Source organism: Jongsikchunia kroppenstedtii DSM 45133 (genome assembly GCF_000380485.1).
Lineage (GTDB): Bacteria > Actinomycetota > Actinomycetes > Mycobacteriales > Mycobacteriaceae > Jongsikchunia > Jongsikchunia kroppenstedtii.
The window spans coordinates 225,270-324,621 of sequence record NZ_AQYG01000047.1 but is presented as its reverse complement, the minus strand read 5'-3'; the positions used below and the strand labels follow the sequence as shown (position 1 = coordinate 324,621).

The 99,352-nt window shown below is 67.9% G+C and carries 98 protein-coding genes and 3 riboswitches (1 of these 101 running past the window's edge); of the genes, 63 read left to right on the top strand and 35 right to left on the bottom strand.

The window, feature by feature from the left end:
- Together G341_RS23520 and G341_RS21980 are read right to left on the bottom strand one after the other, a co-directional pair.
- On the bottom strand, positions 1-205 hold a 205-nt coding region (locus G341_RS23520; protein WP_155826767.1), incomplete at its 3' end, for a transposase.
- Positions 206-237: 32 nt separating this feature from the next.
- A complete protein-coding gene (locus G341_RS21980; RefSeq protein ID WP_018179501.1) occupies positions 238-1,302 on the bottom strand; it encodes a DUF222 domain-containing protein in 1,065 nt (354 codons plus the stop codon).
- 94 nt (positions 1,303-1,396) lie between these two features.
- On the opposite strand from G341_RS21980, the gene G341_RS23810 reads away from it, so the two are divergent.
- Entirely contained in the window at positions 1,397-1,699 is a 303-nt protein-coding gene (locus G341_RS23810; protein ID WP_155826944.1) for a hypothetical protein, read from the top strand.
- On the opposite strand, the gene G341_RS0112550 is transcribed toward G341_RS23810, so the two are convergent.
- On the bottom strand, positions 1,636-2,109 hold the full coding sequence (locus G341_RS0112550; protein ID WP_018179500.1) for a B-4DMT family transporter: 474 nt from the start codon (positions 2,107-2,109) through the stop codon (positions 1,636-1,638). The two genes, G341_RS23810 and G341_RS0112550, sit on opposite strands and share 64 nt — an antisense overlap.
- A 106-nt stretch (positions 2,110-2,215) precedes the next feature.
- On the opposite strand from G341_RS0112550, the gene G341_RS0112545 reads away from it, so the two are divergent.
- The 10 genes from G341_RS0112545 to pyrF all read left to right on the top strand — a co-directional run bounded on the left by G341_RS0112545 (position 2,216) and on the right by pyrF (position 13,277).
- Positions 2,216-3,298 carry a M24 family metallopeptidase gene (locus G341_RS0112545; protein ID WP_018179499.1) on the top strand — a complete coding sequence of 361 codons (1,083 nt, stop codon included), beginning with the start codon at positions 2,216-2,218 and terminating at the stop codon, positions 3,296-3,298.
- A 112-nt stretch (positions 3,299-3,410) separates the two neighbouring features.
- Positions 3,411-3,974 (top strand): elongation factor P, encoded by a 564-nt coding sequence (efp, locus tag G341_RS0112540; protein WP_018179498.1) that lies wholly within the window; start codon positions 3,411-3,413, stop codon positions 3,972-3,974.
- A gap of 12 nt (positions 3,975-3,986) precedes the next feature.
- Positions 3,987-4,484, top strand: a complete 498-nt coding sequence (nusB, locus tag G341_RS0112535) for a transcription antitermination factor NusB (RefSeq protein WP_018179497.1) — start codon at positions 3,987-3,989, stop codon at positions 4,482-4,484.
- Positions 4,485-4,551: 67 nt separating this feature from the next.
- Entirely contained in the window at positions 4,552-5,109 is a 558-nt protein-coding gene (gene pyrR, locus G341_RS0112530) for a bifunctional pyr operon transcriptional regulator/uracil phosphoribosyltransferase PyrR (protein ID WP_018179496.1), read from the top strand.
- Complete coding sequence (locus G341_RS0112525; protein ID WP_018179495.1) at positions 5,106-6,056, top strand: aspartate carbamoyltransferase catalytic subunit; 951 nt, start codon at positions 5,106-5,108, stop codon at positions 6,054-6,056. The genes pyrR and G341_RS0112525 overlap by 4 nt, the downstream gene beginning before the upstream one ends.
- Positions 6,053-7,366: a dihydroorotase gene (locus G341_RS0112520; RefSeq protein ID WP_018179494.1), complete on the top strand. Its 1,314-nt coding sequence runs from the start codon at positions 6,053-6,055 to the stop codon at positions 7,364-7,366. Before G341_RS0112525 ends, G341_RS0112520 begins: the two co-directional genes overlap by 4 nt.
- Positions 7,363-7,857, top strand: a complete 495-nt coding sequence (locus G341_RS0112515) for a PH-like domain-containing protein (RefSeq protein WP_018179493.1) — start codon at positions 7,363-7,365, stop codon at positions 7,855-7,857. The genes G341_RS0112520 and G341_RS0112515 overlap by 4 nt, the downstream gene beginning before the upstream one ends.
- Positions 7,858-7,960: 103 nt before the next feature.
- The gene (gene carA / locus G341_RS0112510; RefSeq protein WP_026303606.1) at positions 7,961-9,103 is read left to right on the top strand and encodes a glutamine-hydrolyzing carbamoyl-phosphate synthase small subunit; all 1,143 of its coding nucleotides are present in this window, start codon (positions 7,961-7,963) and stop codon (positions 9,101-9,103) included.
- Positions 9,103-12,426 carry a carbamoyl-phosphate synthase large subunit gene (gene carB / locus G341_RS0112505; protein ID WP_018179491.1) on the top strand — a complete coding sequence of 1,108 codons (3,324 nt, stop codon included), beginning with the start codon at positions 9,103-9,105 and terminating at the stop codon, positions 12,424-12,426. The genes carA and carB overlap by 1 nt, the downstream gene beginning before the upstream one ends.
- Complete coding sequence (gene pyrF / locus G341_RS0112500) at positions 12,423-13,277, top strand: orotidine-5'-phosphate decarboxylase (RefSeq protein ID WP_018179490.1); 855 nt, start codon at positions 12,423-12,425, stop codon at positions 13,275-13,277. The genes carB and pyrF overlap by 4 nt, the downstream gene beginning before the upstream one ends.
- A 9-nt stretch (positions 13,278-13,286) precedes the next feature.
- Here the strand turns inward: pyrF and G341_RS0112495 are convergent, their stop codons facing one another.
- Complete coding sequence (locus G341_RS0112495; protein WP_018179489.1) at positions 13,287-14,198, bottom strand: helix-turn-helix domain-containing protein; 912 nt, start codon at positions 14,196-14,198, stop codon at positions 13,287-13,289.
- A 50-nt stretch (positions 14,199-14,248) separates the two neighbouring features.
- On the opposite strand from G341_RS0112495, the gene G341_RS0112490 reads away from it, so the two are divergent.
- Genes G341_RS0112490 through G341_RS0112475 form a run of 4 tightly spaced genes read left to right on the top strand, consistent with a single transcriptional unit; the run spans position 14,249 to position 18,543 of the window.
- On the top strand, positions 14,249-15,508 hold the full coding sequence (locus G341_RS0112490; RefSeq protein WP_018179488.1) for a sulfotransferase family protein: 1,260 nt from the start codon (positions 14,249-14,251) through the stop codon (positions 15,506-15,508).
- 28 nt (positions 15,509-15,536) lie between these two features.
- Positions 15,537-16,790, top strand: coding sequence for an alkyl sulfatase dimerization domain-containing protein (locus G341_RS0112485; RefSeq protein ID WP_018179487.1), 1,254 nt, complete (start codon positions 15,537-15,539; stop codon positions 16,788-16,790).
- Entirely contained in the window at positions 16,787-17,536 is a 750-nt protein-coding gene (locus tag G341_RS0112480; protein ID WP_018179486.1) for an SDR family NAD(P)-dependent oxidoreductase, read from the top strand. Before G341_RS0112485 ends, G341_RS0112480 begins: the two co-directional genes overlap by 4 nt.
- A gap of 20 nt (positions 17,537-17,556) precedes the next feature.
- Entirely contained in the window at positions 17,557-18,543 is a 987-nt protein-coding gene (locus G341_RS0112475) for an LLM class flavin-dependent oxidoreductase (protein WP_018179485.1), read from the top strand.
- 84 nt (positions 18,544-18,627) lie between these two features.
- Here the strand turns inward: G341_RS0112475 and G341_RS0112470 are convergent, their stop codons facing one another.
- Positions 18,628-19,152, bottom strand: a complete 525-nt coding sequence (locus tag G341_RS0112470) for a hypothetical protein (RefSeq protein WP_018179484.1) — start codon at positions 19,150-19,152, stop codon at positions 18,628-18,630.
- 362 nt (positions 19,153-19,514) lie between these two features.
- On the opposite strand from G341_RS0112470, the gene eno reads away from it, so the two are divergent.
- Positions 19,515-20,795 carry a phosphopyruvate hydratase gene (gene eno, locus G341_RS0112465; RefSeq protein ID WP_018179483.1) on the top strand — a complete coding sequence of 427 codons (1,281 nt, stop codon included), beginning with the start codon at positions 19,515-19,517 and terminating at the stop codon, positions 20,793-20,795.
- Between the two features lie 4 nt (positions 20,796-20,799).
- Here the strand turns inward: eno and G341_RS0112460 are convergent, their stop codons facing one another.
- The 4 genes from G341_RS0112460 to G341_RS23075 all read right to left on the bottom strand — a co-directional run bounded on the left by G341_RS0112460 (position 20,800) and on the right by G341_RS23075 (position 23,623).
- The gene (locus G341_RS0112460; protein WP_026303603.1) at positions 20,800-21,327 is read right to left on the bottom strand and encodes a hypothetical protein; all 528 of its coding nucleotides are present in this window, start codon (positions 21,325-21,327) and stop codon (positions 20,800-20,802) included.
- A 12-nt stretch (positions 21,328-21,339) separates the two neighbouring features.
- The gene (locus tag G341_RS0112455) at positions 21,340-21,624 is read right to left on the bottom strand and encodes a DUF211 domain-containing protein (protein WP_026303602.1); all 285 of its coding nucleotides are present in this window, start codon (positions 21,622-21,624) and stop codon (positions 21,340-21,342) included.
- 140 nt (positions 21,625-21,764) lie between these two features.
- Positions 21,765-22,574 (bottom strand): metallophosphoesterase family protein, encoded by an 810-nt coding sequence (locus tag G341_RS21975; protein WP_018179480.1) that lies wholly within the window; start codon positions 22,572-22,574, stop codon positions 21,765-21,767.
- Between the two features lie 239 nt (positions 22,575-22,813).
- Positions 22,814-22,888, bottom strand: a riboswitch (Fluoride riboswitch).
- A gap of 213 nt (positions 22,889-23,101) precedes the next feature.
- Positions 23,102-23,623 (bottom strand): hypothetical protein, encoded by a 522-nt coding sequence (locus G341_RS23075; protein WP_018179479.1) that lies wholly within the window; start codon positions 23,621-23,623, stop codon positions 23,102-23,104.
- A gap of 188 nt (positions 23,624-23,811) precedes the next feature.
- Here G341_RS23075 and G341_RS0112440 point away from each other — a divergent pair, with 188 nt between their 5' ends.
- The 7 genes from G341_RS0112440 (at position 23,812) to coaBC (ending at position 29,558) form a co-directional block, all read left to right on the top strand.
- Positions 23,812-24,450, top strand: coding sequence for a response regulator (locus G341_RS0112440; protein ID WP_018179478.1), 639 nt, complete (start codon positions 23,812-23,814; stop codon positions 24,448-24,450).
- A 5-nt stretch (positions 24,451-24,455) separates the two neighbouring features.
- Positions 24,456-25,751 carry a sensor histidine kinase gene (locus G341_RS0112435; RefSeq protein WP_018179477.1) on the top strand — a complete coding sequence of 432 codons (1,296 nt, stop codon included), beginning with the start codon at positions 24,456-24,458 and terminating at the stop codon, positions 25,749-25,751.
- A gap of 11 nt (positions 25,752-25,762) precedes the next feature.
- Positions 25,763-26,635: an alpha/beta fold hydrolase gene (locus G341_RS0112430; RefSeq protein WP_026303601.1), complete on the top strand. Its 873-nt coding sequence runs from the start codon at positions 25,763-25,765 to the stop codon at positions 26,633-26,635.
- 378 nt (positions 26,636-27,013) lie between these two features.
- The gene (mihF, locus tag G341_RS0112425; protein ID WP_026303600.1) at positions 27,014-27,331 is read left to right on the top strand and encodes an integration host factor, actinobacterial type; all 318 of its coding nucleotides are present in this window, start codon (positions 27,014-27,016) and stop codon (positions 27,329-27,331) included.
- Positions 27,321-27,917, top strand: coding sequence for a guanylate kinase (gmk, locus tag G341_RS0112420; protein ID WP_051092788.1), 597 nt, complete (start codon positions 27,321-27,323; stop codon positions 27,915-27,917). The genes mihF and gmk overlap by 11 nt, the downstream gene beginning before the upstream one ends.
- Positions 27,918-27,975: 58 nt before the next feature.
- Positions 27,976-28,281 carry a DNA-directed RNA polymerase subunit omega gene (rpoZ, locus tag G341_RS0112415; protein ID WP_051092776.1) on the top strand — a complete coding sequence of 102 codons (306 nt, stop codon included), beginning with the start codon at positions 27,976-27,978 and terminating at the stop codon, positions 28,279-28,281.
- 50 nt (positions 28,282-28,331) lie between these two features.
- The gene (gene coaBC, locus G341_RS0112410; protein WP_018179472.1) at positions 28,332-29,558 is read left to right on the top strand and encodes a bifunctional phosphopantothenoylcysteine decarboxylase/phosphopantothenate--cysteine ligase CoaBC; all 1,227 of its coding nucleotides are present in this window, start codon (positions 28,332-28,334) and stop codon (positions 29,556-29,558) included.
- 22 nt (positions 29,559-29,580) lie between these two features.
- Here coaBC and G341_RS0112405 read toward each other — a convergent pair whose 3' ends face one another.
- Complete coding sequence (locus G341_RS0112405; RefSeq protein WP_018179471.1) at positions 29,581-30,447, bottom strand: MOSC domain-containing protein; 867 nt, start codon at positions 30,445-30,447, stop codon at positions 29,581-29,583.
- Between the two features lie 122 nt (positions 30,448-30,569).
- On the opposite strand from G341_RS0112405, the gene metK reads away from it, so the two are divergent.
- The 19 genes from metK to tpiA all read left to right on the top strand — a co-directional run bounded on the left by metK (position 30,570) and on the right by tpiA (position 50,497).
- A complete protein-coding gene (gene metK, locus G341_RS0112400; RefSeq protein WP_018179470.1) occupies positions 30,570-31,781 on the top strand; it encodes a methionine adenosyltransferase in 1,212 nt (403 codons plus the stop codon).
- Complete coding sequence (locus G341_RS0112395) at positions 31,778-33,847, top strand: primosomal protein N' family DNA-binding protein (protein ID WP_018179469.1); 2,070 nt, start codon at positions 31,778-31,780, stop codon at positions 33,845-33,847. The genes metK and G341_RS0112395 overlap by 4 nt, the downstream gene beginning before the upstream one ends.
- A gap of 18 nt (positions 33,848-33,865) precedes the next feature.
- Complete coding sequence (gene def / locus G341_RS0112390; RefSeq protein ID WP_018179468.1) at positions 33,866-34,450, top strand: peptide deformylase; 585 nt, start codon at positions 33,866-33,868, stop codon at positions 34,448-34,450.
- Complete coding sequence (gene fmt / locus G341_RS0112385; protein WP_018179467.1) at positions 34,450-35,391, top strand: methionyl-tRNA formyltransferase; 942 nt, start codon at positions 34,450-34,452, stop codon at positions 35,389-35,391. Before def ends, fmt begins: the two co-directional genes overlap by 1 nt.
- Positions 35,388-36,788: an RsmB/NOP family class I SAM-dependent RNA methyltransferase gene (locus tag G341_RS0112380; protein WP_018179466.1), complete on the top strand. Its 1,401-nt coding sequence runs from the start codon at positions 35,388-35,390 to the stop codon at positions 36,786-36,788. The genes fmt and G341_RS0112380 overlap by 4 nt, the downstream gene beginning before the upstream one ends.
- A 17-nt stretch (positions 36,789-36,805) precedes the next feature.
- Positions 36,806-37,405, top strand: a complete 600-nt coding sequence (locus G341_RS21965; RefSeq protein ID WP_018179465.1) for a TetR/AcrR family transcriptional regulator — start codon at positions 36,806-36,808, stop codon at positions 37,403-37,405.
- A 60-nt stretch (positions 37,406-37,465) separates the two neighbouring features.
- Complete coding sequence (gene rpe / locus G341_RS0112370; protein WP_018179464.1) at positions 37,466-38,125, top strand: ribulose-phosphate 3-epimerase; 660 nt, start codon at positions 37,466-37,468, stop codon at positions 38,123-38,125.
- Positions 38,126-38,147: 22 nt separating this feature from the next.
- Complete coding sequence (gene ribD / locus G341_RS0112365) at positions 38,148-39,158, top strand: bifunctional diaminohydroxyphosphoribosylaminopyrimidine deaminase/5-amino-6-(5-phosphoribosylamino)uracil reductase RibD (protein ID WP_018179463.1); 1,011 nt, start codon at positions 38,148-38,150, stop codon at positions 39,156-39,158.
- A 19-nt stretch (positions 39,159-39,177) separates the two neighbouring features.
- Positions 39,178-39,366: riboswitch (FMN riboswitch) on the top strand.
- A gap of 70 nt (positions 39,367-39,436) precedes the next feature.
- Entirely contained in the window at positions 39,437-40,048 is a 612-nt protein-coding gene (locus G341_RS0112360) for a riboflavin synthase (protein WP_018179462.1), read from the top strand.
- Entirely contained in the window at positions 40,045-41,337 is a 1,293-nt protein-coding gene (locus G341_RS0112355; RefSeq protein ID WP_018179461.1) for a bifunctional 3,4-dihydroxy-2-butanone-4-phosphate synthase/GTP cyclohydrolase II, read from the top strand. The genes G341_RS0112360 and G341_RS0112355 overlap by 4 nt, the downstream gene beginning before the upstream one ends.
- A gap of 112 nt (positions 41,338-41,449) precedes the next feature.
- Positions 41,450-41,929, top strand: coding sequence for a 6,7-dimethyl-8-ribityllumazine synthase (gene ribH / locus G341_RS0112350; protein ID WP_018179460.1), 480 nt, complete (start codon positions 41,450-41,452; stop codon positions 41,927-41,929).
- Positions 41,922-42,371 carry a PH domain-containing protein gene (locus tag G341_RS0112345; protein WP_245556981.1) on the top strand — a complete coding sequence of 150 codons (450 nt, stop codon included), beginning with the start codon at positions 41,922-41,924 and terminating at the stop codon, positions 42,369-42,371. Before ribH ends, G341_RS0112345 begins: the two co-directional genes overlap by 8 nt.
- A gap of 10 nt (positions 42,372-42,381) precedes the next feature.
- Positions 42,382-44,370: an excinuclease ABC subunit UvrC gene (gene uvrC / locus G341_RS0112340; RefSeq protein WP_018179458.1), complete on the top strand. Its 1,989-nt coding sequence runs from the start codon at positions 42,382-42,384 to the stop codon at positions 44,368-44,370.
- Complete coding sequence (gene rapZ, locus G341_RS0112335; protein ID WP_051092785.1) at positions 44,330-45,289, top strand: RNase adapter RapZ; 960 nt, start codon at positions 44,330-44,332, stop codon at positions 45,287-45,289. Before uvrC ends, rapZ begins: the two co-directional genes overlap by 41 nt.
- A gap of 13 nt (positions 45,290-45,302) precedes the next feature.
- Positions 45,303-46,277, top strand: a complete 975-nt coding sequence (locus tag G341_RS0112330) for a gluconeogenesis factor YvcK family protein (protein WP_018179456.1) — start codon at positions 45,303-45,305, stop codon at positions 46,275-46,277.
- A 2-nt stretch (positions 46,278-46,279) separates the two neighbouring features.
- A complete protein-coding gene (whiA, locus tag G341_RS0112325) occupies positions 46,280-47,263 on the top strand; it encodes a DNA-binding protein WhiA (RefSeq protein WP_043451346.1) in 984 nt (327 codons plus the stop codon).
- 143 nt (positions 47,264-47,406) lie between these two features.
- Positions 47,407-48,426, top strand: a complete 1,020-nt coding sequence (gap, locus tag G341_RS0112320) for a type I glyceraldehyde-3-phosphate dehydrogenase (protein ID WP_018179454.1) — start codon at positions 47,407-47,409, stop codon at positions 48,424-48,426.
- A gap of 25 nt (positions 48,427-48,451) precedes the next feature.
- Positions 48,452-49,669: a phosphoglycerate kinase gene (locus tag G341_RS24040; protein ID WP_018179453.1), complete on the top strand. Its 1,218-nt coding sequence runs from the start codon at positions 48,452-48,454 to the stop codon at positions 49,667-49,669.
- A 39-nt stretch (positions 49,670-49,708) separates the two neighbouring features.
- Positions 49,709-50,497 (top strand): triose-phosphate isomerase, encoded by a 789-nt coding sequence (gene tpiA, locus G341_RS24035; RefSeq protein WP_018179452.1) that lies wholly within the window; start codon positions 49,709-49,711, stop codon positions 50,495-50,497.
- A gap of 128 nt (positions 50,498-50,625) precedes the next feature.
- On the opposite strand, the gene G341_RS0112305 is transcribed toward tpiA, so the two are convergent.
- The gene (locus G341_RS0112305) at positions 50,626-52,356 is read right to left on the bottom strand and encodes an ABC transporter ATP-binding protein (RefSeq protein ID WP_245556980.1); all 1,731 of its coding nucleotides are present in this window, start codon (positions 52,354-52,356) and stop codon (positions 50,626-50,628) included.
- Between the two features lie 906 nt (positions 52,357-53,262).
- Between G341_RS0112305 and secG the strand changes: the two genes are divergently transcribed.
- A complete protein-coding gene (gene secG / locus G341_RS0112300) occupies positions 53,263-53,496 on the top strand; it encodes a preprotein translocase subunit SecG (protein WP_026303596.1) in 234 nt (77 codons plus the stop codon).
- Here secG and G341_RS21960 read toward each other — a convergent pair.
- Entirely contained in the window at positions 53,493-57,782 is a 4,290-nt protein-coding gene (locus tag G341_RS21960) for a non-ribosomal peptide synthetase (protein ID WP_018179449.1), read from the bottom strand. The two genes, secG and G341_RS21960, sit on opposite strands and share 4 nt — an antisense overlap.
- Positions 57,775-57,984, bottom strand: a complete 210-nt coding sequence (locus G341_RS0112290; protein ID WP_018179448.1) for a CDGSH iron-sulfur domain-containing protein — start codon at positions 57,982-57,984, stop codon at positions 57,775-57,777. Before G341_RS0112290 ends, G341_RS21960 begins: the two co-directional genes overlap by 8 nt.
- A gap of 31 nt (positions 57,985-58,015) precedes the next feature.
- Here G341_RS0112290 and G341_RS0112285 point away from each other — a divergent pair, with 31 nt between their 5' ends.
- Positions 58,016-59,035: an iron-containing redox enzyme family protein gene (locus G341_RS0112285; RefSeq protein WP_018179447.1), complete on the top strand. Its 1,020-nt coding sequence runs from the start codon at positions 58,016-58,018 to the stop codon at positions 59,033-59,035.
- Here G341_RS0112285 and G341_RS21955 read toward each other — a convergent pair.
- Complete coding sequence (locus G341_RS21955; RefSeq protein ID WP_162140714.1) at positions 58,975-59,751, bottom strand: HemK2/MTQ2 family protein methyltransferase; 777 nt, start codon at positions 59,749-59,751, stop codon at positions 58,975-58,977. The genes G341_RS0112285 and G341_RS21955 overlap by 61 nt on opposite strands.
- Positions 59,752-59,811: 60 nt before the next feature.
- Between G341_RS21955 and ppc the strand changes: the two genes are divergently transcribed.
- Complete coding sequence (ppc, locus tag G341_RS0112275) at positions 59,812-62,544, top strand: phosphoenolpyruvate carboxylase (protein WP_018179445.1); 2,733 nt, start codon at positions 59,812-59,814, stop codon at positions 62,542-62,544.
- Between the two features lie 76 nt (positions 62,545-62,620).
- Here ppc and G341_RS0112270 read toward each other — a convergent pair whose 3' ends face one another.
- From G341_RS0112270 to G341_RS0112260, 3 genes are read right to left on the bottom strand one after another with little or no spacing between them, the layout of a single operon-like run.
- The gene (locus G341_RS0112270) at positions 62,621-63,364 is read right to left on the bottom strand and encodes an SDR family NAD(P)-dependent oxidoreductase (RefSeq protein WP_018179444.1); all 744 of its coding nucleotides are present in this window, start codon (positions 63,362-63,364) and stop codon (positions 62,621-62,623) included.
- The gene (locus G341_RS0112265; protein WP_018179443.1) at positions 63,361-63,813 is read right to left on the bottom strand and encodes a nuclear transport factor 2 family protein; all 453 of its coding nucleotides are present in this window, start codon (positions 63,811-63,813) and stop codon (positions 63,361-63,363) included. Before G341_RS0112265 ends, G341_RS0112270 begins: the two co-directional genes overlap by 4 nt.
- On the bottom strand, positions 63,810-64,643 hold the full coding sequence (locus G341_RS0112260; RefSeq protein ID WP_018179442.1) for a TIGR03619 family F420-dependent LLM class oxidoreductase: 834 nt from the start codon (positions 64,641-64,643) through the stop codon (positions 63,810-63,812). The genes G341_RS0112265 and G341_RS0112260 overlap by 4 nt, the downstream gene beginning before the upstream one ends.
- 82 nt (positions 64,644-64,725) lie before the next feature.
- On the opposite strand from G341_RS0112260, the gene G341_RS0112255 reads away from it, so the two are divergent.
- Together G341_RS0112255 and G341_RS0112250 are read left to right on the top strand one after the other, a co-directional pair.
- Positions 64,726-65,523: an SDR family NAD(P)-dependent oxidoreductase gene (locus tag G341_RS0112255; RefSeq protein ID WP_018179441.1), complete on the top strand. Its 798-nt coding sequence runs from the start codon at positions 64,726-64,728 to the stop codon at positions 65,521-65,523.
- A 3-nt stretch (positions 65,524-65,526) separates the two neighbouring features.
- Positions 65,527-66,108, top strand: coding sequence for a TetR/AcrR family transcriptional regulator (locus tag G341_RS0112250; protein WP_018179440.1), 582 nt, complete (start codon positions 65,527-65,529; stop codon positions 66,106-66,108).
- On the opposite strand, the gene pgl is transcribed toward G341_RS0112250, so the two are convergent.
- The 5 genes from pgl to tkt form a co-directional block, all read right to left on the bottom strand.
- Entirely contained in the window at positions 66,109-66,891 is a 783-nt protein-coding gene (gene pgl / locus G341_RS0112245; RefSeq protein WP_018179439.1) for a 6-phosphogluconolactonase, read from the bottom strand.
- Positions 66,888-67,820, bottom strand: a complete 933-nt coding sequence (locus tag G341_RS0112240) for a glucose-6-phosphate dehydrogenase assembly protein OpcA (protein WP_018179438.1) — start codon at positions 67,818-67,820, stop codon at positions 66,888-66,890. The genes pgl and G341_RS0112240 overlap by 4 nt, the downstream gene beginning before the upstream one ends.
- An 88-nt stretch (positions 67,821-67,908) precedes the next feature.
- The gene (gene zwf, locus G341_RS0112235) at positions 67,909-69,429 is read right to left on the bottom strand and encodes a glucose-6-phosphate dehydrogenase (protein ID WP_026303594.1); all 1,521 of its coding nucleotides are present in this window, start codon (positions 69,427-69,429) and stop codon (positions 67,909-67,911) included.
- A gap of 4 nt (positions 69,430-69,433) precedes the next feature.
- Entirely contained in the window at positions 69,434-70,582 is a 1,149-nt protein-coding gene (tal, locus tag G341_RS0112230) for a transaldolase (RefSeq protein ID WP_018179436.1), read from the bottom strand.
- Positions 70,583-70,645: 63 nt separating this feature from the next.
- Entirely contained in the window at positions 70,646-72,724 is a 2,079-nt protein-coding gene (gene tkt, locus G341_RS0112225; RefSeq protein ID WP_018179435.1) for a transketolase, read from the bottom strand.
- A 249-nt stretch (positions 72,725-72,973) separates the two neighbouring features.
- Here tkt and G341_RS0112220 point away from each other — a divergent pair, with 249 nt between their 5' ends.
- The gene (locus G341_RS0112220) at positions 72,974-73,942 is read left to right on the top strand and encodes a heme o synthase (protein ID WP_018179434.1); all 969 of its coding nucleotides are present in this window, start codon (positions 72,974-72,976) and stop codon (positions 73,940-73,942) included.
- A gap of 7 nt (positions 73,943-73,949) precedes the next feature.
- Here the strand turns inward: G341_RS0112220 and G341_RS21950 are convergent, their stop codons facing one another.
- The 3 genes from G341_RS21950 to G341_RS0112205 form a co-directional block, all read right to left on the bottom strand.
- A complete protein-coding gene (locus G341_RS21950; RefSeq protein ID WP_155826943.1) occupies positions 73,950-75,644 on the bottom strand; it encodes an alpha/beta hydrolase in 1,695 nt (564 codons plus the stop codon).
- 5 nt (positions 75,645-75,649) lie between these two features.
- Entirely contained in the window at positions 75,650-75,940 is a 291-nt protein-coding gene (locus G341_RS0112210; protein ID WP_155826942.1) for a hypothetical protein, read from the bottom strand.
- 74 nt (positions 75,941-76,014) lie between these two features.
- Positions 76,015-76,980: a quinone oxidoreductase family protein gene (locus G341_RS0112205; RefSeq protein WP_018179431.1), complete on the bottom strand. Its 966-nt coding sequence runs from the start codon at positions 76,978-76,980 to the stop codon at positions 76,015-76,017.
- Positions 76,981-77,001: 21 nt separating this feature from the next.
- Between G341_RS0112205 and G341_RS0112200 the strand changes: the two genes are divergently transcribed.
- On the top strand, positions 77,002-77,373 hold the full coding sequence (locus tag G341_RS0112200) for a hypothetical protein (RefSeq protein ID WP_026303593.1): 372 nt from the start codon (positions 77,002-77,004) through the stop codon (positions 77,371-77,373).
- A 25-nt stretch (positions 77,374-77,398) separates the two neighbouring features.
- On the opposite strand, the gene G341_RS0112195 is transcribed toward G341_RS0112200, so the two are convergent.
- The 4 genes from G341_RS0112195 to mptB all read right to left on the bottom strand — a co-directional run bounded on the left by G341_RS0112195 (position 77,399) and on the right by mptB (position 82,104).
- Positions 77,399-78,400 (bottom strand): COX15/CtaA family protein, encoded by a 1,002-nt coding sequence (locus G341_RS0112195; RefSeq protein ID WP_043451438.1) that lies wholly within the window; start codon positions 78,398-78,400, stop codon positions 77,399-77,401.
- 31 nt (positions 78,401-78,431) lie between these two features.
- Positions 78,432-79,226 carry an ABC transporter permease gene (locus G341_RS0112190; RefSeq protein ID WP_018179428.1) on the bottom strand — a complete coding sequence of 265 codons (795 nt, stop codon included), beginning with the start codon at positions 79,224-79,226 and terminating at the stop codon, positions 78,432-78,434.
- Positions 79,223-80,155 (bottom strand): ABC transporter ATP-binding protein, encoded by a 933-nt coding sequence (locus G341_RS0112185; protein ID WP_026303592.1) that lies wholly within the window; start codon positions 80,153-80,155, stop codon positions 79,223-79,225. Before G341_RS0112185 ends, G341_RS0112190 begins: the two co-directional genes overlap by 4 nt.
- An 83-nt stretch (positions 80,156-80,238) precedes the next feature.
- Positions 80,239-82,104: a polyprenol phosphomannose-dependent alpha 1,6 mannosyltransferase MptB gene (mptB, locus tag G341_RS21945; RefSeq protein ID WP_043451344.1), complete on the bottom strand. Its 1,866-nt coding sequence runs from the start codon at positions 82,102-82,104 to the stop codon at positions 80,239-80,241.
- A gap of 98 nt (positions 82,105-82,202) precedes the next feature.
- Here mptB and G341_RS21940 point away from each other — a divergent pair, with 98 nt between their 5' ends.
- The 8 genes from G341_RS21940 to G341_RS0112140 are packed head-to-tail and all read left to right on the top strand — an operon-like array spanning position 82,203 to position 88,781.
- On the top strand, positions 82,203-82,928 hold the full coding sequence (locus G341_RS21940; protein WP_018179425.1) for a helix-turn-helix transcriptional regulator: 726 nt from the start codon (positions 82,203-82,205) through the stop codon (positions 82,926-82,928).
- Positions 82,925-84,364 carry a Fe-S cluster assembly protein SufB gene (gene sufB, locus G341_RS0112170; RefSeq protein ID WP_018179424.1) on the top strand — a complete coding sequence of 480 codons (1,440 nt, stop codon included), beginning with the start codon at positions 82,925-82,927 and terminating at the stop codon, positions 84,362-84,364. The genes G341_RS21940 and sufB overlap by 4 nt, the downstream gene beginning before the upstream one ends.
- 50 nt (positions 84,365-84,414) lie before the next feature.
- A complete protein-coding gene (sufD, locus tag G341_RS0112165; RefSeq protein WP_051092781.1) occupies positions 84,415-85,557 on the top strand; it encodes a Fe-S cluster assembly protein SufD in 1,143 nt (380 codons plus the stop codon).
- A gap of 33 nt (positions 85,558-85,590) precedes the next feature.
- Positions 85,591-86,358: a Fe-S cluster assembly ATPase SufC gene (sufC, locus tag G341_RS0112160; protein ID WP_018179422.1), complete on the top strand. Its 768-nt coding sequence runs from the start codon at positions 85,591-85,593 to the stop codon at positions 86,356-86,358.
- Between the two features lie 39 nt (positions 86,359-86,397).
- Positions 86,398-87,687, top strand: coding sequence for a cysteine desulfurase (locus tag G341_RS0112155; protein ID WP_026303590.1), 1,290 nt, complete (start codon positions 86,398-86,400; stop codon positions 87,685-87,687).
- Positions 87,687-88,139 carry a Fe-S cluster assembly sulfur transfer protein SufU gene (gene sufU, locus G341_RS0112150; protein ID WP_018179420.1) on the top strand — a complete coding sequence of 151 codons (453 nt, stop codon included), beginning with the start codon at positions 87,687-87,689 and terminating at the stop codon, positions 88,137-88,139. The genes G341_RS0112155 and sufU overlap by 1 nt, the downstream gene beginning before the upstream one ends.
- Entirely contained in the window at positions 88,136-88,513 is a 378-nt protein-coding gene (locus G341_RS0112145) for a metal-sulfur cluster assembly factor (protein WP_026303589.1), read from the top strand. Before sufU ends, G341_RS0112145 begins: the two co-directional genes overlap by 4 nt.
- Positions 88,514-88,571: 58 nt before the next feature.
- The gene (locus G341_RS0112140; protein ID WP_155826940.1) at positions 88,572-88,781 is read left to right on the top strand and encodes a hypothetical protein; all 210 of its coding nucleotides are present in this window, start codon (positions 88,572-88,574) and stop codon (positions 88,779-88,781) included.
- 22 nt (positions 88,782-88,803) lie between these two features.
- On the opposite strand, the gene G341_RS0112135 is transcribed toward G341_RS0112140, so the two are convergent.
- Positions 88,804-89,229 carry an STAS domain-containing protein gene (locus G341_RS0112135; RefSeq protein WP_018179417.1) on the bottom strand — a complete coding sequence of 142 codons (426 nt, stop codon included), beginning with the start codon at positions 89,227-89,229 and terminating at the stop codon, positions 88,804-88,806.
- A gap of 271 nt (positions 89,230-89,500) precedes the next feature.
- On the opposite strand from G341_RS0112135, the gene G341_RS21935 reads away from it, so the two are divergent.
- Together G341_RS21935 and G341_RS0112125 are read left to right on the top strand one after the other, a co-directional pair.
- Positions 89,501-89,890, top strand: a complete 390-nt coding sequence (locus tag G341_RS21935) for a hypothetical protein (protein ID WP_018179416.1) — start codon at positions 89,501-89,503, stop codon at positions 89,888-89,890.
- A 5-nt stretch (positions 89,891-89,895) separates the two neighbouring features.
- A complete protein-coding gene (locus G341_RS0112125) occupies positions 89,896-90,630 on the top strand; it encodes a SigB/SigF/SigG family RNA polymerase sigma factor (RefSeq protein WP_155826938.1) in 735 nt (244 codons plus the stop codon).
- Between the two features lie 52 nt (positions 90,631-90,682).
- On the opposite strand, the gene mbp1 is transcribed toward G341_RS0112125, so the two are convergent.
- Positions 90,683-90,925, bottom strand: a complete 243-nt coding sequence (gene mbp1 / locus G341_RS0112120) for a microaggregate-binding protein 1 (protein WP_018179414.1) — start codon at positions 90,923-90,925, stop codon at positions 90,683-90,685.
- A 190-nt stretch (positions 90,926-91,115) separates the two neighbouring features.
- Here mbp1 and trxA point away from each other — a divergent pair, with 190 nt between their 5' ends.
- The gene (gene trxA, locus G341_RS0112115) at positions 91,116-91,472 is read left to right on the top strand and encodes a thioredoxin (protein WP_018179413.1); all 357 of its coding nucleotides are present in this window, start codon (positions 91,116-91,118) and stop codon (positions 91,470-91,472) included.
- Here trxA and pgfA read toward each other — a convergent pair.
- Positions 91,401-92,480: a cell envelope lipid trafficking protein PgfA gene (gene pgfA, locus G341_RS0112110; RefSeq protein WP_081622514.1), complete on the bottom strand. Its 1,080-nt coding sequence runs from the start codon at positions 92,478-92,480 to the stop codon at positions 91,401-91,403. The genes trxA and pgfA overlap by 72 nt on opposite strands.
- Positions 92,481-92,789: 309 nt before the next feature.
- Entirely contained in the window at positions 92,790-93,566 is a 777-nt protein-coding gene (locus tag G341_RS0112105; RefSeq protein WP_018179411.1) for a glucose 1-dehydrogenase, read from the bottom strand.
- Between the two features lie 86 nt (positions 93,567-93,652).
- On the opposite strand from G341_RS0112105, the gene G341_RS0112100 reads away from it, so the two are divergent.
- From G341_RS0112100 to G341_RS0112090, 3 genes are all read left to right on the top strand, one after another.
- Positions 93,653-95,281, top strand: a complete 1,629-nt coding sequence (locus G341_RS0112100) for an ABC-F family ATP-binding cassette domain-containing protein (RefSeq protein WP_026303588.1) — start codon at positions 93,653-93,655, stop codon at positions 95,279-95,281.
- Between the two features lie 48 nt (positions 95,282-95,329).
- Positions 95,330-95,419: riboswitch (Fluoride riboswitch) on the top strand.
- A gap of 20 nt (positions 95,420-95,439) precedes the next feature.
- Entirely contained in the window at positions 95,440-96,039 is a 600-nt protein-coding gene (locus G341_RS23070) for a histidine phosphatase family protein (RefSeq protein ID WP_162140713.1), read from the top strand.
- Positions 96,036-96,335, top strand: a complete 300-nt coding sequence (locus G341_RS0112090) for a hypothetical protein (RefSeq protein WP_018179408.1) — start codon at positions 96,036-96,038, stop codon at positions 96,333-96,335. Before G341_RS23070 ends, G341_RS0112090 begins: the two co-directional genes overlap by 4 nt.
- Here the strand turns inward: G341_RS0112090 and G341_RS0112085 are convergent.
- Positions 96,330-97,826: a MutS-related protein gene (locus tag G341_RS0112085; RefSeq protein WP_018179407.1), complete on the bottom strand. Its 1,497-nt coding sequence runs from the start codon at positions 97,824-97,826 to the stop codon at positions 96,330-96,332. The two genes, G341_RS0112090 and G341_RS0112085, sit on opposite strands and share 6 nt — an antisense overlap.
- Positions 97,823-99,352: the 3' portion of a MutS-related protein gene (locus tag G341_RS0112080; protein ID WP_018179406.1), read on the bottom strand. Its footprint extends 18 nt past the window's final position; only the last 1,530 of its 1,548 coding nucleotides appear in the window; the start codon falls outside the window, past its right edge; it ends in the stop codon at positions 97,823-97,825. The genes G341_RS0112085 and G341_RS0112080 overlap by 4 nt, the downstream gene beginning before the upstream one ends.

Here is a 99,352-nt window from a genome sequence, read left to right as displayed (position 1 = left end):
GCCGTTTCCACACCGTCTGCCATGGCCCGAACACCTCCGACGGCAGGTCACGCCACGGAATCCCGGTCCGGTATCGATAGATGATCGCTTCGACAACCTGCCGGTTGTTGCAGAACGGACGCCCTTGCCGCCCAACGTTTGACGGCAACAACGGCTCGATCCGCTCCCACTGCGCATCACTGAGCGACTCACACCTAGAACTCATCCACCGATCATCAGCGACCGATCACCCAATCATTAGGAGACACGCCCTAGCAGGGCGAGGAACGGGCGGCCCGCTCCCGCTAACGTCAATGCATCCTTCACCGGCAGAGTGCCGCCGGAGGCGGTGGTCGCGATCCCGGTCTCGGTCTCGAGTTCTTCCAGTGTCATGGTGGCGATAATCTGCGCCGGCAACCCGCGATGCGAGCCGAGCTCGCCGGAGGACACGACCCACCGCAGCATTGCCTCGAACGCATCATGATTGCGCTGCGCGGTCGACCGCGTATCCCGGCCCGCGGCCTCGTCCAGCACGGCCGCATCGACATATTCGCTGCTGCCAGCGGGGGATTCAGGGTCGTCGGGATTGTTCATCCCGGGTTTGGCCCACACCTCGGCCACGACATCCCACAACGCTCGTGCCGCCGGCGTCAGCGTGGCAGACAGCCCGGACAGGTGATCGACATCCTGCGGGCTCACCGACAGCCGGCGTCGACGCTGGCGATCGGCGTCGTCGAAGTCACCGTCTGGGTTCAGGTAGGCCAGCAGCCGAATACCCACCTTGCGCAACTGATCTGGCGCCAGGGTGCGGGTGAATTCGGCGAGCGTCGCTTCGATGGCCCCTACCTCGGTCGTGTCGGCGGCGATCCGCGACGGAAGCTTCTTCAACGTCTCGGTGATCACCCGATAGTGCTCCATCGACGCCACGCCCTCGGCGACGACGTCTGCCGTGGCGGGCCGATAAGGGTCCACCGGTTGCCCGGCAATATCCGTCAGCCGCGCCAAGTCTTCCGCGGCATGCACCAGCGCATAGCCGGTCGACCGGTTCAACCGCAGCCGCTCGGCCAGCCACACCCCGGTCTTCTTGTTCTCCCGCACAGCGATCGACCGCACCCGCACTTCTGATGCGAGCTGCACTCTGATCGAGGTGTCGCGCCGATACCCGCGCTCCACCACTTCGACAGCCCCGACCACCTGCTCATCCGACAACGACGCCCAATCCGCTGCCACCAGCGCCCGCGAACACGCCTCACGAACCGCCAACAAGTCGGCCGGACCCAACGCCTGGATCCGGCTGACCAACTCGGCGATCGATTCGCTCATACGTTCGACAATACGCGACGAATCGGACATTGTCCAGGGGTGGGCTGGGGCGCTGCGCGACCGCGACGCAGCTGATTGGGGGAGGTGACCGCACGTGAGCGCATTGGATGACGACGTTCTGAGCGCTGAGCCGGTGACGGATCTGGACGTGCTCGCGAGTGATCGATGGTGGTACTTCGCGACCTACGGGGTCGAGATGCCGCTGCAAGACGCGGAGCGAGAGGTGGGCCTCGCCGACGCCGATATCTGGCTGTTCCTGCGGCCGCCGACATCGATGAGCTGGCTAGAACGTCAATGGAAGCCCTGTGCCGATTCGTGGGTCGCGGCAGAGGTTCAGGCGAGCGCGTCCTGCGGCTCGGCCGGTTCGACGGCCGCGGGCTGCTTGTTGCCGCGCTGACCGATCCGCCGGCCGACGGCCGCGCCGAGCAGGGCCGGGACGAAGATCAGCAGCGCGGTGAAGGCGCCGCCGACGAAGACCTCGATATAGATCGGATTCTGGCCCATGCCGTCGACCACGTGATTGCCGAGGATCCAGCAGGCGATGCCGGTGATGAGTCCGGCGAGCAGACCTGCCGACAGCCAGCGAACGGTGAGGTCGTTGTAGTCCTCCGGCTCGGAGTGCTTGCGACCGTCGGCGACGCCGTCGATCAATCCGCCGATGAGCGCCACCGCGATGACGGCGATCAGCGCCAGCGTCTTCCACCACGTGGAGTCGAAGGGCGATGAAACGATCGCCATTCCGAGGAGGACCCGCGCCACGGTATGGACGGCCGACATGACGAGTCCACGGATCATCCAGGTGTGCATTGGGTCATAGTAGCGACACCGCACAAGCGGGTGTGAACGTGTTCTAGTTCTGTCGACGGACGCCGTGAATCGGACGTCGGATTCGATCGGCGAGTAGGTTGGCTTCATGGCTGTCACCAGTGCCGATCGCCGCAATCGACTACGAACCCTGCTCGCCGACACGGACCTGTCGGGCCTGCTGGTCACCGATCTGATCAATGTGCGCTACCTGTCCGGGTTCACCGGGTCGAACGCCGCACTCTGGGTGTCGGCGGACGATCCGGCCGGCGATCGGATCAGCACGGATGGCCGGTACCTCACGCAGGTGGCGGAGCAGGCGCCGGACCTCGCGTTGATCGAGGGTCGTGACGTCTGGCGGACGCTGGTCGAGGCGGTGGACGGGGAGCGGCTCGGCTTCGAGAAACATGTCGTCACCGTCGCGCAGTACGACGATGCCCAGCAGGGAAGTGCCGAGCCCGATCGTCTCCAGGGTGCGGACCCACTGGTCGAGCGGCTGCGTGAGGTGAAGGATGCCGCGGAGGTCGAACTCATCGCCCGCGCATGCGCCGTCGGCGATGCCGCGCTCGCGACGCTGATCGAGGGCGGGGCGATCCGGCCCGGCCGCACCGAGCGACAGGTGGCCCGCGACCTCGAATGGGCGATGTTCGAATGCGGCGGCGAGGCGATCGCCTTCGAGACGATCGTCGCGGCAGGTGCGAATTCGGCTGTGCCGCATCATCGTCCGACCGAAGCGGTGCTGGCGGCGGGCGACTTCGTGAAGATCGACTTCGGCAGCGTCGTCGGCGGCTATCACTCGGACATGACGCGCACGTTCGTGCTGGGCGAGCCGGCCGACTGGCAGGAGGAGATCTACTCGATCGTCGCCCAGGCGCAGCGCGTCGGCTGTGAGGCGCTGGAGCCGGGAGTGCCGACGCGGGAGATCGATGCCGCGGCCCGGCAGATCATCGAGGACGCCGGTTTCGGCGACAAGTACGTGCACGGCCTGGGTCACGGTGTGGGCCTGCAGATTCACGAGGCGCCGGGCGTCGGCAAGCTCGCGACCGGCACATTGCGGGCCGGGTCGGTGGTGACGGTCGAGCCGGGCATCTACCTGCCCGGCAAGGGCGGTGTTCGCATCGAGGACACGCTGGCGGTCGGCGATGGCGTGCGTTCGCTCACGTCCAGCTGTCGTGAGCTGGTCGCGCTCTGAGCTGAGCGGGCGACCTGCGTATACTGCGAGGGTTGCCGTGTGACTCCTGGTCCTTTCGTTGACAGGCACACCGGCCGAGTGACATCACCCCCGAGAGGAAGCAGTAACACCCGTGGCTACGACCGCTGACTTCAAGAACGGCCTCGTCCTGAACATGGACAACCAGCTCTGGCAGATCCTGGAGTTCCAGCACGTCAAGCCCGGCAAGGGTCCGGCGTTCGTCCGCACCAAGATCAAGAACGTGCTCTCGGGCAAGATCGTCGACAAGACCTTCAACGCCGGCATCAAGGTCGAGACCGCGACGGTCGACCGTCGGGACATGACCTACCTCTACAACGACGGCACCGACTACGTCTTCATGGACGCGCAGGACTTCGAGCAGATCTCGGTGCCGCCGGCCACCGTCGGCGACGGTGCCCGATTCCTGCTGGAGAACATGACCGTTCAGGTCGCCACCCACGAGGGCAGCCCGCTGTACGTCGAGCTTCCCGTCACAGTGGAACTCGTTGTGTCGCAGACCGACCCGGGCCTGCAGGGTGATCGTTCCACCGGTGGCACCAAGCCGGCGACGCTGGAGACCGGCGCCGAGATCCAGGTGCCGCTGTTCATCAACACCGGCGACAAGCTGAAGGTCGATTCGCGCGACGGCAGCTACCTCGGCCGCGTCAACTCCTGATCCGGGTCTCGTATGAAGAAGCCCGGCACTCGACATAAGGCCCGTAAGCGGGCCGTCGACCTGCTGTTCGAGGCCGAGGTCAAGCAGGTGCCCGTCGCCGAGCTGGTGGCTCAGCGGCGCAAGCTGGTCGTCACCGACGAGAGCGTCGGCCTGGTCAGCGAGCACACCGAGCAGCTGGTGAACGGCGTCGACGCCGACAAGGCGCAGCTCGATGCGGTCATCTCCTCGCATCTGGAGGGCTGGACGCTCGAGCGGATGCCCGGTGTCGACCGCGCCATCCTGCGGCTGGCCACCTGGGAGCTGTTCAATGCCACCGACGTGCCGCCGATGGTGGCCGTCGACGAGGCGGTGCAGCTTGCGAAGGAGCTGTCCACCGACGAGTCGCCGTCGTTCGTGAACGGTGTTCTCGGCCGGATCGTCGAGCTGGCCCCGCAGGTGCGCGCCGCCGCCAACGCGAGCGCCGCCGAGCCCGGCACCTCGAACACCGCGTCCGACCAGGAGCAGCGCTGATAGAGTTCGACCCGATCGACATCCTTTAACCGACCGTCCAGCGAGGCGGAGAAGGAGGCCGGAACACGTGGCGGAGGACTCCACGGCCGAGGGGCGCGTACTGCTCGATGAGGCCGACGTTGCCCGCACCATCGCGCGCATGGCGCATCAGATCATCGAGAAGACCGCCCTCGACGCCGACAGCGGGACGCGGGTGGTCGTCATCGGAATCCCCACGCGTGGAACGACTCTCGCTGATCGGCTGGCCGCCAATATCGCCGAATTCGCCGGCGTTCAGGTTCCGGTCGGCTATCTCGACATCACCCTGTACCGCGATGACCTGCGCGACAAGCCGCACCGGCCGCTGGAACGGACCGCCGTGCCGCAGGGCGGCATCGACGGTGCGCTGGTGGTGCTCGTGGATGACGTTCTGTACTCCGGCCGGACGGTACGGGCCGGCCTCGATGCTCTGCGTGATCTCGGTCGGCCGGCCGCGGTCCAGCTGGCGGTCCTGGTCGACCGCGGCCACCGCGAGCTGCCGCTGCGCGCCGATTATGTCGGCAAGAACATCCCGACCTCGCGTCAGGAAGACGTCCAGGTACATCTGGCCGAGCACGACGGAGTCGATGAGGTGGTGCTGCGATGACGCGCCACCTGCTGTCCGTCGCCGATCTCGATCGGAGCTCGGCGACGGCGCTGCTCGATGAGGCTGAGCGGTTCGAACAGGCGCTGACCGGTCGCGAGGTGCGCAAGCTCCCGACGCTGCGCGGTCGCACGGTGATGACCGTGTTCTACGAGAACTCCACCCGCACGCGGGTGTCATTCGAGGTCGCCGGCAAATGGATGAGCGCCGACGTGATCAACGTCAGTGCCTCCAGCTCGTCGGTGAAAAAGGGTGAGTCGCTGCGGGATACGGCCCTGACACTGCGCGCCGCCGGCGCGGATGCGCTGATCGTCCGCCACCCGGCGTCGGGCGCGGCGCGACAGATCGCGCGCTGGACCAACGAGGGCGGTGACGGCCCGGCGGTGATCAATGCCGGCGACGGCACGCACGAGCATCCGACGCAGGCATTGCTGGACGCGTTGACGCTGCGGCAGCGGCTCGGTGACATCGACGGCGCGCGCATCGCGATCGTCGGCGACGTGCTGCATTCGCGAGTGGCCCGCTCCAACGCGCTGCTGCTGAAAATGCTTGGCGCCGAGGTCGTTCTGGTGGCGCCGCCGACGCTGCTGCCGGTCGGCGTGGAGTCCTGGGGCGTCACCATCTCGCACAATCTGGACGCCGAGTTGCCGGCCGTCGACGCGGTGATGATGCTGCGCGTGCAGGCCGAGCGGATGAACGGCGGGTTCTTTCCGTCCGAACGCGAGTACTCGATTCGGTACGGACTCAACGACAAGCGCACCCAGCTGCTCGGGGAGGACGCGGTGATCCTGCACCCGGGTCCGATGCTGCGCGGCATGGAGATCGGCTTCGATGTGGCCGATTCGTCGCGGGCGGCGGTGCTGCAGCAGGTGACCAATGGTGTGCATGTGCGGATGGCGGTGCTGTTCAGCCTGCTGGTCGGCACGGACGCGGAAGAGGTGTTGACGTGAGCGCGGCGCGGGGCAACGGCAATGTGCTGATCAGGTCGGTCCGACCCTACGGCGAGGGCGACCCGGTCGATATCGCGATCGTCGACGGGCAGATCGCCGACATCGGTGCCGCACTGGATGTCCCGGCCGACGCGGAGGTCATCGACGGCGGGGGAGCGATCGTGCTGCCCGGGTTCGTCGACCTGCATACGCATCTGCGTGAGCCGGGCCGCGAAGATACGGAGACCATCGAAACCGGCTCGGCGGCAGCCGCCTTGGGCGGCTACACGGCGGTGTTCGCGATGGCCAACACGGATCCGGTCGCCGATTCGCCGGTGATCACCGATCACGTGTGGCGCCGCGGTCAGGAGATCGGCCTCGTCGATATTCACCCCGTCGGTGCGGTCACGGTCGGCCTCGAGGGCCGCAAGCTGTCCGAGATGGGCGCGATGGCCGACGGTGTCGCGCAGGTCCGGATGTTCAGCGATGACGGCAAATGCGTGGACGATCCGCTGCTGATGCGGCGGGCACTCGAATACGCGACCGGACTCGGCGTGCTGATCGCCCAGCACGCGGAGGAGCCGCGGCTGACGGTCGGCGCGGTGGCCAACGAGGGCGCCAACGCCGCCCGACTGGGACTGACCGGGTGGCCGCGGTCGGCGGAGGAGTCGATCGTCGTCCGCGACGCCATCCTCGCCCGCGACGCCGGGGCCCGGGTGCACATCTGTCACGCCTCCACCGAGGGCACGGTCGAACTGCTGAAATGGGCCAAGGGCCAGGGGATCTCGGTCACCGCCGAGGTCACGCCGCACCATCTGCTGCTCGACGATTCGCGGCTGGAGACCTACGACGCCGTCAACAAGGTGAACCCGCCGCTGCGCGAGGAGCGCGACAAGGTGGCGCTGCATCAGGCGCTGGCCGACGGCGTCATCGACTGCGTGGCGACCGACCACGCTCCGCACGCGGAGCAGGACAAGTGCTGCGAGTTCGCGGCGGCCCGCCCGGGCATGCTCGGCCTGGAGACCGCGCTGTCGATCGTGGTCGAGACGATGGTGGAGCCGGGCCTGTTGGACTGGCGCGGCGTCGCCCGCGTGATGAGCGAGCGGCCCGCGCAGATCGTCGGGCTGGCCGATCAGGGCCGGCCGATCGCCGTCGGCGAGCCGGCGAATCTGGCGGTCGTCGATCCCGGCGCCCGCTGGACGGTCGTCGCTCGCGACCTGGCCAGCAAGTCGCTCAACACCCCGTTCGAGTCGATGGAGCTGCCGGCGGCGATCGTCGCCACCGTCCTGCGCGGCCGGATCACGGCGCGGCAGGGAGCGGTGTCGGCATGAACGGCCTGATCATCGCGCTGATCGTCCTGGTGTTCTGGCTGGTACTGGTGCTGTTGATGCTGCGCGGCTGGCGCCGGCGCGGCCAGCGTCAGGCCGAGAAGGTCGGCGACTTCCCGGTGGTTCCCGATGAGACCGGCGAACGTCGACTCGGTCCGGAGACCGGCCTCTACGTCGGCAGCACATTCGTGCCGAGCTGGACCGACCGGCTGGCGGTCGGTGATTACGGCGATCGGGCCAGTTGCTCGATCAGCATGTTCGCGCAGGGGATTCTGATCGAGCGGCAGGGGGCCACCTCGATCTGGGTCCCCGCGGCGTCGGTGCGAGCGATCCGCACCGAGCGCGGCCTCGCCGGCAAGGTGATGACCCGTGATGGTGTTCTCGTGATCCGTTGGATGCTGCCCAGCGGCACCGAGATCGACTCGGGCGTGCGGTGCGACGACAAGTCCTGCTACCCGAGGTGGGTGGCACACGATCCGAACTCGAGCGAATAAGTGGCTGGGTGAATGACGAGCTGGGGCGATTGATAGGCTGTCGGACGTAATTCGACATCCTTTAACGGCCGTCCCGTGAGGCGGAGAAGGAGGTCTGAAAGCTATGAGTCGTGCGGTTTTGGTGCTCGAGAACGGGCAGATCCACCACGGCAGCGCTTTCGGCGCCCAGGGCAGGACACTCGGCGAAGCGGTCTTCTGTACCGCGATGACCGGGTATCAAGAAACTCTCACCGATCCCAGCTATCACCGGCAGATCGTCGTCGCCACGGCGCCGCAGATCGGCAACACCGGCTGGAATCTGGAAGACGGTGAAAGCCGCGTCGCCGATGCCGGCGACGATTCCGGCAAGATCTGGGTCGCCGGCTATGCCGTCCGCAATCCCACCCGGCGGGTCTCCAACTGGCGGGCCACCGGTTCGCTCGAGGACGAACTGATCGGCCAGGGGATCGTCGGCATCGCGGGCCTGGACACCCGCACCGTGGTGCGCACGCTGCGCGACCACGGCTCCATGAAGGCCGGCATCTTCTCCGGGGACGCAGTCGTCGACGAGGCGGCCATGCTGGAACAGGTGCGCTCGCAGCCCTCGATGACGGGCGCCGATCTCGCCGCCGAGGTCAGCACCGACGCCGGCTACGTCATCGAACCCGATGAGGAGCCGCTGTTCACCGTCGCCGCCATCGATCTCGGCATCAAGACCAACACGCCGCGGATGTTCGCCGAGCGCGGCATCCGCGTGCACGTGCTGCCGGCGAATACGGACATCGCGGCCATCGACGCGCTGCAGCCCGACGGGGTGTTCCTGTCGAACGGTCCGGGCGATCCGGCCACCGCCGACCAGGCCGTCGACTTCACCAGGGCCGTTCTCGGCCAGGGCATTCCGCTGTTCGGCATCTGCTTCGGCAACCAGATCCTGGGCCGCGCCTTCGGTCGCGGCACCTACAAGATGAAGTTCGGTCACCGGGGCATCAACATCCCGATCGTCGAGCACAGCACCGGCAAGATCTCCATCACCGCACAGAACCACGGGTTCGCGCTCGAGGGGGAGGCCGGCGAGGAGTTCGACACCGACTTCGGCCGCGCCCGCGTCAGCCACACCTGCGCGAACGACGGTGTCGTCGAGGGCGTCGAATTGGTCTCGGGCCGTGCGTTTTCGGTGCAGTACCACCCGGAGGCCGCGGCCGGTCCACACGATGCCGCCTACCTCTTCGACCGGTTCACCAGCCTGCTGCAGGAGGGACGCAAGTAATGCCACGCCGCTCCGATCTCTCCCACGTCCTGGTCATCGGCTCCGGCCCGATCGTCATCGGACAGGCCTGCGAATTCGACTACTCGGGCACGCAGGCGTGCCGGGTGCTGCGTTCGGAAGGTCTGCGCGTCAGCCTGATCAACTCGAACCCGGCGACGATCATGACCGATCCCGAGTTCGCCGACGCCACCTACATCGAGCCGATCACGGCCGAATACGTCGAGAAGGTCATCCAGGCCGAGCAGGACAAGGGTTTTCCCATCGACGCCGTCCTGGCGACCCTCGGCGGTCAGACCGCGCTCAACACCGCGGTCGCCCTGCATGAACAGGGACTTCTCGAGAAGTACGACATCGAGCTGATCGGCGCCGACTTCGACGCCATCCAGCGCGGTGAGGACCGGCAGAAGTTCAAGGACATCGTCGAGAAGGTTGGCGGCGAGAGCGCCCGCTCGGCCGTCTGCCACACCATGGACGAAGTTCGCGCCACGGTCGCCGAGCTGGGCTTCCCGGTGGTCGTCCGGCCGTCGTTCACGATGGGCGGCCTCGGTTCCGGAATGGCCTATGACGACGCCGATCTCGAGCGGATCGCCGGCGGCGGCCTCGCCGCCTCGCCGACCGCCAACGTGCTCATCGAGGAGTCGATCCTCGGCTGGAAGGAGTACGAGCTCGAGCTGATGCGCGATAACCGCGACAACGTGGTCATCGTCTGCTCGATCGAGAACGTCGACCCGGTCGGCGTGCACACCGGTGACTCGGTGACCGTCGCCCCCGCGATGACGCTGACCGACCGCGAGTACCAGAAGATGCGCGATCTCTCGATCGCCATCCTGCGCGAGGTCGGCGTCGACACCGGCGGCTGCAACATCCAGTTCGCGCAGGATCCGCAGGACGGCCGGCTGGTCGTGATCGAGATGAACCCGCGCGTGTCGCGGTCGTCCGCATTGGCTTCCAAGGCAACGGGTTTCCCGATCGCGAAGATCGCCGCCAAGCTGGCCATCGGCTACAGCCTCGATGAGATCCTCAACGACATCACCAAGGAGACCCCGGCCTGTTTCGAGCCGACGCTCGACTATGTCGTCGTCAAAGCGCCGCGGTTCGCGTTCGAGAAGTTCCCGGGCGCCGATGACACCCTGACGACTACCATGAAGTCGGTCGGTGAGGCGATGTCGCTGGGCCGTAGCTTCGCCGAGGCGCTCGGCAAGGTGATGCGTTCGCTGGAGACCAAGGCCGGCGGCTTCTGGACCGACCCCGCGTCGACCGATTCGCTGGCGGAGATCCTCGAGGACATCAGGACGCCGAAGGACGGCCGGCTCTACAAGCTGATGCACGCCTTCGCCGCGGGCGCCACGGTCGAGCAGATCTACGCGGCCACCGCGATCGACCCGTGGTTCCTTGCGGAGATCGAAGGCATCTACCAACTCGGACAAGAGATCCGCGACGCGGACGAACTCGACGAGTACCGGTTGCGGCTGGCCAAGAGCCACGGCTTCTCCGACCGGCAGCTCGCCGCGCTGCGGCCGGCGGACGGCGACGAGGACGCCATCCGGGCGCGCCGGCAGGAGATGGGTGTGCGGCCGGTCTACAAGACCGTCGACACCTGCGCCGCCGAGTTCGAGGCCAAGACGCCGTACCACTACAGCACCTACGAGCTGGATCCGGCCGCGACGAGCGAGATTGCGCCGCAACCGGATCGGCCGAAGGTTCTGATTCTCGGTTCCGGTCCCAACCGCATCGGCCAGGGCATCGAGTTCGACTACTCGTGCGTGCACGCGGCGCTGACGCTGTCGGAGGCCGGGTACGAGACCGTCATGGTCAACTGCAACCCGGAGACGGTGTCGACCGACTACGACACCGCCGATCGCCTCTATTTCGAGCCGCTGACCTTCGAGGACGTCCTCGAGGTCTTCCACGCGGAATCGCAGTCGGGCACCGTCGCCGGCGTCATCGTGCAGCTCGGCGGCCAGACGCCGCTGGGCCTGGCCCGGCGGCTGGAAGAGGCCGGCGTGCCGATCGTCGGGACCTCGCCCGCCGCAATCGACCTCGCGGAGGATCGCGGCGAATTCGGCCGGGTGCTGACCGAGGCCGGCCTGCCGGCGCCGAAGTTCGGCACCGCGACCACCTTCGACGGCGCGCGCGATATCGCGAACGGCATCGGCTACCCGGTGCTGGTGCGCCCCTCGTACGTGCTCGGCGGGCGCGGCATGGAGATCGTCTACGACGAGAAGTCGCTGTCGGACTACATCTCTCGCGCCACCGAGATCTCCGCGGATCGTCCGGTGCTGGTCGACCGGTTCCTGGAGGACGCGGTCGAGATCGATGTCGACGCGCTGTGCGACGGCGACGAGGTCTACATCGGCGGCGTGATGGAGCACATCGAGGAGGCGGGTATTCACTCCGGCGACTCGGCCTGCTCGCTGCCGCCGACCACCCTGGGCCGCATGGATCTGGCGGCCGTGCGCCGATCCACCGAGGCGCTCGCCAAGGGGATCGGCGTGAAGGGCCTGCTGAACGTGCAGTACGCCCTCAAGGACGACGTTCTGTATGTGCTCGAAGCCAATCCGCGCGCCAGCCGCACGGTGCCGTTCGTCTCCAAGGCGACCGCGGTGCCGCTGGCGAAGGCCTGTGCCCGGGTGATGCTCGGCGAATCGATCGCCGATCTCCGCACGGCGGGCATCCTGCAGGAGCGCGGCGACGGCGGCGATCTGCCGGCCGGCGTGCCGATCTCGGTGAAGGAAGCCGTGCTGCCGTTCAACCGATTCCGTCGGGCGGACGGCACCGGCGTGGACTCGCTGCTGAGCCCCGAGATGAAGTCGACCGGCGAGGTCATGGGTATCGACTCGACCTTCGGCCGGGCGTTCGCCAAGTCGCAGACCGCGGTGTCGGGGTCGCTGCCGACCTCGGGTCGGATCTTCGTCTCGATCGCCAACAAGGACAAGCGGGCGCTGATCTTCCCGGTCAAGTATCTGCGCGATCTGGGCTTCGAGATCCTCGCGACCGAGGGTACGGCCGACGTGTTGCGGCGCAACGGTATCGACTGCACGCTCGCGTACAAGGTCTCCGACCATGCGGTGCCCGAGGGGGAGCAGAACATCGTCCAGCGGATCCGCGCGGGCGAGGTCGACATGGTCATCAACACGCCGTACGGCAATGCCGGGCCGCGGGTCGACGGTTACGAGATCCGCAGTGCCGCAGTGTCCGCCAACATTCCGTGCATCACGACCGTGCAGGGCGCGGCGGCCGCGATCCAGGGGATCGAGGCTGCTATCCGCGGCGAGGTCGGCGTTCGTGCCATCCAGGATCGACACGTGGAGTTGCGGGCGTGACCGCCGACGTGGGCAGTGCCGCCGCCGGGGCGACGACCTTCGGGGATCGCCTCGCAGTGGCGATCGCCGATCGCGGCAATCTCTGCGTCGGCGTCGATCCGCATCCGGAACTGTTGCTCCAGTGGGACCTTCCGGTGTCGGCGGACGGCGTGCGCCGGTTCGGCGAGATCTGCGTGCAGGCCTTCGGCGACCGTGTCGCGGTCGTCAAGCCTCAGGTCGCCTTCTTCGAGGAATACGGCGCGGCCGGGATGGCGGCGCTGGAGTCGATGATCGCCGGGTTCCGCGCCCGGGGCGCGGTGGTCATCGCGGACGCCAAGCGTGGCGACATCGGGTCGACGATGGCGGGATACGCCCGGGCGTGGCTGGGGAATTCGCCGCTGGCCGCCGATGCGGTGACGCTGTCGCCGTACCTCGGTTTCGGCTCGCTGCAGCCGGCGATCGACCTGGCCCGCGAGAACGACCGGTCGGTGATCGTCCTGGCCCGGACGTCGAATCCCGAAGGCGCGCCGGTGCAGACCGCGCGTTCGGAGGGATGCAGCGTCGCCCAGCAGATCGTCGACGCCGCAGCGGAACTCAATGCCGGCCGACCGGGCCTGGTCGGCGTGGTCGTCGGCGCTACTCGCGAGCACGGTCTCGACCTGAGCACACTGAACGGGCCGGTGCTGGCGCCGGGGCTGGGCGCGCAGGGCGCGACCCCGCAGGACATCGGAACGATCTTCAGTGATGTCGAGCATCGGTGGCTGCTGCCGTCCGCATCGCGGTCGGTGCTGGCGGCGGGTCCCTCGGTGGCCGCCCTCTCGGATGCCGTCCTCGGACTGAACGATGAACTGCGAGTTGCGCTGACGCGCTGATCCACCGGCTCAGCGCGGCGCGGCCTCCCCGTATCGGGCGAGCTGCGCCTCGATCTGCCGCGCGGTGTGGCGGACATGTTCGCCCATCGTCTCGATGTCGGACGGTGTCAGAACTGCGAATGGCGCCGCGGCGACGGACATCGTCACCGCGCCGTCGGGGTTGGCGATCGGTGCGGACACCGTCGCGATGTTCAGCTGCGCGTCTTGCTCCAATTCCGTTGGCAGCACGTCGATCACGGTGAGTTCGGCGAGTGCGCCCGCCAGGCGAGCCGCCAACGCGTCGGGTAGGCCGTCCGCGCCCAGCGCGCCGAGAGCCGCGGACGCCCGGATGTATTCGCGACTGAGCCGTTCCACCACGTACCCACGCCGTCGGATCTCGTTGAGCACCAGTTCGATCCGATGTGCGAAGACTTCATTCGGTTCGCCGAATCCGGCGAGCCACTCGCGCTGGTCGGCGGCGCCGGCCCAGGCGACATAGTCGCGTCCGAGTGGGGCGACCAACGGGGTCCGGGTGCCCCGGCCGATCCGGGAACCGCCGGAACCCTCGCCGGCGCCGTCGACGATCATCAGCGACGAACCCTCCCGGCGCGCCAGGAACACATAGGTGCCGACCTCGTCGGCGAGCGCCTGCAGGTGCGGCCGATATTGCCGCGGCCCGGCGGGCCTGGCCAGCGCCGCAATCGCCGGACCCCACGAGTACGTGGCGTCCGTCGGGTCGCGCACCACCCAGAGGCGGTCGGCCAGCGTCGTGAGGATCGCGTGGCCCGTCGCCCTGCTGATGTCCAGCGCGCGGCAGATATCCGCCAGCGAGAAGCTGCGTTCGGGCTCGGCGCCCAGCAGTTCCATCACCGCGATCACCCGCCCGGTGGGCGGCGACAACTCTTGACGCGCTGTCTCCGACTGCTCTACCTTCGCTGTCATATTGTCGAACGATACGTCGAATAATCGACATCATCAAGATGGGTCGTGACATGGGCACAGTCGAGCAGAGCATCGTCATCGATGATCTCGCCGAGCCGAGGCTGACCGATATCCAGCGGCAGGCGGTCGACTTCATGGCCTCGCGGCCCGTCCGGCTGGACGTCGGGCAGATGTTCGACGAGGCCGCCGCTGTCGCCGGCCATGCCGACGTCGGCGACCCGACCCTGCGCGAGCGTGTGGCCGCCCACGCCGCGGCCGTCGACGCGGACGAGGGACTGACCAACCTGGGCCGGTACACGGTGCGGCAGCGAATCGTCCGACTGCTGCGCAACCGGATGTCGCTGACGGATCTGCTCAAGAGATATCCGGAGATCGAGTCGATCCCGATCGAGAAGCCGTTCATCGTCGTCGGCATGCCGCGTTCGGGCACGACGCATCTGGTGAACCTCATTGCCGCCGACAGCCGTCGCCGCGCGCTGCCGTACTGGGAGAGTCAGGAACCGATGCCCGTGCCGGGCGAGGGGCCGGGCGCATCCGGGATCGATCCGCGGTACCTCCGCTCGCAGGCCGAGCATGACGCGATGTTGATGATGACGCCGCATGTCGCGGCCATGCACGACAGGTTCCCCGAGGCGATCGAGGAGGAAGTCGAGATCCTCGATCTGGACTTCGCGTCGTATGTCCTGGAATGGCATGCGCGCGTGCCGGATTGGCGCGACTACTACCTGTCGCTGGATCAGACCGTCCACTACGGCTACCTCAAGAAGGTGCTGCAGGCGCTGACCTTCCTGCGAGGCCCGCGCGCCTGGGTGCTCAAGTCGCCGCAGCATTGCGGGCAGCTCGGTCCGTTGATGGCGACCTTCCCGGATGCGACGGTCGCCTTCACCCATCGCGATCCGGCCGCTGTCGTGCAGTCGGCGATCACGATGCTCGCCTACGGAGATCGGTTGCGGCGCCACCGCGTTGAGCCCGAGTGGCTCGCCGAGTACTGGACCGACCATGTCCACCGGCTGCTCAGTGCCTGCGTCCGCGATCGGGAGCTGGTCCCGGCCGAACGCAGCATCGACATCAACTTCCGTGATCTGAACGGGCACGAGATCCCGTTGCTGGAGGAGCTTTACGCGCGCGGCGGCGTCGAGCTCACGGCGCCCGCGCGCGGTGCCTTCCAGCAATACCTCGACAGCAATCCGCGGGGAAAACACGGTCGGGTCCGCTATGACCTGCAGCGGCATTTCGGGGTGACCGCCGATGACGTGCGTCGGCGGTTCGATTTCTACTTCGACCGCTTCGACGTGCAGCCCGAGAACTAGTGCAGCGCGAGAACCAGGAGAACACGGCATGGCCACCGATGAATTCGTTCCCATCTACCGGTCTCGGCCCGGCGCCGACCAGATGAGACCCGCCAACGCCGAGCGGGCCGAGCGGGTGGCGCCCGGCATCTGGGTCTCGCCCGGACTGTCGAACTCGTATCTGCTCACCACCGGCGACGGCCGCGTGATCATCAACACCGGCATGGGATTCGAGGGTCCGGTGCATCGGGCCAACTTCGACGCGGTGGACGACGCGCCGGTGCGCTATGTGATCCTGACCCAGGGGCATGTCGACCATGTCGGCGGCCTCGACACGGTCCGCGACCCCGGCAGCGTGGTGGTGGCGCAGGCCAATTGGAACCAGTGGCGCGAGGACAACGAACGGCTCATCGCGTACCGGGCGAGCCGCAGCGCCTTCGCCTTCAGCAACACGCTGGCCGAAGGCGTCGGCCAGATCCAGCGACGATTCGGCGCACTGGCACCGCAGTCGGTTCCCACCGTGGACGTGGTGGTCGAGGACTCGATGCCGCTGACCGTCGGCCGGCGGGCGCTCGAGCTGCTGGCCGCCCCGGGCGGCGAGACCACCGACTCGTTGGTGGTGTGGCTGCCGGAGGAGCGTATCTGTTTGTGCGGCAACGTGTTCGGTGCGCTCTTCGGACATATTCCCAACCTGGTGACCATGCGTGGCGACCGTTATCGGGACGCGCTGGTCGTGATGGAGAGCATCGAGCGGGTGCGAGCGCTGCGGCCGGAGATGCTGCTCACCGGGCACTTCGAACCGATCGTCGGGGCCGAGCGCATCGACACCGAACTCACCCGGCTGCACGACGCGGTCGCCTACATCCATGACCAGACCGTCGCAGGAATGAACGCCGGCAAGGATGTTCACACGCTGATGCGTGAGATCGAGCTGCCCGGCGAACTGGAAGTGGGGCAGGGCTACGGCAAGGTTTCGTGGGATGTGCGGGCGGTCTGGGAGAACTACTCGGGGTGGTTCCACCATCAATCCACCACCGAGCTGTACGACGTGCCACGGCGTGCCGTGGACGCGGATCTGGTGGAGCTGGCGGGCGGCGACGCCCTCACGACGCGCGCCGAACGGTATCTCGCCGCCGGCGACGATCTGCGCGCCATCCACCTTGCCGAGATCGTCGTCGATTCCGTCCCGGATCACGCCGCGGCCCGCGCCGTGTTGGCGCAGGCACACCGGAACTTACTCGAGGCATCGGAGAACTTCTGGGAGAAAGCCTGGCTGACAAGAGAACTGGAGAAACTATCGTGACCGCACAGATCAACTTCGATTTCACCGGGACCAGCGTGCTGGTGAGCGGCGGAACGAGCGGTATCGGCAATGCGACGGCCCGCCTGTTCCGCGACGCCGGGGCCGACGTCACCGTCACCGGGACCAAGGCCGCGGTCGCCGACTACGACACCGACCTGGCCGGCATGCAGTACCGGCAGCTACGCATCGGGGACGCGGCTTCCGTCGACGCGCTGGCCCGCGAGTTCGAGACGCTCGACGTGCTGATCAACAATGCGGGCGCGAATTTCCCGGGTGGACTCGACGAGTCCACACCGGAGGGTTTCGAGGCCTCCGTCGGTGTCAACCTGTTGGGGCCGTATCGGCTCACCGCCGGATTGCACACGGCGCTCGCATCATCGACCGCCGCAGGTGGGGCCAGCGTCGTCAGTCTCGCGTCGATGTCCGCGCTGCGGTCGGTGCCGATGGTGCCCGGCTACGGTGCCGCGAAATCCGGAATCATCAACATCACCCGCAACCTCGCGGCCAAGTGGGCCGCAGACGGGATCCGGGTCAACGCGGTCGCGCCGGGCGTGACGAAGACCAACATGACGGCACCGATGGAGCACATTCCGCAGATCGCCGATGCGGAGTTGGCGCATGTTCCGATGGGCCGCTTCGCCACCGTCGACGAGATCGCCCCGACGATCGCGTTCCTCTGCTCGGAGGCGAGCTCCTACACCAGTGGCGCGTTGGTGATCATCGACGGCGCGTCGGACTGTCTGTAAGCGGCGCAAGGATTCTGATCATGAATTTCGCGGTTCTGCGGTTCAACTTCGCGTCCCCGGGCGGCGATCCGCGCAAGCAGGGCGAGCTGTTGTCGGCCGCCTTGGAGATGGCCGAGTGGGCGGAATCCCGCGGCGTACTGGCTGTCAGCATCGACGAGCACCATGCCACCGGGCACGGCTGGAGCTGCAACCCGATCATGACGGCGGGAATGTTCCTGGCACGTACCAAGACGATGATCGCCAGCGTCGATTGCGCACTCGGTCCGCTGTGGAATTCGGTCCGCCTCGCCGAGGACATCGCCCTGGCCGACGCGGTCAGCAGCGGCCGGCTGCATACGACGCTCGGTCTGGGGTACCGCCCGATCGAATACGACGCGCTCGGAGTCGATTTCGCACGTCGCGGCCAGCTCATGGATCAGACCCTGGAAACCGTCCTGCGGGTGTGGTCGGGTGACGCGGTCGCCGAGCCGGACCGGACGCCGATCTGTTCGGGCACCCGGTCGTCGCCGCATCCCCCGCTGTATGTCGGTGGGGGCGTGCGGGCGACCGCTCGGCGAGCGGTGCGCTTTCGGCTGCCGCTGAACATCCCGGCACACCGGCCCGACCTGGCCGACTACTACCGGCAGCTCTGCGCCGAGGCGGGCGTCCGGCCGATCGTGATCATGCCGCCGAAGGTCAACCGCGGCATGATCTATCTCCACGAGGATCCCGACGAGGCGTGGGCGCGATACGGCGAACACATCCTGTGGGAGGCGGTCACCTACGGCGCATGGTCCGGCGACCGGGTGCGGTCGGTCATGCACCTGCCGGGGGTGCGCACGATCGACGAGGTGCGGGAGTCGGGCATCTACCGATTCCTCACGCCGGAGCAGCTCGTCGACGAGGTACGCGCCGACCCGGCCTATGGTGCGATCGCCCTGCACGGGCTGGTCGGCGGGATGCCGATCGACGCCGCCTGGGAGTCGCTGCAGCTGCTCACCGACAAGGTGCTGCCGGCCTTGAAATGAGCTGCGCTTGAACGACATACGACGAAGCCCCGCGCCGTCTCGGGGATGATGGACACGGGGCTTCGTCTGATGTGGTGGCGCCACTCACCACAGGTCGTAGCGCACGGTGGCATTCGGATGGCGGGTCACGACCTGGTTGCTGATCCAGCCTGGGCCGCCGGTGACGCCGGTCATCTCGGTTCCGACAGCCCACAGAGTGTTCGCGGCAGCGTAGGTCGCCTGCGGGCCGATGAGGCCGACCCGGTAGTTGACGATGGTGCGCTGCCAGTCGGTTCGTGGCTGCGAGACGACGATGGTTTCCGATGCACCGGGCATCAATACGACCTGGGGCGGAACGACCCAGTTGCCGGTGGTGTTCGAGCTGAGCAGCCATTCGAGCTGGTTGGTGTGATTGGTGATCGTCATCGTGGTCGTCGCCTGGCCGGCCTGCTGGGCAGGCGGGGTGGCGCCGGCGACTCCGGCGCCGACGACGCAGCTGACTCCGGCGACCGCGGCGAGGCAGGCGAAGGACTCGACGATCCGGCGGTTCCGGGTCTTGGCCGGTGTGGCCGTCTCGGTGGTTCCCGCCTGGCCGGTGGTCTCCGTCGCGGTGTCGGGGGTGGTGTTCATTGATGTCTCCTTGGGTGATGGTGAAGCGGTTGTGCTGACACCAATGACTTTGCCGCCGATGACCCCGGAAAGAACTCCGCCGACAGGGGGAACGGCCGGCGGATTCAGGCCTCCTCCAGTCGGGGGAGCGACATTGATGGCATCGGATGGCACTGAACGTCGGCAGTCGTCGCGCTCGGCGGTCGGGTTGTTGCCGATACGCTGCGAGGCAACGGATTCGGAGTATCGTTGAGCGAGTACGCGGCGGTGGGGCTCGCCGCCAATCGCTGCTGAGGATTCGGAGCAGCCAACGGTCCCTGACATCGAAACCCGTATGGGTTCGTGTCGGGATGCCGCGCGGACCCCTGTGAGGAAGGTCCGCCATGACGCTCGTCATCAGTCAGTTGCACGCGCAGGAGACGTTGGACTCGCGTGGAAATCCAACAGTCGCAGTAGTTCTGTACGCCGAGAGCGGCCTCACGGTCGCCGCGGGCGTCCCCGCCGGCGCCTCGACCGGTAGTCGTGAGGCGGTCGAGATCCGTGACGGGGACCCGGATCGCTATCACGGCGCGGGTGTGCTGGGTGCGGTTCGAAACGTGGCCGGCGAGATCGCGGATTCGCTGGTGGGAGTGCCGTTTTCATCGCTCGACGAGGTGGATCAACGACTCCTGGACCTCGACGGAAGCGGGAACAAGTCCCGCCTGGGAGCCAACGCGGTCGCGGGGGTGTCGATGGCCGCGGCCAAGGCGTTCGCCGTCGAACAGAAGGAACCCCTATGGCTCAGCCTTGCCGGTGCTCACGTCGTGCCGCGGCTTCCCGTCCCGCACTTCAACGTGATCAACGGCGGCCGCCACGCGGGCAATGGACTGCCGTTCCAGGAGTTCATGATCGCGCCGCTGGGTGCGCCATCGGTGGCCGACGCGGTGCGGGCGGGCGCCGAGGTGTACGCCGCACTGCGGGGCGTCCTGGCCGAGCGCGGGTTCAGTACCGGACTGGGCGACGAAGGCGGTTTCGCGCCGACGTTCTCCCGCCCTGAGGAGGCGCTCGCCGAACTGGTGAAGGCGATCGGCTCCGCGGGGTACAAGCCCTCGCGGGATGAGGTGGCGATCGCGATCGATCCGGCAGCGTCCGAGTTCTATGCCGATGGCCGCTATCAGATCGGGGATCAGTCCTTCACCAGCTCCGACATGATCGAGATGTATTCGACGATGCTGGACGACTTCCCGATCTGGAGCATCGAGGACGGCCTGGCGGAGTCCGACGATGCCGGTTGGCGTGCGATGACGGACCAACTGGGGGACCGGGTGCAGCTGGTGGGCGACGACAACTTCGTCACCAATCCGGCGATCATCGCCGACGCGGTGGTCGACGGGATTGCGAACGCGGCCTTGATCAAGGTGAACCAGGTCGGGACGGTCACCGAGACGCTCATGGCGCTCGACGTGTGCCGCCGCAGCAACTACGGCGCGATGATCTCGCATCGATCGGGCGAGACGACGGACAGTTTCATCGCCGACCTTGCCGTCGGAGCAGGCACGGGCCAAATCAAGGCCGGCGCTCCGGCTCGCGGCGAGCGGATTGCGAAATACAACCGGCTCATCTCCATTGAGCAGGCGAATCCCGCTCTGGCATATGGGCTTCCGGAGTCGCAACGGCGACCGTGAGCCGTCAGGCGATGTGCAGCACGATTCCTAGTACTGTCACCGCCGCGCCGACGGTCAGCAGCGACAAGCACCATCGCACCCGTGCGGTGTGCAGAACGACGGCGAGGGCATAGCCGAGACCGCCGATGAACGCCTCGGCGATCACGAGCGCGGTCCACGACGGCAGTGGCAGTGACGCGGCGAGCAGGATCGGTATCGCCGAGCCGAGCAGGCTCGCGGTGCCGGCGACGGCGGTCATCCTCAGCGACTCGTGCAGCACGTCGCGCCCCAACCGGGTGGCCATGAGCCGGGTGTCCGACAGATTCAGCTGGCGCGAGCCCCGGAGCAGCTTCGATCGTCGTTCCGCGTAGTCGGCGACGAACATCGTGACGACGGCGGTGACCGCCGACGCCGTGCCGACCCGCAGAGCCAGGATGACGCCGAGCGTGTCGCCGCGCAGCATTGCTCCCGCGGCGAGGGTGAGAACGGTGAGAAGTCCGTCGGTGGTACCCAGCAACAGCGGCAGGGTCGCTGCCCGGAGCGGGTGAGGCACCCAGCCGGTCATCTACCGCCGCCGCGGCATGTGCTCCACCGGGCGGTCCCCGGCCACGACTTCGTCGATGCTGTGCAGCACGGCGCCAGTGCGGTCGATCGCATCGAACAGAGCGTCCGTGTCGATGTCGTCGCCCTCCACCGTGACCACCATTCCCACGGTTTCGATGTCGATCTCCGTGACGGTCACGTTCACGCCGGAGACCCCCGAGACGGCCTCGATGGCGAGCGCGAGCGCGACCATGCCCGGTCGATCGACGGTCTTGTCGACGTCCATCGCGAGGCGTCTTATGGGCATGCAGCACCATCCGATTCGGGATCAGGAGGGGTCGGTGACCATGTCCCGACGTCATCGACGTCGGACCGGTTCCCGGTGCACATCACCCGGGCATGTCTAACCTGTACTGCGGCAAGGCGACTCGCGGACATGCTGTCGCCTCAGACCGCGATGCGGGTCGCGCGATGGGTACCGAGCGCGGCCATCGGGATGACCACCATGTTGTTGTCGATCGGCTGCTTGTCACGGCCGAGTCCGTCGATCACGGTGCGATAGCCGTCGGCGTCCAGCACGAACTGATAGCGGCGGTGGTAGTGACCGTGCCACAAGCGGTTCGGCTGGACCTGGTCGACCAGTCGACGGAGCGTCGCCCGGCAGCGATCCGCGCCCTGCACGTCCTCGTCCGGAAATCCGAATCGATCGCGGGCGAGTTCCGGGATCGTCACGCCTGCAGGGCAATCGTGGCAGAACATCGCATCCGTGACACCCGCTGCGGCGATGGCATCGACCTCCTCGTCGCGCAGGATCTCCTGGGGCCACCAGGTCGTCCCGGGTATGCGCAGCGCCCGATCCAGGGAGTAGGCGCCGCCGACGGCGAGACATGCGGTGCCACCCCACCGCCAGCGAAATCCCCGGGGCAGGTGGACGATTCGCTCTCGAAGATGGCGGAGGCCATCGTCGGCGACCGGTTGCTCCAGCAGCCAGTCGTAGTTCTCGTGGTTGCCCTCAACAAAACCGAGAATCAATTCGTCGTCGTTGAGCGCTTCCTGGAGGCCGTCGAGGAACTTGTCGGTGAAGTTGAAGCCGAAGTCTCCCAGATGGATCAGGACATCGGCGTTCCGTTTTCGGGCGTGGTGGACGGCCATGCGGCCGTACTGGGTATTGGCGTGCCAATCTCCGGCGATGGCGACCCGGTCGGGCGTGCGGAGGAATGCGCCGGACGGTGCGGTGTGATGTTGGGTCAACCACATGGCTGGCCTTTCGTGTGCGAGCGCGGGTCGGGAGCTCCGTGATGGCCGAACCGACATCTGGACCGGACGTGGTTCGGCCACCGCGAGTACGGAGGTCGACAGGGAGAGAGCTGCGAGAACACGTGATTCGTCGCGAGGCTGCGCGGGATTCCGGCCTGTCGCCGTTCCGACAGGCCGGCGTTGAGTGAGTAGGGTCCATCCACGGCACTCCCGCTAGCGATGTCCGGGCATGCCCGGACTCACCGGTAGGAACCATCAGCAGGAGTGCGGTTCGGCCGTGACCGGCCTTGGCGGGATCCATCGCCGTGAGACCTAGCTTACGACAGCTGCGGCCCCGGGGTGTCACACATGGCTGATCCAATATTTCGCTGCTGCGGCTGGGAATCCGCCGACGATGGCGACCGGGCCCGGGGGCGCGGGTTCCGGCACCGGGGTGAAGTGCGCTGAGCATGGTGGTGATCCGTTCGATCTTCATGAAATTCCTTGTCTGGCTGATGGTCTTGTTCATGGGGAGGTGGTCTTCTCGGCTATGCCAGATCGAACTGGGCGGCCGCGTCGGGGTACTGCCGCTGGATGGCGGTCCGAATGATGAAGTCCTGGTTGGAGACTCCGGTGGACCCCTGATCGGTTCCGCGGTCCGAGCTGTGCAGGGCGTAGGTGATCTGCGACTGCCGCGTGTTCTTCGCGATGTAGTCGATCTGCACGAACTGTTCGCGCGCGTGCGTCGCGGCGATGACGGTCTGCGTCTGACCCGGCCGCAGGATCGGCTGCGGCGCCTGCACCCACCAGCCGCCGTTCGGGTCGGCGCTGACCAAGACCGCGGTAACCGCCGAATGGTTGGTGATCCGCATCGTCACCGACGGCGACGCCGGGGCGCCGCCGGCAATGCCGGCCCAGGCGCCGCCGGCCCCCGCGAGTGCGGCGATGGATCCGAGCGCCGCCAACATCCGGTGGGTCCGGGTGCTCGTGCTGCTCTCGGCCGCGGTGTTTTCGGTGGTGCCGTTCTCGGTGGTGCCGTTGTCGATGGTGGCCGTCGTGGTGGTGTTCATCGGTTTCTCCTGGTGTGGTTGATGTTGCGGTGTGTTTGGTGTTTGTCCTGGTGACACCAATGACTTTGCCGCCGATGAGAGCGGAAAGAACTCGGGTGATCGGGTGATCGAGCGGGTGAATTCGGCATCCACCAATCGGGGGAGGACAGCCGTGATGAGGGCCTAATATCCAACGCAAGGGGGCGGCGATGAACCAGCTGGTATCGGTTGTGGTGGTGGACGATCACCCGTTCTTCCGGGACGGCGTGACCCGCGGCCTGGTGGCCAGTGGCCGAATCTCGGTGGTGGGCGAGGCGGCCGACGGACGGGCGGCGCTGGAGGTGATCGCCGGCGCCGATCCGGATGTCGCCGTGGTCGACTACCAGATGCCGCAGATGGACGGGATCGAGCTCACGCAGGCGCTGGTGCGTAATGGTCTGCGCACCAAAGTGCTCCTGCTGTCTGCGATTACCGACTCGCCGGTGGTGTATCAGGCGCTGCAGGCCGGCGCGGGCGGCTATCTCTCCAAGGAGTCGAGCCGCGACGACCTCGTCGCGGCGGTGATGCAGATCGCGGGCGGCAAGACCGTCGTGCCACCCGAGTTGGCGGCCGCACTCGTGGGCGAGATCCAGGCCAATGCGGCGACGTCGGGGCCGATGCTCACCGAGCGAGAGAGCCAGGTGCTCAAGGGGTTCTCGCGTGGGCAGTCGATTCCGCAGATCGCGAGTGAGCTGTTCATCGGTGCGTCGACGGTGAAGACGCACGCGCAGAACCTGTATCAGAAGCTGGGTGTCTCCGATCGTGCCGCCGCGGTTGCCGAAGGCATGCGGCGCCGGCTCATCGAGTAGCCGACATGGGCGACGTGACGCCGGGCGCGGCAGGTGTCGAAGCATCGGCCATCCGGAACGTGATGGCCGAGCATGCATCGCGCGGGCTGCAGGTGCAGGCGATGCTGCGAATGCTGCTGGCGTTGTTCGTGATCGGTGTCGTGGCATTCGATCCGCCGGTCAACAATGAGGCCGCGACGGTCGCGGTGGCGGTGCTCTACGCCGCGTGGTGTGTGCTCCTGCATACCGTGTTGTTGCGCCGACCCCGGCTGGTCGGCCGGCTCGCGGTGATCTCGCCGTTCGTCGACATGCTGGCGTTGACGGTGCTGGCGGTCCTGGCGAGCCGATCGAATGTCGAGAGCTGGACGTCGGACATTCTGATCGCCGGGTTCGCACTGATCCCGGTGATCGCGGCGACGCAGCTCAGTCCTGCGGTGTCGGCGGTGGTGGCCGTGCCGACCGTGGTCGTCTACTTCCTCGCATCGGTGGCCGGGCGAGTGGCCAACGGGCGTGAGCCCTGGTCGTCGATCCTGCTGCGGACCGGCGTGATCGCCGCGTTGTGCCTGGGCAGTGTCTGGTTGTCACGGATTCAGCGGTCCCGTGTCGACACGATCGCTGCGCTGGCGCGTGATCGGTCGCTGCTGCTGGACGAGGTGCTTCAGATCGAGGCCCGCGAGCGGGGCCTGCTCGCCGAGTCGTTGCATGACGGCGCGCTGCAGTACGTCCTGGCGGCGCGTCAGGAACTGGGCGATCTGCATCCGGAGTCCGGCCGCATCGGCATGAACGGCGCGACGACGGTCGGCACGCTGGGCCGCGTCGACGACGCGCTCCGACAGACGACCGCACTGCTGCGCACCACGTTGACCGGGCTGCATCCGGCAGCGCTGGAACAGCATGGGTTGGCCGCGGCGCTCGACGACGCGGTGAAGCCGCTGTCGGCGAACGGGGTTCAAGTGCTGGTCGATACCGCCGGCTGGCCGGCGGGCACCACCGCCGTCGATCAGCTGCTGTTCGCCACCGCGCGCGAGCTGTTGCAGAACGTCGTGAAACATGCGCGCGCGGGTCGGGTGGAGGTCACCGCCGAATGCGGCGACGGACAGGCCCGATTGGTGATCGTCGACGATGGTGTCGGGATATCGGAGGCCGCCGCCGACCCCGAACGACAGGCGGCCCGACTGCGAGATGGACACCTCGGGCTGATCTCCCGGCGGGTCCGGCTGGAGGCGCAGGGCGGCGCGCTGTCGATCGGTCCGGCGCCGAACGGTGGCACGGTGGCGATTGCGCTGGTGCCGATGTTGCCGGTGAACGAAACGGGGCACTGAGGAGGCATGACATGACGGTTATCGATACGGCTCGCGGTCCGGTGGAATACGACCAGTCCGGAACGGGGGTGCCGGTCGTCGTGCTGCACGGGAGTCCGGGCGGGATCGACGCCGCGGCGTTGATGGCGAGAATCCTCCCGGCCGACCGTGTCACGTCGATCGTCCTGTCGCGTCCTGGCTACCTCGGTACGCCGCTCGACTCCGGCCGCACGCCGGATGAGCAGGCCGACCTGGTCATCGCGCTGCTGGACACCCTCGGCATCGATCGGGCGGGCGTGTTCACCTGGTCGGGCAGCGGTCCGATGGGATATCGGCTGGCCGTGCGCCATCCGGAGCGCATCCGGGCGCTGGTGGCCTTCGCCGCCCTCAGCAAACCGTTCGTCGAACCCCGGCCGGGCCTGGCCGATCGGCTGATGTTCGATACAGGCGCGGGCCGCCGGATGGTCCGGACACTGGTCAAGTATCGGCCGGGGGACATCGTGGCCGGGGCGTTGAGCAGCGAGAGCAGCCTGCGCGGCGACGAGCTCAAGGCCGCCGTCGCCGCTGTGATGTCCGACCCCGCGGCCCGGAGCTTCGTCCTGGATATGACGCCCACCGCTTTCAGGGACCGAACGCGCCGCCGTGGTTACGACAACGATCTGGCCCAGTTCGAGGCGTTCGGTTCGCTGGAATTGGCGCAGGTCACGACGCCGACGCTAGTCGTGCAGGGAACCGCGGATACCGACGTGACGCCCGATCACAGCGAGCACGCGGTCGAGGAGATACCCGGCGCGGAGCTGCTGAACATCGCCGGTGGCAGCCATTTCGCCCTGTTCGCGCATCCGGATGCCGCCGCGGCGCAGCGTCGCGTGGTCGATTTCCTGACCGCGGACATGCCCGGTTGATCGGAAGAAACCGACAAAACGGTCTGCGACACGCGCAAACCTGCAGGAAAATTGGGTTTTCGCCGGTGAGAACACCAGTAACACCCATCACAACCGCTGGTGACCGCCCGAAAATGTGTGCTGTGTCACTTGGTGGGCGAAACATGTTGCTGTCCAAATAGATTCGCGGATTCGGAAAATTTTGGACGTCATAGCGAGACGCTCGCCGATGTGAGGCCGCCGGACGCGATACCGCACGCGATTTCATGGGAAAACGCCGGGGTAGGGGTCGCAAATCGCAGGTGAGGTGAGTACGGTCGCTTTCGCTGCCTCAAAAGGCGCTGGTGGTCATCGCGAACGCGGCGACCGCCACGACGAACCACACGATATGGAGGAACCGTGGCCCTTCCACAGTTGACCCCGGAGCAGCGCGCAGCTGCGTTGGAGAAGGCCGCAGCTGCCCGTCGCGCACGCGCGGAGCTGAAGGAGCGCCTGAAGCGCGGCGGCACCGATCTCAAGCAGGTGCTCAAGGACGCTGAGACCGATGAGATCCTCGGCAAGATGAAGGTGTCGGCGCTGCTCGAGGCCCTGCCCAAGGTGGGCAAGGTCAAGGCGCAGGAGATCATGACCGAGCTGGAGATCGCGCCGACCCGTCGGCTGCGTGGACTGGGCGACCGTCAGCGCAAGGCGCTGCTCGCCAAGTTCGATCTGGGCTGAGGTTCTGAGCGCACGAACTAACGGTTCGAGGGGTCGGCTGGTTGTACTGGTCGGCCCCTCGGCCGTTGGAAAATCAAGTGTGGTCCGCCGGCTGAAGGAACTACTGCCGGAACTTGTGTTCAGCGTCTCGGCGACCACGCGGGAGCCGCGGGCGGGCGAGCGGGACGGTGTCGACTATCGCTTCGTCAGCCGTGCCGAATTCGATCGCATGATCGACGCCGGCGAACTGCTGGAATGGGCCGAAATCCACGGTGGCCTGCAGCGATCCGGCACGCCGGCGCAGCCGGTCCTGGATGCGATGGCGGCGGGCAAGCCGATCCTGGTCGAGGTCGATCTGGCCGGTGCCGACAACGTGCGGGCGCGGATTCCGGAGGCGATCACCGTCTTCCTGGCGCCGCCGAGCTGGGATGTCCTGGTTGAGCGACTGACCGGGCGGGGCACCGAGACGCCCGAGGTCATCGAGCGCCGACTGCAGACCGCGCGCGAGGAATTGAGCCGCGCGAACGACTACGACCACGTCATCGTGAACGACGAAGTCGACCGAGTGGCCAAGGAGTTGGTATCCTTGCTGGTCGGACCAGACTGAACCGCAGAAAAGTTCCGAGCCGAGTCCTCACCAGAGCAACAGCCGTAGGAGATCTTCGTTGAGCACCCCCACCCCGATCGACGCCGTGACCGCCGCGGACGAGCAGTTCGACGCGTACGACACGCCGCTGGGCATCACCAACCCGCCGATCGATGAGCTGCTCGAACGCGCCTCCTCGAAGTACGCGCTGGTCATCTACGCCGCCAAGCGCGCGCGCCAGATCAACGACTACTACAACCAGCTCGGCGACGGCATTCTCGAGTACGTCGGCCCGCTGGTCGAGCCGGGTCTTCAGGAGAAGCCGCTGTCGATTGCGATGCGCGAGATCCACACCGACCTGCTCGAGCACACCGAAGGCGAGTAGTCACCGGCCTGTTCGTGCACGCTGAAGGGCGAGACGGGGGCGAGGACACCATGTCGAACATCGTCATCGGGGTCGGCGGCGGCATCGCCGCCTATAAGGCCTGCTCGATCATCCGGCACTTCACCGAGTCCGGCCATCACGTTCGGGTCATCCCGACCGAATCCGCGCTCGAATTCGTCGGCAGAGCCACGTTCGAAGCGCTGTCCGGCAACCCGGTGCAGACTGGTGTCTTCGCCGACGTTCCGCAGGTCCCGCACGTGCGGCTCGGCCAGGAGGCCGACCTGGTGCTCGTCGCACCGGCTACGGCGGATCTGATGGCCCGGGCCGCAGCCGGCCGCGCCGACGACCTGTTGACCGCAACCCTGCTGACGGCCCGCTGTCCGGTGGTGTTCGCGCCCGCGATGCACACCGAGATGTGGGAGCACCCCGCGACGGTGGCCAATGTGCAGACACTGCGTGATCACGGCGCGACGGTCCTGACGCCCGCCTCGGGACGGCTGACCGGCGCCGACACCGGTGCGGGACGGCTGCCGGATCCGCAGGAGATCGCGCTGCTCGGCGAGCTGATGCTCGAACGTCCCGACGCGCTGCCCCGCGACCTCGAAGGTGTGCGGGTACTGGTCAGCGCCGGCGGAACCCGCGAGCCGCTCGATCCGGTCCGCTTCCTCGGCAACCGCAGCTCCGGCAAGCAGGGCTACGCGCTGGCGCGGGCGGCTGCCCAGCGCGGCGCGCGCGTGACACTGGTCGCCGGTACCACCGCCGACCTCGCCGATCCGGCGGGTGTCGACGTCATCCGGATCACCACGGCCGACCAGTTGGCCGCTGAAATCGCCACCCGCGCAACCGAAACCGATGTGCTGATCATGGCGGCGGCGGTCGCCGACTTCAAGCCGCTGTCGGTGGCCGATTCGAAGATCAAGAAGAACGGCGACCGTCCGGCGCCGATCGAACTGGACACCAACCCCGATATCCTGCGCGCCGCGGTGACCGCACGGGCGGCCGGTGACATCACGGCCGAGACAGTGATCGTGGGCTTCGCGGCGGAGACCGGCGACGAGCACGGTGGAGTGCTCGATCACGGCCGGGAGAAGCTGGCGCGCAAGGGGTGCGACCTGCTCGTCGTCAACGCCGTCGGCGACGGCAAGGCGTTCGGGATGGACGACAACACCGGGTGGATCCTCGCCGACGGCGGCCAGGAGACGGCGCTGCCGCTGGGTTCCAAAACACTGATGGCAACCCGCATCCTCGACTCGGTCAGCGGAATCCTCAAGCGCTAGAACGACTTTTCCGGACGCCCTGTCACCGCGGCGGACCGCCACGATGGTCGACGGCGTCCAGAATTTCGACGCCGTCGCCGACGGTGAGAGCGGCGTCATCGTCTACGGAGACCTCGGGAATGACATTGACCCCGAACCAGGACTGACCGTCGAAACGCCGGTGCTTGGCCAGTGTCGCCAGCGGCTCGCGGCCGCGTTCGCAGCTGTCCGGATCCGTGGTCGTCAGGATGCACCGCGCCGACCCCTTGGTCACCCGAAAGGTGACCTCGCCCAGCCGGATTCGCCGCCAACCGTCCTCGATCCACGGGTGCATGCCGGTGCCGGCGATCACCGCGTTGGGTCGGAATCGGCGCATGTCCAGGGGAGCCTCGTCGGCGAAGCGGCCCTCGGCGATCAGATCGTTGAGCGCATCGAGGGATGCGGTCGTGCAGACCAGCAGGGGATAGGCATCGGCGAACGAGACCCGATCGCCGGGCAGTGACCAATCCGGATTCGTCGGCCGGTCCTGCGGTCGGCGCTGGTACATGAGCCGCACCGGGTCGCCGGTGAGCGCGCTGAACCAGGCGTGCGCCGCGGTGCCGGCATCCACACCGGTGGCCGGCTTGCGGTGCACCGTCACCGCCTCCGGCGGGCCGTCGGGGACCGCCACGACCAGCGTGTCGATGCCCGGGCGATTCAGGGTGAGCGTCGCGGTCGCGGGGTCGAACTCGGCCGTCACCGACAGCAGCGACGGGTACACGCGGGCGGTGGCGCATTCGCCGTCCGCGCCGATCAGCATCCATCGGCGATCCCCGCGCAGCCCCCAGGGATCCAGCTCGGCATGCCGCAGATCGTGCCCGCGCGTCGACTTCACCGGGTAGCGATGCAGCGACGCGACCTCAAGGGGCATTCCAGCAGTCTGGTCCCTGCATCCGGCCGGAGTCCAACTCAAGGGGAGTCCAAAGGGGCGGCAACGACACGCTGCGACTACTGTCGTGGTGTTGCCCGAGTTTCGACGCGAGAGGGATATTTGTGAGCACCGGTAGTCGGCTATTCACCAGCGAATCGGTCACCGAGGGTCATCCGGACAAGATCTGTGATGCCATCAGCGATTCGATCCTCGACGCGTTGCTGACGGCCGATCCGCGGGCGCGCGTGGCCGTGGAGACCCTGGTCACCACCGGCCAGGTGCACGTGGCCGGTGAGGTGAACACCTCCGCCTACGCCGACATCCCCAAGATCGTCCGCGACAAGGTCCTCGAGATCGGCTACGACTCGTCGGCCAAGGGCTTCGACGGCAATTCCTGTGGTGTCAATGTCGCGATCGGCGCCCAGTCGCCGGAGATCGCGCAGGGTGTCGACAACGCCTACGAGTCGCGGGTCGAGGGCATCACCGAGGACGAGATCGCCAAGCAGGGCGCCGGCGACCAGGGGCTGATGTTCGGCTACGCCTCCGACGAGAGCCCGGAACTGATGCCGGTCCCGATCGCGCTGGCCCATCGCCTGTCGCGGCGGCTGACCGAGGTCCGCAAGTCCGGCGTGCTGCCGTACCTGCGTCCGGACGGCAAGACGCAGGTCACCATCGAATACGACGGCGACAAGCCGGTCCGCCTCGACACCGTGGTCGTCTCCACCCAGCACGCCGCCGACATCGATATCGACGGCCTGCTCACCCCGGACATCCGCGACAAGGTGCTCGGCTCGGTCTTCGCCGATATCGACCTGCCGACCCTGGACACCTCCGACGTGCGTCTGCTGGTCAACCCGACCGGCAAGTTCGTGCTCGGCGGTCCGATGGGCGACGCCGGTCTGACCGGCCGCAAGATCATCGTCGACACCTACGGCGGCATGGCCCGCCACGGCGGCGGCGCGTTCTCCGGCAAGGACCCGTCGAAGGTCGACCGCAGCGCGGCGTACGCGATGCGCTGGGTCGCCAAGAACGCGGTCGCCGCGGGCCTGGCCAACCGGATCGAGGTGCAGGTCGCCTATGCCATCGGCAAGGCCGCGCCGGTCGGCCTGTTCGTCGAGACGTTCGGCACCGAGAAGGTCGACCCGAACCACATTCAGAAGGCGATCTCCGAGGTCTTCGACCTGCGTCCGGGCGCGATCATCCGCGACCTCGACCTGCTGCGGCCGATCTACGCGCCGACCGCCGCGTACGGCCACTTCGGTCGTACCGACATCGATCTGCCGTGGGAGAACACCGACCGCGCCGCCGACCTGAAGGCGGCCGCCGGCTTGTGACGGACCAGGTCGCCCGCGACAAGGCGGCCAAGGTCGCGCGCAACCGCGCGCCGAAGGCCGCCCCCGTGGCGGCCCCAACCCGGCCGATCGCCCGGGTCCTGCCGCTGCTCGGGCTGGCCCATCTCGATCGCGAGTTCGACTACCAGGTCGACGCCACACAGGACGAGGCGGCACAGCCGGGCGTCCGCGTGCGTGTCCGCTTCGCGGGCCGGCTGGTCGACGGCTACCTGATCGAGCGTCGCGAGACCACCGATCACCCCGGCAAGCTCGGCTGGCTCGAGCGTGTGGTGTCGCCGGAACAGGTGCTGACGCCGGAGCTGCTGCGATTGTCGCGGTTGGTCGCCGACCGCTATGCGGGCACGCTGACCGACGTGCTGCGGCTGGCGATTCCGCCGCGTCATGCCCGCACCGAGCAGGCCGCGCCGAAGGAGCCCGCGGCGCCGATCGGATCAGCGCCCGACCTGGCGAACTGGGCCGAATACACCCACGCCCAGCAGTTCGTCACCGCAATGGACTCCGGCGCCGGGCCGCGGGCCGCCTGGCAGGCGCTGCCGGGGGAGGACTGGCCGCGCCGTCTCGCCGAACTCGCCTGTCACACGGTGACTTCCGGAAAGTCGGCGATCATCGTCGTGCCGGATCAGCGGGATCTGAATCGGCTGGAGGCCGCGTGCACCGAGCTGCTCGGTGATCATGTCGTCGCGCTGGCCGCCGGGCTCGGGCCGTCGGCCCGGTACCGCCGGTGGCTGCAGGTGCTGCGCGGCGCGGCCACCGTGACGATCGGCACCCGCAGCGCGATCTTCGCGCCCGCGCGCGATCTCGGACTGATCGTGGTGTGGGACGACGGCGACGAGAGCCTCTGCGAACCGCGCGCGCCGTACCCGCACACCCGGGAGGTGGCGGTGCTGCGGGCCCACGACGCGTCGGCCGCCCTGGTCATCGGGGGTTATTCGCGCACCGCCGAGACCCAGGCGCTGGTCGACTCCGGCTGGGCGCACGATCTGGTCGCTCCCAGGAACACGGTGCGCGAGCGGATGGGCCGGGTGATCGCGCTGAGCGACGCCGACGAGCGGATCGCGCGCGACCGGCTGGCCCGCGCCGCCCGCATTCCGACCATCGCCTTCGACACCGCGCGCCGGGCGCTGGACGCCGACCGGCCGGTGCTCGTCAGCGTTCCGCGCCGCGGCTACGTCCCGGCATTGGCCTGCGCGTCCTGCGGACAGCCGGCCCGATGCCGTCGTTGCCACGGCCCGCTGCAGTTGGTGGCGCCGGAGGCGCATCGTGGCTCCGCACCTGCCGAGATGCAGTGCCGGTGGTGCGGCCATGGACAGAATCCGTTCCGCTGCGCGGATTGCGGCGGCACCCGGGCGCGGGCGATCGTCGTCGGCGCCAAGCGGACGGCCGAGGAACTGGGCCGCGCGTTCCCGGGGGTCGCGGTCGTGACATCCGGCGGATCGACCATCGTCGACGACGTGCCCGACGGTCCGCGACTGGTCGTCGCGACGCCCGGGGCCGAGCCGGTCGCCGAAGCCGGCTACGGCGCCGCACTGCTGCTGGATACCTGGGCGATGCTGGGGCGCGCCGATCTGCGGGCCGCCGAGGAGGCGCTGCGGCGCTGGCTCGGCATAGTCGGTCAGGTCCGCGGCGATGGCACCACCGTGCTGCTCGCGGACGCCGGGCTGCCGGTCGTGCAGGCGGTGATCCGCTTCGATCCGGTCGGATTCGCCGGTCACGAGCTGGCGAGCCGCGCGGAGGTGGGCCTGCCGCCCGCGGTGACCATGGCGTCCGTCGACGGGGCCGTCGGCGACATCACGGACTTCGTGTCGATGATCGAGCGGCCCGAGGGCATGGACGTCCTGGGACCCGTGCCACTGCCCGTGGGTGCCCGCCCGCCGGCCGGTATCGACGCCGCCGCGCCGGACGCGGACGTGCAGCGGATCCTGTTGCGGATCAACCGCGGTCGCGGCCGAGAGCTCGCCGCCGCGCTGCGGACCGCGCAGGTGCTGCGCGCCACCAGCCGCGCCACCGGGACCATCCGTGTCCAGATCGATCCGCAACAGATAGGCTGATCAGGCGAAAGAGGTGTCATGACAGTCCAATCCATCGTGTTGTATCCCGAGGCCGTGCTGCGTACGCGGACCGAAGAAGTCACCGAGTTCGACGACAAGCTCGGCGCGCTCGTCGACGACCTGCTGGAGACCATGAAGGCGCACGGCGGGGCCGGGATCGCCGCCAACCAGATCGGCTCACTGGCGCGGGTTTTCGCGTTCGACTGCGGCGGTCACTACGGCCATATCGTCAACCCGGTCTGGGAACCCGTCGGCGATGCTCGGCAGACCGGACCCGAAGGCTGCCTGTCGATTCCGGGAGTCCGGGCCGACACCACCCGCTATGACACGGTGACGGTGCGCGGCTTCGATCGGCACGGCCAGCCCATCGAGATCACTGCGGACGACATCATGGCGCGCTGCATCCAGCACGAGACCGATCATCTCGACGGGGTGCTGTTCCTGCAGCGGCTCGACCCCGACACCCGCAAGGCGGCGATGCGTGCGGTGCGCGGAACCGCTTGGTACACAGAGTCCCTCGTAACCACGGACAACCCCGGCCAGTATCCGGTCGACTACGTCAATGAGAACCAGGCTGCGCCTGGGGCGAATCAGGAGAACTAGTGCGGCTCGTCTTCGCCGGAACACCGGAGCCGGCGGTACCCGCCCTGCAGCGGCTCATCGACTCCGAACATCACGAGGTGGTGGGGGTCATCACCCGCCCCGACGCCGCCAGTGGCCGCGGCCGGAAGGTGCACCGCTCGCCGGTCGGCGAACTCGCCGACGCGGCGGGCATCCCTGTCATCACGCCCGCCAAGCTGGCGGAGCCGGATGCCGTCGCCCAGCTGCGCGAATGGGCTCCCGACTGCTGCCCGGTCGTCGCCTATGGCGGGCTGGTGCCCGCCGACCTGCTGGACCTGCCCGAACACGGCTGGGTGAACCTGCATTTCTCGCTGCTGCCGGCCTGGCGCGGCGCGGCCCCGGTGCAGGCCGCCATCGAGGCCGGGGACGAGATGACCGGTGCCGCCACCTTCCGCATCGAGAAGGGGCTCGACACCGGCCCGGTCTTCGGCGTGGTCACCGAGCCGATCCGGCCGCAAGACACCAGCGGCGACCTGCTGGAGCGCCTCGCCGATGCCGGCTCGATGCTACTGGAGAAGACGATGGACGGACTCGCCGCCGGCGAGCTGCAGGCGGTCCCGCAGTCGGCCGACGGTGTCAGCACCGCGCCGAAGGTGGATGTGGCGCATGCGCAGATCGATTGGGCGCGGCCGGCATTCATCATCGACCGCAAGGTGCGCGCGATGACACCCGCGCCCGGCGCCTGGACGACGCTCGGCGATGACCGATTGAAGCTCGGCCCCGTCACCCCGATGCCGGACGGCGTTCCGGGACATGACGGTCCGGTTCCGGCCGGCGCGGTCGTCGTCACCAAGAAGGCGGTATTCGTCGGCACCGCAACCGATGTCGTGCGGCTGAGCACCGTGCAGGCGCCCGGCAAAAAGGCCATGGCGGCGGCCGACTGGGCCCGCGGTGCCCGCGTCGATGGCGAGGTGCTGCGATGAGCCGCGACGGTCGCGATCAGCGTGATGGGGACAAGCAGCGCAATGTGACGACCCGGCTGGATCCGGTGCGCATGCTCGCTGCCGATGTCCTGGCCGCGGTGCGCGAGTCGGACGCCTACGCGAACCTCCTGCTGCCCAGGTTGATTCGCGAACGCCGGCTGGACACCCGGGACGCCGCGTTCGCCACGGAACTCACCTACGGCACCTGTCGCGCGCAGGGTGTACTCGACCAGATCATCGAGTCGGCGTCCGGTCGGCCGGTGAGCCAGATCGACGGACCGGTGCTCGACGCGCTGCGGTTGGGCAGCTATCAGCTGCTGCGCACCCGCGTGGGAGCCCACGCCGCCGTGTCGACCTCGGTCGACCTGGTGCGCCGGCGAGCGGGTCACGGCGCGGTCGGATTCGCGAATGCGGTGCTGCGCAAGATCTCCCAGAAGGACGAGGAGCTCTGGGTGGACGCCCTGGCCCCGTCGATGGCCGACGACCTGCTCGGCAACCTGGCTTTCCGGTACGCCCACCCGCGCTGGATCGCCGAGGTGTTCGATCGCGCGCTCGGCGGGTCGATGGGGCAGCTGCAGGCCGCGCTGGCGGCCGATGACGCGCGCCCGATTACCCATCTGGTGGCGCGGCCGGGGCAGATCACCGCGGATGAGCTCGCCGCCATCACCGGCGGCGACACCGGACGGATGTCGCCGTACTGCGTCTACCTCGACGGCGGCGACCCGGGAGCGCTCGAGCCGGTCCGAGAGGGGCTGGCCGGCGTGCAGGACGAGGGCAGTCAGCTGGTCGCCCGGGCCGTCGCGATGGCGCCGCTGGAGGGGACCGGCGACCGATCGGAGCGCTGGCTCGATCTCTGCGCCGGGCCTGGCGGCAAGGCCGCGTTGCTCGGGTCGCTGGCGGCGATCGACGGTGCGACGGTCGACGCGGTCGAGCCGGCGGAGCACCGCGCGAAGCTGATCGAGCAGGTGACCGCGGAGCTGCCGGTCACCGTGCATGTCGCCGACGGTCGCAGCAGCGGTCTGACGCCGGGCTACGACCGGGTGCTGGTCGATGCGCCCTGCTCGGGCCTGGGCTCGCTGCGTCGCCGGCCGGAGGCGCGTTGGCGGCGTGGACCGGCCGAGCTGCCGGGGCTGATCGCGCTGCAGGGCGAACTCCTCACCGCGGCAATCGAACTCACGCGCCCTGGCGGCATCGTCGGCTACTCGACATGTTCGCCGCATCCGGACGAGACCGTCGGCGTGGTGCGTGCGGCGGTTGACTCCGGTGCCGTGACGCCGATCGACGCGCGCGAGCTGATCCCGAACGGGACGGATCTCGGCGACGGCCCGTGGGTGCAGCTGTGGCCGCATCTGCACGGCACCGACGCGATGTTCCTGGCCCTGCTCCGGAAGAACTGACGGGTCGGGAGAACGGCATGGCACAGGTTCGACGGACACAGGCCGAGCGGCGCGAAGCCACCCGGACGGCGATCCTCGATGCGACCATCTACGTGCTGGTCAAACGCGGTTACGCGGGCCTGACCACAGAGGCGATCGTCCGCAAGGCGGGTGTCACCCGCGGCGCCCACGCGCACTACTTCACCTCCAAACCCGATCTGCTGGTCCAGGCGCTCGACCGGCTCTCGCAGCAGATGCGCGCGGAAGTGCAACGCACGCTGGGGAAGACGAGGATCGACTATCCCGAGCTGCTCGACCGGATGTGGCAGGTGCATCGCGGGCCGCTGTTCACCGCCTCCCTGGAGCTGCACGTCGCGGCCCGCACCGACCGCGAACTGGGCGCCCATCTGCATCGCTTCGACCATGAACTGACCGAGCAGCTGCGCACCCTGGCCGCGCAGTACCTACCGGACCTGGTGCGGAAGCCGGCGTTCAGCCGGGTCGTGACCACCGCGCTCGCGGCGATGCGGGGAGTGGCGGTGCTGGGATTCACGGCGCCGCCGGAAACGGTCGATCGCACCTGGCAGCACGTGCGAGCGGAGCTGGTGCGGGCCGGAGAATCGGCCTTCGACGGCTAGGATTCGACCGTGACTGTGTCAAGAGACTCCGGGTCTGCCGATTCCGGTTCGTTCCATCCGATGATCGCGCCGTCGATCCTGTCCGCCGACTTCGCCAACCTGGCCGCCGAGGCGGCCGCCGTGTCGAACAGTGACTGGCTGCATGTCGACGTGATGGACGCGCATTTCGTGCCGAACCTCACGCTGGGGCTGCCGGTCGTCGAAAGTCTGTTGCGCCGCACCGATATTCCGATCGACTGCCATCTGATGATCGAGGATCCGGGTCGCTGGGCGCCGCCGTATGCGGAGGCCGGCGCCTACAACGTGACCTTCCACGCCGAGGCCACTGACGACCCACTGTCCGTCGCGCGCGATATCCGCGCCGCCGGCGCGAAGGCAGGCCTGTCGATCAAGCCGAACACGCCGCTCGAGCCGTATCTGGAGATCCTCAAGAGCTTCGACACGCTGCTGGTGATGAGCGTCGAGCCTGGATTCGGTGGCCAGTCCTTCATCCCCGAGGTGCTCGACAAGGTGCGGCGGATGCGCACGCTCGTCGACAGCGGGGAGCTGCAGATCCTGATCGAGATCGACGGTGGCATCAACGCTGCGACGATCGAGGAGGCCGCGGAGGCCGGGGTCGACTGCTTCGTCGCGGGATCGGCCGTGTACGGCGCCGAGTCGCCGGGTGCCGCGGTGGAATCGCTTCGGCAGCAGGCATTGTCGGCCGCACATCGGCACTGACACCATGACGCCGGCGGAGCTTATGCGACGGGCGCTCGCCGAATCGGCGGGCGCTCAACCGCTCAGCACCCCGAACCCGCCGGTCGGCGCGGTCATCGTGGACAGGTCGGGCGCCGTCGTCGGCGTCGGACACACCCAGGAGGCGGGCGGTCCGCATGCCGAGGTCGTCGCCCTGGCCGCGGCCGGCGATCACGCGGCCGGCGGCACGGCCTACGTCACGCTCGAACCGTGCAATCACACCGGCCGCACTGGTCCCTGCGCACAGGCGCTGATCGCCGCGGGCATCGCCGCCGTGCACTACGCGATGGCGGACCCCAACCCGTCCGCGGCCGGGGGTGCCGCGACCCTGCGCGCGGCCGGGGTCGAGGTGACGGCCGGCCTGCTGGCCGACGAGGTGGCCGCCGGACCGCTACGGGCCTGGCTGCACCGGCAACGCACGGGCCGTCCGTTCGTGACGGCGAAGTTCGCTGCGACCCTCGATGGTCGCAGCGCGGCGCCGGACGGCACCAGCCAGTGGATCACCGGACCGCAGGCCCGCGAGTACGTGCACGCCGAACGCGCGCGCCTCGACGCGATCGTCGTCGGCACCGGCACCGTGTTGGCCGACGATCCGGCCCTCACCGCGCGCCATCCGGACGGCTCGCTGCACCCGCGGCAACCCCTGCGGGTGGTGGTCGGCGAGCGCGACATCCCGGAGACGGCACGGGTTCTCGACGACTGCGCGCCGACGCTGATCCTGCGGACCCGCGATCTGTCGGCGGTGCTGGACGAGATCGGCGATCGCAGCAATGTTCAGGTCGAGGGTGGTCCGCGATTGCTCGGCGCGTTCGCGGCCGCCGGGCTGGTCGATCGGGTGCAGGCCTACCTCGCGCCGGCGCTGCTCGGCGGCGGCACCGCAGCCGTGGTCGACCCCACTGTGCGCACGTTGACCGAAATTCACCGATTCCGTCGCGAAAGCGTCGTGGAGCTGGGCGAAGACCTGCTGGTGACGCTTGTCCCGGTTGCCGGGAGGGTCGATCCGACACAGGTTTGACTGTGCTAATTTCGATGGTGGATGTTCTCAGGGCGGGGTGAAATTCCCCACCGGCGGTGAGGCTCACATCCGCTGTGACGGCCAACGCCTGCAGCGACATGCGAACCGAGCCCGCGAGCGCCCGGCGTCACCCCGGTGGCGACGGGGACAAGCAGATCCGGTGCGACTCCGGAGCCGACGGTCATAGTCCGGATGAGAGAGAACCCGGGTGACACGGCACGCCGTGTGGCCCTCTTCTCGCGCTGGGTGTCCGCCCATAACCGACCCACAGGAGCGCGATGTTTACCGGAATCGTCGAAGAGCGTGGCGACATCGTCGCCTGGGAAGAGCTCGCCGACGCCGCACGTGTGACGGTCCGCGGACCACTCGTCACCTCTGATGCCGGGCACGGCGATTCGATCTCCGTCAACGGTGTCTGCCTGACCGTCGTCGACAAGCCCGAGCCCGATCAGTTCCGGGTCGACGTGATGGGCGAGACCCTGCGACGCAGTTCGCTGGGGTCCCTCGCGGTCGGCAGCCCGGTCAACCTGGAGCGCGCGATGGCGGCCGGCGGCCGGTTCGGCGGTCACGTTGTCCAGGGCCACGTCGATGCCACCGGCACGATCGCCGCGATCACGCCGGGCGAGAACTGGACTGTGATTCGAATCACGGTGCCGGTCAATCTGATTCGCTACATCGTCGAGAAGGGTTCGATCACCGTCGACGGCATCTCGCTGACGGTATCGGCCGCGTCCGCGACCGACGACCCGGCGCCGTGGTTTGAGATCTCGCTGATTCCAACCACTTTGGAGCTCACGACGCTGGGCGGTGCCGCCGTGGGGACTACGGTGAATCTGGAAGTCGACGTCATCGCCAAATATGTGGAACGCCTGACAGGAGCGGGAGAATGAACGCCAACGCACACGGCGGCCGCAAGACGCGGTTCGACACGATCGAGCGCGCGGTCGCCGATATCGCCGCCGGCAAGCCCGTCGTCGTCGTCGACGACGAGGATCGCGAGAACGAGGGCGACCTGATCTTCGCCGCCGAGAAGGCGACGCCGGAGCTGGTCGCGTTCATGGTCCGCTATACCTCGGGCTACCTCTGCGTACCGCTCGCCGGTGAGGACTGTGATCGTCTCGGCCTGCCGCCGATGTACACGACCAACCAGGACAAGCACGGCACCGCGTACACAGTGACCGTCGACGCTCGCGAGGGCATCGGCACCGGCATCAGCGCCGCGGATCGCGCGGCGACGATGCGCCTGCTCGCCGACCCGGACTCGACGGCCAGCGACTTCACCCGTCCCGGCCACGTCGTGCCGCTGCGCGCTAAGGAGGGCGGCGTGCTGCGCCGCCCCGGTCACACCGAGGCGGCGGTCGACCTCGCCCGGATGGCCGATCTGGCGCCGGCCGGCGTGATCTGCGAGATCGTCAGCCAGAAGGACGAGGGCCACATGGCCCAGACCGACGAGCTGCGGGTGTTCGCCGACGAGCACAATCTCGCGCTCATCTCGATCGCGGACCTGATCGCCTGGCGCCGCCGCCACGAGAAGCACGTGGTGCGCGTCGCCGATGCGCGGATCCCGACGCCGCACGGCGACTTCCGGGCGGTCGGCTACTCGAGCATCTACGACGATGTCGAGCACGTCGCGCTGGTGAAGGGCGATATCGGCACCGGCAACGACGAGGGCGAAGACGTCCTGGTGCGCGTGCACTCGGAGTGCCTGACCGGCGACGTGTTCGGCTCGCGCCGCTGCGACTGCGGCCCGCAGCTGGATTCGGCGATGGAAATGGTGAACGCCGAAGGCCGGGGCATCGTGCTGTACATGCGCGGGCACGAGGGCCGCGGCATCGGCCTGCTGCACAAGCTGCAGGCGTATCAGCTGCAGGACGGCGGCGCCGACACCGTCGACGCCAACCTGCAGCTCGGACTGCCGGCCGACTCCCGCGACTACGGTCTCGGGGCGCAGATCCTCGTCGACCTGGGTGTGAAGTCGATGCGGCTGCTCACCAACAACCCGGCCAAGCGAGTCGGCCTCGACGGCTACGGCCTGCGGATCACGGAGCGGGTGCCGCTGCCGATCCGCCCGAACCCGGAGAACCTGCGTTACCTGCGCACCAAGCGGGATCGGATGGGTCACGACCTCACGGGTCTCGATGATCACCATCTGGACGATGGCGGGGAGGCGCCGGCGTGAGCGAGCGGCAGCGAGCGAACCATCAAGAACAGTGCGGGGCGTGCCTCATGCGCGCACGGAGCGAAGCGAGTACGTGCATGAGGTCGCGGCAGCGAACGAAGCGAGTACGCGCATGAGCGGAAGCGGTGAGCCGACGCTGGAGTTGACCGGCGCCGACGGCCTGCGCGTGGCGATCGCGTGCTCCCAGTGGCACGAGACCATCTGTACCGCACTGCTTGCCGGGGCCGAGAAGGCCGTGGCGGCGGCGGGTGCGGTCGATCCGACGATCATCCGCGTCGCCGGCGCGATCGAATTGCCTGTGGTCGCGCAGGCCCTGGCCCGCACCCACGATGCGGTGGTCGCGCTCGGCGTGGTGATCAAGGGCGAGACGCCGCATTTCGAATACGTCTGCGACGCGGTCACCGCCGGTCTGACGCGGGTGTCGCTGGACGAGAGCACTCCGGTCGGCAACGGCGTGCTGACCACGCTCACCGAGCAGCAGGCGCTGGCTCGGGCCGGGCTGCCGGACTCGACCGAGGACAAGGGCGGCCAGGCGGCCACCGCGGCGATCGCGTCCGCGCTGGCCCTGCGCGAGATCAGTGCCCGTGGCTAGTTGGGAGCTCGAGTATCGGCCGACGCGTAGCCCGCGCTACGCGTGGGCGATCGCGATCGTGCTCGTCGTCCTGCATGTGACATTCGGTGCGCTGATGCGTGTGTCGAGCACCGGAACCCATTTTCGCGTCACCGACGAGGTCGGGCTCGCGATGATCGGTGTGGTCCTCGCGGGCTGCGTCCTGCTGTTCACCCGGCCCCGGCTGCGCGTGGGGGCCGACGGTGTCGCGGTTCGAAACCTCTTCGCGGAGCGGATGTTCGACTGGGAATCGGTGCGCGGCATCTGGTACCCGGACAAGGGCGCCTGGGCGCGACTGGAGCTGCCGGAGTACGAACATGTGCCGATGATGGCCGTGCAGGCGCTCGACGGTAACCGCGCGGTGACCGCGATGGCCCGCTTCCGCGAGCTCCGCGAAAAGTACGGTGTCACCCTCGCGGACTAACCTGAAGTCCGTGGCAGATCCCGCGTCCTACCGGCCCGCACCGGGGACCATTCCGACCGATCCCGGGGTATACAAATTCCGCGACCAGCACGGTCGCGTCATCTACGTGGGCAAGGCCAAGAACCTGCGGTCGCGGCTGACGTCGTATTTCGCCGATCCGTTGTCGTTGCATCCGCGGACGCACCAGATGGTGACCACGGCCGCGTCGGTCGAATGGACCGTGGTGTCCACGGAAGTCGAAGCGCTTCAGCTGGAATACAACTGGATCAAGGAGTTCGATCCGCGATTCAACGTCCGGTACCGGGACGACAAGAGCTACCCGGTGCTGGCGGTCACGATGAACGAGGAGTACCCGCGGCTCTTCGTCTATCGTGGTGCGCGGCGCAAAGGAGTGCGGTATTTCGGCCCGTATTCGCACGCCTGGGCCATCCGCGAGACGGTCGACCTGCTGACCGGGGTCTTCCCGGCGCGCACGTGTTCGAACGGAGTGTTCAAGCGGCACAACCAGATCGGGCGACCGTGCCTGCTCGGCTACATCGACAAATGCGCGGCGCCATGCGTGGGGCGGGTCGATGCCGACCGGCATCGGCAGATCGTCGAGGACTTCTGCGACTTCCTGTCCGGCCGCACCGACCAGTTGATCAAGCAGTTCGAGGTCGAAATGAATGCGGCCGCAACCGATCTGGACTTCGAGCGGGCCGCGCGGCTGCGCGATGACATCACCGCGCTGCGCCGGGCGCTGGAGAAGCAGGCCGTGGTGCTGGGGGATGGCACCGACGCCGACGTGATCGCAATGTCCGGCGACGAACTCGAGGTCTCGGTACAGATGTTCCACGTCCGCGGGGGGCGTGTGCGCGGCCAGCAGGGCTGGGTCGTGGAGACGGCCGACGGCTCGGGCGGAAACGACACCGAGCCCGAGCAGGTGCATCAATTCCTCACCCAGTTCTACGCCGAGCATCCGGTCCCGCGGGAGATCCTGGTGCCCGCGCTGCCGACGGACGTCGCCCAGGTGCGGCGCTGGCTGTCGGAGCAGCGGGGCAGCGGGGTCGACCTGCGGGTACCCCAGCGCGGTGACAAGAAGACGCTGTTCGAGACGGTCACCCGCAATGCGGCCGACGCGCTGGCACAGCACAAGCTCAAGCGGGCCGGCGATCTGACGACGCGGTCGGCCGCGCTCACCGAGATCCAGGAGACCCTGGGCCTCGACAGCGCACCGCTGCGCATCGAGTGCATCGACATCTCGCATGTGCAGGGCACCGATGTGGTCGCGTCCCTGGTGGTGTTCGAGGACGGGTTGGCGCGCAAGTCCGACTACCGCCACTACAGCATCAAGGAGGCGGCCGGCGACGGTCGATCCGATGACGTCGGGTCGATCGCCGAGGTCACCCGGCGGCGGTTCCTGCGGCACCGGGCGGGCGGCGACGAGACGCAGCCGGCGGAGAATCCGGATCGGCCGGGCATCAATCCGGAGACCGGACGACCGCGCCGGTTCGCTTATCCGCCAAACCTTTTCGTGGTCGACGGCGGTGCGCCCCAAGTGCATGCGGCGGCGGCGGTGCTCGACGAGCTGGGCATCACCGATGTCGCGGTGATCGGCCTGGCGAAGCGGCTGGAGGAGGTCTGGGTCCCCGGCGACGACGAGCCGGTCATCTTCCCGCGCAGCAGCGAGGCGCTCTTCCTGCTGCAGCGGGTGCGCGACGAGGCCCACCGGTTCGCGATCACCTTCCATCGCAGCAAACGCAGCCGGCGGATGACTGCGTCGGTCCTCGACGGGGTGCCCGGTCTGGGCAGCACCCGGCGGGCGGCGCTGGTCACGCATTTCGGCTCGGTCGCGCGCCTGAAGCAAGCCAGCATCGAGGAGATCACCGCTGTCCCCGGTATCGGCGAGGCGACCGCCGTGGCCGTTAGGGATGCCCTCGCCGATCCCGCGGGGGACAATGATCGCGACGCCGGCGGCGATGGACCGGATACCGAGAGGGGTGCACGTGGACGATCCTGAGACGCAGAACGTCGACATCGACGTTCTGCTCGTGATCGGGGTGTCCGGTGCCGGTCGCGGCACGGTGGCCAAGGTGCTCGAGGACGCCGGTTGGTATGTCGCGGACAATGTGCCGTCGACGCTGATCTCGCGCATGGTGCAGGTCGCCCGCGAGGGTGAATCCGGGGCGTCCGGCGGCGAGCAGGCGGGTCCGGTCGGGTCCCGCTTGGCCGTCGTGGTGCGCACGGGCGCACGCAATTTCGCCTCCGAGCTGGCGTCGGTGCGCCGTGAGCTGCGCGAGATCGGGGTGACGCCCAAGGTGCTCTTCCTGGATGCGTCCGACTCGGCGCTGGTGCGCCGGTTCGAGCAGGTGCGACGCGGACATCCGTTGCAGGGCAGTGGGACTCTGATGCAGGGCATCGCGGCCGAGCGGGAGATCCTGGCGTCGGTGAAGCATCAGGCGGATCTGGTGGTCGACACCTCGCTGCTGTCGGTGCAGCGGTTGCGCGAGATCATCGAGGACGCCTTCGCCGAGGACTCCCGCCTGCTGCTCAACGTCGCGGTGCAGTCGTTCGGCTTCAAGTACGGGCTGCCGATCGACGCGGATCTGGTGGCAGACGTGCGTTTCCTGCCGAATCCGCACTGGGTGCCGGAGCTGCGGCCGCACAACGGGCAGGACGCCGACGTCCGCGACTACGTGCTCGGTCAGGTGGGGGCGAGCGAGTATCTGGATCTGTACGCTCGACTGGTCGGCCTCACCGCCGACGGATACCAGCGAGAAGGCAAGCGCTACATGACGATCGGGGTCGGATGCACCGGCGGCAAACACCGCAGCGTGGCAATGACGGAGGCACTGGCGGAACGCCTCTCGCGGCCGGATCCGGAACGTCCGTACCAATTTGCGGTGCGGGTGATGCATCGCGATCTGGGGCGCGAATGAAGTCGGGGTCGGTATGAAAATCGTCGCCCTGGGCGGGGGCCATGGACTGTACGCGACGCTGCTGGCGATGCGGCGGCTGTCCGATGATGTGACAGCGGTGGTCACGGTCGCCGATGACGGCGGGTCGTCGGGCCGGCTCCGGGCCGAACTGGATGTCATTCCGCCGGGCGACCTGCGGATGGCGATGGCGGCGCTGCTGTCGGCGGACGGCGACCAACGGTCGCATCAGCGGGCCGCGGTGCTGCAGCATCGATTCGGTGGCCACGGCGCGCTGGCCGGGCACCCGATCGGCAATCTGCTCCTGGCCGGGATGAGCGAGATGCACGGCGACGTGGTCAGCGCCCTCGACACCCTGGCCAACGCGCTCGGCGTGCGGGGCCGGGTGCTGCCGATGTCGGTGTCGCCCTTGCAGATCGAAGCGGATGTGTCCGGGCTCGAGGCCGATCCGCGCATCAGCCATCAGATCTCCGGTCAGGTCGCAGTGGCGACCACGCCGGGCAAGGTGCGTCGGGTACGGCTCGTGCCACCCGATCCGCCCGCCTGCGACGACGCGATCGCGGCCATCGATGCGGCCGATCTGGTCGTGCTCGGCCCGGGCTCGTGGTTCTCCAGCGTCATCCCGCATGTGTTGGTGCCGGCGCAGCTCGCGGCACTGTCGGCCACGCGGGCGCGTAAGGTTCTCATCGTCAACCTGGCGCCGGAACCCGGTGAGACGGCAGGGTTTTCGGTCGAACGGCATCTGCATGTGCTGCATGCGCACGCCGACCGGCTGCCGATCGACGACGTGGTGGTCGATTCCGGCAGCGTCCCGGTCGGGCGGGAGCGCGAGCATGTGGAGCGGGCGGCGGCGATGTTCGGTGCGGCGTTGCACGAGGGCGAGCTCGCGGTACCCGGCACGCATACCCACGACCCGGGTAAAGTCGCGGAGCTGATCGATCGGCTGTGCAATAGTGAATCGGGCTCAACAAAACGGAAAGAGGACGCGTAGCAGTGGCGATGACATCCGCGGTCAAAGACGAGCTGAGTCGTCTTCAGGTCACGCAGGTCAGCGCCCGCAAGGCGGAAGTGTCCGCGTTGCTGCGGTTCGCGGGCGGTCTGCATATCGTCGCGGGGCGGGTCGTGGTCGAGGCCGAGGTCGACCTCGGCAACGTCGCTCGTCGCCTGCGTCGCGAGATCTTCGATCTGTACGGATACAACTCCGATGTGCATGTGCTCGGCGCCGGCGGAATCCGCAAGGGTGCGCGATACATCGTGCGGGTCACCAAGGACGGAGAGGCGTTGGCCCGGCAGACCGGGCTGCTCGATCTGCGCGGTCGGCCGGTGCGCGGACTGCCGGCCCAGGTGGTCGGCGGCAGCGTCGGTGATTCCGAAGCCGCCTGGCGCGGAGCGTTTCTCGCGCACGGGTCGCTCACCGAGCCCGGCCGGTCGTCGGCCCTGGAGGTCAGCTGCCCCGGGCCCGAGGCCGCGTTGGCGCTCGTCGGCGCGGCCCGCCGGCTCGGCGTCTCGGCGAAGGCTCGCGAGGTACGCGGAGCCGACCGCGTCGTGATCCGCGACGGTGAGGCGATCGGCGCGCTGCTCACCCGGATGGGCGCGCAGGACACCCGCCTCGTGTGGGAAGAACGCCGCATGCGCCGCGAGGTGCGGGCGACCGCCAATCGGCTGGCCAACTTCGACGACGCCAATCTGCGCCGGTCGGCCCGCGCGGCCGTGGCGGCTGCGGCCCGGGTCGAGCGGGCGCTGGAGATCCTCGGTGACGAAGTCCCCGATCATCTCGTCGCCGCAGGTCGGCTGCGGGTCACGCATCGGCAGGCCTCGCTCGAGGAACTCGGTCAGCTGGCCGATCCGCCGATGACGAAGGACGCGGTCGCGGGCCGGATCCGGCGGCTGCTGTCGATGGCGGACAAGAAGGCCGCCACGGACGGCATCCCGGACACGGAATCGGCCGTCACGGCCGACCTGCTCGACGACGCCTGATTCCGGCGAAACAGTCCTCGCCGCGGCACTCGGAACCGGCGACTGCTGTGCCGAGAGCCTGACTCCTGAGCGTTGGCGGTGATCGCTTACGCTAGAGGTGATTTGTCCACGAATCGCCGTATGAGGCGTTAAGGAGCACACCAGTGACCGTTCGGGTAGGCGTCAACGGATTCGGCCGGATCGGCCGCAACTTCTTCCGTGCCGTCGAGGCGCAAAAGGCACTCGGCACCACCGACATCGAGATCGTCGCGGTCAACGACCTGACCGACAACGCCAGCTTGGCGCACCTGCTGAAGTTCGACTCCATCCTCGGCCGCCTGCCGCAGGACGTGTCGCTCGAAGGTGATGACACGATCGTCGTCGGTGAGCAGAAGATCAAGTCCCTCGAGGTCAAGGAGGGCCCGGCGGCGATTCCGTGGGGTGACCTGGGCGTCGACGTCGTCGTCGAGTCGACCGGCATCTTCACCGCGCGCGCCAAGGCCCAGGGCCACCTCGACGCCGGTGCCAAGAAGGTCATCATCTCCGCGCCGGCCTCGGACGAGGACATCACGATCGTGATGGGCGTCAACGACGACAAGTACGACGGCAGCCAGAACATCATCTCGAACGCCTCGTGCACCACGAACTGCCTCGGCCCGCTGGCCAAGGTCCTCAACGACGAGTTCGGCATCGTCAAGGGCCTGATGACCACGATCCACGCCTACACCCAGGATCAGAACCTGCAGGACGGCCCGCACAAGGACCTGCGCCGTGCGCGCGCCGCCGCCATCAACATCGTCCCGACCGGCACCGGTGCCGCCAAGGCCATCGGGCTGGTGCTCCCGGAGCTGCAGGGCAAGCTGGACGGCTACGCCCTGCGGGTGCCGATCCCGACCGGCTCGGTCACCGACCTCACCGCGAACCTGGCGAAGTCGGCATCCGTAGCCGACATCAACGCCGCAATGAAGGCCGCCGCCGAGGGGCCGCTCAAGGGCATCCTGAAGTACTACGACGCGCCGATCGTGTCGAGCGACATCGTCACCGACGCGCACAGCTCGCTGTTCGACTCGGGCCTGACCAAGGTCATCGACGATCAGGCGAAGGTCGTGTCCTGGTACGACAACGAGTGGGGTTACTCGAACCGTCTCGTGGACCTCATCGGTCTCGTCGGCAAGTCGCTCTGACGCGGTCGATTAGGAGAATTCGCTGATGACGTCGGTACCGACACTTGCCGATCTGCTGAACGAGGGAGTCGCCGGGCGCATCGTCCTGGTGCGCAGCGACCTGAATGTGCCGCTCGATGACGACGGCAACATCACCGATCCGGGGCGCATCATCGCCTCGGCACCGACGATCAAGGCGCTGGCCGAGGCCGGTGCCGGGGTGATCGTCACGGCGCACCTGGGACGTCCGAAGGGCGAGCCCGATCCCAAGTTCTCGTTGGCGCCCGTCGCCGTGCGACTGGGTGAGGAACTGGGGCGCAACGTTCAGCTGGCCGGCGACGTGGTCGGTACCGACGCGTTGGCACGGGCCGAGGGCCTGACCGACGGCGACGTCCTGCTGCTGGAGAACGTGCGCTTCGATCCGCGCGAGACCAGCAAGGACGACGCCGAGCGGGCCAAGTTCGCGGCCGCGCTGGCCGACCTGACGGGCATGAACGGCGCGTTCGTGTCCGACGGATTCGGCGTGGTGCACCGCAAGCAGGCATCGGTCTACGACGTGGCCAAGCTGCTGCCGCATTACGCCGGCGGCCTGGTCGCCGCCGAGGTCGACGTGCTGGAGCGGCTGACGACCGACACGGCCCGCCCGTACGCGGTGGTGCTGGGCGGCTCGAAGGTCTCGGACAAGCTGGGTGTCATCGAGGCGCTCGCCCCGAAGGTCGACACCCTGGTCATCGGCGGCGGCATGGCCTTCACCTTCCTCGCCGCGCAGGGACTGCAGGTCGGTTCGTCGCTGCTGCAGGAAGATCAGATCGACGTCTGCAAGGATCTGCTGGAGCGGTTCGGCGACGTTATCCATCTTCCCGTCGATGTGGTCGTGGCGGACAAGTTCGCCGCCGACGCCGAGGCCAAGACCGTTGCCGCCGAAGAGATTCCGGAAGGCTGGATGGGGCTGGACATCGGCCCCGAGTCGGTCAAGCGGTTCGCCGCCGTCCTCAGCGGCGCGAAGACCATCTTCTGGAACGGTCCGAGCGGCGTGTTCGAGTTCGAGAAGTTCGCGGCCGGCACCAAGGGCGTCGCCGAGGCGATCGTTCAGGCCACCGCGTCCGGCGCGTTCAGCGTTGTCGGCGGCGGTGACTCGGCTGCCGCGGTGCGGCTGCTCGGTTTGCCGGAGGACGGCTTCAGCCACATCTCAACCGGCGGCGGCGCGTCGCTGGAATACCTTGAGGGCAAGGAACTCCCGGGCCTCGCGGTCCTGAGTTCCTGAATCCTGTCCTGAACCTTCGAAGTAGGGGAGTAGCCACCCATGGCTCGTAAGCCGCTCATCGCCGGCAACTGGAAGATGAACCTCAACCATCTCGAGGCCATCGCCCTGGTGCAGAAGATCGCTTTTGCGCTGCCGGCGAAGTACTTCGACAAGGTCGATGTCACCGTCATCCCGCCGTTCACCGACATCCGCAGTGTGCAAACCGTCGTCGACGGCGACAAGCTGCTGATCAGCTATGGCGCGCAGGATCTTTCGGTGCACGACTCGGGCGCCTACACCGGCGAGATCAGCGGCGCCTTCCTGGCCAAGCTGGGCTGCACCTACGTCGTGGTCGGGCACTCCGAGCGGCGCACGCTGCACGGCGAGACCGACGAGGTCGTCCTGGAGAAGGCGAAGGCCGCGCTGCGCCACGAGCTGACCCCGATCGTCTGCATCGGCGAGGGGCTCGAGATCCGCGAAGCCGGCGATCATGTGGCGTACAACGTCGCGCAGCTCAAGGGTTCGTTGGCGGGCCTGGACGCGGAGCAGGTCGCCAAGACCGTCATCGCGTACGAGCCCGTGTGGGCCATCGGCACCGGTCGGGTGGCTAGCGCCGAGGACGCGCAGGAGGTCTGCGCGGCGATTCGTGCGGCCGTCGCCGAGATCACGAACCCGGCTGTCGCCGACGGCATTCGGATCCTCTACGGCGGATCGGTCAACGCCAAGAACGTCGGCGACATCGTCGGCCAGAATGACGTCGACGGTGCCCTGGTCGGAGGTGCTTCACTCAAGTCCGACGAGTTCGCGACGCTCAGCGCCATCGCCGCCGGCGGCCCCTTCACCGACTAGCCGGCGCCAGATTGCCGCCTGCCTGCGTTATGACGAAGGCCCGCAAGGGAAAGCGCCTTTGCGGACCTGCATCAACCTTGGCAGGCGACAGTCTGATCACCAGCTAGGTCTTGCCGTCGGGGCCTGGTTCATCGATTGATGAGCTGAGGCTCGAGTCGTCCGTCTCGCAATTCATAGACCTCATCGGCGATCCGGGCGAGCCGTTGGTCGTGCGTGATCAGAATGGTCGAACGCCCGGCTGCGAGCTGCCGCAGCGGGCCGACCAGGCGTTCCACGCTCGCATCGTCGAGCCCGGTCGTCGGTTCGTCCAGGATCATCACATCGCCGCCACGCAGCAGCGCCCGGGCGACGGCGATGCGGTGACGCTGGCCGCCGGACAGCGTCAGCCCGCCGTCGTCGATCCAGCTGTGCAGCCCATCGGGTAGATCGGCGGCGAAGGATGTCACGTCGGCCGCCTGCGCGGCGGCGGCGATCTCGTCCGTCCCGGCCTGCGGACGGCCGTAGCCGATGTTCTCGGCCACGGTCGCCGACCGCAGGCTTGGCAGCTGCGGCAGCAGCGTGACGTGTTCGCGGACCGCGTCGGTGGTCAGCGTGCTGATGTCGGTGTCGCCCAGGAGGATTCGTCCCGAGTCGGGGACGTGGAAACGGGTGGCGAGCTTGGCGACGGTCGACTTGCCGGCACCGCTCGGGCCGACGATCGCGACGATCTGTCCGCGGTCGACCCGGAGGTTCACATCGCGGAGAATCGGCGCCTCGTCGTACCCGAAGCTCACGGACTCCAGGACGAACGTGTCCGCGTGGGGCGCCGCATCGGCCGCGCCGGGCGCGTCGACGCCGGCGGGTGGGGTGTCGAGGATTTCGGCGACCCGCCGCGCACTCACGCCGGCCGTGGTGAGCCGCAGCCGCAGTTCGGCGATGTCCTGGATCTTCGGGTACAGGTAGCCGAGGTAGCCGGTGAGCGCCACCAGTTGGCCTACCGTGAGCTGGCCGTGCCGGATCTGCCAGGCGCCGAAGGTCGCGATCAGAATCGACACCAGCAGGTTGACGACGGAATTCGCCGCGCCGAATCGAAACTCGATCCGCGATTGGGACAGCCGGGCCGTCCGCCAGCGGTCGCCGCGGTGGTGCAGCCGCGCGTATTCGGCCGCCTGCTGGTTGTAGGCGACCGTGGTTTCGAGCCCGGTGATGCTTTCGGTGACCGCGACGGCGATCGCGCTGTAGGCATCCCGTTCGGTCTGGGTGGCCCGCTGCTGACGCACCGAGAACCAGCGCGAGACGAGCACCAGTACAGGAACGGACACCAACGCCATCACCGCGAGCTGCCAGCTCATGATGAGGGCCGCGACGGCCAGCCCGATCGCACTGACGAGCGCGACGATGCCTTGGATCACCCCGCTGCCGATGCCCTGCTCCACCTCTTCGATGTCACTGGTGTGCCGCGCGACGAGGTCGCCGACGCCGATACTGCGGACGACGGTCGGGTCCAGGCGCTGCACGTGCCGATAGAGCCGGCCGCGCAGTCGCAGGACGACACGTTCGGAGATGGCGATGCTGGTGAATTGGCCGAGATACTCGGTCGCGACTCCGGCGAGGGTGACGACGGCCCAGATCGCCGCCGAGGCGATGAATGCGGAGGCGGTGGTCGCGGTGACTGCGGAGTCGATGACGTCGGAGAACAGGAAGATGCCGGCGATCTCGATCCCGGCGCCGATCAGCAGGTACCCGAGCGCCCTGGTCAACGGCCAGCCCTCACCGCTGAGCAGCCCACGGAACCGGGTGAATGCCTGCCGCGGTGTCATCGGCTCGACGTCGGCCGGGCCGACATCGACGCCGTCGGGATCGAGAACGGGGGAGATCACTGTGTCGAACCCTTCACGGTCTGGCGATAATTCTTCGATCATTGCCGACTATATGGACAATGTGGTCGATCTACATGAATGCGAATAGTTGTGTCAGAAAAATGCGCCGGGAGCATCGATGGTGTCGATGTTCCCGGCGCAATAGTTCGGCCTACTGCCAGTCCCAATACCAGACACGGCGGCGCGCGTCCCAGCGACGAATACGCCGGCGGCGGCGCGGGCCCCACGGAGCAGGTGGCGGCGGACCCCAAGGGTTAAACGGCGGCATTTCTATCCCTTTCTCGGTATTTACCCGACCAGGAATACAAATTATCGCTCAATTCTTGGGGATAGCTGTGACCGCCCTGCGTGTTGGTTGGGGGCAGTGTGTTGGTTGTGGCGCAGGCCCGATGGCGTGCTTACTGCCAGGCCCAGAACCAGATGCGACGGCGGGGATCCCATCGGCGGACGCGGCGGCGAGGCTGCGGGGTGGGACGGTGGGGAGTGTTACGCGGAGGCATATTTTGTTCCTTTTCTTCGAATTCAGTGATTCAGGGAATCGGGGGGATTTATTGCGGTTCGGACTTACTGCCAGCCCCAGAACCAAACACGTCGACGCGGATCCCATCGGCGGACGCGGCGACGAGGCTGCGGAGCCGGGCGGTGCGGGCCGTTGCGTGGAGGCATTGCATTTCCTTTCGGGAATGATCGGTGCGGATCACTCGATCTGGAAATGAAGTTATCGGCCATTTCTGGATGGTCGCTGTGGCCCGCCTGCGTGGCGCATATGAGTATTTCCGGTGTTTCGACCATCCGGGGGTCGGCGGACGCGCGTCGGCCGATTCGGGCGGAAATACCGTCGACAGGTACACTGGTCGGTCGGTGCGCGTGGTGCGCGCCCGAAGGTCATACCCGGAAGGCATACCTGTGAAGCTCGGCTTGGACATCGGACTGCTGATCACCAGCGTCTTGCTGGTCGTCCTGGTGCTGCTGCACCGGGGCAAGGGCGGCGGTCTGTCGTCGCTGTTCGGTGGCGGCGTGCAGTCGAGCCTGTCGGGATCCAGCGTGGTCGAGCGCAACCTGGACCGGATGACGATCTTCGTCGGGATCATCTGGGTGATCCTCATCGTCGGCTACGGGTTCTACCTCAAGGTCCACTAGGACGCCGCGGTCGGCGTGATCGACCGCAGCCACTCGTCGACCAGCTGGTCGACGTCCGCAGCATCGAACATCGCCGTCGGATACAACACTTCCACCGTCGCGTGCGCGTCCTCGTGGGGCGGCCTGATCGAGAAATGCAGATCGCATTTCGCCACCGGGGCCGGCAGCGGCGTAATCGCGACGATTCCCTCGCCCATCGCCAGGGGCGACGTCTGCGCATCATCGACCGAGACGACGATCTGAAACAACGGGTGCGCGCCGGGGGCCGCCTGTCCCAGCGCCTGCGCGATGTCGGTGTAGGCGACGTCCCCATGCCGATGCGCCCGTCGTTCGGTCTCGATATGGGCGGCGACCACCTGCTCCAGCGAGTCCGACGCCGCGACGCGATACCGCAGGGGCAGCGTGTTCACGAACATCCCGACCATCTGGTCGCATTCGCTGCGTCGTCGGCCCGCGACCGGCGTACCGATGACCACGTCCGACGCGCCGGCCGTCGCGCACAGATGTCGCGCGATCGAACCTCGGGTGGCGGCGAAAGCGGTTGTGCCGCAATGCTGTGCGGTCGCCTGCAGTGACTCCCATGTCCGCGTGTTCAGTCGGTAGGTGCGGCGCTGTCCGCGGCGATCCCAGGGCGTGGGCCGCGGCCGTGTCGACGGGGTGCGGAAGGCGGGCGGCAAATCCGACAGCTCGCGGCGCCAGTAGCCGATCTGGGCGGCGTACCTACTGCCCGGGTCGTCGGGGTCGCCCAGCCATTCGGCGATCCATCGCGAATAGTCCAGGTAGTCGATCTCCGGCACCGGCAGCCGGGGAGCCTGCCCGCCGACGCGGGCCGCATACGCGGCGGCGAGTTGGGCCGTGAGGATCGAGATCGACCGGCCGTCGATCGCCGCGTGATGCAGCGCGACGGCAAACCGCACATGGTCGCGATGGCGCTGGTAGCCGACTCGGATCGGCGGGTCGCGCGTCAGGTCGAAACCGGCGTGCGCGAACGCCTCGGCATCACCGGAGAACGGTTCGAGTCGGATGGGCATGGCGGTGTCCGGGCAGACCAGTCCGTCGATGAGGGTGGCGCGGAGCAGCTGATGCATCGCGGTGACGTCGGCGAGCGCCGCATCGAGTGCATCGAGGTCGACGGTCGGCGCCCGGACGGCGAACGGAATCACGTTGGCCGGGCCGTGGTCGGTGAGATCGACGTTGCGCTGCGCGGGCGACAGGGCGGTGGGGCCCGGTGCCGCGCCGACGATCGGTGGTAGCTCCGCAGCGGTGATCAGTGCCGCCAGCCCGGCCGGGGTGCGCGCGTCGATGACATCTCGCACCGTCAGCGAACTGCCGGCGATGTCGTTGATGCGGGCGACGAGCTCGGTCGCCGACAGTGAATCGCCGCCGATCGCAAAGAAGTCGTGGTCGACGCCGATCCCGGCGGCGCCGGTGATCTCCGAGAAGCTCTGTTGGCAATGTTTTTCGAGCGGTGTCACGGCGGCCCGGTATGCGGTGGTGGCCTCGGCGTCGGGCGTCGGCAGGCGCGCTCGGTCGATCTTTCCGGTTGCGGTGGTGGGGAACTCGTCGAGGATCGTGATCGTCGATGGCAGCAGAAATGTCGGCAGCGTCCGCGCCAGCTCCGAGCGCAGCCGTCCGGGGTGCAGACCGTATCCGGTGGCATAGCTGGCGAGCGACCAGGTGTCGCCGCGCTGTCGGGCGATGGTGACGGCATTGTCGACGCCGCGCAGTCGCCGCAGCACGGTGTCGACCTCTCCGGGTTCGACGCGAAATCCACGCAGCTTCAGCTGATCGTCGGTGCGGCCACGGAAATCCAGGCCGCCGTCGGGCCGGCGGCAGACCATGTCGCCGGTCCGGTACATCCGGGAACCCGGTGCGCCCCAGGGATGTGCGACGAACCGCTGCGCAGTCGTGCGCGACTCCTGGTAGCCGCGGGCCAGGGCCGGGCCGGCGATGAAGAGTTCGCCGATGGCGCCGACCGGCTGCGGCCGCAGCCGATGGTCGAGCACCAGGGCCTGCACCCCGGGCATGGTCGCGCCGATCGGCACGCGGGGCCGGATGTCGTCCTGGGTGAGGGCGTCGGTGATGGTGACGCTGCAGGTGGTCTCGGTCGGACCGTATGCGCAGCGGAACCGGCGGCCGGACGTGATCCAGCGATCCGCGAGGGCCGGCGGGCAGGCCTCGCCGCCGGCCAGGATGGACCGCAATGCCGGCAGACCGTCCGATGGCAGCGTGGCCAGCGCAGACGGGGTGATCAGCAGATGCGTGACGTGACGATCGTCGAGGACCGCCGCCAGTTCCGGGCCGCCGACGACATCGGGCGGCACGATGGCGAGCGCGGCGCCGGAGATCGCCGCGGCCAGCATCTCGACGATCGACGTGTCGAAGCTCGGCGATGCGAAATGGGCCAGCACGCTGGTGGATTCGAGGTCGTAGCTGCCGTGGATCTCGGCGGCCAGCCCCGCGAGGCCGCGTCCGGTCACCACCACGCCCTTGGGCCTCCCCGTCGAGCCCGAGGTGTAGATCAGATATGCGGGGTGGTCGGGGTGGATCGTCGGGGGCACGGCCGGCGGTGTCGCGGTCGGTTCGGCATGATCAGGCGACAGCCAACGCACCGAGTTCGTGGTCGACGGAGGCGGAGAATGCGCGATACCGATGCGGCAGCCGGCCGCGTTCAGGATCGCCGCGACCCGGGCAACGGGATACCGCGGGTCGATCGGCACGGAGCAGGCGCCGGCGAGCACGATCGCCCACGCCGCGACGACCGAATCCGCCGACCGGGGCAGCAGCGTCGCGACCGGCGTCTCGGGCCCGGCGCCGGCGGTTCGTAAAGATTCGGCCAACTGCCCTGCGCGGCTGCGCAATTGCCGATAGGTGAGGCGGGTAGACCCGTCCAGCACCGCGGGTGCGTCGTCGGTCGGGGCCTGGGCGAGCAAAGCCGCCATCGTCGTCGGCGGTGGCGTACCGCGAGCGTCGACGGTGACCGAATCGAGTCGGATACCGTCGATCGGGTCGTCGGCGGCGAGCCGGGTGAACCGGTCAAGGAATGCCATCAGCTGCGCGTGTAGATCGGAAACCGCTGCAGCAGAAAAGGACTGGGGATTCGCCTCGAGGTCGACCCGCTGCTGCTCGCCGTCGGGGGCGGGGTAGACGTTGACGTTGAGATCGAGAACCGGGCCGGTACTGATCACCTCGTATTCGGCCGACACCGGCCCGAGGTCGATCCGCGGCGGCACCGGAAACATGTTGATCACCGGACCGAACTGATGCAGCGAGGCGAGCGGCACCCGGCGGTCGCGGAGCATGTCCTCGTGCCGATAGCACTGGTGGCGCAGCGCTCCCGAGACTGCGGCGCCGACCGATCCGACGAAGTCCCGCAACGAGATGCCCGGCGGTGCCGAAACGACCAGCGGCACAAGGTTGGACACGCTGCCGGCGGCCGACTTCATTGCGGCGGACGTGCGCGCGGGCACCGGCAGGGAGACGACGATCTGATCGCGGTCGGCGAGCCGAGTGACGAACGCGCCGATGGCGGCGATGACCGTCACCGAGCCGTGTGTTGACAGGGCCGCGCTGCACGAGCGGATCGCGGAGGCCAGGGCGCGATCGGTGGTGGCGCTGACCCGAATCGGTCGTGCTGACGGCGGTGCCCGCACGGTGCCGAGTGCGATCGGCTCGGGCAGATCGCGCAGCTGCGTACGCCAATAGTCCTGGTCGCGCCGATATCGCGGTGACTTTCGATAGACGCGGTCGGCGTCGGTCAACGCGGTCGGCGCCGCCGATTCGGCGACCATCTCCTGGCCGCCGAGTGCGGCGCGGTAGAGCGCGGCGCCCCGTCGCATCACCGTCAGGGCGCCATAGCCGTCCAACAGGATGTGATGGGCCCGAGTGAACAGAAACCAGCGGTCGTCCTCGATCCGCAGCAATGCGGTCGTCAGCAGGTCACCGGTGTCGAGACCCATCGGACGACCACAGGCGTCGGCCATCCATTCCTCGGCGGCAGCGGTCGGGTCCGGGCGGCCGCGCATGTCGACGGTCTCGATGTCGACGTCGTTGTCGTTCAGGCATAGCCGAGGGCCGTCGGGCGTGGCGACGACCGGGCCCGTGCCCACGCGGAGCTCGCGGTAGGCGCGTCGCATCGACGCGAGTACCGCTGCCACATCGAGTGTGCCGTCGATCCGGATGCACTGCGCGACGGCGATCGGGACGTCACCGATCGTCAGCTGCGCAGCCCACAGGCCGCGCTGCGCGGTGGTCAGCGGCACATCGGTCGTCGACACGTCAGTCATCGGCGGTGCCGTAGATCCGTTTGTGGGTACCGTCGCAGAACGGTTTTCGGCCGCTGTGCCCGCACCGGCAGAGCGCGATGGTGGTGCGTCCGGCGTCGATCGGATTACCCTCGTCGTCGAGGAGGTCGAAGTCACCGCGGATGAGCAGTGGACCGCGGTGGCAGACGGTTATGGACGCAGCGGCGGTCGGTTCATCGGTCATCGGTCGACCTCCCCTGGCCGCCGACGAGCGGATGCCGCTGCCGCCGGCTCGCGGCCCACTGTCCGCGGCGACGATCGCCGCGCTCGTCGGTGCCGATTCGAACGATCTTGCGGCGCAATCGGAATCGTTGATCGTGACGCCCGGTTCGGCGGTGGACTTCTTCGCGGACGAGGACGCCCAGCTGACGCTGACGCTGCTGTATGAGCTGCATCTGCGCGGCATCGTCGGCGTCGACGATGGGCTGCAATGGGATCCGGGGCTGATGACGGTGCTCGCCGGGCTCGAACGGCACCTGGATCGTGCGATCGACGCGGCGATCGGTCCCATCAGCGTGCCGGCCGAGGCCGCGTCGTACACCGTCGGCGAACTCGTCCGCCGGACCGTCGACGACGATACCGCGGGTGTGTCGGTGCACGTGCGCGACCGGGCCACCGTCGGCGAGCTCACCGAGTTGCTGATTCATCGGTCGCTCTACCAGCTCCGCGAGGCGGACCTGCACACCTTCGGTATCCCACGGATCGGTGGCCGGGCGAAGGCCGCGCTGATCGAGATCCAGGCCGACGAGTACGGCGGCGGGAGCCTGCCGCGGATGCATTCGACATTGTTCGCGGACACCATGGCGGAGTTCGGACTGCAGACCGGCTACATGTACTACCTGCCGGTCGTGCCGGCGATCACGCTGGCGGGACTCAACGTGCTGTCCCGATTCGGCCTGCACCGGACGCATGTCGGCGAGCTGATCGGTCATCTGTGCGCCATCGAGATGACCTCGTCGCTGCCGAGCGGGCGATATGTACGCGGATTGACCCGGCTGGGCGCATCGCCCCGCGCTCGACGCTTCTACGACGAGCACATCGAAGCCGATGCAGCGCATGAACAGATCGCGATGCGCGATCTTGTCGGCGGGTGGGTCGACAGTGACCCGGTCCGCGGCGCCGCTGTGCTGCGCGGGGCGGCGGCTTTCCTGGCACTGGAGGACCGGATCGGTACTCATCTGCTCGATTCCTGGTCGACCGGGAAGTCGTCGCTGGTGGCTCCGGTACCGAGCTGATCGACACCGGAGTCGGATTCGGCGGGCAGCAGGCCGCGGATCACCGAAATGCGTTCGGTGCATTGGCCGCTGCCGATCAGTCCGCGGCTCTCCAGGATCGCCGATCGGGCAGACATCAAGGGCCCGAACGGGATCGAGCGCTGCATCACCACTGACGGCACCACGCCGGTTCGTCGGAGCAGGTCGCAGGTGCGATCGACATCGTTCACCTCCGACTGCACCAGCAGCAGAGAGCCGCCCGGTGTCAGCAGGTCGGCCGCCCGTTCGCAGACCGGGTCGATCAGCGCGCGGCCGTCCGCGCCGCCGTTGTACGCCAACGCCGCTCCGGTCTGCGGATCCTCGGCGGCGCTCGGGACATACGGCGGGTTCGCGACGATCAGGTCGAACCGGGGGAGCGACGGCAGGTCGCGGACATCGGCGACCGCGGCCGTGACGCGGCCGCGGTTGAGGAATGCATTGAATCGGGTGTTCGTGACCGCCCGGGGATTGATGTCGAGCGCGGTCACGTCCGCGCCCGCCCGAGCCGCCGAGACCGCGATGTATCCGGTTCCGGCGCAGAGCTCGAGCACGGTCAGGGTCCGTTCGGAATTCGCGACCTCGTCGAGCACCGCGTCGGTCAACAACCAGGTGTCGTCGGCGGGCCGGTACAACCGAGGGAATCGGACAAACCTCGGAACGTGGGCGGGGGCGCGGCTGACGATCGTGGAATTGTTCACTGAGTTCGACCCTAGAGCCGATCCTCTGCACGCGCAGCGGGTCGGCGGGATAATTGGCCGATGACGACCGCGCTACCCGATCGTGCTGCATCCGAACCGCTGCGTGCCGACATCCGGCTGCTCGGCGGCATCCTCGGCGACGTTGTTCGCGAACACTCTGGTGCGCGGATCTTCGATCTGGTCGAGCGTGCCCGCGTCGAGTCGTTCCGAGTGCGGCGTTCGGAGGTCGACCGGTCGGAGCTGGCCGGGATGTTCGTCGACCTGACCCCGGCGGAGGCGGTCGGCGTGATCCGCGCGTTCAGTCACTTTGCGCTGCTTGCGAATCTGGCCGAGGACCTGCATCGCGAGCGGCGCCGCGCGATCCATCTCCGCGCCGGCGATCCACCGCAGGACAGCAGCCTGGCCGCCGCATACGACCGCCTGGCCGCGGCCGACCTCGATCCGGTGCGGGTCGCTGACGCGCTGGCCGGCTCGGTGGTGATTCCGGTGGTGACCGCGCATCCGACCGAGACCCGGCGCCGCACCGTGTTCGAGGCGCAGCACCGGATCAGCGAACTGATGCGGTTCCGCGACCGCACCGAGCTGACCGACGCCGAGGACGCCGAGGTGCTCACCGCGGTGCGCCGTCAGGTGCTCACGCTGTGGCAGACGGCGCTGATTCGCCTGGAACGACTGCGAATTCAGGACGAGATCGCGGTCGGCCTGCGGTACTTCGACGTGAGCTTCTTCGAGGTGGTGCCGCGGATCAATGCCCGCCTGGCCGACCGGTTCGCGGAGCTTTATCCGACCGTCGACCCGGCGCCGGCACCGATGATCCGGATGGGTTCGTGGATCGGCGGCGACCGGGACGGCAACCCGAATGTGACCGGTGACGTGGTGGCGCTGGCGGCGGGCAGCGCGGCCCGGACCGCGATGGAACACCATCGGAGCCAGGTGCTTTCGCTAGCGAAAGAGCTGAGCATGTCGGCGCGGCTGATCACCGCCGACGCGCCGTTGCGGCAGCTGGCCGCCCCGACGGATCGGGAGAGCGACGAGCCGTATCGCGCCGCCCTCGACACTGTTGCCTGCCGACTGGCGGCGACCGAGGCGCGAATGTTCGACGACGACGATGTCGAGCTGGGCGAGTCCTATTCGGGGGCGGGAGAATTCGCGGCGGACCTGGATGTGATCGACGCATCGCTGCGGGCGCAGGGGGATGCCGAGATCGCCGAGGATCGGCTCCGGATGCTGCGGGAATCGGTGCGTGCGTTCGGATTCCATCTGTCCGGACTCGACATGCGGCAGAACTCCGAGGTGCACGAGCAGGTGGTCGGCGAACTGCTGCGGTGGGCCGGGGTGCACGACGACTACGCGGCGCTCGACGAGGCGAGTCGCGTCGCGATGCTGGCCGACGAACTCGGCAGCCGGCGGCCGCTGGTCTCCGGCGACGCCGAACTGAGCGAGCTGGCCACGCGCGAGCTGGCCGTAGTCGGATCCGCCGCGCAGGCCGTCGATGCCTATGGGCGGGGCGCGGTCCCGACGTACATCATCAGCATGTGCACGTCGGTCAGCGACATGCTCGAGGCGCTGATCCTGTTGAAGGAGGCCGGCCTCTACGTGCCAGGTCAGCCGGAGCGATGCGGCGTCCGGGTGGTGCCGCTCTTCGAGACGATCGAGGACCTCCAGGCCGGTGCGCGAATCCTGCAGTCGGCGTGGAGTATTCCGCTGGTGCGAGCTCTGGTCGATGCCCAGGGCGGGCTGCAGGAAGTGATGCTCGGCTATTCGGACTCCAACAAGGACGGCGGATATCTCGCGGCCAACTGGGCGCTCTATCGCGCCGAACTCGACCTGGTCGCGGCGAGTCGTACGGCGGGCCTACGGATTCGACTGTTTCATGGTCGGGGCGGCACGGTCGGTCGGGGCGGCGGACCCAGCTACGACGCGATCCTGGCGCAGCCGCCCGGGGCGGTGCAGGGATCGCTGCGGATCACCGAACAGGGCGAGGTGATCGCCGCCAAGTACGCCGAACCCGCACGCGCCGAACGGAATCTGGAGTCCCTGATGGCGGCGACGCTCGAATCGACACTGCTCGATGTCGAGGGTCTGGGTGAATCCGCGGAGGCCGCCTATCGGATCCTCGATGAACTGGCCGCCCTCGCCCGCGATGCCTACGGCGAATTGGTGCATCGCACACCGGGCTTCGTCGAGTACTTCACCACCTCGACCCCGGTCTCGGAGATCGGCGCCCTGAACATCGGCAGTCGGCCGACGTCTCGCAAGCCGACCAGCTCCATCGCCGACCTGCGGGCGATCCCCTGGGTGCTCGCGTGGTCGCAGTCGCGCGTCATGCTGCCCGGGTGGTATGGCACCGGAACCGCCTTCGAACGCTGGGTCGACGGCGATCCCACGCGGCTGGCGCAGCTCACCGATCTCTACCACCGTTGGCCGTTCTTCGCCTCCGTGCTGTCGAACATGGCCCAGGTGATGGCCAAGTCCGACATGGGTCTGGCCGCGCGGTACGCCGAGCTCGTTCCGGACGAGGCGTTGCGGGACAAGGTGTTCGGGATGATCGCAGCCGAACATCAGCGGACCATCGACATGTACTTCGCGATCACCCGCACCGATGATCTGCTCGCCGACAACCCGGCCCTGAAGCTGTCGGTATACAACCGCTTCCCGTACCTCGAGCCGCTCAATCACCTGCAGGTCGAGCTGCTGCGCCGCTACCGGGCCGGCGACGAACACGAACTCGTTCGCCGCGGCATCCAACTCACGATGAACGGACTTGCGACGGCGCTGCGCAATTCGGGTTAGTGGTCGGGCGGCGGTTCGCGAGCGCAGCGAGTCGCGGAACGGACTTGCGACGGCGCTGCGCAATTCGGGCTAGCCGTCAATGCAGCATGATCGAACCGCCGTCGGCCATCAGCGTCTGGCCGGTGACGTACTGTGCCGCATCGGAAATCAGGAACTCCACGACCGGAGCGATGTCGTGCTGCGGGTCGCCGGCGCGGCCCAGTGGAATCCGGCCGACCATCGCCTCGAACTGATCGGGGAACTGATCGGCCCAGTGCTGTACGCCCTCGGTAAGGGCGATCGGTGAGACGACGTTGACCCGGATGCCGTCGAGTGCCCACTCCCGCGCGACCACTCGGCTGAGGCCGCGAATGGCCTCTTTGGCCGCGCCGTAGGACGCCTGCATCGGCATCCCGGCGATCCCGGCGCCGCTGGCGAAGTTGACCACGGCGCCGCGGTGCTGCCGCAGCTGGTCGTGGGCGGCGAGCATGAAGTTGCGCGTCGCCTCGAACCCGGTGCGAAAGGACAGGTCCCAGTCGTCCGGGGTGTGTTCGAGGAACGGTTTCTGCCGGGACACATGCGCATTGTTGACGAGCGCGTGCAGCCTGCCGAACGCGTCGACGGCCACCTGGACCGCCGAGTCGGCCACGGCCGGATCGGACACGTCGCCGTGCACGAACACCAGGTGGTCGGGGAACTCCCGCTCGAGCGCCGTGCCGCGGTCCGAATCCAGGTCGACGACAACGACTTTGGCCACCTGCGACAGCAGGTGCCGGGAGATCCCGGCGCCGATGCCGGCCGCGCCACCGGTCACGAGGACGACTTTGTTCTCGACGGTCATGCGGCGTCTCCCGTCGGCCCCGTGACGGGCAGTTTGTGCGTCACGCGTCGTTCGATCAGCCAGTGGCCGTCGCGGCGCACGAACTCGAACCGATTGATCGACAGCCGGACGATCGCGTAGCCGTCGCCGGTGCCCGCCATCAACACCGATTGGCACGTGGCGGTGGCGCTGTCGTCATCGACGGTGATCGTCGGCGCGCCGAGCAGGTGGGTGCAGCCCCGGCGGATCAATCCCTGATGGTGCGAACCGCGGACCATCGCGGCGATCTCTGCGCGACCCGCCATCACCGAGCCGTCGACACTGTAAGAGCCGTCCTCGGTCCACAGCGCGGCCACGCGGTCGGCCTCGCCGGCATCGACCAGCGGGCCGTAGGACGCGACCACCCCGGCGATCGCGGCCCGGTCTTCGAGCGCCGCCAGTCGGGCGGACAGGTTGGTATCTGTGGTCATGTTTGTTCCAATTCTGTTGCGGAGCGGGACAATCGATCGAGTTGATCGCAGTAGTGTGCTGTCGAGTGCGCGGAGATCCGCACCGACGCGACCGTGGCGCCCGCGTCCCGCAACCGGCGTAGCGCGGTCTCGGTGCCGGTCGGGTCGCCCAGTGGATCGAGGGGCCGCGACGGAGTGAGCACGACGTCGAAGCCGGCGGATGCCGTAGTCGTCGAAAGCATCTCGGTGATCTGCGCCAGCGAGAGTCCGAACGGCATCCAGCCGTCGCCGAGGGAGACAGCCCGGCGCAGCGAGCGGCCGGTGCGGCCGCCCACCCAGATGGGCACCTGCGTCGACGATGCGGCTGGGGAGACGATCATGCCGCCCACGTCGGTCCGGCCCCAGATGTCGCGCAGTTCAGCGAGGCGCTCGTCCGCGACGGTGCCGCGGTCCGGCCACGGCGCGCCGAGCAGATCGAATTCTTCGCGCAGCGACCCGACGCCGACGCCGAGGATCAGCCGGCCCCCCGAGAGCCGGTCGAGGGTCCCGTAGCGCTTGGCCAGCTCGATCGGCCGATGGTAGGGCAGCACCAGAACGGCCGTGGCCAGGCGGATCCGATGGGTGGCTGCGGCCAGAAACGACAGCGTGGCCAGTGGGTCCCAGTAGGTGGTGCCGCGGCCTTCGGCACTTGCCGGCACGGCCACATGCTCCGAACAGGTCAGGTGATCGAAGCCGAGATGATCTGCGGTGCCGGCGATGTCGATCAGGTCGTCGCTGCCGGCGGCGACCTCCCAGTCGGCGCTCTGACCGGGGACGGCCGTCACCACCGGCGTCATCACTCCGATTCGCATGATTCGGTTCTACGCGACATCTCCCGAAAAATCTAGATTCAATTCTAGTTTTGTGATCTAGTGAGAGCCGGAGGTGTCAGATATGAATGATTCGACGCTCGCCGAGCGTTACGGCCCGTGGGCCGTGATCGCCGGAGGCTCGGAAGGGGTCGGCGCCGAATTCGCCGCACTGCTGGCCGCCGACGGGGTCAACCTCGTGCTGCTGGCACGCAAACCGGAACCGTTGCGTGACACCGCGGAACGCTGTCGCGCGCTGGGCATCGAGGTGCGCACCGCCATCGTCGACCTCACCGCGCCGACCATGATGGCCGACGTCGACGCCGTGGTCGACGACCTGGACGTGGGCCTGTTGATCGTGAACGCGGGCGCCAACTCGTATCGACATGAGGTCGCCGGGGCGGATCTGGCAGGGCTGCGGTCAGTGGTGGAACTCAACGTGATGGCGCCGCTCGCGTTGGCCCATCGATTCGCCGGGCCGCTCGCCGAGCGTGGCCGCGGCGGCATCCTCATCGTCGGATCGATGTCCGGATTCACCGGGTCGGCCGGGCTGTCGGTGTACGGCGGATCAAAGGCGTTCTCGCGCATCTTCACCGAGGGATTGTGGGTAGAGCTGCGCGAACACGGCGTCGACGTGCTGCAGCTGATTCTCGGGGCTACCCGGACGCCCGCGATGGCACGCGTCGGGCTCAACTTCGATGCGATGGACGACCGGGTGTCGGATTCGCGGACGGTCGCCGAGCTCGGGCTGCAGCAGCTGCCGCACGGACCGGTCCAGGTGATCGAATCCAACGCGCTTGCCGAGCTGCCGCCACAGCCCGCGGACCGTGCGGCTACGGTGCTGGAGAATCATCGATTGATGCAGCGCCTGATGAAGGGATGAACCGTGCCGAGGCTGGCGCAGGAGCGTGACCCGGCCGTTCCGACGACCGCGAGCCAACGCGAGCGATACGACCGGATCCTCGCGGTCGCAGCCCGGCATGGACGGCGGCTGGATCTGGAGCAGGTGAACATGGCCCAGATCGCCGAGGAGTCCGGGGTCGCCGTCGGAACGCTGTACCGGTACTTTCCGACCAAGCATCACCTGTACGCGGCGCTCCTCGACAAATACGCCAGCGCTGTCGCGGTGCCCGACCAGGGCGGTGACCGGGTGGCCGCGGTAACCGCGTTGATGACCGGGGCGATCGGCGCGCTACTGCGCTATCCGCGGTTGGCGCGGGCGATGATCGTGTCGGCGAACGCGCGTCAGGCGACGTCCACGGAGTTCGTGTCGGCCGACCTGTACGAGTCGATTCTGGACACCGCGGGCCTCGACGAGCCGACGGATGACGACCGCCAGTTGGCCCTGCTGCTGGAGCAGTGCGCCTACGGCATCATCACCTGGGCCGTCACCAAGGGCGACGACGCCGAGAATGCCATCCGCGATATGACCAGGGCCTGCGAGCTCATCCTCGCGCCCTGGAAGTAGTCACATCAGTTCGGGAGCGGCGTCGTCGTCGACGAACCACACGGTGGCCTCGGTACCGACGGCGCCCGCGCACGGCCATTCGGTGCGATCGGCGCCGCCCACGCCGGCGGCCACGGCCTGCGCCTTGTCGGCGCCGGCCACCAGGAACCAGACCTGACGCGCTCGGTTGATCGCCGGGAAGGTCAGCGTGATCCGCCGCGGCGGGGGCTTCGGTGAATCGGTCACGGCGACGACGGTCCTCATCGATTCGGCGGTCGCGGCCGTGTGCGGGAACAGCGAATTGATATGCCCTTCGCCGCCCATTCCGAGCAGGTGCAGGTCGAAGGTGTCGACGCCGTCGATGATCGCCTCGTAGGCGGCCGCCGCGGCGTCGATGTCATCGCCGAACTCGCCGTCCGACGGCGCCATCACATGCACCTTGGTGGGATCGACCGGCACATGATCCAGCAGCGCCTCGTGGGCCTGGCCGCTGTTGCGATCAGGATCCGCAGCGGGCACGAATCGGTCGTCGCCCCAATAGAATTCGATATTCGACCAGTCCAGGTCCGACGCCGACTCGCGCAATGCCCGCAGGATCGCGATCCCGTTGCTGCCGCCGGTGAGGACGACCCGGGCGACACCGCGTTCACGCTGGGCGGCACCGATCACGTCGATGAACTCGGCGGCCGCCGACTCGACCAGCTCGGCGCTCGAATCGTAGAGGCGCACCTCGATCGTGTCGTAGGCCGGATCCGGCGGGAACGGCGGCTGCAGATCGTCGTCGATCGACTCGTCGTCACTCATGCGGCTCCTCCGGTCTGCTCCTGCCCGGTGCGGTCCAGGTCGGCGACCCCGAGCAACGCCAGGTGATAGATCTCGTCCGGGTCGAGGTGCCGCAGCTCTTCGGCAAGGCACCGGGCGGTGTCCGGGGTTCGCATCGCGATCCGGCCGTCGGGCTTCCCTGGAATCGCGAGTATGGCGTTGCCGAGGTTGTCGACCTCGAGCCGCAGGGCGCCGTCGGCCCGTTCGAGAACCGTCTCGAAGCTGCCGGCCCGGCGTTGCACCGGGACCTGCAACGCCGAACGCAGCCATCCGGCGACGAGGTCCGCCGACGGGTAATCGGCGGGGGCGCTGACCGTGACGGAGGTGACCGGCTCGTGCGGCGGTTGGTCGAGCGCGGCCGCCAGCAGGGCCCGCCACTGGGTGGTCTGACTCCATGCGAGGTCCGTGTCGCCGGGCGTGTAGTTATCCAGGCGGGACGCGAGAACCTGCGGTATGTCAGCCGATTTCGTCGCGTTGGTGATCCGGCGATTGGCAAGACTTCCGACCGGATCGGCGGCCGGCCGTTCCGGAGCCTCACCCGGCCACCAGGCCACGATCGGCGTATCGGGCAGCAGGAACGGCATGATCACGTTCTCGGCGTGATCGGCGAGTTCGCCGTAGAGCCGCAGCACGACGACTTCGGAGGCGCCGGCGTCGCCGCCGACCCGCAGTTGCGCGTCCAACCGGGCGACGGCGGACCGATTGCCGCGAGACACCACGATCACGCGGCAGGGGTGCTCTCGGCTGGCGTCGTTGGCCGCGGCGATCGCGCCCTCGGTGGGCTCGCCTTCGTCGGCGATCACGACCAGCGTCAGCACTCGACCGAGTGTCACCGCGCCGCCGGTGTCGCGGATCTTCACCAGCTTCTTGGCGACATCCTCGGTGGTGGTCGACGGCAGGTCGATGATCATCGGATCTCCCTGTGGCTCAATGTTCTTGCCGTGCGGCCGGCCCCGGTCACCGCCGCGGGGCCGTTCATGGTCTCTGCTGCGCGGCAGCTCATGGCCGCCGCCAGCTGCGGCCGGTGCGGTTCATCATCTCGTCGGCGGATGCCGGGCCCCAGCCGCCGGCCGGGTACTCGTCCGGACGGCCGGACTTGGCCCATTCGTCCAGCACCGGATCGAGGATCTTCCAGGACAATTCGACTTCGTCGTTGACCGGGAACAGCGACGGTTCGCCGAGCAGGACGTCCAGGATCAACCGTTCGTACGCCTCGGGGGAGGACTCGGTGAAGGCCTGGCCGTAGCTGAAGTCCATGTTCACGTCCCGGACCTCCATGCCGGAGCCGGGCACCTTGGATCCGAATCGCAGGGTGACGCCCTCGTCCGGTTGGATGCGAATGACGAGCGCGTTCTGCCCGAGCTCGTCGGTCATCGTCTGGTCGAACGGCAGATGCGGCGCCCGCTTGAAGACCAGCGCGATCTCGGTGACGCGGCGTCCCAGACGTTTTCCGGTGCGGAGGTAGAACGGCACGCCGGCCCAGCGGCGGCTGTCGACCTCGACAGCGATCGCGGCGTAGGTCTCGGTCGTCGAATCCTTGGAGAAGCCTTCCTCCTCCAACAGCCCGACGACCTCTTCGCTGCCCTGCCAGCCCGGTCCGTACTGGCCGCGGGCGGTGTTCTCACTGTGCGGCAGGATGTTTCGCACCGCTGAGAGCACCTTGATCTTCTCCGCCTGCAGCTCGCGTGGCTGGAAGGACACCGGCTCTTCCATTGCGATCAGGGCCAGCAGCTGCATCAGGTGGTTCTGAATGACGTCGCGGGCCGCGCCGATCCCGTCGTAATAGCCTGCGCGGCCGCCCAATCCGATGTCCTCGGCCATGGTGATCTGGACGTGATCGACGTAGTGCGAATTCCAGATCGGGTCGAACAGCTGGTTGGCGAAGCGCAGCGCCAGGATGTTTTGGACCGTCTCCTTGCCGAGGTAGTGGTCGATGCGGAAGACTGAATCCTCGGGGAAAACCTGGTTGACGATGCGGTTCAGTTCGATCGCCGATTCCAGGTCGTGTCCGAACGGCTTCTCGATGACCACCCGGCGCCACCGCGAATCGCTGCGCTGATCGAGTCCGCTGCGCTGCAGCTGCTCGCAGACGACCGGGAATGCCGATGGCGGAATTGACAGATAGAAGGCGTGATTGCCGTTCGTACCGCGTTGGGTGTCCAGGTCGTCCAGCGTCGACTTGAGCTGATCGAAGGCGGCGTCGTCGTCGAACGTGCCCTGTACGAAGCGGAAGCCTTCGGACAGTCGCTCCCAGACGTCCTCGCGGAACTCCGTGCGGGAGTTGGCCCGCACGGCGTCGTGCACGATCCGGCCGAAATCCTCGTGGTCCCAGTCGCGTCGGGCGAACCCGACGAGCGCGAACCCGGGCGGCAGGAGACCACGGTTGGCCAGGTCGTACACCGCCGGCATGAGCTTGCGACGGGCGAGGTCGCCCGTCACGCCGAAGATCACCAGGCTGCAGGGCCCGGCGATGCGGGGGAGCCGCTTGTCGCGGCCGTCGCGAAGCGGATTCCTCGGCACGGGATCAGGCCTGCTGCGCTACGGCCTGATCCAGCGTCTTCTGCGTCGCCTCGAGCAGCTCGTTCCAGGCGACTTCGAACTTGCTGACGCCCTCGGACTCCAGCACCTCGAACACGTCGACGAAATCGACTCCGGCAGCAGCGATGTCGTCGAACACCTGCTGCGACGCCGGTCCCAGCCCGATGATCGACTCGTTGTTGACGACGCCGTGATCGGCGAACGCGTCCATCGTCTTCTCCGGGAGAGTGTTCACGGTTCCCGGCGCCACCAGTTCACCCACATAGAGGGTGTCGGGGTAGTCGGGATTCTTGACGCCGGTCGACGCCCATAGCGGCCGCTGCGGCAGTCCGCCGGCGGCGGCGAGCTCGGCGTATGTGTCGCCGGACTCGAACACTTCCTGGTAGGCCACGTAGGCGAGGCGGGCGTTGGCCAGGGCGGCCTTGCCACGCAATGCCAGCGCCGGTCCGGTGCCGATCTTCTCCAGCCGTGCGTCGACCTCGGTGTCCACGCGGGAGACGAAGAACGACGCCACCGAATGGATGGTGGTGAGGTCGTGTCCGGCGGCCTTGGCCTTCGTCAGGCCCTCGAGGTAAGCGTCCATCACCTCGCGGTAGCGCTCGACGGAGAAGATCAGCGTGACGTTGACGCTGATGCCCTCGGCGATGGTGGCCGCGATCGCCGGGATGCCCGCCTTGGTCGCGGGGATCTTGATCAGCAGGTTCGGCCGGTCGACGATCTTCCACAGCTCGATCGCCTGCGCCACAGTCTGTTCCGTGTCGTGCGCGAGGCGCGGATCGACCTCGATCGAGACGCGCCCGTCGACCCCGCCCGACTCCTCGTACTGCGGCTTCAGGATGTCGCAGGCGGCGCGCACATCATCGGTGGTCGCGGTGCGGATGACCGCGTCCACGTCGGCGCCGCGGGCGGCGAGTTCGGCGACCTGCGCGTCGTACGCATGGCCCTTGGACAGGGCGGCCTGGAAGATCGACGGGTTGGTGGTCACGCCGACGACCGACTTGGTGGCGATCAGCTCGGCGAGGTTGCCCGACTCGATGCGATCACGAGAGAGGTCGTCGAGCCAGATCGATACGCCCGCTGCCGCCAGAGCCGCAAGATTGCCATTCTGTTGGAATGTGCCAGCCTGTGCGCTCATTGGATTCTCCTTCTGGGAGTTCTATGGGATTTGTTGGTGGACTTGCTATTTAGCCATTGTCGGCTACTTCGCCAACGACCGCTCGGCCGCGGCGACGACGGCGTCGGCGGTGATGCCGAACTCCGCGTAGAGCGTCTTGTAGTCGGCCGAGGCGCCGTAGTGCTCCAGCGACACGATCTCGCCGCGGTCGCCGACGAAGCGGTACCACGGCATCGCGATGCCGGCCTCGACGCTGACCCGGGCAGTGACCGCCGGGGGGAGCACCGAGTCGCGGTAGGCCTGATCCTGCTCGTCGAACCACTCGACGCACGGCATGGAGACCACGCGGGTGCCGATGCCCTTGGCCTGCAGCGTTTCCCGGGCGGCCACGGCCAGTTCGACCTCGGAGCCGGTGGCGATCACCACGACCTGCAGGTCGCCGTCGGCGTCGGCCAGGACGTAGCCGCCCCTGGTGACACCCTCGGCCGAGGTGCCGGCCAGCACGGGCACGTTTTGCCGGGTCAGCGCCAGGCCGACCGGATGATCGCGGCGGGTCAGCAGGTGGCCCCAGGCGTGCGCGGTCTCGTTGGCGTCGGCGGGCCGCACCACGTCCAGGTGCGGGATGGCCCGCAGGGCGGCCAGGTGCTCGACCGGCTGGTGGGTCGGACCGTCCTCGCCGAGGCCGATGGAGTCGTGCGTCCACACGTAGATCGGGTCGATCTCCATCAGCGAGGCCAGGCGCACGGCCGGGCGCATGTAGTCGGCGAACTGCAGGAAGGTGCCGCCGTAGGCGCGGGTCGGGCCGTGCAGGGCGATACCCGAGAGGATCGAACCCATCGCATGTTCACGGACACCGAAGTGCAGCGTCCGGCCATACGGGTTGGCGCTCCAGGTGTCGGTGCTGATCGACTCCGGGCCGAAGGACTTGGCGCCCTTCATCGTGGTGTTGTTCGAGCCGGCGAGGTCGGCCGAGCCGCCCCACAGTTCCGGCAGCACGTCGGCGAGCGCATTCAGCACCGCGCCGGACGCGGCTCGAGTCGCGACGGCCTTGTCGCCCGGCTCCCAGGTCGGCAGCACGCCGGCGAGGTCGGGAAGCTGGTGCGCCTCTAGCCGGTCCAGCAGCGCCTTGCGCTCCGGGTTGGCGGTGGCCCAGGCGTCGAAGCCGGTCTGCCACTGCGCGTGCGCCGCGGCGCCGCGCTCGATGAGCTTGCGCGAGTGGGCGATGACGTCGTCGGCGACGTCGAAGCTCTTGTTCGGGTCGAAGCCGAGCACCGTCTTGGTGGCGGCGACCTCGTCGGCTCCGAGCGCGGCGCCGTGGATGCCGCCGGTGTTCATCTTGTCCGGTGCCGGGTAGCCGATGATGGTGCGCAGCACGATGATCGACGGCTTGTCGGTGACCGCCTTCGCCGCCTCGACCGCCGCCTCGATCGCGACGACGTCTTCGCCGCCCTCGACCGTCTGAACGTGCCAGCCGTAGGCCTCGTAGCGCTTGGCGGTGTCCTCGGTGAGGGCGATCTGGGTGTCGTCCTCGATCGAGATGTGGTTCTTGTCGTAGAAGACGATCAGGTTGCCCAGCTGCTGGGTGCCGGCGAGCGAGGACGCCTCGGAGGTGACGCCTTCCTCGATGTCGCCGTCGGAGGCGATGACATAGATGTGGTGATCGAACGGGCTCTGACCGGCCGGGGCCTCGGGGTCGAAGAGGCCGCGCTCGTAGCGCGAGGCCATCGCCATGCCGACCGCCGACGCGAGTCCCTGGCCGAGCGGGCCGGTGGTGATCTCGACGCCCTTGGTGTGGCGGAACTCCGGGTGGCCCGGGGTCAGCGAGCCCCAGGTCCGCAGCGCCTCGATGTCGGCCAGCTCGAGACCGAAGCCGCCCATGTACAGCTGCAGGTACAGAGTCAGCGAGGAGTGTCCGCAGGACAGGACGAACCGGTCGCGGCCGATCCACTGCGGATCGCTCGGGTCGTGCCGCAGCACGCGCTGGAACAGCGTGTATGCGAGCGGCGCCAGGCTCATCGCGGTACCGGGATGGCCGTTGCCGACCTTCTGCACGGCATCGGCGGCCAGCACGCGCACCGTGTCGACCGCGCGGGTGTCCAGGTCAGTCCAGTCGGCCGGATAGGCCGGGGTGGTCAGGTCGCGGATCTGATCGGTAACGGCCACTGCGTGGTGCTCCTGAGGGGTCGGGGAACGGTGGTGCCTGCCAGCCTAGTCGGGTGCCTATCCGCGGTGCCGAGCGAACCGCAGTCGCGTCCGGCCGGGCGCCGGGTGTGTCGCCGACGGCGTGCCCGGTGTCGTCGACGGTGCGCCCGGTCACCTCGATTCCAACTTTGGATCACTCGCGGTCTACCATGCTCTGTAGTAGACGCCAGTTCTTCGGCTACACAGCCCCCGCAGACGATTGAGGCCATTTTGACCGGACACGGTTACGCCGCGGCTCCCGCCGGCGTCGATCAGTCTCCTCCGGTCGCGACCTCGCTTCCCGGCCGCGTGCGCGACACCGTCCTCGCCTACGTCGCGTTGACCAAGCCCCGCGTCATCGAACTGCTGCTGGTCGCCACCATCCCGGTGATGCTGCTGGCCGACCGCGGTCACGTGAACCTGCCGTTGATCCTGTGGACGCTGCTGGGCGGTTGGCTGGGCGCGGCCAGCGCCAACTCCCTCAACATGGTGGTCGACGCGGACATCGACCAGAAGATGAAGCGCACCGAGCGCCGGCCGCTGGCCCGGCATGCCGTGTCGCCCCGCAATGCACTGATCTTCGGGCTGCTGCTCGGCGGCGCCTCATTCGCGACGCTGACCGTTACGGCGAACCTGCTCAGCGCGCTGCTGGTGCTGGCCACCATCGCCTTCTACGTCTTCATCTACACGATGATCCTCAAGCGGCGGACCTGGCAGAACGTCGTCTGGGGCGGCGCGGCCGGGTGCATGCCGACACTCGTGGGTTGGGCGGCCGTCACGGGATCGATCAGCTGGCAGCCGCTGGTGCTGTTCGCGGTGATCTTCTTCTGGACGCCGCCCCATACCTGGGCGCTCGCCATGCGCTACAAGGACGACTACGCCAACGCGGGCGTGCCGATGCTGCCGGTGATCGCCACAGAGGAGCACGTCACCAAGCAGATGGTGATCTACACGTGGGCCACGGTTGCCTGCACCGCCGCGCTCATCCCTGCGGCCGGGCCGATCTACGCCGGCGTCGCGATCGTCTCCGGCGTGTGGTTCCTGTTCACCCTGCACGCGCTGTACCGCAGTGTGCGCGGCGGCAAGCCGGTGACGCCGCTCAAGGTGTTCCTGCAGACCAACAACTACCTCGCGGTGGTGTTCCTGGGCCTGGCGATCGACTCGCTGGTCAATCTGCCGACGATCGCCAGCTGGTTCTAGCGGCCGGTCAGCGGTAACCGAGCCGGAGCAGATTCGGCAGGTCCCACGCCTCTGACACGGCTTCCCGAGCCCTTCGCGGCGCCTGTTCGAGCAGTTCTGTCATGCGGTCGAAGGCCTGGCCCGGATGGGTGTCGGCCTTGCGATGCACATATGGCGTCGGATCATCGCCGCCTATCACGCGGGCCATGTTCTTGAAGGCGTCCGAGCCGGGATCGTTCCAGTATCCGCCGTGGCCGCCCGTCCCTTCGACCAGCCGCCCGTCGCTGTAGTAGCCGCTGTCCATCCGGGTGATCTTGGCGTGGTGGTCCGGATCTTGGCCGTCGAAGTAGCCCATTGCCTGCACGTCCTGGATGTAATCGCCGGGCGCGGTGACCGAGTAGCGCTTGACGTCCGCTGCCGGGTTCGTCCAGGGCTGGCTGTGCACCAGGCCGGTAGCGGGCGACGACGCATAGACGACGCGGTCGGCGCGAAGCCCCAGCTCTTCGGCATGTCCGACGACGAGGCCGCCGTACGAGTGCCCGATGAACGTCGTCTTCAGACCTGGTGCGGCGTGGTCGATTTCGTGGTCGAGCGCGCGACCGAAGTCGACCAGCCCGGGTGACATCGCCCGCGCATAGGCGCCGTCAGTCGCCTGCGGAAACCAATCGTTCTTGTCCGGGAACACGTTGTTCGGTAGGTCGCCGTTGACGTACACGAAGACCGCACTGCCGGACTGCCGTGCCAGATTGCGCGCCGATTCATGATTCCGGTCGCTGCCGGCCAGCGTCGTTCCGGTGCCCGGCACATACACGCCGACGCCCTTGGCGGCCGGCGTGATTCGTCCGATCTGCTCGATCCACCGGCCCTGACCGCGGGGGTCGAAGGCGACGAACTGTCGTTCGGTCGTGTTGTCGTTGTGGGCCCGATGGTCTCGGAGATTCGGCTCCTCGATCGGTGTGTCGACCATCGCCGTGTATCGGTCGATGAGCGCCTGGTCGCGTTTCGCGGGCTGCTTGCGCAGCTCTGCGTCACGCGCGTTGCGGATGTTCACATCATTGGCGGCGATGCGCAGGCCGAACGGCACACCGTCGGTGTTGCCGATCGTCACCGGATCCGCAGACAGCAGGACGCGTTGTTCGGCGGGGGACAGGCGCGCGAAGTAGTCCTGTCGTTCTCCGATGCTCATATCCCGCAACTGCGCGATCACGGCGGCGGCGCTCGTCGTGGCGCCGTTCGGGGCGGGCACCCGTGCCGGGTCGGTGACCGCCAGGCGCAGTGCCTGCGCCGTCTCGGCGAGGACCGCTGCGAAGAGCCCGTCCTGCCGGTAGACCTCGGCCAATGCCGCCCGGACGCGCGCGGTGGCGTCCGGCACCGGATTGCCGTCGGGATCGATGACGGCGCCGTCATCGCCGACCACGTCGGGACGGCAGCTGTTCACCAGCTCGAGCAGATGGTTGCGCGCCGAGCCGACCTCGCGGTCCGCGTCGGCTGCGTCATCGGCGATGCAGAGCAATAGGTTTCGCAGTTCGCGGCTCTGCTCGAGTGCGGTGTGAAAGCCGCGTCGGGCGGCGTCGCCGCTCGGTCCCGCCCACTCGTCGGCCGCGCCCACCGCCTCGTCGGCGGTCGTCATCGAGCTGTCGATATCCGCGGCACGGGCCGATGCCGCCCCCGCGGCGGTCCCGAAGGTGCCGGTGTTCCAGCTGCGCACCTCGGCGATCGACATCCGGCTCATCGGTGGCCCGGGAACGACTCCGCGGCGGACGTATCGATGCCGGTGGTCTTTCGCAGGAAGTCGTCGGCGGCATCGGCGAGCCCCGCCAGCCGCTCGCCGATATCCGCGCAGGCCCGTTCAGTCGGATCGCGGAGTGACCGCAAGGCGGCCGCGACGGCGCTGCCGGGCGCCGACACGCCCGCGAACTCCGGAAAATGCAACCCGGACAACCGTTTTCCACTGGCGGTCCAGTGGTCGACGATCCCGCGGACATGGTCCACGTCGACGGTCATTCCTGGCGACGTCATCGGTCCTCCTCGACAGGGTGGGTGTCGATAGGACGCGGCGGGCGCCGGTCGGGTTCCCGGTCTAAGGATCCGGTTTAGGGGAGCAGGACGACCGAGCCGGTGGTCTTGCGCGCCTGCAGGTCGGCATGCGCCGTCGCGGCATCGTCGAGGGCGTAGCGCGCGCCCACCGTGACGGTCACTGCGCCGGATGCGACCGCCGACATGACATCGCCGGCCCGCCAACGGAATTCGCCGGGATCGGCGATGAAGTGGGCGAGCGTCGGTCGGGTGACGGTGAGCGAGCCGGCCGGATTGAGTCGTTGCAGGTCGAACGGCGGTACCGGGCCACTCGCGGCTCCGAACAGCACGACCATCCCGCGCACACGGGTGGCCGCCAGGCTGAGTTCGAAGGTGTCCTTGCCGACGCCGTCGTAGGCGACGGCGACACCGAGCTCGCCGGTGAGCGCGCGTACCTTCTCCGGCAGATCCGCTCCGTACCGCAGCACATGATCGGCCCCGGCCTCGGCCGAGAGCTCGGCCTTCGCGTCGGTGGACACGGTGGTGATCACGGTCAGGCCCTTGGCTTTCGCCAGCTGAGTGAGGATCAGACCGACGCCGCCCGCCCCGGCGTGGACCAGGATCGCGTCCCCGTCCTCGGGGTGAGCGCTGCCGTCCAGCAGATAGTGCGCTGTGATTCCCTGCAGCAGGATGGATGCAGCGGTGGGGTCGTCCACGTCCGAGGGCACGTGGACCAGGCGGTCGGCGCGAACCCGGACCAGTTCGGCATAGCTGCCCAGCGTGTTGCACCAGGCCACCCGATCGCCGATCTCGACGGTGGTGACCCCGTCGCCGATCGCCACGACCGTGCCCGCCCCCTCGGAGCCGAGAACCAGCGGCAGGGGCAGCTCATACATTCCGCTGCGCTGGTAGGTGTCGATGAAATTGACGCCCGCGGCGCCGACGTGAACCACGACCTCGCCGGGCTCGGGTGTCGGGTCGGGCAGCTCCGTGTACTGCATGACATCGGGTTCGCCGGTACTGGTGATCTGGATCGCACGCATCGGTCCAGTATGCTCGCTTCCATGTCAGAGCCTGCCGCCACCAGCGAAGCAACCGCCACCGCCCCGGCTGGAGTGATCCGGATGGTCAAGAGCTATGTCGCCCGCAACGGCGGCTCGGCGACCGCCCTTCTGCAGCCGATCGGCAGCGCCGGCGTGCGGATCACGCTCGTCGCCGCCGATGGCGGGATTCTCGGCGACGAGGTCGTCGCGGATGTGGATACGGCGAATGCGGTCGTCGATGCGGTGGAAGGCGTGACCGTGTCGGAGGAGTGGACCCGCGAGTTGGTCTCGACGGCGAATCCGCGTCCCGGCCACATCCGCAAGATGGCCGGCTGGGTGGCGCATTCACGGCATTTCCCCAAGGCGCGCAACGCCAAGATCGTCCAGAGCTAGTTCGCCCGGGCCGGATTCCGCGCGATTACTTCGCGACGAGAGTCGAGGGCTCGGCGTCTGCCTCGCGGACCGCCGTACGCGGTCGCTGACCGGCCCAGAGCGCCGCGGTGGTCCCGACGCAGGCGGCCGCACCGGCGACGTGGAACACCACCAGCACCGCGGGCACGTTGGTCCAGTACTGGATGAGGCCGATCAGGCCCTGCGCCACCGCGACCGCCAGCACGACGTACAGCCGCCGGCGCACCTGCTGGGTGGTGCCGAGCGCCAGCAGCGCGAACGCCAACGCGATCAGGATCGAGACGTACGCGATCACGAAGTCCGCGTGGAAATGCACCAGGTCGACGATGGGTTCATCGAGCCGCTTGACCGGATCGTCGGCGCTCTTGTCGCCGGCGTGCGGCCCCGCACCGGTGACCATCGTCCCGGCGATCAGCGCGCCCGTGAGCACCACGGCGCTGATCGCGGTCAGCCACCGGATCGGGGCGGGTGTCAGAACCCGTACCGATCCCGCGTCGTCCTGCCGCACCTTTTCGAGCAGCAGCACCGAGATCCAGACCATCGCCATCGACAGCAGCATGTGGATCGCGACCGTCCACCACAGCAGACCGGTGCGCACGGTGATGCCGCCGACGATCGCCTGCACGATGGTCGAACCGGGGATGAACCACGCGTACATCTTGACCTCGCGGCGACGGCCCGCGCGCACGACGGCGATGACGATCGCCGCTGCCGCGGCCACCACGACGTAGGTCAGCATCCGGTTGCCGAACTCGATCGCCTGGTGGAATCCCGCGACGTTGGAGTTGGAGGTGGGAGTCAGGCTGTCGGGGAAGCACTTCGGCCACGTCGGGCAGCCCAGACCGGACGAGGTGACGCGCACGATCGACCCGGTGACCGCGATGCCCGCCTGGGTGAGGACGACGGCGATCGCGATGCCGACTTGCAGCCGCCGCGACGGTTCCGGCAGCCGGAATACCAACCAGGTGAAGGGGTTGCGCCTCGTGGCGAGGTCTTGACCATCAGGCATCAGGGCGTACACATCTTTCTGGCGTGGAATTTCAGGAGAATCGGAAGTAGCGGACGGCGGCGGCGCTGCCGATGGCGCCCCACACCAGGAGAATCGCGAAGCCGTACCAGTCCACGGTGCCGCTCGCCGTCGCGCGGTGCAACGCCTCGCTGAGCGCGCCGGACGGTATCGAGCGGGCCACCCAGTGCGCGGCGTCCGGCACCCGGTGACCCATGACGGCCAGGCTGCCGATGCCGATCATGGCGAACCACAACAGATTCGCCAGGGCGAGCACGATCTCGGCCTTGAGCGTTCCGCCGAGCAGCAGGCCCAGCGCCGCGAAGGTGAACGTGCCCACGGCGATCGCGACGGCGCCGATCAGCAGGCCGACCACGTCGGGACGCCAGCCCAGCGCCAGCCCGATCGCGCCGACGATCAGTGCCTGCAGAATGACGACGATGACGACCGCGATCTGTTTGCCGGCGATGAGACCCCAACGCGGAAGCGGCGTCGCGCCAAGACGTTTGAGCGCGCCATACCGCCGGTCGAACCCGACGGCGATGGCCTGGCCGGTGAATGCCGTCGACATCACCGCGACCGTCATGATCGCGGGCACGAACAGACCGGGCTTCGATTCGCCGATGTCGCCGATCGGCAGCAGGCACAGCCCGACCAGCAGGGTGATCGGGATGAACAGGGTCAGCAGCAGCTGTTCGCCGTGTCGCAGGATCAGGCGCAGCTCCAGCATCGACTGCGCGAGCAGCATCCGCCACATCGGCGCGGCCTGCGGTGCAGGTGCGAACGTGCCGACGGGAAAACGGTTGGCGGCCTTGGGGGGTGTGGTCATTCGCGCATCTCCCGTCCGGTCAGGTCCAGGAACACGTCCTCCAGGCTGCGGGAGGCGACCTGCAGATCGGTGGCGAGGACATCGAGATCGGCGCACCACGCGGTGACCTGCGCCAGCACCCGTGGGCTGATGTCGCCGGTGACGAGATAGCGACCCGGGTCGGACTCGGCGCACGAATAGTCCGGCGGGAGCACGGTATTCAGCTCGGCGATCGGGAGCCCGGTCGGTGCGGTGAAACGCAGTTCGCGCTCGGCGCCGCGGCGGGTGAGTTCGCCGGGCGTGCCCGATGCCACCCGGCGACCGCGGTCGACGATCACGACCTGGTCGGCGAGCGCCTCGGCCTCGTCCATCAGGTGGGTGGTCAGCAGGACCGCGACCCCGTCGCCGCGGAGTCGGGATATCAACTCCCACACCAGTAGTCGGGCGTGGGCGTCCATACCGGCGGTGGGCTCGTCGAGGAAGACGAGCTCGGGTCGCCCGACGAGCGCGCAGGCCAGCGAAAGGCGTTGCTGCTGACCGCCGGACAGCCGGCGGTACGGCGTGCGGGCGACCGAATTCAGGCCGAGCTCGGACATCAGCCAGGCCGGGTCGAGCGGGTCGGCCGAGTAGGCGGCGCAGAGGTTCAGCATCTCCCCGGCGCGCGCGCCCGGGTAGGCGCCGCCGCCCTGCAGCATCACCCCGATCCGGCTGCGGACCGCGTCGCTGTCGGCGACCGGATTCAGGCCGAGCACCTGCACGGTTCCGGAATCGGGGGCGATGAATCCCTCGCAGATCTCGACGGTCGTGGTCTTGCCCGCGCCGTTGGGACCGAGCAGCGCCAGCACCTCACCCGCGCGAAGATCGAGATCGAGCCCGTCGACGGCGACGACATCGCCGAACGACTTCCGCAGACCCCGCACGGTCAGGGCGCCGGCAGCGGTCGCGGTCACCGGCGCGCTCGGGCCGGCGGGACCGGCGGACGCGCCATTGCCGGCAGTCGCGGCGTCGGGCACGGGTGTCACGTCTGACCAGGTTAGTCACGTGTGGCAGCGGCCTTGTCGGCGCGCCATCGACGGAGTGGTTCAGCTAACAGTGCCCGGGCGCTGCGCGACGCCTCCGGTCCGCCCGGTTCGTCCGATGGGCCGTCGCCGCCGGATCGAATCCGGAAGCGTTCGAGGAACAGCGCCATCGTGATCGCCACGATCGGCACGGCGGCCACCAGCGCCTCGCTGATCTGGTAACCACGGGTCGCGGCGGCGGTCGGCAACACCGCCAACGAGATGATCGCGCTGATGGCAATCGAGATGATGCGGAACCAGCGGCCGGTCGCCCAGGCGGCCAGCGGGATCAGCGCCCACAGCAGGTACCAGGGCTGCACGAACGGATAGAACAACACCACCGAGGCGAAAGCGACGCCGAGCGCGCCGAGCGGATGGAGTCGGCCGGCGAGGGCGGCCAGCAGCCAGCGGATGACGAGCACGGCCGCGATCGCCGTGCCGAGTGGCCGGGCGACGTCGAGAATCGCCTGTGTGTGGTCGCCCAGGCCGAGCGCGATCCCGATATGGCCGCCGGTGACCGACATGAAGGTGGACAGCGACATCCACGACCGGACCACGTCGCCGGTGTTGAGGGTCTTCGTCCAGCCGAATCCCAGGCCGGTGCCGACGCAGACCGCGACCACCACCACCGCCAGGATCGAGCCGAGCAGCCCGCCCGCGCCGAGCAATGCGTACACGCTGCGTTTGGATCGTGGCCAGAATTCGCGCAGTGGTGCGTGACGCAGCGCGGGCAGGGTGGCGCCCCAGCGCCGCGCCAGCGCGATCGCGACGAAGCCGAACGCGAGTACGGACGTGACCTTGACCATGGTCGAGGCGGCCAGGACGACGGCGCCGGCGATGATCAGCCATCCGCCCGTCGTCGGCCGCCAGCTGCCGGGCCGGCGCAGCCGCTCGGCCCCGTAGATGCCGCGGAAGCACAGTTCGATGCCGGCGAGCATCAGGCCGATCATCAGCGCCTCGTTGTGGATGCCGCCGATGAGATGCAGTACCACCAGCGGATTCATCGCGCCGAGCCACAGTGCCGCCACCGGGGAGACGCCGCAGCGGGTCGCGAGGCGGGGCAGGGCCCAGACGATCAGGCCGATGCCGCAGAGCGCGACGACGCGGTGCATCACCAGGGCGGCGGGGATGTCGGTGCCGGTGATCTTCGTGATGCCCTCGCCGATCCACAGGAACAGCGGACCGTAGGGCGCCGGGGTGTCGCGCCAGAGGCTCGGCACCGATCGGGTGAAGACATGGTCGATGCCCAGCCCCGCGGCCGGACTGACCTGATACGGATTCATGCCCTTCTCGGCGATCGCGCTCTGCGCCAGATACGAGTACACGTCCTTGGACAGCAGCGGCGGCGACACCATGATCGGGAGCGTCCACAGCAGCAGGGTGCGGTCGGCCTGCCGGCGGGTCATGCGGCGCACCGGAGCGTCGCCGTGCGCGAGTTCGACCGACAGGCGGCCGACGGCATATCGGCCGATCAGCAGCCAGGCGATCACCAGGATGACGGTGCCGGCGATGCTGACCGTCAGCGCGGTGGTCCACATCCGGGACGGCAGCGACAGCACGCGCATTCCGTTCAGCGGGTTCTGCAGCACCGGCAGCTGGCCGGTGCCGAGCGCGCCGACGAGCATCAGGACCGCGCCCGTGGTGCCGAGCATGCGAATCCGGTGGAACCGGATGTTCTCCTCAGGGGTCAGGTTGGGGGAGTCCGGGTGATCGTCGTAGTGGTCGTCGTGCAGCCGGGCCATGGACCTGCCGTAGTCGCCGGTGGTGTCGGCGGTGATCGGCGGCCGCGGCGGGCGGCGCAATCCGAGATAGTCCAGCGGCTGGGGCACAGGTGGGACCATACCGTCGGTGTGTTCTGCCGGACGGGACCCTGCTCGCGGGAATGACCTTAGGTGACCCTTGGTTGTCACTGGTTATCGAATTAAGTCACACTTGTGTTGTGGAAAACGCAACCGCCGCGCATGCGGCCGTCCGGACGGATGGCCATACTCGCGCGTCGGTGGTCGAGTACATCCTCGAACGTGGACCCATCACCGCTGGTGAGATAGGCGATCAGCTCGGAATCAGCGCCGCCGGCGTGCGACGTCATCTGGATGCGCTGATCGTATCGGGCGATGTCGAGGTCGCACCGGCGCCGAAGCTGGCCGATCGGGGACGCGGGCGTCCGGCGAAGCGGTATCAGCTGACGCCCAGCGGCCGGGGCCAGTTGCGGCACGGCTACGACGACCTCGCGGTCGCCGTGATGCGTCGCCTGCGCGATGTCGGCGGCGAGAGCGCGGTCGAGGACTTCGCCCGCGATCGGGTCGCGGCCATGGTCGGCGACATAGACCGCGGCGACAACGCCGAGCGCACCGTCGAGCAGATCGCCGATGCGCTCACCGCCGCGGGGTTCTCCGCGACGACGCGGCGAGTCGGCGCGGGCGTGCAGATCTGCCAGCACCACTGCCCCGTCGCGCATGTGGCGGCGGAGTTCCCGGAGCTGTGCGAGGCGGAGACGGCGATGTTCGCCGAGGTGCTCGGCACGCATGTGCAGCGGTTGGCGACCATCGCCAACGGCGACTGCGCATGCACCACACACGTACCCATTGTCGATGTAGACAACGTAAAAACCGTTGGGGCACAGCCCGCTCCGATGGCCGACAGTAAGCAGGAGGAGGAGCGATGACGGCAACCGAACCAGTCCGGACGCAGCCGCTGAGCCAGACCGAGACGATCGATTCACTCGGCCACTACGGCTACGGCTGGGCCGATTCCGACGAGGCCGGTGCGAGCGCCCAGCGTGGTCTGAGCGCAGCCGTCGTCGAGGACATCTCGGCCAAGAAGAACGAGCCCGAGTGGATGCTCGAGGCTCGGCTGAAGGCGCTGTCGATCTTCGACAAGAAGCCGATGCCGAACTGGGGCTCGAACCTGGACGGGATCGACTTCGACAACATCAAGTACTTCGTGCGCTCGACCGAGAAGCAGGCCGAGAGCTGGGAAGACCTGCCCGAGGACATCAAGAACACCTACGACAAGCTGGGCATCCCGGAGGCGGAGAAGCAGCGGCTGGTCGCGGGTGTCGCGGCGCAGTACGAGTCCGAGGTCGTCTACCACCAGATCCGCGAGGACCTGGAGGAGCAGGGCGTGATCTTCCTCGACACCGACTCCGGTCTGCGTGAGCACCCGGAGATCTTCCAGCAGTACTTCGGCTCGGTGATCCCGGCCGGCGACAACAAGTTCTCGGCGCTCAACACCGCGGTGTGGTCGGGCGGCTCGTTCATCTACGTGCCGCCGGGCGTGCATGTCGACATCCCGCTGCAGGCCTACTTCCGGATCAACACCGAGAACATGGGCCAGTTCGAGCGGACGCTGATCATCGTCGACGAGGGCGCCTACGTGCACTACGTCGAGGGTTGCACCGCGCCGATCTACAAGTCGGACTCGCTGCACTCGGCGGTCGTCGAGATCATCGTCAAGAAGGGCGGCCGCTGCCGCTACACGACCATCCAGAACTGGTCGAACAACGTCTATAACCTGGTCACCAAGCGGGCCAAGGCCGAGGCCGGCGCAACCATGGAGTGGATCGACGGCAACATCGGCTCCAAGGTCACCATGAAGTACCCGGCGGTCTGGATGACCGGCGAGCACGCCAAGGGCGAGGTGCTGTCGGTCGCGTTCGCGGGCGAGGGCCAGCATCAGGACACCGGTTCCAAGATGGTGCACCTGGCGCCGTACACCTCGAGCAACATCGTGTCGAAGTCGGTCGCCCGCGGCGGCGGTCGCGCATCGTATCGCGGTCTGGTGCAGGTGAATCCGGGCGCGCACGGCAGCCGTTCGACGGTGAAATGCGACGCGCTGCTGGTCGACCAGATCAGCCGCAGCGACACCTACCCGTACGTCGACATCCGCGAGGACGACGTGACGATGGGTCATGAGGCGACCGTGTCGAAGGTCTCCGACGATCAGCTGTTCTACCTGATGAGCCGCGGCCTCACGGAGGACGAGGCGATGGCGATGGTCGTCCGCGGCTTCGTCGAGCCGATCGCCAAGGAGCTCCCGATGGAGTACGCCCTGGAACTGAACCGGCTGATCGAGCTGCAGATGGAAGGGGCCGTCGGCTGATGACGAGCAACCTCAACACGGCCGCCGAGAGCGTGCAGGCCGAGGGCAGCATGCTGGGCGCCAACAAGGGCGCACTGTTCACGTCGTTCGATGTCAACGCTTTCGAGGTGCCGCAGCACAAGGACGAGGCCTGGCGGTTCACTCCGCTGCGCCGGATGCGCGGCCTGCACGACGGCTCGGCCGTCGCCACGGCGACCGCGACTGTCACCGTCGACGGTGTCGCCGAGGGCGCCACCGTGTCGACGGTCGACCGCTCCGACGAGCGTCTCGGCCAGGGCGGCGTCCCGTTCGATCGAGTTGCCGCGCAGGCGTATTCATCGTTCGAGAAGGCCACGCTGATCGAGGTCGACAAGGACGTCGAACTGGCGGATCCGCTGATGGTCACGATCACCGGCCCCGGTGAGGGCGAGGTCGCCTTCGGCCACACCCAGGTCCGGCTCGGCAGCCATGCCCGCGCGGTCGTCGTCATCGACCAGCGGGGCAGCGGCACCTACGCCGAGAACATCGAGTTCGTGATCGGCGACGGTGCCCACCTGACGATCGTCAATGTCCACGACTGGGCCGACGACACCGTGCACGTCGCGGCGCATCACGCCCGGCTGGGTCGCGATGCCGTGCTGCGGCATTTCGCGATCAGTCTGGGCGGCAACCTGGTTCGGCTCAGCCCGATCGTTCACTACGACGGCCCGGGCGGCGACGCCGAGTTGCTCGGCCTGTACTTCGCTGACGCCGGTCAGCACCTCGAGCAGCGCCTGCTGGTCGACCATTCGCAGCCGAACTGCCGGTCGAATGTGGTGTACAAGGGTGCGCTGCAGGGGGACAAGAGCGATCGGGCGCGCGAGGCGCACACCGTGTGGATCGGCGATGTGCTGATCCGTCCGGCGGCCGAGGGCACCGATACCTTCGAACTGAACCGCAACCTGGTGCTCACCGACGGCGCGCGCGCCGACTCGGTGCCGAACCTGGAGATCGAGACCGGCGAGATCGTCGGTGCCGGACACGCCAGCGCCACCGGTCGTTTCGACGACGAGCAGCTGTTCTACCTGCAGGCCCGCGGCATCCCCGAGGACCAGGCCCGCCGACTGGTGGTCCGCGGCTTCTTCGGCGAGATCATCGCCAGGATCGCGGTCCCGGAGCTGCGCGATCGCCTGTCCGCCGCCATCGAAGCCGAACTCGAAGCAGCCGGCGCGTAAGCGTCCTGCCTGTACTTGAAGGAACGAAAACTGATGACCACCTTGGAAATCCGCGACCTGCACGTCAACGTCGCACAGACCGACGCCGACGCCGAGCCGATCAACATCCTCAAGGGTGTCGACCTGACGGTGCGCTCAGGCGAGACGCACGCCATCATGGGCCCCAACGGATCCGGCAAGTCGACCCTGTCGTACGCCATCGCCGGGCACCCGAAATACGAAGTCACGCAGGGCTCGATCACCCTCGACGGCGAGGACGTCCTCGAGATGTCGGTCGACGAGCGGGCGCGAGCGGGACTCTTCCTGGCGATGCAGTACCCGGTCGAGGTGCCGGGCGTGTCGATGTCGAACTTCCTGCGCACCGCCGCCACCGCGGTCCGGGGCGAGGCGCCGAAGCTGCGCACCTGGGTGAAGGAAGTCAAGGAAGCCATGGGCGACCTGGGCATCGACCCGGCGTTCGGTGAGCGCAGCGTCAACGAAGGCTTCTCCGGTGGCGAGAAGAAGCGTCACGAGATCCTGCAGCTCGACCTGCTCAAGCCGAAGATCGCGGTCCTCGACGAGACCGACTCGGGCCTGGACGTCGATGCCCTGCGCGTGGTCTCCGAGGGCGTCAACCGCTACAAGGCGGAGGAGGACGGCGGCATCCTGCTGATCACGCACTACACCCGCATCCTCAAGTACATCCAGCCCGACTACGTGCATGTGTTCATCAACGGCCGGATCGCCGAGTCCGGCGGTGCCGAGCTGGCCGACGAGCTCGAGGCCGGCGGTTACGACCGCTTCACGAAAGCGTCTGCCTGACGGCTTCTTTCGCTGACAATCTCTTCCGGGAGTGAGCGTATGACTCAAGTGACCGATACCCGCAGCGACATCGCCACCGGCTTCGACGTGCAGCGGATCCGGGCGGATTTCCCGATCCTGTCGCGGACGGTGCGCGACGACAAGCCGCTGGTCTACCTGGATTCCGGGGCGACGTCGCAGCGGCCGCTGCAGGTGCTGGATGCCGAACGCGATTTCCTGCTGACCAGCAACGCCGCGGTGCATCGCGGTGCGCATCAGCTCGCCGAGGAGGCGACCGACGCCTACGAGGACGCCCGCGCGGCGATCGCGGGCTTCGTGGGAACGACGGCCGACCAGATCGCGTTCACCAAGAACGCGACCGAGGCGCTGAACGTCGTCGCCTACACGCTCGGTGACGATCGGTCCGCGGATGTCCTGGGCGGCAAGGCACTCGGTCCCGGGGACACGATCGTGATCACCGAGCTGGAGCATCACGCGAACCTGGTGCCGTGGCAGGAGCTGTGTCGGCGCACCGGCGCCACGCTGAAGTGGTTCGGCGTCACCGACGACGGTCGCATCGACCTGGACTCGCTGACGCTCGACGCCAGCGTGAAAGTCGTTGCGTTCACTCATCAGTCGAATGTCACCGGTGCGGTGGCGGACGTGCCGGAGCTGGTGTCCCGAGCGCGCTCGATCGGCGCGCTCGTGGTGCTCGACGCCTGCCAGTCGGTTCCGCATATGCCTGTCGACCTCAGCGCCCTCGACGTGGATTTCGCTGCGTTCTCCGGGCATAAGATGCTGGGCCCATCGGGTGTCGGCGTCCTGTACGGCAAGCGGGAACTGCTGAATGCATTGCCGCCCTTCATCACCGGCGGCTCGATGATCGAGACCGTGACGATGGAGGTCTCGACGTACGCCCCGCCGCCGCAGCGTTTCGAGGCCGGCGTGCCGATGACGTCGCAGGTGGTCGGCCTGGGTGCCGCGGTGCGGTATCTGGAGGCGATCGGCATGGATGCGGTGGCCGCCCATGAGCATTCGCTGACGACCGCCGCACTCGACCGGTTGGCGACGATTCCGGGGCTGCGCATCATCGGCCCGCCGACCGCCGAATCCCGTGGTGGGGCAGTCGCGTTCGATGTCGAGGGCATCCATGCTCACGATCTCGGGCAGGTGCTCGACGACGAGGGCGTCGCGATCCGGGTGGGCCATCACTGCGCTTGGCCGCTGCATCGCCGGTTCGGTGTGACCGCCAGCGCCCGCGCATCGTTCGCCGTCTACAACACGCTCGATGAGGTCGACGCACTGGCCGCGGCCATCGTCCGGGCACAGAAGTTCTTCGGAGCGGCGTAATGCGGATGGAGCAGATGTACCAGGAGGTGATCCTGGACCACTACAAACACCCGCACGGCCGCGGACTGCGTGAACCGTTCGGTGCCGAGGTGCATCACGTCAACCCGACCTGTGGCGACGAGGTGACCCTCCGCGTCGCGGTGACACCGGATCAGCGGACGATCGAAGACATCTCCTACGACGGGCAGGGCTGCTCGATCTCGCAGGCGTCGACGTCCGTGATGCATGAACTGCTGGTCGGTCGGCCGGTCGAGGAAGCATTGGCCACCCTCGATGCGTTCAACGAGATGATGACCTCACGCGGACAGATCGAGGGCGATGAAGACGTGATCGGCGACGGCATCGCCTTCGCCGGCGTGAGCAAGTACCCGGCACGCGTGAAATGTGCGTTACTGGGATGGATGGCGTTCAAGGACGCGGTCGCACAGGCAGTGGAGAAGGAGCCGGCATGACAGAACAGCTATCTCAATCCCAGGCATCGGGAGCACAGATTTCGGCGCCGCAGACGTCGTTGCCCACCCTCGACGATGTCGAGGAGGCGATGCGCGATGTGGTCGATCCGGAGCTCGGTATCAACGTTGTCGACCTCGGCCTGGTGTACGGCATCGAGGTGACCGATGACGCCGTCGCGAAGATCGATATGACGCTGACGTCGGCGGCCTGCCCGCTGACCGACGTGATCGAGGATCAGTCCAAGAACGCTCTGGTCAGCAGCGGCCTGTGCACCGACATGGAGATCAACTGGGTCTGGATGCCGCCGTGGGGCCCGGACAAGATCACCGACGACGGCCGCGAGCAGTTGCGGGCGCTCGGCTTCACCGTCTAGCTGCCACAGCGGCGGCGGATCAGGCGGCGATGCCGCAACAAGTGCGTTTGGAGGGATGATGACGAGCAACCACGACACCCCTGACCACGATGATCAATTGGATGCGGATACGTCCGACCGGACTGATCCGACGACCAATGACGTGACCGACGATGACGAGGCCAAGAAGTCATCGCCGGCCACCGAACAGGTTCATTACGAGCGCGCCCGTGAGCAGCAGAAGATCGACGACTTCAACAATGATCGGGATCCGCGGCGTCAGGACTGACCGCGGCCGCGGCGCCACCGACTCAGTGGTTGCGCCAGAGTCCTTCGACTTCAACGGCGTCCAGCGCGGAATCGGCGGTGTCGTAGACCCATACCGGTCGTTGTCGGTCCACCACGTCGAGCAGGTGGTCGATGGCCGGGCTGGTGACGACCGCGCAGCCGATTCCGTGCGAACGGGCCCTTTCCGGCAGTTCGGTCAATGTCGATAGGCCTCGTGCGGCCATGAATGTCACATCGCTGAGATCGATGACCACGTCGGACTGCGCCGACAGGATCTCCTGGGTCAGCGCGCTGATGTCGTGAATATTGGAGGCGTCGATCTCTCCGTCGATGGCGATGACGGTCGGGCGACGGGCGTCATGCCTGGCCGGCGGACATACCCGAACATGTGCCGGACCAACAGGAATCTCTATCCCGAGCTGACTGGTAGTCGTAGTAGTGGAGTGCATCCGATCAACCTCGCTCTCATAGATGACTGAGCGTTACACCACGGTCCCCGTGCGGGGCGTGTGCACATGGCTGTCGTGTTCAACCACCTCGACACTATGCACGGTCCGGCCGCGACGTCAACGCTGCCTGGTCCTGGCGGGTTTGAAGTTGCGCAAAACCGGGTAGGGGCACGGCAATGCCCGAATGGGGTACCGATCATCAATGGGAGTTGGAATAGTGTCCGCTATGGCGACTGCTCGTTCTGAGGTTGACTGGGAAGGCGATTCCGTTGTGCAGCTGCGGGTTCCGGCGCAGGTCGAACAGCTGGCGGTGATTCGCGCAGCGGTGGCGACGGTCGCGGCTTCGGCCGACCTCGATATCGACGCGATCGCCGACGCTCGGCTCGCGGCGGACGAGGCCTGCACTGAGCTCACGACGATTGCCGCCGAGAGAACGACGCTCGACTGCCGCTTCACCGGTGAAGCCGGGCGACTGTGGCTGCACTGCAGCACGACGGCGCGTGCTGAAGATGTGCCGTTCGAGCAGGGACTGAGCTGGTATGTACTGCGGTCGATCGTCACGCGACTGACGACCGGGCACAGGGACCTCGCAGACGCTCCGGGCTGTCGGCGAGTGTGGATCGAATTCTGCATCGAGAACGAGACTCACAGGGCCGGGTGAAGGGAATGGGTCGGGACGCCAACGCCCCGGACGACGGCCGTGACCACGATCAGCTGCGCCAGCAGCTGATCTTGGAGCATCTGAGCCTGGCCGAGAATCTGGCATGGAGATTCGCTGGACGCGGAGAGTCGCACGACGACCTGATGCAGGTGGCACGCGTGGGGCTGGTGAATGCGGCGAACCGATTCGATCCCGAACGCGGGAGAGGATTCGTCGCGTTCGCCGTTCCGACGATCATGGGCGAGATGCGTCGGCACTTTCGTGACACGGCATGGGCACTGCGAGTGCCGCGCCGCTTGCAGGAACTGAGTCTCGCGGTCTCGTCCACCGCGGCGTTGCTCAACCAGGAGCTCCGCCGTGCACCGACCCCGCGCGAGCTCGCGGGGCGGCTGGGGGTGTCGGTGGACGAGGTCATGGAGGCGTTGTCGGCGGAAACGGCGCACCGGGCGCTCTCGATCGATGCCCCGCGGCGAGGGGCCGAGTCCGCCGAAGAAGGGACTCTGCTTGACTCTCTCGGAGACAGCGATTCTGCGTTGGCGAGCGCCGATGACCGGGTCATGCTGAAGGCCTTGCTGGCGGATCTGCCTGCGCGGGAACGCGAGATCATCAAATTGCGCTTCGTCGATAACATGACCCAGAGCCGAATCGCCGATCAAATGGGGATATCGCAGATGCATGTGTCGCGGATACTCGGCGCGACGATCAGCCAATTGCGCGAACGGATGCCTGACCGGCAGTAGACCGCGACGCGCGTGGGGCTCGCCCTGATCGGACGAGCCCCACGATCTACATTTACTGCTGCGACTGGTGCGCTTCCTGGCGCTTCCTGGCGGTCTCCGCGGCCGCTCGGTCGGCGTCCGCCTGGAGCTGGTCCTTGCCGGCCTCCCTGGTGGCCTCGCCCTTGTCCTGCTGCGCGCGGCCCTCCTCGGCGAGATGATCCTGGCCGGTCACGTCGCCGACGGCTTCTTTGACCTTGCCTTTTGCGTGCTCCACGGCGCCCTTGATCGCGTCGCCGGCTGCATTGTTATCGACCATGACTGGTTGCCTCCCTCCATCAGGTGCCTGTCCGATGGACTCGATGCCCATCACAAGGGGAGTTCCCGCTAGCGGCGGAAGCCAAACATTTGTAGTCGACGGCGCGGAAGAGGCCAGCGTCAAGAATCGCTGTGGTCGGAATCGCCGGTTGTCGGGAATCAATGCAGGCAATAGGGGTGTTGAGGACACCATGAGCACAGTCGACATCACCACCGAGCAGTTCAAGGACACCGTCGCGGACAACGAGATCGTCCTCGTTGACTTCTGGGCGTCCTGGTGCGGCCCATGTCGGGCGTTCGCGCCGGTCTACGAGCGCGCCTCGCTGAAGAACGAGGACGTGGTCTTCGGCAAGGTCGACACCGAGGCCGAGCAGGCGCTGGCCGCCGCGGCCGAGATCCGGTCGATCCCGACCCTGATGGCCTTCAAGAAGGGCCACCTGGTGTTCTCGCAGCCGGGTGCGTTACCGCCGGAGGCGCTAGACGACCTGATCAACCAGGTCCGGGACCTTGACATCGACAAGGCCCTCGCCGACGCCGACGGGAAGTAGCCCGTCGGGACCCTGGGTGGTTGAGTCGCGCCGTCGGCCGCGAATGAGTGTGACGACGCCGGTGATCAGCAACAGCCCGCCGAGCACGCCGAGGGCGGTGGGCGCATAGGTCTCGCCCCAGTCGAGCATGCGTTTGTTCTTTTTCGCGAGTGCCGCGGTCTGCGCGATCGTGTCGGGCGTCATGTGGAAGTCGGCGTCGATCTCGGTGAACGTCCGGCCACTCCCGACCAGGTCGCGATGCATGGTGAGGTTCTGAACGACGAGAACACCCGACCGCGGCTCGACCCACAGATCGATGGTGCTGCTGTAGTAGCGGTCGAAGGTGACGTTGCCGGTGCCGGGCAGGCCCCACGCCCGGGCGGAGAGCGACAGGCGGCCATCGTTTCCGGCGATCGGTTCCAGGTTGGTGCGCGGCACATCGACGCGCAAATGGTAGAGCCGCATCCCCTCGACGGTCCGGTTGTCGTCCAGGTACCGCGCGGTGCCCTCGGTTCGGGAGTTCACGTCGTGGTACGGGTATGACCGCTTCGACAGTCCGATCGGGAACGTGTACTGAAACCCCTTGCGGGCCTTCGGCTGTGGAGACTCGCCGATGTTGTAGGCGGTACGCGCCGGCGTGCCCGCGAGCGGCTCGGCTGTGCGCCGGTCGATCGTGATCTGGTCGACGTAGGCGATGACCAGCTCGGGCGGGGTGTTGGGGGAGAGCCTGCTCATCCGGGTGGCGGCCGACAGCGTCACGTCGTTGTCGCCGGTGGGCGGGATCGAGCGGATGTCGGCATGGATCTGGAGATCGACCCCGCTGCTGGTGTGCACCGCTTCTCCGCGCACCAGCGGCTGCACGTCCACCAACCGAGCGTTGTGGGCGTCCATGGTCACCGCGATCTTGACGTCCGACGGGACCTTCTTGAGGCTGGGGACGAGAAAAGTCGGCAGCGCGATCGCGAGAACGAGTGCCGTTGTGCCGAGAAAAATGGCCGTCAACGCCACTGCCCGCCGAGTACGTGTCACGGTGGTTCACACTAAATGTCGACAGGATGAATCCTGTTGTCGGCCACAGTGTTTAGTGGTGACGGACGCAATGGCGCGGGAGCTGTGACCGGGGGTACACCCGAGGGGTCGGTGTTAGCCGGATTGCCGTGATCAGACGCGCTGCGAGCGTCGCGAGAGCGGCCTGCCGACGCCCCAGCCGTGCACCAGCACGCTGGTGGCTACGACCAGCCCCATGACCGGCTTCCCGCAGCCGGCGGTACGCGTGACCGCAGACGAAGGCCGCGACGAATCCGTTGCCGTGCAATTCGACCGCGATGCGCGGAGCGGTCAGCCGAACGATCCGGTGGTGCCCACTCCGCCGTCGATGCGTACCGTCTCGCCCGTGAGCCAGGACGACTCGTCCCCGGCCAGGAATGCCACGAGGTTGGCGATGTCCTGGGGCTCTCCGAGCCGCTTCAGGGGATAGGGCGCCGCCACCGCGGCCTCGTCGTGGGCATAGAGCAGCTCGGCGAACTTCGTCTTGACCACGGCCGGGGCGACCGCGTTGACCCGGATGTTCGGCCCCAGCTGGGCCGCGAGTTCCTCGGTGATCTTGATCAACGCGGCCTTGGAGGCTCCGTAGATGGCGAGCGGCCCGGCCGGTCGCAGGCCCGCGATGCTGGCGACGTTGATCACCGAGCCGCCGGAATCCTTCATTCCGGCGCGGTAGCACTCCTGGACAAATCCCACGGCCGCAACCACATTCACGTCGAAGGTCTTCAGCGCAGCGACCGGATCCATCTCCATCAGGGAGCCGATCTGCGGGTTGATGCCGGTGTTGTTGATCAGGATCTGTACGCCGCCGTGCGCCGCCACGGCCTGCTCGACGATCCCGGCACGCGTGGCCGGGTCGCCCGAGTTGCCGGCGACCGGTAGCACCCGGGCGCCGGGGACGGCGGCGCGAATCTGCTCGGCGGCCTCGTCGAGCGGTTCGGCTTTGCGCGCGTTGATGGTGACGGCGGCGCCGCGGCGGGCTAGTTCGGTGGCGATGGCCAGTCCGATTCCGCGGCTGCCGCCGGTGACGATCGCCGATTTGCCTTCGAGTGGTGCGGTGGTATGAGTCACAGACGCGACGATAGCCGGTAAGCCGCAGGTGAGCGGCCCATATATCGATTCGGATAGACCCGTGTCGCCACGTAGACTGCAATGTCGTGATTACCGCAACCGACCTTGAAGTTCGGGCCGGTGTGCGCACCCTGCTGTCGGCGCCCGGTCCCGCTCTGCGCATTCAGCCCGGCGACCGCATCGGGCTGGTCGGCCGCAATGGCGCCGGCAAGACGACGACCCTGCGCATCCTCGCAGGCGAAGGCGAGCCGTATGCGGGCTCGGTGACCCGGTCGGGCGAGCTCGGCTACCTGCCGCAGGATCCGCGTGAAGGCGACCTCGACGTGCTCGCCAAGGATCGCGTGCTGTCGGCGCGCGGCCTCGACAAGCTGCTGCGTGACCTGGAGAAGCAGCAGACGCTGATGGCCGAGGTCGTAGACGAGACCGAACGCGACCGTGCGGTCCGCAAATACGGCCAGCTCGAGGACCGGTTCTCGTCGCTGGGCGGCTACGAGGCCGAGTCCGACGCCGCCCGCATCTGCAACAGCCTGGGCCTGCCCGACCGGGTGCTGGGCCAGCCGCTGCGCACGCTGTCGGGCGGTCAGCGCCGTCGAATCGAATTGGCGCGCATCCTTTTTGCGGCGTCCGATGGTTCCGGCAAGTCGGCCACCACTTTGCTGCTCGACGAGCCGACCAACCACTTGGATGCCGACTCGATCGGCTGGCTGCGGTCTTTCCTGCAGAATCACGACGGCGGGCTGGTGGTGATCAGCCACGACGTCGAGCTGCTCGGGGACGTCTGCAACAAGGTGTGGTTCCTGGACGCGGTGCGCGGCGAGGCCGATGTCTACAACATGGGCTGGAAGAAGTACCTGGAGGCGCGGGCCACCGACGAGCAGCGCCGCAAGCGTGAGCGTGCCAACGCCGAGAAGAAGGCCAGCGCGCTGCGGACGCAGGCGGCCAAGATGGGCGCCAAGGCGACCAAAGCCGTTGCCGCGCAGAACATGCTCAAGCGTGCCGACCGGATGCTCGCCAATCTCGACGAGGAACGGGTGGCGGACAAGACGGCCACGATCCGTTTCCCGGAGCCGGCGGCCTGCGGCAAGACACCGCTGATGGCGTCGGGTCTGACGAAAACCTATGGCTCACTGGAGATCTTCACCGGCGTCGACCTGGCGATCGACAAGGGGAGCCGAGTGGTTGTGCTCGGACTGAACGGCGCCGGCAAGACGACGCTCCTGAAACTCCTTGCGGGCGTGGAGGCTCCGGATCTCGGACAATTGGAGCCGGGCTTCGGGCTGAAGATCGGCTACTTCGCGCAGGAGCACGATACCCTCGACGACGACGCGTCCGTGTGGGAGAACATCCGGCATGCCGCACCTGACGCCGGCGAACAGGATCTGCGAGGCCTGTTGGGCGCCTTCATGTTCTCGGGTCCGCAGCTCGATCAGCCGGCCGGCACACTGTCCGGCGGTGAGAAGACCCGCCTGGCGCTAGCCGGCCTGGTCTCGTCGGCCGCGAACGTGCTGCTGCTGGACGAGCCGACCAACAACCTCGATCCGATCTCTCGCGAGCAGGTGCTCGACGCGCTGCGCAGCTATGCGGGTGCCGTCGTGCTGGTCACGCATGACCCCGGCGCTGCGGAGGCCCTCGACCCGGAGCGGGTGATCCTGCTGCCGGACGGCACCGAGGATCATTGGTCCGACGAGTATCAGGAGCTCATCGAACTGGCTTAGGCCGAACGTCGACTGAAAGCTCGACGCGCATGCGCCGCAGTCGGTATCGTCGACCTCGGCGATGGATCTCCGCCGAGCCGCCCGTCCTGGACGGTGGCTGAACCGCCCGACTCCGGGGCTGATGGTTCCTTCCACTGATGGGAAGGATGCTGTGCGTCATGGAAACGATTATTCTCGCAAGACATGGCGAGACCTCGATGAATGCCGAGGGCCTGCTGCGTGGTCTGGCCGACCCGGATCTGAGTGACCGCGGCCGCGCCCAGGCGGAGGCCCTGGCCGACGAGGTGACCAGCCGCTTCGATGTCCGTCTGGTGGTGTCGACACCGCTGCAACGTGCGCGACACACGGCGGCGGCCGTTGCGGCCCGCGTCGGCGCCGAGGTGCAGGTCGACGCGGAGCTCAACGATCGCGACTACGGGCCGTGGACCGGGAAGCCCCGCGCCGATGTGATTGCGGAATGGGGATCTCTCGATGCGGCGCCTGGCGTGGAGTCGCCCGACGCGGTCGTCCTGCGTGCGTATCCGGCGCTCGGGCGCTGGGCCGATCAGGCGGCGGCGACCGGCGGGGTGGCGGTCGTGGTCACGCACGACGCCGTGATCCGGCCGTTGCTGGTGCGGATCGACGCCCAGATCACCGAAGCCGAGGTACCGACCGGTTCGTATCAAGTCCTCCAACGGGATTCGGATGGCTGGCGGGTCGTCGAACTCGATCGAATTCCCGTGACCGCCGCCATCGGCGATGCCGGCGAGGCGCGATGATCGACAACAAGGGCAATCCGCTGGCTCTGGAGTACGCGGCGGATCGGGCGGTCGCAGACGCCCGGGCGGCTGTGAGTCGGGCCAAGAAGTTCGCCGAGCCGGCCCGATCGCTGGTCTACCGCCAGGCCGTATTCGTATGTCTGACAGCCGGTTTGGAACGCCGTGCGGCCGGCCGGGAACTGGATCTGAGCTGGCTGGAGATGCACCGCGCACTGGGTCGCCGGCACATGATCGACGCCGATCTCGGACCGACCCGCAGCCGGGTCGCCGAGGACGTCCGGAGGGCCTGGCTATAGCGGGCCCGCCGGTTCGCCGAAGATCTTTTCGTACAGGTCCAGTCCATAGCTGGTCGGAAGCGGCTCGGCGTAGCTCAGACGGAAGCTCCGTTGACGAGATGCGTCGCGCTCCGCCCGGAGAAACACGCCCGTGCGTGCCTCGTAGAAGGTGCGTGCCAGCTCATGCATGTGGGTGACGTAGAAGACGCGATGGCCGTGCCCCAGCAGGGCGCGCACGATGTCGGCGGCGATCGCCGATCCCTCCTGCTCATTGGTGGCGGCGAAGGATTCGTTGAACAGCACCGCCGACGCGTCGGGAAGATGATCGACGAGCTCGCTCATCCGCTGCAATTCTTCATCGAATTTGCCGCTGCGCAGCGTCTCGTCTTCTTCGCGCTTGAAGTGCGTGAACACCCCGCACCGCACATCGGCGGCGAACTCGCGCGCCGGTACGGGTAGCCCGGCCTGCATCAGCATCTGCGCGATGCCCACGCTGCGCAGGAACGTCGACTTGCCGCCGCGGTTGGCCCCAGTGACGATCACCAGGTTCGAGGACCCGGCGTCGAGGTCGTTGCCCACCGGCGCCGCGCCGGTATGCAGCGCCAGCCCGGCGTCGTAGAGATCGGTGCAGCGAAATGTGCGGGTGTCCAGCGGTGCCGGGACCGGCAGGCAGGCTCGTCCGCCCACGGCGTCGAGCGCGTCGAACAGAGCTGCCGAGCCGAGGTAGAAGGCGAGTTCCCAGCGGAGGGTGGCGAAGAATGTCTCCAGGTGGTTCGCCGCCGTGGACAGCAGCCCGGACACCGCATGCATTCCGCGACTTCGGATCTCGGTCAGAGCCATCGACCCGGAGACATCGTGCTCGTCGATTTCGAATCCGGGTCCGGATGAGTCGATGCGCAACCGGTCGCGCAACCGTCGTCCGGCCGGCACGCGCAGCCGATAGTCGGCGCCGCGCAGTCCGGAGCTCAGGCTCGCGCTGAGCACCGCGCCGTGCTCGAATCGAAGTTCGTTCAGATGGCGGCGCAGCGAGTTCAGGTAGTTGCCGTCGACGGTCGTCGTCACGTCGTCGAAGAAGCGGCGGAACGCCGGAGACGTGAATTCGGAACGGTCGCGCAAGGCCAGTGCCAGCAGTGAATCCAACGCGTCGCAGGCGATCTCCAGCACCGCCAGCGAGCGATGCGTGGCCTGTTCGGGGGTCATGCCGTTCCAGGTGAGAAACAGATGCTTGCGGACCTCCCGTTCGACGTCGCCGGCCAGACCGTACAGTGCGGTGATCGTGTCTCGGTGGGCACGGCAATCACGAAGCGCACCATGCCGATAGGCGATCACCCGCGGATCGGTCTGCGGCGTGAACATCTCGGCGGTCGCCACTCGGGAGCGGTAGCTGTCGCCGTTCGCCATGGTCGCTATGATCCCGCGCAGTCCGAGATCGGCGATCACGTCGGCGGCCTGCAGTGGCGGCATCGCGGTCAGGTCCGATTCGCGATCCGGGTGCATCAGAAGGACTTTCATCGGACCAGCCTCCGGTCTACTTCGTCGAATGTCAGGTGGTATTTCTCGGCCAGCGCCGCGGCGAAGGCCCGTCCGTCTGCCGGACGCCGGACGATGGCGAATGTGCGGCGCGACGCGTCGTCCGGATCGGTGCAGCTGACCATGCTGACCGTGCTTGCGGACAGCCGGGAAAGCTCGTCGACGAAGGTGACGTAGACGCCGCGGACGCCGATGCGGTCGAGTTGGGTGAGCACTGCCCGGCCGAGCAGTCGGGCGTCGTGCAACGACGTCGAGCTGAAGGTCTCGTTGAGAATGACCAGGCTGCGGCTCGTCGCGGTCGCGATGATCTGGTGCAGGCGGATCAGCTCGTCTTCGAGCTTCCCGCGTTCGTCGGTGGCCACCTCGGCGTGCTCGAAATGGGTGTATATCTCGTCGAACAGTACGAGGCTGCCCTCCTGGCCGGGTATCGGAAGGCCCAGTCCCGCAAGGTGATGCAGCTGACCGAGCATGCGGGCGAAGGTGGTCTTGCCGCCTTGATTGGGCCCCGTGACGACGATCATCCGCTCCGGCGGATCGAGCCGGAGCGAATTGGCCACGACCCGGGCGGCGGGATCGTCCGCGAAAAGACTGGCCGCGAGGGCGATGTCGAAGGCGTCGGTGGCCCAGGTCGGGGATGAGCGATCATCGCCGACCGCGGGGTAGCAGAATTCCAGGCCGGACTGCCGCAACCACTCGACGTGAGCTCGATAGCGGAGATAGAACTGCAGTTCGCGATCGAGTCGCAGCAGATTCGGGTCGATGAAGTCGTGGGTCCGCTCCACGAACTCCCGCAACAGACCGAACTGTTGGGGAAACAACCCGGCGACCAGCTCGAGTATCGACGACTCGACTCGGTTGAGTCCCGGATGATCCGCGGCCGGGTACGCCCGGTCGGTGCGGTCCGGCTCGTCGAACCGATCGAGGAGGACCCGCGTTCTCTCCAGCATCTCGGGCGCCCCCTCGAAGCGCTGAACATTCACCTGCAGGTCGCGGATCCGGACGGAATAGACGATCTTGCCGAGTGCCTCGCCGATATCGTCTGCCGTGCGCCGCAGCAGTTGGAAGTGGGCCGAGTGGACCTGAGTATCAACGTAGTCGGCCACTGCGCGCAGCGCTGCCGCAGCGGGATGCGCCCGCTCGAGATCATCGCTCAGGCGGACGATCACGGCCACATAGGCTTGAAACGCGTTGACCCGCCAGCCAAGTCGTTCGGTGTCGGTCGATGCGGCGGAAAGTTCCGACAGCAGGGTGCGGATCGTCTGCATGCCGGCACCGAAACGAACGAACGCGGAGCGGATGGTCGCGTTGGAGTCGAGCTCGCAGTAGACGGACTGTCGCAGCGACACATCCGCGGGATTGTCCACAGGTGTGTAGAACCACGGCCGGATGTCGAACTGGTCGTCGTCTCCGACCACGGCATCGACGACCGCGTCCAGGCGAAGGTCGTGGAAGTAGTCGGGTTCGGCGGTGCGCACGACGGCACGTTCCGGATCGCCGAACAGAATGCT

What these genes read in the sequence shown, in the direction of transcription:
- G341_RS21980 (WP_018179501.1), bottom strand. Translation starts at nt 1,302, where the DNA reads ATGAGCGAATCGATCGCCGAGTTGGTCAGCCGGATCCAGGCGTTGGGT.
- G341_RS0112550 (WP_018179500.1), bottom strand. Translation starts at nt 2,109, where the DNA reads ATGCACACCTGGATGATCCGTGGACTCGTCATGTCGGCCGTCCATACC.
- G341_RS0112545 (WP_018179499.1), top strand. Translation starts at nt 2,216, where the DNA reads ATGGCTGTCACCAGTGCCGATCGCCGCAATCGACTACGAACCCTGCTC.
- nusB (WP_018179497.1), top strand. Translation starts at nt 3,987, where the DNA reads ATGAAGAAGCCCGGCACTCGACATAAGGCCCGTAAGCGGGCCGTCGAC.
- G341_RS0112525 (WP_018179495.1), top strand. Translation starts at nt 5,106, where the DNA reads ATGACGCGCCACCTGCTGTCCGTCGCCGATCTCGATCGGAGCTCGGCG.
- G341_RS0112515 (WP_018179493.1), top strand. Translation starts at nt 7,363, where the DNA reads ATGAACGGCCTGATCATCGCGCTGATCGTCCTGGTGTTCTGGCTGGTA.
- carA (WP_026303606.1), top strand. Translation starts at nt 7,961, where the DNA reads ATGAGTCGTGCGGTTTTGGTGCTCGAGAACGGGCAGATCCACCACGGC.
- carB (WP_018179491.1), top strand. Translation starts at nt 9,103, where the DNA reads ATGCCACGCCGCTCCGATCTCTCCCACGTCCTGGTCATCGGCTCCGGC.
- G341_RS0112495 (WP_018179489.1), bottom strand. Translation starts at nt 14,198, where the DNA reads ATGACAGCGAAGGTAGAGCAGTCGGAGACAGCGCGTCAAGAGTTGTCG.
- G341_RS0112490 (WP_018179488.1), top strand. Translation starts at nt 14,249, where the DNA reads ATGGGCACAGTCGAGCAGAGCATCGTCATCGATGATCTCGCCGAGCCG.
- G341_RS0112485 (WP_018179487.1), top strand. Translation starts at nt 15,537, where the DNA reads ATGGCCACCGATGAATTCGTTCCCATCTACCGGTCTCGGCCCGGCGCC.
- G341_RS0112475 (WP_018179485.1), top strand. Translation starts at nt 17,557, where the DNA reads ATGAATTTCGCGGTTCTGCGGTTCAACTTCGCGTCCCCGGGCGGCGAT.
- G341_RS0112470 (WP_018179484.1), bottom strand. Translation starts at nt 19,152, where the DNA reads ATGAACACCACCCCCGACACCGCGACGGAGACCACCGGCCAGGCGGGA.
- eno (WP_018179483.1), top strand. Translation starts at nt 19,515, where the DNA reads ATGACGCTCGTCATCAGTCAGTTGCACGCGCAGGAGACGTTGGACTCG.
- G341_RS0112455 (WP_026303602.1), bottom strand. Translation starts at nt 21,624, where the DNA reads ATGCCCATAAGACGCCTCGCGATGGACGTCGACAAGACCGTCGATCGA.
- G341_RS21975 (WP_018179480.1), bottom strand. Translation starts at nt 22,574, where the DNA reads ATGTGGTTGACCCAACATCACACCGCACCGTCCGGCGCATTCCTCCGC.
- G341_RS23075 (WP_018179479.1), bottom strand. Translation starts at nt 23,623, where the DNA reads ATGAACACCACCACGACGGCCACCATCGACAACGGCACCACCGAGAAC.
- G341_RS0112440 (WP_018179478.1), top strand. Translation starts at nt 23,812, where the DNA reads ATGAACCAGCTGGTATCGGTTGTGGTGGTGGACGATCACCCGTTCTTC.
- G341_RS0112435 (WP_018179477.1), top strand. Translation starts at nt 24,456, where the DNA reads ATGGGCGACGTGACGCCGGGCGCGGCAGGTGTCGAAGCATCGGCCATC.
- G341_RS0112430 (WP_026303601.1), top strand. Translation starts at nt 25,763, where the DNA reads ATGACGGTTATCGATACGGCTCGCGGTCCGGTGGAATACGACCAGTCC.
- coaBC (WP_018179472.1), top strand. Translation starts at nt 28,332, where the DNA reads ATGTCGAACATCGTCATCGGGGTCGGCGGCGGCATCGCCGCCTATAAG.
- G341_RS0112405 (WP_018179471.1), bottom strand. Translation starts at nt 30,447, where the DNA reads ATGCCCCTTGAGGTCGCGTCGCTGCATCGCTACCCGGTGAAGTCGACG.
- def (WP_018179468.1), top strand. Translation starts at nt 33,866, where the DNA reads ATGACAGTCCAATCCATCGTGTTGTATCCCGAGGCCGTGCTGCGTACG.
- G341_RS0112380 (WP_018179466.1), top strand. Translation starts at nt 35,388, where the DNA reads ATGAGCCGCGACGGTCGCGATCAGCGTGATGGGGACAAGCAGCGCAAT.
- G341_RS21965 (WP_018179465.1), top strand. Translation starts at nt 36,806, where the DNA reads ATGGCACAGGTTCGACGGACACAGGCCGAGCGGCGCGAAGCCACCCGG.
- rpe (WP_018179464.1), top strand. Translation starts at nt 37,466, where the DNA reads ATGATCGCGCCGTCGATCCTGTCCGCCGACTTCGCCAACCTGGCCGCC.
- ribD (WP_018179463.1), top strand. Translation starts at nt 38,148, where the DNA reads ATGCGACGGGCGCTCGCCGAATCGGCGGGCGCTCAACCGCTCAGCACC.
- G341_RS0112360 (WP_018179462.1), top strand. Translation starts at nt 39,437, where the DNA reads ATGTTTACCGGAATCGTCGAAGAGCGTGGCGACATCGTCGCCTGGGAA.
- G341_RS0112355 (WP_018179461.1), top strand. Translation starts at nt 40,045, where the DNA reads ATGAACGCCAACGCACACGGCGGCCGCAAGACGCGGTTCGACACGATC.
- ribH (WP_018179460.1), top strand. Translation starts at nt 41,450, where the DNA reads ATGAGCGGAAGCGGTGAGCCGACGCTGGAGTTGACCGGCGCCGACGGC.
- rapZ (WP_051092785.1), top strand. Translation starts at nt 44,330, where the DNA reads ATGGACCGGATACCGAGAGGGGTGCACGTGGACGATCCTGAGACGCAG.
- G341_RS0112330 (WP_018179456.1), top strand. Translation starts at nt 45,303, where the DNA reads ATGAAAATCGTCGCCCTGGGCGGGGGCCATGGACTGTACGCGACGCTG.
- G341_RS24040 (WP_018179453.1), top strand. Translation starts at nt 48,452, where the DNA reads ATGACGTCGGTACCGACACTTGCCGATCTGCTGAACGAGGGAGTCGCC.
- tpiA (WP_018179452.1), top strand. Translation starts at nt 49,709, where the DNA reads ATGGCTCGTAAGCCGCTCATCGCCGGCAACTGGAAGATGAACCTCAAC.
- G341_RS21960 (WP_018179449.1), bottom strand. Translation starts at nt 57,782, where the DNA reads ATGACTGACGTGTCGACGACCGATGTGCCGCTGACCACCGCGCAGCGC.
- G341_RS0112290 (WP_018179448.1), bottom strand. Translation starts at nt 57,984, where the DNA reads ATGACCGATGAACCGACCGCCGCTGCGTCCATAACCGTCTGCCACCGC.
- G341_RS0112285 (WP_018179447.1), top strand. Translation starts at nt 58,016, where the DNA reads ATGCCGCTGCCGCCGGCTCGCGGCCCACTGTCCGCGGCGACGATCGCC.
- ppc (WP_018179445.1), top strand. Translation starts at nt 59,812, where the DNA reads ATGACGACCGCGCTACCCGATCGTGCTGCATCCGAACCGCTGCGTGCC.
- G341_RS0112270 (WP_018179444.1), bottom strand. Translation starts at nt 63,364, where the DNA reads ATGACCGTCGAGAACAAAGTCGTCCTCGTGACCGGTGGCGCGGCCGGC.
- G341_RS0112265 (WP_018179443.1), bottom strand. Translation starts at nt 63,813, where the DNA reads ATGACCACAGATACCAACCTGTCCGCCCGACTGGCGGCGCTCGAAGAC.
- G341_RS0112260 (WP_018179442.1), bottom strand. Translation starts at nt 64,643, where the DNA reads ATGCGAATCGGAGTGATGACGCCGGTGGTGACGGCCGTCCCCGGTCAG.
- G341_RS0112255 (WP_018179441.1), top strand. Translation starts at nt 64,726, where the DNA reads ATGAATGATTCGACGCTCGCCGAGCGTTACGGCCCGTGGGCCGTGATC.
- pgl (WP_018179439.1), bottom strand. Translation starts at nt 66,891, where the DNA reads ATGAGTGACGACGAGTCGATCGACGACGATCTGCAGCCGCCGTTCCCG.
- G341_RS0112240 (WP_018179438.1), bottom strand. Translation starts at nt 67,820, where the DNA reads ATGATCATCGACCTGCCGTCGACCACCACCGAGGATGTCGCCAAGAAG.
- tal (WP_018179436.1), bottom strand. Translation starts at nt 70,582, where the DNA reads ATGAGCGCACAGGCTGGCACATTCCAACAGAATGGCAATCTTGCGGCT.
- G341_RS21950 (WP_155826943.1), bottom strand. Translation starts at nt 75,644, where the DNA reads ATGTCGATCGCCGAGGTGCGCAGCTGGAACACCGGCACCTTCGGGACC.
- G341_RS0112210 (WP_155826942.1), bottom strand. Translation starts at nt 75,940, where the DNA reads ATGACGTCGCCAGGAATGACCGTCGACGTGGACCATGTCCGCGGGATC.
- G341_RS0112205 (WP_018179431.1), bottom strand. Translation starts at nt 76,980, where the DNA reads ATGCGTGCGATCCAGATCACCAGTACCGGCGAACCCGATGTCATGCAG.
- G341_RS0112200 (WP_026303593.1), top strand. Translation starts at nt 77,002, where the DNA reads ATGTCAGAGCCTGCCGCCACCAGCGAAGCAACCGCCACCGCCCCGGCT.
- G341_RS0112195 (WP_043451438.1), bottom strand. Translation starts at nt 78,400, where the DNA reads ATGCCTGATGGTCAAGACCTCGCCACGAGGCGCAACCCCTTCACCTGG.
- G341_RS0112190 (WP_018179428.1), bottom strand. Translation starts at nt 79,226, where the DNA reads ATGACCACACCCCCCAAGGCCGCCAACCGTTTTCCCGTCGGCACGTTC.
- mptB (WP_043451344.1), bottom strand. Translation starts at nt 82,104, where the DNA reads ATGGTCCCACCTGTGCCCCAGCCGCTGGACTATCTCGGATTGCGCCGC.
- sufB (WP_018179424.1), top strand. Translation starts at nt 82,925, where the DNA reads ATGACGGCAACCGAACCAGTCCGGACGCAGCCGCTGAGCCAGACCGAG.
- sufD (WP_051092781.1), top strand. Translation starts at nt 84,415, where the DNA reads ATGCTGGGCGCCAACAAGGGCGCACTGTTCACGTCGTTCGATGTCAAC.
- sufC (WP_018179422.1), top strand. Translation starts at nt 85,591, where the DNA reads ATGACCACCTTGGAAATCCGCGACCTGCACGTCAACGTCGCACAGACC.
- G341_RS0112155 (WP_026303590.1), top strand. Translation starts at nt 86,398, where the DNA reads ATGACTCAAGTGACCGATACCCGCAGCGACATCGCCACCGGCTTCGAC.
- sufU (WP_018179420.1), top strand. Translation starts at nt 87,687, where the DNA reads ATGCGGATGGAGCAGATGTACCAGGAGGTGATCCTGGACCACTACAAA.
- G341_RS0112145 (WP_026303589.1), top strand. Translation starts at nt 88,136, where the DNA reads ATGACAGAACAGCTATCTCAATCCCAGGCATCGGGAGCACAGATTTCG.
- G341_RS0112140 (WP_155826940.1), top strand. Translation starts at nt 88,572, where the DNA reads ATGACGAGCAACCACGACACCCCTGACCACGATGATCAATTGGATGCG.
- G341_RS0112135 (WP_018179417.1), bottom strand. Translation starts at nt 89,229, where the DNA reads ATGCACTCCACTACTACGACTACCAGTCAGCTCGGGATAGAGATTCCT.
- G341_RS0112125 (WP_155826938.1), top strand. Translation starts at nt 89,896, where the DNA reads ATGGGTCGGGACGCCAACGCCCCGGACGACGGCCGTGACCACGATCAG.
- mbp1 (WP_018179414.1), bottom strand. Translation starts at nt 90,925, where the DNA reads ATGGTCGATAACAATGCAGCCGGCGACGCGATCAAGGGCGCCGTGGAG.
- trxA (WP_018179413.1), top strand. Translation starts at nt 91,116, where the DNA reads ATGAGCACAGTCGACATCACCACCGAGCAGTTCAAGGACACCGTCGCG.
- G341_RS23070 (WP_162140713.1), top strand. Translation starts at nt 95,440, where the DNA reads ATGGAAACGATTATTCTCGCAAGACATGGCGAGACCTCGATGAATGCC.
- G341_RS0112090 (WP_018179408.1), top strand. Translation starts at nt 96,036, where the DNA reads ATGATCGACAACAAGGGCAATCCGCTGGCTCTGGAGTACGCGGCGGAT.
- G341_RS0112085 (WP_018179407.1), bottom strand. Translation starts at nt 97,826, where the DNA reads ATGAAAGTCCTTCTGATGCACCCGGATCGCGAATCGGACCTGACCGCG.